Raw genomic sequence first — 115343 nt, forward strand, 5'->3', positions numbered from 1 at the left:
GCGACTCGCCGGGCTCGGCAATCACGCCGCGGTGTCCCACCGGCGCAGTGACGCGTGCTCGATGACCGTTGACGAGGTGATGATCCAGGGACGTGTGACGCTCGAGATTCCCGCGGCCGACACCCTTGTGGTGATCCAGCCGCGCGCCGGGTCGTTGAGTGTCGCGGGCGGTACCGTGGCGACGGCGGACTTCCCGATTCTCGCCGCTCACGGAATGTCTTGCGTATTACACTGCAACGGTGCGCGTTTCGACGTGGTGACCGTCGCGGCGGACGTGCTGAACAAGGTCGCCGCGGACTGGCACACGTCGTTGGCTCAACAGACCCAGTTCGTGAATTGGCGGCCACGTTCCCGTGCGGCCGTGCGGGCGTGGCATCGAGCGCTGGACTATGTGGTGGCCACCCTGGCATCCGCCGACACCGCCAAGCAGCCGCTGATCGCCGCGGGCATGGCCAACCTGCTGGCCGGTGCGCTGCTCGAGTGTTTCCCGTCCAACCTCACCGAATCGGATCCGGCGAGCGATCTCGCGGTGCCCGACACCCTCAGGGAGGCGGTGTCTTTCATCCACCGCCACACCTCCGAGGACATCGGTATCAACGATGTCGCCGACGCGGTGCATCTGACGCCCCGGGCGGTCCAGTACCTGTTCCGCCGGCAGCTCGACACGACGCCGACGGAATACATGCGCCGTGTCCGGCTCGGCCACGCCCATCAAGAGCTGGTGGCGGCGACCGCCGCCGCATCCACCGTCACCGAAATCGCCCAGCGGTGGGGCTTCGCGCATACCGGCCGCTTCGCGGTGCTCTACCGGCAGACCTACGGCCAGAGCCCGCACACCACGCTGAGGCAGCAGGTCTCCCCATCCTGATCCAAGCCGGGTCACCCATTCAGTTTCTGCAGCAGTTGATTCGCGGCGTAGCGGCCGCTGACCAGCGCACCCGTCACCGTGGACGGATTGTCAACGGCCACAGCCTCGCCCGCCAGATAAAGCCGGTCGCCGATCGGTTGTTGCAGCCGGCGCCGGTCGTCCAGGCCGGAGCCGGGCGGATGAAACGAATACGCACCGAGCGCGTACGGGTCGAGGGTCCAGTTCGACGTTCGCACATCCGTCAGGGCCACGTTGTCGCCGAACAGCCGGCGGGCCACCGGTAGCGCGCCGGCCAGCAGATCCTTTGGCGCACACGATTCCACGAATCGTCCCCGTCCGCCGCCGTGGAAGGCCACGGCGACGGGACCCGCGGCGCTCGGCAGGGTGAACCATTGCGACCACAGGCCGCCTTCGGGCCCGATGTACTGATAGAAGGCGTTGTCCGCCTTCCATGTTCGTTGATCGAAGCGAAAGAAGCTCTTGGACAAGGCCCCGAAGCCCAGTGCCCGCACGGCCTGGGCATGGCCGTCGGGCAGCGGCGGATCGAAGGCGATCGCACCGGATTTCAGCACGCCGAGGGGAACCGTCACGATCGCGGCGGGCCCCTGGAACGATCTGTTCCTGGTCCGCACGATGACGGCGCCGTCGCGTTGCACGATCGCGGTGACCGGCGAGTTGAGCTCGATGGCAAGTCCGTCGGCGAGCGATTTCGGCAGGGCGTCATAGCCGTTCGTGATGACGTCCTGGTCGCCGCCGGCGTAGTCACCCTTGTCAAAGCTGCCGGCCGAGAGTTGGTTCGTGTCGGCGGCGTATTCGTCCTCGATCTCGGTGGTGAGGTAGAACGACAGGAGTGTGCGATCGGCCGCGGACAGCCGTGCGCTGTCGGCGGCGGCTTGCACGGCGGCGCCGAGGCTCATTGCACCGGCCTGACCGCGCGCCCGCTCGACAAACGATCGCCAGGTTGCGCTGTGGTAGTCCAGCGGCGCCACGGCGGGATCCACCGCGAGCTTGGCCCACCCGTAGTAATCGGTGCTGACCAGCTGGGCCTGTGCCCGCCGGGCCAGCTCGGTCAGCGGGTTGTCCGTCGTGCCGTGTATCCACGACGCACCCATTTCCAGTGGCGCGCCCCAGTCACGGTCGGTCCACACCCTGCCGCCGATGCGGCCGCGGGCTTCGATGACGCGTACCGGCCGTCCTGCGTCGGCGAGGCTGCGGGCGGCGGATAGACCCGCCATCCCCGCGCCGACGACAAGGATCGACGTGGTGTCCGGCGGTGGGAGTGGATCGGACGGGCGCCCGCCCGCGCGTGTCGGTGGGTTCGACGAGCAGGCGGCCGTCAACCCACCGCAGGCCACGCCGGTCGCGGCCGCGAAGAATGCCCGACGCGACATCCCAAACACGGGTCTAAGCGTCTCATAAGAATCGTTTGCCGGATTTCCCAAAAACCACCCGAACTCGGGGATAAGATCGGCCCATCCTTAGCTGCGGCAATGGGGCCGCGTTCGAGGGGGGAGCGGTGATGAGTGCTCGACGATCGGCTCGCCCAGTTGACCCGTTCCCCGACCAGTTGCCGCCGAGTGAAACGGTGTCGGTTCGAGCGGCCGACGGCACCCGGCTGCACGCCGAGGTGTTCGGGCCGCCCGGCGGCTATCCGATCGTCTTGACGCACGGCATCACCTGCGCGATCCGGGCGTGGACATACCAGATCGCCGAGCTGTCCAACGACTACCGAGTGATCGCCTTCGATCATCGCGGCCACGGCCGAAGCGGCGTGCCGCGACCCAAGGACTACAGCCTCAAACACCTTGCCTCCGACCTGGATTCGGTGCTCGATGCGACCCTGGCGCCGCACGAGCGGGCCGTGATCGCCGGTCACTCGATGGGCGGCATCACCATCGCCGCGTGGTCTGAGCGCTACCGCCACAAGGTTCGCCGGCGTGCCGACGCCGTCGCGCTGATCAACACCACCACCGGGGATCTGATCCGTCAGGTGAAGCTGCTGCCGGTGCCGTACGGCTTGTCGCCGGCCCGAGTTCTCGCCGGGCGGGCCCTGATCAACGCGTTCGGTGGCTTCCCGCTCCCCGGTGCCGCCCGCATCCCGAGCCGCTACATGGTGGCGATGCTGGCCACCGGACGAGACGCCGATCCGAGCATCGCCCGGCTCGTCTACGAGCTCTTCGAGACGACATCACCGACGGGGCGGGCCGGCTGCGCGAGGGCGCTGGTCACGTCGCTGGGGTCGAGGTATCTCACCCTGGATGGCCTGACCGTGCCGACGTTGGTCATCGGCAGCGCACGCGACCGGCTGACCCCGATCAGCCAGTCCCGCAGGATCGCGCGCACCGCACCCAACCTGATCGAGCTGGTCGAGCTGCCCGGCGGTCACTGCTCGATGCTGGAACACCCGCGCGAGGTGAACCGCCGGTTGCGAGCGCTCGCCGAGATGGCGCTACACAACGCCGCTACCCGGCGGATCAGTTCATAGCAGGGCGGTGATCTCGGCGGCCGCGCGCTGCCCGGAGCGGATCGCCCCGTCGAGGAACCCGGTCCACTCGTCGGCGGTTTCGGTGCCGGCCCAGTGAATCGGCCCGACCGGTTCGCGCAACCACGGCCCGAACCGGGTCCACGACCCCGGCGGGACCGCGGCGGTGGGGCCCCCGGGTGCGAATTCCTCCACGCCCCAACGATGATCGACGTAGTCTAGGGGTTTGAGGGCGTCGTCACCGAAAAGCGTTGCGAAGCACCGCAACGCGTCGCGGCGACGCTGATCGCTGGGCAGCGAGTCGAACGCGCGGGCATCGACAAAACCCATCAGGATGCCGGGACCGTCCGGGTGTGGACTGACGTCGAAGGTGATGAAAACCGGGCCCTCGTCGGACAGCGCCTGCCCGGAAAAACCGTTGGTCCGCCAGAACGGCGTGGAATAGGCGGCGTACGCCTTGCTGAGCCGGCCTTGCGGCCAATGCCGGGCGAGCTGCTCGTACTCGGCGGGCAGCGGGGGAGTGAACTCGATCGAGGCGCGATGGGCCGGCGGGATGGCGACGATGACGAACCCGGCCTCGGTCTCGCCGACATCGGTCGTGACGGTGACGCCCGCGCCGTGCCGCTCGATTCGGCGCACCGGGGCGTTGAGCACGACCTGGGTGCCCAGCTCGGCGGCCGCGGCCTCGGCGATCTGTTGGGTGCCACCGGGGAAGCGGTCCTGTTGCGCGCCATCCTGGACGTCGAGCAGCCGGTCCAGGCCGCCGGCGGCGTGCGCGTAGCGGGCGGCGTGCAACATCGACACGTCGTCGGGTTCGCACCCCCAGGTCACCCGCGCGACGATCGCCAGCAGGGCGTGCGAGGAAGCGGTCGCCCGCACCGAGCGCAACCAGCCGCCGAGCGACAGGCCATCGAGCTCGCGCGCGCGTCGGGCATCCCACGGCGCCGCCAGCGGGATGCTGCGCGCGATCCTGTCGAACTGCCACCGCAGCCGGCCGATGTCCAGCAGTCCCGTCAGCGAAAGCTTGGGGATGGTGCCGTGATACGCGTGCGTCCACCCCCGCCAATGGATGAGGTTCTTGCCGTCGTGGTGCGTCGGGGTGGTGGGGACGTCGAGTTCGGCGGCCATCGCCAAGACGGCGTCCTGGGTCGGCCCGACGAAAGTGCCGCCGAGATCGGCCGGCAATCCGGCGACGCTGCCGGTCAGCGACCGTCCGCCGACCCGGTCACGGCCCTCGAAAACCACCACGTCATGGCCTTGTTGATACAGCTCGCGCGCCGCGGCGAGTCCGGCAAAGCCCGCACCGACCACGACAACGTCGACAATCCGCGGGGGTTTTGACACGCGGTCTAGTGAACCGCATTTCTGCGGTTTTCACGGCACTTTCAGCAAGCTAACCGCCGAAACTCTGGGCGTTTCGCATCACCGCGATGGCAACCGTATGCCGATCTGGCCACGTTAATTACGCTGCGACCACGTGCTTCCCGTAATTCCTGCCACCAGTCCTGCCGCTGCGGCGCCGGTCGCCGGCACCCAGTCCAACCTGCGAACCGTGGCCCTGGGCAGCATGATCGGCACCACCATCGAGTGGTATGACTTCTACCTGTACGCGACCGCGTCGGCGCTGGTCTTCAAACCGCTTTTCTTCCCGAACATCTCACCGACCGCGGGGACATTGGCCTCGTTCGCCACCTATGCCGCCGGATTCGGCGCCCGGCCCCTGGGCGCGGTGCTGTCGGGGCACTTCGGCGATCGGTTGGGGCGTAAAGCGGTTCTGGTGGGCGCGTTGGTGGTGATGGGGTTGGTCACCACCGCGATCGGAGTGCTGCCGACCTATGCCGGGGCAGGGCTGCTGGCGCCGGCCCTGCTGGCGTCGCTGCGTGTGCTGCAGGGGCTCGCCGTGGGCGCCGAATGGGGTGGCGCCGCGGTGCTCTCGGTGGAGCATGCACCGCCCGATCGTCGCGGATTGTTCGGCAGCTTCACGCAGCTGGGCTCGCCGGCCGGCATGCTGCTGGCGACCTCGGTGTTCTTTCTCGTCCGCAAGGCCACCGGGCCCGCCGCATTCCTGGCATACGGATGGCGAATCCCGTTCCTGCTCAGCATCTTTCTGGTCGGCATCGGCCTGTTCGTCCGGCTGCGGCTGACCGACGCCGAAATCTTCGACCGGATCAAGGCGCGTGACGAGCTGGCCCGGCTGCCGATAGTCGAAGTGCTGCGCACCGATTCGCGCAACGTTGCCCTCACCACCGGGTTGCGACTGTCGCAGATCGGGCTTTTCGTGTTGCTGACGACGTATTCGCTTACCTATCTGCAGGATTCGTTTGGCAAGGGCAGCTCAGTGGGCCTCATCGCGGTGCTGGTCTCGTCGGCCCTGGGGTTCCTGAGCACGCCGGGCTGGGCGTTGCTGTCGGACCGGGTGGGACGACGGCCACCGTATCTGTTCGGTGCGGTGGCCGGAGTCGTTGCCCTGGTGTTGTTTTTCGTCGCCGCCGGCAGCGGGTCGGCGCTGTGGGTGGTGCTGTCAATCGTGTTCGGCATCAACGTCGTTCACGACGCCATGTACGGGCCCCAGGCGGCCTGGTTCGCCGAACTCTTCGACACCCGGGTACGTTACAGCGGTGCCTCGTTGGGTTATCAGATCGGTGCGGTGCTCTCGGGCGGGTTCGCGCCGTTGATCGCCGCGTCGTTATTGGTGGTCGGCGGCGGCCGGCCGTGGCTGATCGTGGGCTACTTCGCGCTGCTGGCGGCGATCACGGGCGCCGCCGCGTACGCGGCGGGCGAGACGCGTGAGGATCAGCTCGGATGAGTGAACAACGCAGGATCTTTCTCAACGCCTTCGACATGGCCTGCGTCGGGCATCAGTCCGCGGGGCTGTGGCGCCACCCCGACGACCAGGGCTATCGCTACCGGGAACTGGGCTACTGGACCGAGTTGGCCCGCATCCTGGAGGCCGGCGGCTTCGACGCGCTGTTCCTCGCCGACGTGCTCGGGGTCTACGACGTATATGGGGCGTCGCGCGACGCGGCGGTCGTCGACGCCGCCCAGTTCCCGGTCAACGACCCGACAGCCGCGGTCTCGGCGATGGCGGCCGTGACCGAGGGCCTCGGCTTCGGAATCACCTTGTCGCTGACCTACGAGCAGCCGTACGCGCTGGCGCGCAGGCTCTCAACGCTGGACCACCTCACCGGCGGCCGAGTGGCGTGGAACATCGTCACATCCTATTTGGACAGTGCCGCAAGGAATTTGGGGCGGGACGCCCAGATCCCGCACGATCGGCGTTACGAGATCGCCGACGAGTACCTCGAGGTCTGCTACAAGCTGTGGGAAGGCTCGTGGGAGGCCGACGCCGTGGTGCGCGACGCCGAGCGGGGCGTGTTCACCGACCCGGCCAAGGTGCACGACATCGAGCACAAGGGCCGCTACTTCACGGTGCCCGGCCCCTTCCTGTGCGAGCCGTCGCCGCAACGAACTCCGGTGCTGTTCCAAGCCGGCGCCTCACCGCGGGGAGTCCGGTTCGCGGCTGCGCACGCCGAGGCGGTCTTCGTCTCGGGGCCGACACCGCAGATCGTGTCCGGTCCGGTGCGGGCGCTGCGCGCGGCCGCGGCCGACCTGGGCCGGGACCCACGGTCCATCAAGGTGTTCACCATGGTGACCCCGGTGGTCGGCGAGACGCACGCCGAGGCCGTCGCCAAGTTGCGGGACTACCGGCGGTTCGTCAGTCCCGCCGGGGCGCTCGCCCTGTTTGGCGGCTGGACCGGGGTCGACCTGGCCAAGCTCGACCCCGACCAACCGCTGACCTACGTCGAGACCGACGCCAACCGCTCGGCGCTGGCGTCGTTCACCACCGCCGCGCCAGAGCGAGCCTGGACCGTGCGGGAGCTGGCCGACGAGATCGGCATCGGCGGCCGCGGCCCGGTGCTGGTGGGTTCACCGACCGAGGTGGCCGACGAACTCGAGCGGTGGGTCGACGAGGCGGACGTCGACGGGTTCAATTTGGCCTACGTGACGACCCCGGGCACCTTCGCCGATTTCGCGAAATTCGTTGTCCCCGAGCTGCGTCGGCGGGGACGGGTGCCCGCGGAGTTGCCGCGCTCCAGCCTGCGCGAACGGCTGGGCGCCGCCGGACCGCTGTTGCCGCCCGACCACCCCGGCGCGAAGTACCGCCGCTGAACTACGGCGCGACCGTCAGCCAGTCCTTGAACCCGGACGGGTCGTGCCGGCCCAGCGCGCCGTGCTCGTAAAGTCCCCAGCCCTCGACCGGCTCGCCGTCGCCGTCGCGGCAGAGCGCGCGGCCGACATGGTCGATCACGCCGAACCCCGCGCGGCCGATGATCGCCGGGTCGGTCATGTCGTAGGTCAGGCGCTCGGCGAACTTCTCGCCCTTCCACATGCCGTGGATCCAGTCGGAGTCGCCACCGTAGCCGCCGCCGACGTGAATGGGCACCGGCAGCTTGGACTCGACGTCGAAGTGCACCGGGGTGCCGTCGGGGGAGGTGGCGTCGATGGTCGCGCCGGTCGGGATGCGGGTGCCGGAGCGGTAGTGGATCTTGACCCGTGGCCAGCCCAGCTGCTCGACGCGGCCGTCGCGCCAGATCCGGGTGCAGTCGTTGAGCGAGCGGAACCCGTTGGGCTCCTCCTGGATGATCAGCACTATCGCGAAATCGTCGAAGGCCATGGGCACGTACAGCCACCACATGCCCTCAAAGGGCGGGTCGGCGGGGCGGCCCGCGGGCTCGGCCTCACCGATCGGACGGATGCCCCAGGACCGGTCGCGGCTGCCCAGCCAGGTGTCGGGGTCGACGGCGATCTTTTCGCCGTCGATGACGATGTGCCCGCTCCAGCTGCCCAGCTGCGCAAAACGCTGCGCGTCCAGCGTCACCCGGTTGCCCGCCCGCAGGATGTGCGGCTGTTCCTGGACGACGTCGAACAGCCCCTTCCAGGTGAGATCGGCTGCGATGCCTTCGGTTTCGTCGAGGACGATCCGCAGCTGGTGCAGCGGTTCGATGACCTCGACGCGGTAGCCGTTGACGTGCTGGCTGAGCCGATCCTGGTCGATGGCGTCCGAAAGGTGCACGGCGGTCTGGGTGTCTCCGCGCCTGACGAGCAGGAACGCATCCTTGACGCCGAGGTTGGGGTAGTACCCGATGCCGCTGATCACAAAGATGTTCCCGGTGCGGTCGTGGGCGTTGAAGTAGGAGCGGTCGTAGAAGTTGCGGTCCGAGGAGCCCGGCCACGCGATCGGCTGGGGAATCTGGTGTACCGGGAACTCGTCGAGTGGTCCGAGCATTATTGGTCCTCTCCGATTAAGCGTCGCATCAATCCGGCGTGGTAGAACAGCGATTCGACATCGTCGGGCTTTTCGGTCTCGCCGAAGTGCACCCGACGGGCGCCGGTGCGCATGAACACGCACGCCCACATCACGCCCGAGTACACGTAAAACCAGTGCAGGTCGCCGACTTCGACGCCGGCCAGCCTCGCGTAGGTGGACCGCACGTCCTCCTCGCGCATCACCCCGGGCAGCCCCGGCAGGGTCGCCAGGCCCGCGAGCTCTTGAAAGACCATGTGCGCGAAGATCATCCACGCCACATCGAGCTCGCGCGGCCCCAACGTGACCATCTCCCAGTCCAGCACCGCCACCGGACGGAAGTCGTTGTACAGCACGTTGCCCACCCGGGCATCGCCCCACAGCAGCACCGGCTCGGCGGCGGCCGCCTCGGCCGGCCAGTTGGCTTCCAGCCAGTCGAAAGTCCGCTCCAACAGCGGTGATCGCCCGATGTCGGGTACCGCGAAGTCATACCAGGACCGCACCCAGTTGAAATGCTTGCGCAGCGCGGTGTCCCCGGTCTGGCCCTCGGTGAGGAAGCCAAATGTGTTCTGTGCGTCCGGAATCGAGTGCAGCGTGGCCAGCACGCCGACGGTGGCGTCCTGAAGTTCGCGTTGCCGCTCGGCGGGCGCGTCGGCGAACCAGTTGCCGCCGAACGTGTACGGCATCACGTCGGGCGGCACCTCACCGGCGACGTAGTCCATCACGAAGAACGGTGTGCCGAGGACGTTGCCGGTGTTCTCCAGCCAGCGCACCCGGGGCACGGGCACGTCGGTCAGTTCGCCTACTTTCCGGATGACGTCGAATTGGTGGTCGAGCCGGTAGGTCGGGAAGACCTGCACGTCCTCCGCGGCGGGCGCGACCCGGGTCACGAGCTTCTGCTCGATCGGCTCGCCGTCCTGCTGCCAGCGCGCGGTCAGGATGATGGTTTCCGACGACATGCCCGTCGAGTCCACGCCGCTTTCCACGGCCACCTCTGGTTTTGCGGCGTCCGGCAGTACGGTGGAGAGCCAGCGTGACATCACCGTGGGCAACGTCGTGACGTCACGGCTGGAGCGCTGGAGCCGGTCGACGTTGTCGACCGCGGGTTCTGTTGCCATAAGGTGCCTCCTTCGTTGAGGCAATTACGATACGGTAGGTAGCGTTATGAAAGCAGACCCGTCCGGCCTTGACAAGGCCTCCGGCGCCGGCCGCCCGCGCGATCCGCGTATCGACTCGGCGATCCTATCGGCGACCGCGGAACTGCTTGTCCAAACGGGCTATTCCAACATCAGTTTGGCCGCGGTTGCCGAGCGTGCCGGCACCACGAAATCCGCGTTGTACCGCCGGTGGTCGAGCAAGGCCGAACTGGTGCACGAGGCGGCCTTCCCGACCGCACCGACCGCGCTGGAGTCGCCGGCCGGGGATATCGCCGCCGACATGCGGATGATGATCGAGGCCACCCGCGATGTGTTCACCACCCCGGTGGTGCGCGCCGCGCTGCCCGGTCTGGTCGCCGATATGACGGCCGACCCCGCGCTCAATGCCCGGGTGATGGCGCGGTTCGTTGACCTGTTCACCGCCGTGCGGGTGCGGCTGCGCGAGGCGGTTGACCGGGGCGAGGCCCATCCCGATGTGGATCCGGACCGATTGATCGAGTTGATTGGGGGAGCGACCATGCTGCGGATGCTGCTGCGTCCGGAAGAAGAGCTCGACGATGCGTGGGTGGAGCAGACCACGGCGATCGTCGTGCACGGGGTGCGGCGATGACGGGGCGGCTTGCGGGCCGGGCCGCGATCGTCACCGGCGCCAGCCGCGGCCTGGGCCGCGCGATCGCATTGGCATTGGCGGCCGAGGGTGCCGCGGTGGCGGTTGCCGGGCGGACCGAAGAAGTATGGGACGACCGGTTGCCGGGAACCATCGGTGAGACGGTCGCCGACATCGAGGCGGCGGGCGGGCGTGCCGTCGCCGTACGCGCCGATCTGACCGACCGCGATCAGATCGCCCGGCTCGTGGAGTCGGCGCGAGAGGCGTTGGGCCCCATCGGGATTCTGATCAACAATGCGGCCTTCACCGCGCCGGGACGGCCGCCGGCGGCCGGCGCGAAACCCGGTGACAAAGCCGCCAAGGGTGCCGCGGGTGCGGCCGCGAAGGCGGGGGCCGGCAAACCCGGCTGGCCGGGGTTCGTCAGCACGCCCCTGCACGCGTATCGCCGCCATTTCGACATCGCGGTGTTTGCGGCCTACGAGCTGATGCAGATGGTGTGCCCCGACATGATCGAGGCCGGTGGCGGCTCGATCATCAACATCACCTCGGTCGCGTCGCGACTGCCCGGCGACGGCCCGTACGCCGATCGCAGCGGCGGTGTGCTGCCCGGCTACGGCGGATCCAAGGCGGCGCTCGAGCACCTGACCCAGTGCGCGGCCTACGATCTCACCGACCACAACATCGCGGTCAATGCGCTGTCGCCGTCCAAAGCTATTCTCACGCCCGGGCTCTCGTACTATGCCCGCAACTTCGATGATACCGCTTCGGAGGACGAATTCGCCCGCGCCGCAGTCGAATTGGCCCTTGTTGACCCCGCCAAGGTTACCGGGCGCACCATTGGTCACCTTCAGGTGCTCGACGGCAGCTTCCGGCCCTTCGCGGTGGATTAGGCCGACGCGCCGTTAGGTGGGTCGGGATCACCGCGAAGGAGCTCGTCGGGGTGGTGGGCGTGATTGACAGTGGGCGGTCCGTTGCCGTCGGTCCAGCCAAGTCGCCCGTTGCCGCCGACCGAAGTGCGCCATTCGCCCCTGCCCACCGCGCCGTGGTCGGAGCCGCAGGCGAAGAACAGGTTGTCGGCGTCGGTCCGGCCCCCGTCTGCCCATTCGTGTGCATGGTGAACCTCGCAGTGATAGCCGGGTTCCAGGCAATTGGGGTGCGTACATCCGCGGTCCCGGGCGTAGCAGATGAGGCGTTGGTCCGCGGTGGCGATGCGCTTTTGGCGGCCTAGATACAACGGCCGGCCGGTGTGCTCGTCGAAGACGGCGAGATAGTGAATTGCCTTGGCGGCCATCTGAATCAGATCCGGCATCGGCAGTCGTGCGCCACCGCCGGTGCGCGCGGGCACGGGCATCGGAATAGACGAGTCGACGGCGGCGTGCGCGGCCCGGTCCAGTTCGGCCAGCGTGGTCGTGGCGATCACGGTGACGGGATGGCCGCGATGTGTGCCGAGACCGCCGGAGGCGATAGCCGTTTCGAGGCCGAGCTTGAGGGCGTCGTGGCAGCGTTGGGCCGGTGTGCGGTCGTCGCGCGCCTCGGGATCGCTGTCGGGGGACTGATGGCGGCCAGGCCGCACCGCCGCTTCCAGGGCTTCGAAGTAGGCGCGGGCCTCGGGATCCAGTAGACCGGTGAGCCGCGACATCCCGTCGGGCCCTTGCGGGCTCAGGTGCACACCCCGACGGCGGGCCCGATCGACATCGGTGAAACGGCCGTCGGGATTGAGATAGTCAGCAATCCGGTGGCCCAGCCTGCTGACCACGGCGGCGTCGAGCTTCGTCGCGTGCCGCACCAGCGTGCGCTCGGCGTCTTCCGCATCGATAGGGGAGACGCAGGACGGCAACGTGTCGACCGCGGCGCACACGGCGCGGATGTGGTCCTCGCCGACCGCGCCGGCGGCCACCGCCGCGGCCAACGCCGGCAGCTCGGGTGCCAATGGTGCGCCGCTCAGCGACCGCCGCGGCCGCAGCCGCGCCGCGATCCTGAAGCGGCGCGCGACTTCTCTGGGCGTGATGCGAAGCCGCGCCCACAAGATGCCGCGCACCGCGGGCACGCACCCCGCCTCGTCCGGCGGGTCGGCGATCTCACCGAAGATCCGATACATCAGGCCCCGATTGACGCGGTCCTGGACTTCCAGACGTTCGGCGAGGTCGACTCGAAAGGCGTTGCCGACCACCTCGGACGGGGTCTGGCGCAGCACCTCATGGGCCGCATCGATCGCGTCAAGCGCGGAACATATTCGCTCCCGCGACTGCTCCGCGTTCATCAATGCGCCCACCCAGTCCACGCTATAGAACATATGTTCGATCTCAAGCGAGTGAGGGCAATATGTGGATGAACTGCCGACTGTGGATAAGCAGGAACGCCGGGTCCTGGCCCTAGTGCCGCCTGACGTGCAAGTATGAGGAAAGTCAGTGCCGCGACGGCGGCAGGCAACCAATCGAGTGGTGTGCCAATGCCTGGTATGGACAAGCCGACAGGGCGAGTCGTTGCCCTGATCGTTCTGCTGTTCGTGGTCGCTGCCGCCCTGCGCGGCTACCTCCCCGCCCGCCAAGACGAGATGCGCAGCGAGTCGGGCGGCCGGGCGGCGCTGACGTTCGTGGTCGCGATTCTCGCGGTGACGCTCGCGCTGATCGCTGTCGCCGTGGTCGCGCGGTTGCGAGACCCCCGGGCTCCCGCGCCGAGCGCGGGTGGTCTGTCGGAAATGCTGGGCACCGGTAAGGGACGGCCGAGCTGGCGCGTGTTGTTGATCGGAGCCGCCGTGATCGCGGCCTGGCTGCTGATCGTGATACTGCTGACCCGGTTTTCGGGCCACGGAGTAGCTCCCGCCCCATCACCGCCCGATGGTGGCGCGGCCGCGTCGACGCCCCCGCCCGCACAGCCGCCGCAGCAGCATCCGCACCGTCCTCGCGACGGCTCCCAGAACCTGCTGGGGACCCTGCTGGCCTGCACGGTCGCCATGTTGGTGATGTTCGTCGCCGGGACGGTCGCCTCGGCGCGGCGGCGCTGGCGTCCGGTTACTCCCGCCATCGCCGACGAGCCGGCGGAATCCCCGGCGCCCGCGCCGCGTTCGGAGTCGCTGGCGCGAGCCGCCGAGCGTGGACTGGCCGAGATGACAGACCTGAGCCGCGAACCGCGAGAGGCGATCATCGCCTGCTATGCCGCGATGGAACGCGAACTCGCACAGGTTCCCGGCGCGGTTCCCCAGGAGTTCGACACCCCGACCGAGGTACTGGCCCGTGCGGTCGAACACCATGCGCTGCACGCCGATAACGCCGGCCAATTGGTGAACCTGTTCGCCGAGGCGCGGTTCAGCCCCCACGTGATGAACGAAGGCCACCGTGACATCGCGGTGGGGGTGCTTCGACTGGTGCTCGACGAGCTGGGCTCCCGGAGCGTCGCATGAAAAAGATTATTTCCCTGGGCGTTTGCCTCATCATCGGCATAGAACTGCTGGCACTGACTCAGCACGATCGACGATGGGTGTTGGCGGCCGCCGGTGTCGGGCTGGCCCTGGTGTTGCTCAGCCTTCGCCGAGCCCTGGCGCACGGTTTCGACGCGGACGCGGAGCCGCGCGCCGACGAACTCGGGGATTCGTTGCGCCGCTGGCTTTCCACCACCGAGACGACGATCCGCTGGTCGGAGGCCACCCGGGCCGACTGGGACCGCCACCTGCGCCCGATGCTCGCGCGGCGTTACGAGATGACAACTGGCCAAAGGCAATCCAAAGACCCCGCGGCCTTCCACGCGACCGGGCGCATGCTCTTCGGCGCGGAACTGTGGGAATGGGTGAATCCCAACAACGTCAGGCGTAGCGGTGACCGCGAACCCGGTCCGGGTCGTGCGGCGCTGGAAGAGATTCTGCTGAAGCTGGAGCAGGTATGACAGGAGGCGCGATCCCAACATGACGCTGCCGGCCGCAACCACGACCGCACACTGCGAAGCGATTCTCGACGAAATAGAACGCGTGGTGGTGGGGAAGCGCTCCGCACTGCGGCTTATCCTCACCACGGTCCTCGCGCGCGGCCACATCCTCATCGAAGACCTGCCCGGCCTGGGCAAGACGCTGATCGCGAGATCCTTTGCCGCCGCGCTGGGGCTGCAATTCACCCGGGTGCAGTTCACGCCCGATCTGTTGCCGGCCGACCTGCTCGGATCCACGATCTACGACATGCAGTCCGGCCGCTTCGCGTTCCGGCCCGGCCCCATCTTCACCAACTTGCTGCTGGCCGACGAGATCAATCGCACGCCGCCGAAAACCCAGGCGGCGCTGCTGGAGGCGATGGCCGAAGGTCAGGTCAGCATCGATGGTGAAACACACCAATTGCCAAAGCCTTTCATCGTCCTGGCCACCGATAACCCGATCGAGTACGAGGGCACCTATCCACTGCCCGAGGCGCAACTCGATCGCTTCGCGATCCGGCTGGAATTGCGGTATCTCAGCGAGCAGGACGAGACCTCGATGCTGCGCCGTCGACTCGAGCGCGGCTCGACCGAACCGGCGGTCAACCAGGTGGTGGACGCGCATGACCTGTTGGCCATGCGTGAATCGGTCGAGCAGGTGACCGTGCACGAGGACGTCCTGCACTACGTGGTGTCGCTGGCCAACGCGACGCGACACCATCCCCAGGTTGCGGTGGGCGCCAGCCCGCGCGCCGAACTCGACCTGGTGCAACTCGCCCGCGCCCGCGCGTTGCTGCTCGGCCGCGACTACGTCATCCCCGAGGATGTGAAGGCGCTCGCCATCGCGGCGGTCTCGCACCGAATCACTTTGCGCCCCGAAATGTGGGTACGAAAGATCCAGGGCGCCGATGTGATCGCAGAGTTGTTGCACCGCCTGCCGGTGCCGCGAACCGGCGCCGGCGCCGGAGGCACCGGATGAGCCCGGCGTGACATCCAGCGTTGCGGCCGAGTTCCGCTGGCGTGCATCGGGCTTGACGCGAGCGATCGCCACCTGCGCCGGTTTTGCGATGGCCGCCGCCGTGATCGGCGCCCGGTGGCAGCTGATCGCCTTCGCCGCGCCGCTGCTCGGCGTGCTGTGCTCGATCAGCTGGCAGCGGGCCGTCCCGACGATTCATGTGCACGGCGAGCCCGACGCCCAGCGTTGCTTCGAAACCGAGCAGGCACATGTCAGGGTATGGGTGACACAACAAGGCGCATCGGCCGTCCAGGTCACCATTCCGGACATCGCGGGCATGGAGTTCGAGATCGCCGAATCCGATGCGGGCCAGGAGAAGACCGTCACGGCAACCGCGCGGCGGTGGGGCCGGTATTCCATCGATGCTCGCATCGATGTCGTTGCCCGCGGTGGACTGCTCACCGGAACGGCCACCGTCGGGGCCGCCGAGGTCATCGTGTTTCCCTTGACGCCGCCGCAGCCCACGCCCATCCCGCAGACCGAGCTGCTCGACCGGTTGGGCGCCCACCTGACCCGCCACATCGGTCCCGGTGTGGAATACGCCGACATTCGCCTCTACGTGCCCGGCGATCAACTGCGCGCGGTCAATTGGCCGGTGAGTGCGCGCCGCGGCCAACTGCATGTGACACAGCGGCTCACCGACCGCGCGGCCGACGTCGTCGTCTTGATCGATGGGTATCGCCAGCCCGCGGGTCCGGCGACCGAGGCAACCGAGCGCGTCGTGCGCGGGGCGGCGCAAGTGGTGCAAACCGCGCTGCGCCATGGCGACCGGGCCGGCATCGTCGCTCTCGGCGGCAACCACCCGCGCTGGCTGGGTGCCGATATCGGGCAGCGCCAGTTCTATCGGGTGCTCGACACGGTCCTGAACGCCGGAGACCGATTCGAACACACCACGGGCACACTGGCGCCGCGCGCGGCGGTTCCCGCCGGGGCGATCGTCATCGCGTTCTCCACCCTGCTCGACACCGAATTCGCTTTGGCCCTCATCAATCTGCGCAAGCGCGGCCATGTGGTGCTGGCAGTCGACATCCTGGACAGTTCGCCGTTCGAAGACGAGCAGGATCCCGTGGTGGACCGGATGTGGGCGCTGCAGCGCTCCGCGATGTACCGCGACATGGCCACCATCGGCGTGGACATCGTGTCGTGGCGAGGCGACAGCGGCCTGGAGCAGTCGATGGGTGTGATGCCGGATCGCCGCCGGCGGGTGCGGGGGCGGCTTCGTGGATAACGCTGGTGCGGGGGTGCTGGCGCGGGTGTGGGCGCCCGCGTTCGCGACGGGTTTCGGCCTGCTGATGGTGGGGCTAGCGGCTGACGGTTGGCAGGGCCCCGCGGTGATCGCCTGGGTGGCGGCGCTGATCGCGGTCGCGGTGGGCACCGTATTCCGGCGCGCCGCAACGGTTGCCGTGCTGCTGGCGGCGATCACCGTGATGCTGACCGACCCGCCGCTGATCTTCGTCGCGCTGTCCGGATTGTGTGCCGCCGCCTACCTGGTATGCCGCCACGCGGTCGGCGCGGTGGCCCCGGTGGTGCTGGACAGCTGGCCGACGGCCGTTGGCGCCGTGGGGTTTACGTTCGCCGGACTTGTTGCGACGTCGTTTCCCCTGCAAGTGCCGTGGTTGCCGTTGCTGGCCCCGCTGGGGGCATTGGTGATCTACCTACTGGCCATCAGGCCGTTCATGGGCTGACCGGTGACGGTCGGACCCGCGTCAGTGCAGCAGCTGGGCAGCCTGGTCGGCGAGATCGAGCAGCGGCTGCGGGAAGATACCGAGCGCGACGGTGACCGCGGCGCACACCGCGATGGCGGCCTTGCTCAAGATGCCCGGCGCCACTACGTGCGGGGTGTCCTCGGTCGCTTCGGTGAAGAACATCGACACGATCACCCGCACGTAGAAGTAGGCGGCGACCCCGCTGGCGACCACACCGACGATCACCAGCGGCACAGCGCCACCCTGGGCGGCGGCCTTGAAGACGGCGAGCTTGCTGACGAAGCCACTGGTCAGGGGGATGCCGGCGAACGCCAACAAAAACATCGAAAACATCACGCCCACAATGGGTGAGCGCTGACCCAGCCCCGCCCAATGTGAGAGTGTGGCGTCCTCGACCCCGTCGGCGTCGCGGATCAGGCCGACGATGGCGAACGCGCCGACGGTGCTGAAGCTGTAGGCCAGCAGATAGAACAGCGTGGCCGACAGGCCCGTGTGGTTGTCCGCGATGACGCCGGTGAGGATGAACCCGACGTGGGCGACCGACGAGTAGGCCAGCATGCGTTTGACGTCGGTCTGGTTCACCGCGGTGATGGTGCCGACCGCCATGGTCAGGATGGAGATGGCCCACAACACCGGGCGCCACTGATCGTGCAGCGGCGGCAGCGCCACGTAGATAACCCGAAGCAACGCACCGAAAGCCGCGACCTTGGTGGCCGCCGCCATGAACCCGGTGATGGGGGTGGGTGCGCCCTGGTACACGTCCGGAATCCACGAGTGGAATGGAACGGCGCCGACCTTGAACAGTAGGCCGACCGACAGCAGCGCGACGCCGACCAGCGCCATGGAGGTGTCGCCGCGCGCGGCAAGCGCATCGCGGATACCGGTCAGCAGCAGCGTGCCGGTGGCACCGTAGAGCAGCGCGACACCGTACAGGAAGAACGCCGACGAAAACGCGCCCAGCAGAAAGTACTTCATCGCCGCTTCCTGCGAGAGCAGGCGGCGGTGACGGGCCAGGCCGCACATCAGGTACAGCGGCAGCGACAACACTTCCAGCGCAACGAACATCGTCAACAGGTCGTTGGACGCGGGAAAGACCATCATGCCGCCGACCGACAACAGCGCCAGCGGGAACAGTTCCGTCTGGGCGGCCCCGGCCCGCTCGGCCTCGCGCTCGGCGTCGCTGTCCGGCACCGCCGATGCCTGCGGCGTAAAGGAATCCAGGCCGCCCGAGCCGGCAGTGCCGACTCCCGCGGACACCTTGCTGTCCGCCTTGGCCTGCGTGCGTTCGGCGATGAAGATCACCGCCATCACCGCGACCAGCAGCACGGTGCCCTGCAGATACAGCGTCGGCCGGTCAATGGCCATGGCGCCCAACACCGCGACGCGGCCCGAGCTCTGGATCGAGCGGCTCACCGCGATGACCGCAACGAACGCGGCGATCAAACCGGCCAGCGAGAGCGCCACCTGCGCGGTGTAGCGAATTCGCCTGGGCAGGAACGCCTCTGCGAGGACAGCCAGCACGGCCACGCCGAACACGATGAGCGTCGGGGACAGCAGAAAGTACTGGATGCTCGGGGTAGGGAGGGTCATCGCGGTCCTTCGGCGGTCCGGTGGAGGTCGGCCGGTCTGGGTGTTCCCACCGGGACGGTCGGCTTGGGGTCATGCTGGCCGATGGTGGTCATGGTGTTCTCGACGGCCGGATTGATGATGTCGAGCACCGGCTTGGGATAGATGCCGAGCACCAGCAGCAGCGCGATCAGCGGTGCGACGACGATCAATTCGCGTGCACGCAGATCACTGATCTTCTCGTTGCCGCTGAGGACCGGCCCGGTCATCACGCGCTGGTACAGCCACAACATGTAGACCGCCGAGAGCACCAACGCGGTGACCCCGAAGGCGGCGGCCAGCCAGTACCGGTTGAAAGTGCCCAGCAGGACCAGGAATTCGCTGATGAACGGCGCCAGGCCCGGCAGCGACAGGGTGGCCATGGCCGAGACCAGGAAGGTGCCGGCGAGTATCGGAGCCACCTTCTGCACGCCGCCGTAGTCGGCGATCGACCGGCTGCCGTGCCGCGCTATCAGGAATCCGGCGATCAGGAAGACCGCGGCCGTGGACAGGCCGTGGTTGAGCATGTACAGCGTCGACCCGCTCTGCCCCTGGCTGGTCATCACGAAGATGCCCAGGATGATGAACCCGAAGTGCGAAATCGAGGTGTAGGCGATCAGCCGCATGATGTCGGTCTGGCCGATGGCGACGATCGCCCCGTAGATCACCCCGATGACCGCCAGCACGACGATCAGCGGGCGGAAATACGTTGAGGCACCGGGGAACAGCTCCAGGCAGTAGCGCAGCATGCCGAAGGTGCCGACCTTGTCCATCACCGCCATCATCAGCACCGCGGTCGCCGGGGTGGCCTCGACGGCGGCGTCCGGCAGCCAGCGGTGGAACGGCCATAGCGGGGCCTTGATCGCGAACGCGAACATGAAGCCCAGGAACAGCGCCTTGAACACCGCCGAGTCGGCGCCGTAGCGGCCGGAGGCGACGCCGGCCACGATCTCGCGGAAGTCGAAGGTGCCCGAACCGTGCTGCGAGGTCACCACGTACAGGCCGATCACCGCGGCCAGCATGATCAGACCGCCGAACAGGTTGTACAACAAGAACTTCACGGCCGCGCGCGACCTGCCGGTCCCGCCGCCGAAACCCCCGATCAGGAAGTACATCGGGACGAGCATGGCCTCGAAGAAGACGTAGAACAGCAGCACGTCCAGGGCGACGACCGAGATCAGCACCATGGATTCGATGGCCAGCGTCAGGGCGATGTAGGCCTGCACCCCGCGGCTGCGCTCGCCACCATCGTTCCAGCCCGCCACCTGCAACACCGGAATCAGCACCGCGGTCAGCAGCACCAGCACGACCGCGATGCCGTCGACGCCCAGGGTGTAGCCTGCGCCGAACGCTGGGATCCAGTGGTGGCTTTCGACGAATTGGTAAGGCGCGCCTCCGGTCTTGAACCCGACGGTGACGACGACCGCCACCGCCAGGGTCAGGACGCCGAAGACCAGGCCGGTCCACTTGGCGAGTTGGCGCAGCCCGGGTGGCATCAGGATGATCAGCACGGAGCCGGCCAGCGGCACCAGCCACAGCACGCTCAGCCATGGAACGCTATTCACCAGCGCCGCTCCTTTTCATCGCATTGGACCGCATCTCGCCGCCGCGAATCACCACAGTCTCACCGCCAGGATCAGCGCGATCACCAGCACGGCGCCCGTCAGCATCGACAGTGCGTAGTTGCGGGCGAAGCCGGTTTGCAGCCCCCGCAGCCGATTTGACGTCGAACTCACCAGCGCTGCCAGCGCGTTGACCGAGCCGTCGACACCCGCGTTGTCGACGTCGACGAGAGCGTGGGTCAGTGATGCGCCCGGGCGCATGAAGACCTCTTCGTTGAAGGCGTCGCCGTAGAAGTCGTTGCGTACCGCCGTCGTCAGCGCCGACACGGAGAGCGGAGCCACCCGGGGGATCGGTATCTTCGCGTACAACCGGTAGGCCACCGCGATGCCGATGACCACGACACCCAGCGCCAGCGCGGAGCTGGCCCAGGCCGGGAACGCGCGGGTGACTTCCTCGTGCTTTCCGACGACGGGCTCGAGCCAGCGCTGCAGGGTGCCGCCCACCGCCAGCAGGCCGCCGGAGAACACCGAGCCGACGGCGAGCAGAATCATCGGCCACGTCATCAGGCCGGGTGCCTCGTGCGGGCGGGCGCCGGGACCCCAGCGCTTCTTGCCGAAGAACGTCATGAGCATCACGCGCGTCATGTAGAAGGCGGTGACGCCGGCGCCCAGCAGCGCGGCCCCACCCAGCAGGTAACCGCGGATGCCACCCGAGGCCAGCGCCGCCTCGATGATGGCGTCCTTGGAGAAGTAGCCGGCGAAGGGTGGCACGCCGATGATTGCGAGGTAACCCAGGCCGAAGGTGACGAACGTAATGGGCAGCGCCGCACGCAAACCGCCGTAGCGGCGCATGTCCTGTTCTTCGTGCATCGCGTGAATCACCGCACCGGAGCCGAGGAACAGCCCGGCCTTGAAGAACCCGTGGGTGAGCAGATGCATGATCGCGAAGGCATAGCCGGCCGGCCCGAGGCCCGCCGCCAGCACCATGTAGCCGATCTGGCTCATCGTCGACGCCGCCAGCGCCCGCTTGATGTCGTCCTTGGCACAGCCGATGAACGCACCGAGCAGCAGCGTTACCGCACCCACGATGACCACGGCCAGCCGTGCGTCGGGGGACAGGTTGTACAACGGATTTGATCGCACGATCAGATAGACGCCGGCCGTCACCATGGTGGCGGCGTGGATCAGCGCGGACACCGGGGTGGGGCCTTCCATGGCGTCACCCAGCCACGCCTGCAGCGGGACTTGCGCGGACTTGGCGCAGGCGCCCAGCAGCAACAGCAATCCCATGGCGGTCAGCGCGCCGTGGCCGGCGGCGGGCGCGCCGGCGAACACCCCGGCGTACGACAGGGTGCCGAAAGTGCTGAACATCAAGAACATTCCCAGGGCCAGCCCGGCGTCGCCGACCCGGTTCATCACGAACGCCTTCTTGGCCGCGGTGGCCGCCGTCGGCTTGTGGTACCAGAACCCGATCAGCAGGTAGGACGCCAGGCCGACGCCTTCCCAGCCGACGTAGAGCACCACGTAGTTGTCGGCGACGACCAGCAGCAGCATCGATGCCAGAAACAGGTTGAGGTAGCCGAAAAACCTTCGGCGGTCGGAGTCTTCGGCCATGTAGGCGACCGAATAGATGTGGATCAGCGACCCGACCCCGGTTATCAGCAGCACGAAACACACCGACAGCTGGTCGATTTGCAGCCCGAGGTCGACCTGGAGCTGGCCCACCGGGATCCAGCTGAACACCCTCTGGTGGATGACGCGGTCGTCGGCCGGGCGGCCGAGCAGCTCCGAGAGCAGGCTCAGGCCCACCCCGAACGCCGCGAGGGCGGTGGCACAGCCCAGCCAATGCCCCCACCGGTCGGTGCGTCGCCCGCCGAACAGCAAGATTGCGGCGCCCGCCAGTGGCAGCGCGACCAGCAGCCAGGTGTATTGAGTCATGTTGGCGTCGTCAGCCTTTGAGTAGGTTCGCGTCGTCGACGGACGCCGATTTGCGGGTACGGAAGATGGTCATGATGATGGCCAGCCCGATGACCACCTCGCAGGCTGCGACCACCATCGTGAAGAAGGCGATCATCTGCCCGTCCAGGTGGCCGTGCATCCGGGCGAACGTGACGAACGCGAGGTTGACCGCGTTGAGCATCAGCTCGACGCACATGAACATCACGATGGCGTTGCGACGCAACAACACACCGGACGCCCCGATGGTGAACAGCAGCGCCGAAAGGTACAGGTAATTGGCCGGATTCACGACGTACCTCCTTGGGAGAGAGTCGGGCTCGGCTCGGGGGACGCGGACGGTGTCTTCTTGCCGTCGGCGCCGCGGCTTTGCAGCATCGGCGAGACCGAGAGCTTCGAGTACGAGCCGTCCGGCAGCAACGCGGCCACGTCGACGGCGTTGTGGCGTGCGTACACACCGGGGCTGGGCATCGGGGTGGGGTGCCCGCCCGAGCGGAACCGTTCCTGCGAGAGCTCGCGCTGCGTCTTGCGGCGCTCGAAGCGCTCACGGTGCGCCAGCACCATCGCACCGACGGCCGCGGTGATCAGCAGCGCGCTGGTGAGCTCGAACGCCCACAGGTACCGCGAAAAGATCAGCGCCGCCAGCCCTTCCACGTTGCCGTTGGCGTTGGCAGTGGTCAGTCCCGCGAAGCCGCCGGTGGTCACGTTGCCGATGGCGGCGATCAGCAGGATGCCGAACCCGATCCCGGCGGCCACGCCGACGATGCGCTGACCGCGCAGCGTCTCCTTGAGGGATTCCGCGGAGTCCACACCGATGAGCATCAGCACGAACAAGAACAGCATCATCACCGCGCCGGTGTAGACGACGACTTGAACCACACCCAGAAACAGCGCGTCCTGGATCATGTAGAAGACCGCCAGGATAATCATGGTCATCGCCAGGAACATCGCCGAGTAGACGGCGTTGACGGCGGTGACCACCCCGATCGCACCGATCACGGCCAGGACGCCCAGTACCCAGAAGGCGACCGCTTCGCCGGTGGAGGTGCGGACGATGGTGTCCTGCGCAAAACTCGAGGCCACGGCGACGGTGTGGCCGGCCAATCCGGTCACCGCGAGTCTCCGGCCTGCTGGGTCTGGCGCAACCCGTGTGCGGTCACATTGCCTTGGTAGTAATCCTTGTCGGTGGCGCCTTCGGTCCTGGGGTGCGGCGGCGCGAGCATGTCCTGCAGCAGCGGCGCCAGCAGCCGGTCCTTCTCGTAGATCAGGTCCGCGCGGTTGTCGTCGGCCATCTCGTAGTCATTGGTCATCGTCAACGCCCGGGTGGGGCAGGCCTCGATGCACAGCCCGCAACCGATGCACCGCAGATAGTTGATCTGGTAGACGCGGCCGTAACGTTCCCCGGGCGAATACCTGAGTTCCTCGGTGTTGTCCGCGCCCTCCACGTAGATCGCGTCGGCCGGGCATGCCCACGCGCACAATTCGCACCCGATGCATTTCTCCAGACCGTCCGGGTAGCGGTTGAGCTGGTGACGGCCGTGGTAGCGCGGCATGACGGGGCCCGGCTTCTCCGGATACTCCTCGGTGACATTCCTTTTGAACATCGATCCGAACGTCACGCCGAATCCGGCTACGGCGTCCAAGAATTTAGCCACGTGCTTTCTCCTTGCTCGCCGCCGCCAGCGATTTCTGGGCCGTCGATGGCAGCGGCGGTGTCGGGAATACGGGTGTGGAGTCGAGTGCGGCCGGCAGCTTCTTCGCATCGCGGCGCAGCTGCTTCTCCAGCGCGCGAATACCCGGCGCGCTGAACGGCTTTCGCAGCAACAGCACGAGCGCGGTGGCGAACACGGCGCTGCTCACCACGAGGATCGGGGTCCAGTGCTGATAGCCCTGGTTCTGCAGCGTGCGAATGACGGCGGCGATCAGCACCCAGACCAGCGAGGCCGGGATCAGCAGCTTCCAGCCCAGCCCCATGAACTGGTCGTAGCGCAGCCGGGGCAGCGAGGCCCGCAGCCAGAAGTAGACGAACAGGAAGGTCCACATCTTCGCGGTGAACCAGAGCACCGGCCACCAGCCGGTGTTGGCGCCGTCCCACATGTTCAGCGGCCACGGCGCGTGCCAGCCGCCGAAGAACAGGGCCGTGGCCAGCGAGGAGACCGTCATCATGTTGACGTACTCGGCCAGCATGAACATAGCGAACTTCAGCGACGAGTACTCAGTGTGGAATCCGGCGACCAGCTCACCCTCGGCCTCGGGCAAATCGAAAGGCGCCCGGTTGGTTTCACCGACCATCGAGATGAGATAGATGACGAACGACGGCAGCAGCAGGAACACGTACCAGACCCGGTCCTGCGCGGCGACGATCTGCGACGTCGACATGGTGCCGGCGTAGAGGAATACCGCGGCGAACGACAGCCCCATCGCCACCTCGTAGGAGATGACCTGGGCGGTGGAGCGCACCCCGCCCAGCAGCGGGTAGGTGGATCCGGAAGCCCAACCGCCCAGCACGATTCCGTACACGCCTATCGCCGACAGCCCCAGGATGAACAGCACCGCGACCGGCAGGTCGGTCAGCTGCAGCGGTGTGCGGTGGCCGAACACCGACACCACCGGACCGAACGGGATGAACGCGAAGGCGGTGAAAGCCGGAATCGTGGAGATGACCGGCGCCGCGAAGTAGACGAACTTGTCGACCCCACCCGGGGTGATGGTTTCCTTGAGCGCCAACTTGATTCCGTCGGCCAGGCTCTGCAGCACACCCCACGGCCCCGCCCGGTTGGGTCCGGGCCGCAGCTGCATCCAGCCGAGGATCTTGCGCTCCAGCAGAATCGCCACCAGAACGTTCAGCATGAGGAACACGAAGATCGCCAGCGCCTTGCCGAGCACCAGCCACCAGGTGTCGTGCCCGAAGACGGTCAAGCCGGTCATTTGCCAACTCCGATCTTGACTGTGCTGCCAGCCGATACGCCGAGTTGGCGATGCACCGCCGAGCCGGGCGAGTTCACCGGAAGCCACACCACCCGGTCGGGCATGTCGGTGATCATCAACGGCAGGCTGATGGAGCCGTGTGACGTGCTGACCGTGACCGCGTCGCCGTCGGCGGCGCCGATCTCGGCGGCCGTGTCGGCGGACAGCCGAGCGACGGGCTTGCGGGCCGTGCCCGCCAGATGTGGCTCCCCGTCTTGCATCCGGCCGTTGTCCAGCATCATCCGCCACCCGGCCAATACCGCTTCACCCGACGCGGGCTGGGCCGGCTCCGGGGCCGCGACGGCCGGGCTCGCGGCGCGCTTGCCGTCCCAGTGCCGCAGCGCGGCCAGTTCTTCGCGGGCCGTGGCGACGCTGGACATGCCCAGGTACACGCCCATCTCGTCGGCGAGCGTGTCGAGCACCTGGTGGTCGGATTGGCTGGCCTGCTGGGCGGTGCCGCGCAGTGCGGCTTCGAACGGCCGGAAGCGGCCCTCCCAGTTGACGAATGCACCGGCCTTCTGCGTCGTCGACGCGACCGGGAAGACGACGTCGGCGCGTTCGGTGACGGCGCTGTGCCGCAACTCCAGGCTGACCACGAAGCCGACGCCGTCCAGCGCCGCCAGCACCGCTTGCGGGTCGGCGAAGTCATCGGGCTCGACACCGCCCACCAGCAGCGCGCCCAGCGTGCCATCGGTGGCGGCGGCCAGGATCGCGTCGGTGTCACGTCCACGGCCGGAAGGCAATTCGGACACGTTCCACGCCTGGGCGACCTGCGCGCGGGCGGTCTCGTCGTCGACCGGACGGCCACCGGGCAGCAGCCCCGGCAGCGCACCGGCCTCCAGCGCGCCGCGCTCACCGGCGCGCCGCGGCACCCAGGCCAGCCGGGCGCCGGTGGTGTCGGCGAGGCGGGCCGCCGCCGACAATCCGCCCGGCACCGTGGCCAGCCGCTCGCCGACCATGATGACCGCACCCGCGGTGGAGAGCAGGTCGCCCACCTCGCCGGTGGCCAACCCGTCAAGCGCCGAAGCCTCGGCGCCGGGAATGCTTTTGATCAGCCGCCCGGACATCTTGGTCAGCGCGCGGGTGGCGAATGGCGCGATGGCGTAGACGGGCAACCCCTGCTTGCGGGCCGCCTTGCGCAACCGCAGGAAGACGATGGGCGACTCGTCCTCGGGCTCGAATCCGACCAGCACGACGACCGGGGCCGATTCCAGATCGGCGTAGCTGACGGTGATCGGTTTGCCGGCGATGCGGGCGGCCAGGAAGTCGGCCTCCTCGGCCGAGCTCGGCCGGGCACGGAAGTCGATGTCGTTGCTGTCCAGCACGATTCGCGCGAACTTTGAGTAGGCGTAGGCGTCTTCCAGGGTGGCCCGGCCGCCGACCAGCACGCCCGTGCGGCCGCGCGCCGCTTCGAGGCCCTTGGTCGCGACGGCGATCGCGTGCGACCACGAGGCCGGTTGCAGCGAGCCGTCGGTGTCACGGATCAGGGGAGTGGTGAGCACATCGTGCTGCGTCGCGTAGGTGAACGCCCACCGGCCCTTGTCGCAGTTCCACTCCTCGTTGACCTCGGGGTCGTCGCCGGCCAACCGGCGCAGCACCTTGCCGCGGCGGTGGTCGGTGCGCTGCGCGCATCCGGAAGCGCAGTGCTCGCAGACGCTGGGGCTCGAGACCAAGTCGAACGGGCGGGCCCGAAACCGGTACGAGGACCCGGTCAATGCGCCGACCGGGCAGATTTGCACTGTATTGCCCGAGAAGTAGGAGTCGAATGGCTCGTCGGCGTAAATGCCGACCTGCTGCAGGGCGCCTCGTTCCTGCATGTCGATGAAGATGTCGCCGGCGATCTGCTCGGAGAACCGGGTGCAACGCGCGCACAGGATGCAGCGCTCCCGGTCGAGCAGGACCTGCGACGAGATGTTGATCGGCTTGGCGAAGGTGCGCTTGACGTCGGTGAAGCGAGAATCGGCGCGGCCGTTGGACATTGCCTGGTTCTGCAGCGGGCATTCCCCGCCCTTATCGCACATCGGGCAGTCCAGCGGGTGGTTGATCAGCAGCAGCTCCATCACGCCGTGCTGGGCCTTGTCGGCGGCCTCCGAGGTGAGCTGGGTGCGCACCACCATGTCATCGGTGGCGACCGTGGTGCAGGAGGCCATCGGCTTGCGCTGGCCTTCGACCTCGACCAGGCACTGGCGGCATGCGCCGACCGGCTCCAGCAGCGGGTGATCGCAGAACCGGGGGATCTGGATGCCCATCAATTCGGCGGCCCGGATCACCAGAGTTCCCTTGGGAACGCTGATTTCGTTGCCATCGATGGTCAGCGTCACCATGTCCGGCGGACGCACCTCGTCGCCGGTTTCGGTCTTGGCCGCACTAGTCATGAGCGCCGCTCCTCTCCCCCGCAAGCGGGAGGTACCCCCGCATCGCTCTTTCGCTCTGCATCGTCACCGGCGCGGGTCATCGGCTTCCTAACCTTTCGCGCTCTCGCGCTCCGCCGTCAGCATGGAGTCTCGTGGATCGAAGGGGCATCCACCGCCCTCGACGTGCGCGACGTATTCGTCGCGGAAGAACTTGATCGACGACATCACCGGGCTGGCCGCGCCATCGCCCAACGCGCAGAACGACTTTCCGAGGATGGTGTCGGAGATGTCCAGCAGCTTCTGGATGTCCTCGCTGGTGCCCTTGCCGGTTTCCAGCCGCTCGTAGATCTGGTCGAGCCAGAAGGTGCCCTCGCGGCATGGCGTGCATTTTCCGCACGACTCGTGCTTGTAGAAGTAGGTCCAGCGCCGCACGGCACGCACCACGCAGGTGGTCTCGTCGAAGATCTCCAGCGCCTTGGTGCCCAGCATCGAGCCGACGCCGCCGACGCCCTCGTAGTCCAGCGGCACATCGAGGTGCTCGTCGGTCAGCAGTGGGGTCGACGATCCGCCCGGTGTCCAGAACTTGAGCCGATGCCCGGCCCGCACACCACCGGCGTAGGCGAGCAACTCCCGCAACGTGATTCCCAGCGGGGCCTCGTACTGTCCGGGCCGGGCGACGTGGCCGGACAGCGAATACAGCGTGAAGCCAGGGGATTTCTCGCTGCCCATCGAGCGGAACCAGTCCACGCCGTTGCCGATGATCGGCGGCACGCTCGCGATGGTCTCGACGTTGTTGATCACCGTGGGGCAGCCGTACAGCCCGGCCACCGCGGGAAAGGGCGGGCGCAGCCGCGGCTGGCCGCGCCGGCCTTCCAGCGAATCCAGCAGCGCGGTTTCCTCACCGCAGATGTAGGCGCCGGCACCGGCGTGCACCACCAGTTCGAGGTCGAAGCCCGAGCCGTTGATGTCGCGGCCCAGGTAGCCGGCGGCGTAGGCCTCGGCCACCGCGTTCTGCAGGCGGCGCAGGACGGGCAGCACCTCCCCGCGCACATAGATGAACGCGTGGCTGGCGCGGATCGCGTACGCGGCGATGATGACGCCCTCGACCAGGATGTGCGGCGTCGCCAGCATCAGCGGAATGTCTTTGCACGTACCGGGTTCCGACTCGTCGGCGTTGACCACCAGGTAATGCGGTTTGGCGGCCGCGCCGGTGTCCCCCTGCGGGATGAACGACCACTTCGTGCCGGTCGAGAATCCCGCGCCGCCGCGCCCGCGCAGTCCGGAGTCCTTCACCAGCGCGATCACCGCGTCGGGCTCCATGGCCAGCGCCTTCTTCATCGCCTCGTAGCCGCCATGGCGGTGGTAGGTCTCGAGGGTCCACGACTCGGGGTCGTCCCAGAAGCGGCTGATGACAGGAGTCAGCGGCGTCGCCTGATTGTCAGAAGTCGTTGTCATCACTGGCCTTCCGGCGCGTCCGGCGCCTGCATGCCGTGTTCCTTGGCTACCTTCAGGCCGGCCAGGGTGGCCGCTCCGGCCCCGCCCTGTCCCTGGTCGGGACGCTCGTCGGGCAGGCCGGCCAGGATGCGCGACGTCTCGCGGAAGACGCACAGCGGGGCGCCGCGCGTGGGCGGCTGGGGCTCGCCGGAACGCAGCGAGTCGACGAGTTCGCGCGCCGACTCCGGCGTCTGGTTGTCGTAGAACTCCCAGTTCACCATCACCACCGGCGCGTAATCGCAGGCGGCGTTGCATTCGATGTGTTGCAGGGTGACCGAGCCGTCGGCGGTGGTCTCGTCGTTGCCGACGTCCAAATGTTCTTTCAGGGCGTCGAAGATGGCATCGCCACCCATGATGGCGCACAACGTGTTTGTGCAGACGCCCACCAGATAATCGCCGGTGGGGCCCCGGCGATACATGGTGTAGAAGCTGGCCACCGCGGACACCTCGGCCCCGGTGAGCCCCAGCTGCTCGCCGCAGAACTCCAGGCCCGCCGGTGTCAGGTAGGAATCCTGCGATTGCACCAGGTGCAGCAACGGCAACAGGGCCGAACGCTGGTTGGGGTAGCGACCGATGATCTCCTTGGCGTCGACCTCCAGCCGGGCCCGCACCTCGGGCGGATACGTCTTGGGCGCGCCCTCGACGACGAACGCGTTGGGCTCGTCGGGCGGTGGGCCGAGCCGGATGAAGACCGGCTGTCCCTGCGGCCCGGTCACCGGTCCACCCCGCCCATGACCGGGTCGATGCTGGCGACCGCGGTGATCAGGTCGGCGACCATGCCGCCTTCGCACATCGCCGCCACCGACTGCAGATTCGTGAACGAGGGGTCTCGGTAGTGCACCCGGTAGGGCCGGGTGCCGCCGTCGCTGACCATGTGCACACCCAGCTCACCGCGCGGCGATTCGACCGCGGTGTAGACCTGGCCGGCGGGAACCCGGATGCCCTCGGTGACCAGTTTGAAGTGATGAATCAACGCCTCCATCGAGCCGCCCATGATCTTGGCGATGTGTTCCGGTGAGTTGCCCAAACCGTCGGGGCCCACCTTCAAGTCGGCCGGCCAGGCTATCTTGCGGTCCTCGACCATGGTCGGACCCGGCTTCAGCTTGTCTAGACACTGCTCGACGATCTTGATCGACTCCCACATCTCGTTGACACGAATCATGTAGCGCCCGTAAGCATCACACGTGTCTTCGGTGATTACGTCGAATTCGTAGTTTTCATATCCGCAATACGGTTCGCTCTTGCGCAGATCGTGGGGCAGCCCGGTGGCACGCAGGATGGGGCCGGTGATGCCCAGCGCCATGCAACCGGTCAGATCCAGATATCCGACGTCCTGGGTGCGGGCCTTCCAGATGGCGTTCTCGTTGAGCAGCCCGCCCATGTCGCGCAGCACCTGCTTGAGCGTCTTGAGGCCTTCGACGATCTCGGATTCCGCGTTGGGCGGTAAGTCCTGCGCCACACCTCCGGGCCGGATGTAGGCGCTGTTCATTCGCAGGCCGGTGATCGATTCGAACAGGGTCAACACGATCTCGCGTCCCCGGAATCCGACGAACATCGGGGTCATGGCGCCCAGTTCCATACCGCCGGTCGCCAGCGCCACCAGATGCGACGAGATCCGGTTGAGCTCCATCATCATCACCCGGATGACGTTGACCCGCTCCGGAATCTGATCGCTGATGCCGAGCAGCTTCTCCACACCGAGGCAGTACGCCGTCTCGTTGAAAAACGGTGCGAGGTAATCCATCCGGGTCACGAACGTGACACCCTGGGTCCAGTAGCGGTATTCGAGGTTCTTCTCGATGCCGGTGTGCAAATACCCTATGCCGCACCGGACATCGGTGACCGTCTCACCCTCGATTTCCAGGATCAGCCGCAATACCCCGTGTGTGGACGGATGCTGCGGGCCCATGTTGACGACGATGCGTTCGCCGGGATCGACCCCGCGGGCGGCCTCGACGACCTTGTCCCAGTCCTGACCGCCGGCGACCACAAAGGTCTCGCCGGCGCCGTCGTGCGTCGATTCAGTGGTGGTGCTCATCAGTTGTACGCTCTCCGCTCGTCGGGCGGGGGTATCTGTGCGCCTTTGTATTCGACCGGAATCCCGCCGAGGGGGTAGTCCTTGCGCTGCGGATACCCGTGCCAGTCGTCGGGCATCTCGATGCGGGTCAGCGACGGGTGCCCGTCGAAGATGATGCCGAAGAAGTCGTAGGTCTCTCGCTCGTGCCAGTCGGTGGTCGGATAAATCCCGAATAGCGAGGGAATGTGCGGATCATCGTCGGGCGCAGCCACTTCCAGGCGGACGCGGCGATTGTGCGTGATCGACTGCAACGGATACACCGCGTGCAGTTCGCGTCCCGTCTCGTGCGGGTAGTGCACCCCGCTGACGCCCAGGCACATTTCGAAGCGCAGTTGCGGGTCGTCACGCAGCCGGTGAGCGACCTGTTCCAGCGCCTCACGTCGCACGTGCAACGTCAGTTCGTCGCGATACACCACGACTTTTTCGATGGCGTCGGTGAATTCGACGTTGGCCTGGCTCAACGCCGCGGCCAGTGCGTCGACCACCTCGTCGAAGTAGCCGCCGTAGGGCCGCGGGCTGCTGCCCGGCAGCAAGACCTCGCGCACCAGCCGTCCGTAACCGGACGTGTCACCCGTGCCCTTGGCGCCGAACATGCCGCGGCGCACGTCGATGACTTCTTCGTCGGCGCTGCTGATTGCTTCTTTGGGATCTTGGTCCGGTGAGCTCATCGCAGCAGTCCGCGCATCTCGATCGTGGGCCGGGCCGACAGCGCCGCCTGCTCGGCTTCGGCGATGGCGGTTTCCCGGTTGACGCCCAGCGGCATCTCCTGAATCTTCTCGTGCAGCTTCAGGATTGCGTACAAGAGCATCTCCGGTCGCGGCGGACAGCCGGGCAGGTAAATGTCTACGGGGACCACGTGATCGACGCCCTGCACGATCGCGTAGTTGTTGAACATCCCGCCGGATGACGCGCACACGCCCATGGCCAGCACCCATTTCGGCTCGGCCATCTGGTCGTAGATCTGTCGCAGCACGGGAGCCATCTTCTGGCTGACCCGCCCGGCGACGATCATCAAATCGGCCTGCCGGGGGGTGGCCGAGAATCGCTCCATCCCGAACCGCGCGATGTCGAATCTTGGCCCGGCCGTTGCCATCATCTCGATGGCGCAGCAGGCCAACCCGAACGTCGCCGGCCACAGCGAGTTCTTGCGAACGTAGCCCGCGACCTTCTCGACTGTTGACAGCAGGATCCCGCCGGGCAGCTGTTCCTCAAGACCCACGTCTTACCTCAATCCCACGTCAGGCCGCCGCGGCGCCACACATAGGCGTAAGCCACGAAAACCGTCAGCATGAAAATCACCATTTCGACCAGAGCGAATGTGCCCAGCGCGTCATAGCTGACCGCCCAGGGATACAGGAACACGATTTCGATGTCGAAGACGATGAACAGCATCGCGGTGAGGTAGTACTTCACCGGAAAGCGCTGCCCGGCCGTCGCATGCGGCCCGCTCACCGATGTCTCGGTGGGTTCGATCCCGCACTCGTAGGCCGACATCTTCGACTTGTTGAAACGTGATGGGCCGGCCAGGCTCGCGATCGCCACCGAGCCCACGGCAAAGGCAGTGGCAATGGCGCCTAGCACCAGGATGGGTATGTAGACGTTCAACTCGCTCCATGATCCGTCGTACGTGCCGCCTAGCGGCCAGGCGGTAACCGGGCTGCTGTGACGAACCGGGTCTGAAGCCCGCCACAGTGATTTACAACATAGCGTCGCGGCTCGCGGCGCGCTTGTCCGGGGTGGGCGTTTTGTCGTATCGGCGGTGCCATGTCGCGCTGTGCTGCGCAAACTCGATAGCCGGTGCAACCAACGCTCGCCGCCGCACGGGATCCGCCGCACCGGCCGCTAGGTGAGCACCAGCAAAGGCGCGGCCGCGCCGATCGCTGCGGCACTCAAGATCAGGGGCGTCGCCAGCGCGGATAGCCCGTCGTCAGCAACGTCGCGACTGGCGACCGTCGCCGTGGGGCCGAGGGCGGAATTGGTCAGGACTGCCGCATTTGGCGGCCGAAAATCAGCGGCCGCGGCAAAGACGCGGCGTGGAATGAATCAGCGAACCGGGGCTCGCAGCAGGCTGAGCACCGTGCGGCCCAGCAGGATGGGGTCGATGGGATGCGGCACCGCGCCCTCCGCGCGCGACCAGGAGGCCAACCATGCGTCGTCGGGCCGGCCGGTCAGCACGACAAGAGGTGGGCAGGTCTCGAGTTCGTCTTTGAGCTGCTTTGCGATTCCCATGCCGCCGGTCGGGGTGGCCTCGCCGTCCAGGATGGCCAAGTCGATGCCGCCCTTGTCCATCGTCGCCACCACCATGGGCCCGGTCGCCACCTCGACGTAGCTCAATTCGGGCAGATCGGGATGCAGCCGCTTGCCCAGGGCACGCATCACCCGTTCGCGGGTTTGGACGTTGCTGCTGTAGACGAGGATCCGCAGGGCGATGGTGGAGTCGGGCACGGTGCAGATGCTACTGGTGTCACACCGGGTTCAGCGGGGTGCCCGCAGAAATCCTTACTGCGATACCCGCACGAAGATGGCGTCCGCCGCGACCGTCGCCGTCGAGCTGATCATGCCGCCCCGGTTCCAACCCAGGTCGAACCGGTCCCGATCGAGCTTGGTTTCGCCGGTGATTCGGATCGAGCCGTCGTCGAGCTCGGAGATCGTGACGGGCAGCTGTATCTCCGCGGTGACGCCCTTGATGGTGAATGTGGTCCGCAGGTCGGCGGCCTTGCCTTTGGTCGGGTGCACCGCGGTGACCACGACGCTGATCTCCCCGAAGCGTTCGACGTCGAAGAAGTCGGCCGAGCGCAGGTGCTTGTCGCGACGGCCGATGCCGGTGTCCAGCGAGGCGGCCCGGATGTCCACCCGGCCGAAAACCGCTCCCTTGCCGGTCAGTTGGCCGTCGCCGGTGAAGTCGGTGAAGCGGCCCTTCACGTTCACCAGGCCCCACATGTTCCTGATCTTGAACGTGATGGCCGAGCGATCCGTGGCCAGGTTCCACACGCCGGCCATATCGGGATCGTGAAGCAGTGTCTCCAAAGTCGTCATCGTCACCCCCAATGTGTCGTGGCGAATCTAGCGCTAGTTCATCAGCGGCGCGATTCCGGCGGGGTCGAAATATTCGTCGATCCGCTCTATCAGGCCGTCCGTACCTACCCGAATCACGATGCAGACCCGCAGCGAGATCGACTGCCCGGCATGCCCGGTGGCGTGCAAGATGTGCTGCTGAACGAAGCCACGGGTGGATCCGTCATTGAAGAGCTGCCGATCCAGGATTTCGTAGCGACGCTGCGTCGTCGCGCCGATGAACCAATCGATGACCCGCATCGCGCGGGCCTTGTCGTCGTCGCGCCGCGAGCCGACACGCCACACCGCGATGTCGTTGCTCCACATCGCGTCGACCGCGGCGACGTCGCTTCGCTCGATCGCGGTGAACAGCCGGTTGGCCGCATCGAGGACCGTCTCGGTGCTGGAAGCGGGCATGTCTGGCTCCTAACTGATCGCCGGGCTATTCGCTGTCGTATCCGGGGTGGGCGACGGCCAATCGGCGTCGTACCAGGGTGCGCAGGCAGGCGGTGACCTGGTCGGCTTGCCCGTCGAGCTCGCCGGCCCGTATGGCGGCGGCCAGCTGTTCCTCGTCGGCGAAGCCCAGGCCGGCCAACGCGGCGCGGGATTCCGCCTCGCTCTCGTCGAGCAGTTCGCGCTCGACGATGCGCAGCGCGTTGGCGGCGACCCGGGCGTGGAAGTTGACCTGTCCTTCGGTCGCGCCGCGCACGTCGCTTTCCAGGAATTCGGCGACCGCGGCCACGAGTTCGGCGGCCAGCGGGCGGCCGTATGGGCCGATCATGGCCGCGCCTCGAGCAGGTTGAGCAGGTCCCACTCCGTTTCGCAGACGCGACGTCCGATGGTGGCCAACTCGACCGAGCGGTGTTGCCCGCTCAGGTGCCGTTCGGCCTGGAAGCGGCAGATGACACCCCAGCGCAAGGTGGCCAGCACCAGCCACCAGTGAAACGCCACCCGGTCGACGGTAGTCGCGCTGGCCTGCTCGTAGGCGCCCAGGAAGCTTTCGATGCTGCCCAGGCCGCCCGCGCCGAGGCTGGCCGGGGCGCCGAATCGCCAGGCCCGAATGCAGAACCACGCCAGGTCTTCGTAGGCCTGCCCGACGTGCACGAGCTCCCAGTCCAGCACCGCGGCGAGGTTGGATCCGTCGACGATGAGGTTGCCCATCCGAAAGTCGCCGTGCACCAACACCGCCGGCGATGGCTGGGGACGGTGGGCGGCCAGCCAGCGGAACCCCCATTCGAATGTTGCGGTGGTGTCGCCCATGTCGTCGAGGCGCTGGCGCCATTCGGCAAGCTGGTCCTCGTGGGTCAGGGCCGGAATGTCCGTGTCGGCGCGGTGAATGGCGGCCACCGCCTGCGCGCATTGCTGCAGCAATCGGGTGCGCGCCGCGTGCCCGTCTGCGGCGTCGAGCTGACGCTGGATGCGCCGCACGATGGTCTCGCCCTTGATCTCGTCACAGATCAAATACGGATTGCCCAGTGCGGCAGGGGAATTGTCGGCGATCAACACGTGGGGGACCGGCGCCCCGGCGGCCGCCGCGGCGGCCTGCGTCCTGGCTTCCAGCTCCATGCCGGCATGTACATCGTCGGGTGGGCCGGTGCGCAAGATCAGCGCACGACGCTGCGCGTTGATGACGGCCTCGAACGCCCAGGTGGTTCTGCTGGCGCCACCGGTCAGCGCGCGCAGATTCTCGACCGCGGTGTCGGCGCCGACGGCCGTCGTGAGCACCCTGGCCAGTTTGGTGCCCAGTTCCGCCGACTCGTCGCTGTCCATCACTTCTTGCCGAATTTGAACAGCCGCTGCGCCACTCGGCGAATCTGAATCTCCTCGGCGCCTTCGGTGATCCGGTAACGACGGTGATGGCGGTAGATGTGTTCGAACTGCTCGTGCCGGCTGTAGCCGAGGCCGCCGTAAACCTGCATGGCGCGGTCGGCGGCGTCACAGACCAGCCGGTTGGCGCGGTAGTTCGCCATCGACACCTTGTCGGAGACCTCCATGTGGTGGTCGCGGTCCAGGTGCCAGGCGGCGTACTGCACGAGCAGCCGCACCATCTGCGCTTCGGTCTGCAGCTCGGCCAGCGGCCACTGCACGGCCTGGTTCACCGACAGCGGCTTGCCGAATACCTTTCGGCTGGCCGCGTATTCGGCGGCGCGGTCGATACAGTACTGCGCCGCGCCCAGGCTGCTCGCGGCCTGCCGAATCCGGTTCTCGTGCAGGAAGGTCTGGGCGACCTCCAGGCCGCGGTCCACCTCGCCGAGCACCGCGTCGGCGGGAATTCGAACATCCGTCAACTCGACTTCGCCGTGGTCGGTGGGCATGTTGAAGGTCCACCAGTAGTAGGGGACGTTGAAGCCGGGCGAATCGGTGGGCACCAGGAACGCGGTGATGCCGAACGCGGCCCCCGGCTCGCCGGAGGTGCGCGCGAAGACCAGGTCGTGGGTCGCGCGGTGCACGCCGGTGTTGAACCGCTTGGAGCCGTTGATCACCCAGCTGTCGCCGTCGCGTTCGGCGTGCGTCTCCAGCCACGTGGCATCCGATCCGTGTTGCGGCTCGGTCAGGCCGAACGCCATGGACCGCTCCCCGGTGATCAGCGCCTCCGACCACTCCTTGCGTTGCTCGTCGGTGCCGAACCGCTCCATCATGATCACCTGCGGGAAGTTCCCGACGATCGAGGATTCGTTCTGCAGGTCGTTGTGCAAACCAAGACCCTTGTGCGCCAGGTGTTCCCGAATGACCGCCATGTCGACGTTGCTGCCGTCGCGGCCGCCCAGTGCGGCCGGCAGTCCGTAGCGCAGCCAGCCGGCCTTGTCGGCTCGCCGGCGCATCTCGGAGAGCAGATCCTCCCATTCGCGCGTCGGGATCCCGTCGTTGTCCCAATCGGTGCGCGCGTGCTCGCGGCGCTGGTCGAAGTACTGGATGTTCTCGCGTTCCAACGGCTTGATCTCGGTCTCGATGAACTCGTCCATCTCGGCGAGCAGGCCCGGAAGGTGCTCTGGCAGAGTGAAATCCACGTCTTCTCCTAAGATCTCGTGAGGGCGCCGTACAGGGTTTTCTTCCAGACCGTCGACAAGGTCGCGATGGCGTCTTCGTCGCTGATGTTCAGACCGAGGCCCGCCGACCCGGATGGTCCGACGAACACGGTGGTGAAGTTCTCGAACAGCAACGCGATCGCCGCCGCGGTGTGCTGCGGGTGCAGCTCGGCGCCGTAGCCCTGATCCTGGGCGCGGCGCACCGATGCCGCCACGAGATCCACTCCGAACCGCCGGAATTCGTTCTGCACGGCCGCGAAGCGCTGCTGGGTGGCGGCCAGCTGGGCCACGGCGATCATGATGCCGATGTTCTGTTTGAACATGTTCCAGTAGCCGGTGACCACGGAGGTGAAGAAGGCGTCGTCCTCGGGGGAGTCCGGCAGGTGGACGCTGAGTCCCGACGGCGTCACCACCTCGTGCAGGAACGATTCCGCGAGCGCGGCCAGCAGGTCTTCCTTGTCGGTGAAGTATCGGTAGAAGACCGCCGGCGATTTTCCCGCGGCCGAGGTGATGTCGGCCAGGGTGGTGCCGTGAAAACCCCGTTCGGCGAACAGCTTCCGAGCGGCCTGCTCGATGGCCTGCCTGGTCTGGCGGCCTTTGGCGGTCAGCTCGCGGTTCGCCTCCGGGGCGGACATCAGTTCCGCATCCGGTCGCCCGCGCGCAACAGGGCGCTCGGCAGGTCGTGACCCACCACCGACTTCGCCACTCCGGCCGCGGCGATGGCGGCCTGCAGGTCGACGTCAACGTCGATGCCGCTGTCGCCCAGCAGGTAAACGAGATCCTCGGTGGCGATGTTGCCGGTGGCGCCCGGCGCGAAGGGGCAGCCCCCTAGTCCGCCGACCGAGGCGTCCAGTCGGGTCACCCCGGAGCTGACCGCGGCGTAGGCGCTGGCCAGGCCGGAGCCGCGGGTGTTGTGGAAATGCCCGCCCAGCGGCAGATCGCCGATCACCGGACGCAGTTGTGCGATCAGCGAACTCACGCGGCCCGGGGTGGTGGTGCCGATGGTGTCGGCGATCGACAGGCGGTCGGCGCCGCGGGCGCGGGCGGCCGCGGCGATCTCGAGTACCCGCTGGGGCGGGGTGGGGCCTTCGAACGGTGAGTCCCAGGCGGTGGCGATGACGACCTCGACGGTGACCGGGCGGCTGGGGCCGTCGTGCGCGATCGCGACGATCTCGTCGATCTGGTTGGTGGCCTCGGTGCTGGTGCGTCCGACGTTGGCCTTGCTGAAGGTGTCGTCGGCGGCCACCACGTATTCGATGGAGCGCAGCCCCGCGGCGACGGCCCGCTTGGCACCGTTGGGACTGGCCACCAGGGCCGAGAATTCGATGTCGGGATAGTCGTGCAGATGGGCGGCCAGCTCGGCGGCGTCGGCCATCGACGGCACCTTGGTCGGGGAGACGAACGCGGTGACCTCTACCTCGCGAACCCCGGTGGCCGCCACCGCGGCCAGCAGTTCTAGCTTGGCCGACAACGGAATTGGCGTTTCGATCTGCAGACCGTCACGCAGGGCCACTTCTCGAATGTCTACATGGGTGGTCATAGCACCTCCTCGGCGCGCAGCTCATCGAGCTCCTCGGCCGTCTTGCCCAGCAGCCCGATGAAGACGTCGTCGTTGTGCTGGCCCGGGCGCGCGGGGCCGGCGTTGCGGACCTGCCCCGGCGATTCTGAGAGCATCGGCACGATGCCCGGCCCCAACACGTCGCGCCGGACACGCTCGTCGTAGTGCTCGACCAGCATGCCGCGCGCCCGCAGCTGCGGGTCGTTGACCACCTCGGCGACGGTGTTGATCGGCCCCGCGATCACCCCTGCGGCGGAGAGGGTTTCGATGATTTCGCCGGGCTGGCGTTCCGCCGCCCACGCGCCGATGATGTTGTCGAGTTCGTCTTGATTGCGGCCCCGCGCGACGTGCGTGGCGAACCGGTCGTCGGTGGCCAGCTCCGGGCGGCCCATCGCCTTGCACAGCCGGGCGAAGACGGTGTCCTGGTTGGCGGCGATCACCACCCACGAGCCGTCGGCGCTGCGGTAGATGTTGGACGGGGCGATGCCTTCGAGCCGGGTGCCCGACGGGCCGCGCACCACGCCGCCGACGTCGTAGTCGGGGATGGTGGATTCCTGTACGGCCAAGCATGATTCGGTCAAGGCGACGTCGACCACCTGGCCGCGCCCGGTGACGCTGCGCCGGTACAGCGCGGCCAGCGCACCCTGGGCGCCGAACATGCCGGCCAGGCTGTCGCCGAGTGAAAGCGCCAGCCGGGGTGGCGGGCCGCCCGGAAAACCGTTGAGGTGGCGCAGCCCGCTGGCCGCTTCGGCGACCGACGCGTAGCCGGCCTTGGTGGCGTCCGGTCCGGTCTGCCCGTAGCCGGATACCCGGACCAGGATGATGCCCGGGTTACGTTCGCTGAGCACGTCGTAACCCAGATTCCACTTTTCCAGGGTGCCCGGACGGAAGTTCTCCACCACGATGTCGGACTTCTCGACGAGCTCGCAGAACAGTTCACGCCCACGGGGGTGGCGCAGGTCGAGGGTGATCGCCTTCTTGTTGCGCGCGTGCACCGTCCAGAAGACGTGCTGCCCGTCGAGCTCCGCCTGACCCCAGGTGCGCAGCGGGTCCGGGGACTTGGGCAGTTCCACCTTGATGACGTCGGCGCCCATGTCGCCGAGCAGCCGACCGGCGAAGGGCCCGGCGATCAGGGTGCCCAGTTCGAGCACCCGAACGCCGTCCAGCGGTCCGGTGGGAGTCATTCGTTGTCCGCGAAATCGTGCCGCACCAGCCAGTCGGTGACAATAGTGACGGCGGCCCGCAGCGCATCGCGCTGGTCGGGTCCCGCGTAATAGTGTGTGGCGCCAGGGATTTCGTGCATCTCCTTGTCCTCGTGTCCGATCGCCTGGAACAGCCGCCGGGTATGGCTGGGCGTGCAGGCGTCGTCTGCCAGGTTACCGATCACCAGCGCGGGGATCGCGATGTCGGGCCCGCATGCCACCGCGTCGCCGCGGGCGTCGTCGTAGCTCCACTGCGAAAGCCAGCCGCGCAGGGTGGAGAACCGGGCCAGCCCGACCGGGCTCATGTTCACCACCTGAGGATCCCCCAGGTAGCAGGTGCCGGGGACGCGTTCGTTGGGATCGACGGCCGGGTCCAGCCAGCGCGGGTCGGCCATGGTGCCGTGCACGACGAAACCGAACTCGTCGTCGGGCCGGCCGGCGGCCGCCAACTCGGCCAGCTTGTCCCTGACCCATGCGGTGATGCGGCGGTTGCGGTCTATCTGCGCCTGCCGGTAGCGCTCCAGGAATTCTTGGCTGTAGGGCGGCTGATTGGGGTTGTCGGGGTTGTACAGATCCAGCTCGGGATCGCGCTTGGTGGGGTCGGATTCGTCGAGGATCGACGCGTCCAGCCATTCGGTCAGCGTGCCGTGCCTGCTGATGTGCGCGGCCAGCAGCATGATGCCGTCGGCGGCGGGCAGGTCGAGTTTGGTCAGGTCTGGGCCGTCGCCGGTCGGGCTGGACGTGATGGTGGGATTCTGCGCCTGCTGCTGGTAGAACACCGACAGCGAACCGCCGCCACTCCAGCCGGCCAGCACCACCTTCTGGTAGCCCAGCCGCTTCTTGGCGTCCTTGATGCACTCGCCGAGATCCTCGACGACCTTCTCCATCAGCAGCGCCGAGTCGGTGCCGCGAAAGCGGCTGTTGCAGTAGATGACGTGATGGCCGGCCCGCGCCAGTGCGTTGATCATCGGCAGGTAGGCGCCGCCGCCGATGGGATGCATGAACACCAGCACGGTGTCCGACGGCTTGTCCTTCGGCTTGAGCAGGTAGCTCTCCAGCACGGTGATCTCGGCCAGGCCGCCGTAGACGTCTCGTACCCCTGAATTGTTCTGGAAGGCAACGAGATAGGGGATTCGCTCGTATTCGTGCTTCTTGGGTTTCACGGCTTGCGCTTGCGTCATCAATGTTGTCCTAGGTCGTGGGCCAGTACCTCGACCGACGGGGTGAGCCGCCGGCGTGTGTCGATGGCGATTACCTGCCAGTCGACGCGGGAGTAGTCATCGAATTTACGGCGCGCCCGTTCGCGTGCCTTCTCCGGTGCGCCGTGGTGAACACCTTGCGGCGCATGGGAAATCAAACCGGGTGGCATCGGGATGCCGTACAGCGAGCCGCCGTGGAAGAAGGCGATCTCGTCGTAGTCGACATTGCGGTGATACCACGGAGTACGTTCGGTGCCCGGAATCCCCTCGGCGGGTTTGGGCAGGAAGTTCATCACGTAGACGCCGGTGGCCTGCATGAACAGGTGCACCGTCGGCGGCAGGTGGACGCTGTCGGAGGTGACCACGTTGTAGTCGGCGATGTTGAACGTGAACGCGAAGTTGTCGCCGCGCCAGCCCTCGACGTCGAGCGGATTGTGTTGGTAGAACAGCGTTGTCGGGCCGCCCGCGTGGATGAGCCGAACCTCGAATTCGCCGTCGGCCTCGTCGGCCGGCGCCGGCTCGGGGATGACGACCTGCGACGGGTCGAAGGGGAAGTGGCGGCCCAGCGCACCGGGTGGCGGCACCCGAAACTCGTCGGTGGCCTCGATCATCAGCATCGTCGTCGCGCTGTCGGGCAGCTGGCGCCAGGTGCATGCCTTCGGGATGTACAGCCAGTCGCCCTCCCGATAGCGCAGCGGCCCGAATTCCGTCTCGGCCAGGCCGCTGCCCTGGTGGACGAAGCACAACAGATCGCCGTCGACGTGACGGACGAAGAACGGCATCGGCTCGTGACGACGGCTCAACAGGATTCGGCAGTCGTCGTTGCTGAACATCAGCAGCGGTCCACCGTCCGCTTCGGTGGCATCGCTGGGCTTGAGCTCGCTGGACAGCACGTCGATGGGCCGCAGCGGGCCGACCGATCGGTAGGCGGTGGGGTCGTGGCGCCGGTACAGGTTGGCGGTGCGGCCGGTGAAGCCGCCCCGGCCCAACTCGTCGTCCTTGAGGCCTTCGAGATCGGCGTGCAGGCGGCGCGGTGTTCGGCCTTTCCGCAGGTGCACAAAGGATTCCATGGACGGCTCCTCCGATGGGGACCAGCTGGGTGGCGATCAGGATGCTGCAAAACTGAAAGTGACATTACTTTTTCTTTTTGGACCGCACAAGGGCCGCCGGCGGGCGAATGTCGCTACGAGGCGGGCAAACAGTCGACTGCCCAACCACTGGGCCAGCTGGGGGACAAGTGCGGCGCCTAACCGCGAACGCGCAGCACGACCTTTCCCTTGGCGCTGCGATTCTCCAGGGAGGCGACCGCGGTCGCGGCTTGCTCCAGGGGGTAGGTCACCGGCTCGGGCGGGGCCAGCTCCCCGGAGGTGAGCAATCGCTCGAGTCCGGCCCACTGCTCGTCCAGCGCGCCCGGATGTGTCCCCGCCCAGGCGCCCCAACCCACGCCGACCACGTCAACGTTGTTGAGCAGCAACCGGTTTACCTTGACGGTGGGAATCTCGCCGCCGGTGAACCCGACGACTAGCAGCCGACCGCCGGGAGTAAGCGAGCGCAGGGAATCGGTGAACCGGTCGCCGCCGACCGGGTCGACCACGATGTCGACGCCACGGCCGTGGGTCAACTCCTTCACCGCGTCCTTGAAACCGTCGGCCAGTACCACGTCCGTCGCGCCGGCCGCCGTCGCGATGTCGGCCTTGTCCTGCGTGCTGACCACGGCGATAGTGCGGGACGCGCCCAACGCCGGCGCCAGCCGCAGCGCCGAGGTCCCGATGCCGCCGGCGGCGCCATGCACCAGAACGGTCTCGCCGCGCTGCAGCCGACCCCGAACGGTCAGCGCGAAGTACACCGTCAGATCGTTGAACAGCAGGCCCGCGCCCGCCTCGAAGCTCACGTTGTCGGGCAGCTTGAACACCCGGTCCGGGGCCAGCACCGCGACCTCGGCCATGCCGCCGGACAGCATCGTGAGGCCGACGACCCGGTCGCCCGCGCGCACCTTCGCGCCCTCGGGTGCGGATCGGACGACGCCGGCGATCTCGGCGCCGAGCACGAACGGCAACTCCGGGCGGTATTGGTAAAGGCCCCGGGTGAGTAGGGCGTCCGGGAAGGCGACCCCGGCGGCGTGCACGTCGACGACGACCCCGTCGCCCGACGGTTCGTCGATGTCGGTCAACTCGACCGCGTCTGGACCATCGAGCCGAGTCACCTGTACCGCGCGCATGGCACCAGAGCCTACTGGCCGCTCAGAACCCGCCCGCGACCCGCACCACGGCCCGGCCGGAGAATTTGCCGGCGCGCACCTGATCGATCACGCCGACGACGTCTTTCACGTCGACGTCGCTGACCAGCGACTCCAGGTGACGTGGCCGCAACGAATCGCCGAGCCTGGCCCACAATTCGCGGCGCGGTGCGATCGGCATCAGCACCGAGTCCATACCGAGCAACGCGACGCCGCGCAGGATGAAGGGCAGCACCGTGGTGTGCAGGGCCGGGCCGCCGGTGAGCCCGCTGGCCGCCACCGCGCCGCCGTAATCGACGGTGCTCAGCACGTCGGCCAGCGTCGCGCCGCCCACACAGTCCACCCCGCCTGCCCAGCGCGCCTTGCCGAGCGGCCGTGGTTTGGCGTCGGGGTCGGCGGGCAACCGGCCGATAACCTCGGCGGCGCCAAGGGCTTTGAGCCGGTCGGCGGCCTCGGCTTTGCCGCTCGAGGCGACGACCTGGTAGCCGGCGCCCGCCAGCAGGTCCACGCTGACCGACCCGACGCCGCCGGTGGCTCCGGTGACGACGATGGGACCGGCGTCGGGCGTGATGCCCCAGCCGATCAGCGCCTGCACGCTCATCGCGGCGGTGAAGCCCGCGGTCCCGATCGCGGCGCCCTCGTGCGGGCTCAACGCGCCGAGCGCCACCACCTGGTCGGCCGGCAAGCGTGCGTATTCGGCGTAGCCGCCGTGGTGGCCGGTGCCGATGGCATACCCGTGGGCCAGTACCCGGTCGCCGACGGCGAAGTCGGCCGACGTCGACTCCACGACCTCACCGGTCAGGTCGATGCCCGGGACCACCGGGTAGTTGCGTACCACGCCGCCACCCGGCGTCAGTGCCAACGCATCTTTGTAGTTGACGCTGGAATACAGGACCCGGATGGTCACATCGCCGGGCGGCAGGTCGGAGTGGTTCAGCGTCTCGACCGTTGCGGTTACCCGGTCTCCATCTTGGCGCGCGACGAGCGCGTGAAACGTGTCCATCCTTCGACGCTAACCTCACCGTATGGATCCCTTTCCACTCGGTGGGTTTTCGGTCAACCGCGTCGGCTTCGGGGCCATGCAGTTGCCCGGACCTAATGCGTTCGGTCCGCCGCGCGACCGCGACGAGGCGCTGGCCGTGCTGCGTCGCGCGGTCGAACTCGGCGTAAACCACATCGACACCTCGCAGTTTTACGGACCCGACGTCGCCAACGAACTGATTCGTGCCGCGCTGCATCCCTATCCGCAGAACCTGGCGCTGGTCAGCAAGGTCGGTGGACGGCGCGACGACGAGGGCGCCTGGCTGCCGGCCGGTGCGCCGGCCGAATTGAGCCGCGACATCGAAACGAACCTGCGCAGCCTCGGCGTCGAGCGACTGGCCGTGGTCAACCTGCGCGTGTTCGACAGCGACGGCCCGGACCAGGAGTTCGACGACCAGCTCTCGGCCATGATCGAGGCCCGCGACCGGGGACTGATCGGCGGAGTCGGGCTGAGCAACGTCAACCGCGAGCACCTGCTGCACGCCGTCGGGCGCACCGAGATCGCTTGCGTGCAAAACGCATTCAATCTGGTGCACCGGGAATCGGCCCCGGTGCTCGAGGAATGCGCGGCGCGGGGGATTGCCTTCGTCCCGTTCTTCCCGCTCGGCGCGGCCTTCATGCAACCCAACCCGGTGCTCAGCCACCCGGTGGTCCAGGACATCGCGCAGCGGCTGGGGCGCACACCGGCTCAGGTCGCGTTGGCGTGGACGCTCGGCGTGGCGCCCAACGTGCTGCTGATCCCCGGCACCTCGTCGGTGAGCCACCTGGAAGAGAACATGGACGTCGCGTCCATCGAACTGGACGACGAAGACCGCAAGCGGCTGAACGCGATCGCTGCGTAGGTTTCGCCGAACGTGTACTCACGGCGAAAAAATCGCCAATATTTCGCCGTGGTTGCACGTTCGGCGCAGCGGGCCGCTACGCGATCGCTACTTGAGCTCGGAGGAGGACAGGCCCAGCAGGCGGCGGGCGACCACCAACTGCTGAATCTGTTGCGTGCCTTCGAAGATGTCCAGGATCTTCGAGTCGCGCGCCCACTTCTCCAGCAGTAACTGCTCGGAATAGCCTGCCGTGCCTGCCAATTCGACGGTCTTGAGCGTGACGTCGGTGGCCATCCGGCCGGCCTTGGCCTTGCTCATCGACGCTTCTTTGGAGTTGGGGATCTTGTTGTCGGCCTGCCATGCCGCGCGCAGCGACAGCAGATAGGCGGCCTCCCAGTCGGCCTCCATCCGCAAGAACTCCGATGCCGCCGCGCTCTGGACGTGCGAGGGCCTGTCGTAGGAGATCTCCACGCCGGCCTCGGTGAGGATCTTGCGAATCTCCTCCAGCGCGGCGCGGCCGACACCGACCGCCATGGCCGCGACGATGGGCCGGGTGTTGTCGAAGGTCTCCATCACTCCGGAAAAGCCCTTGCCCACCTCGATTTCGGGGTTGCCGAGCAGGTTGTCCTTCGGGATGCGGGCGTTGTCGAACCGGATGACCGCGGTGTCGGAACCCTTGATGCCGAGCTTGTGCTCGAGCCGTTCGACCGTGACGCCGGGGTGCTCGCGCGGCACGACGAACGACTTGATCGCCGCGCGGCCCTGTGTCTTGTCGAGCGTCGCCCACACCACGATGTGGGTGGCGCGGGATCCGGCGGTGACGAAGATCTTCTCGCCGTTGATCACGTACTCGTCGCCGTCCAGGGTGGCCGTCGTCGACACCGCCGCCGAGTCCGATCCGAAGCCGGGCTCGGTGATGGCCATCGCCGCCCACACCTTGCCCAGGCGTTGCAGCTGCTCCTCGTTGGCGACGGCGGAGATGGCCGCATTACCCAGCCCCTGATAGGGGACGGACAGCATCATCGCCAGGTCGCCCCAGCTGGCTTCCAGCGTCTGCAGCAACGCCGCCATGTTGGCGCCGTTGTGGTTCTTGTCCCGCTCTTCGTCCTCGCCGCCCAGCGCGTTCGCTCCGGCGAATTCGATTGACTCCGAGGCCCCTTCGAAGAGACTGAACAGCGTGTCCAGCTCGACCGGGTACGCGTGCTCCTTGAGGTCGTACTTGCGGGCGATCGGCCGCATCAGCTCGGCGGCGCCCTGATGCGTCTTCGTCGTCACCGCTTGCATCTTGCGGGGAAGTTCCAGATTGATTGCCATGGTTGGACTTTCAGTTCGAGTTGGATAACGACTTAGATGACGACGACGCCCTCGGCGACGCCGATGGCCCGCAGGTCGCGGTACCAGCGCTCGACCGGGTGCTCTTTCGTGTAGCCGTGGCCACCGAGCAGCTGAACGCCGTCCAGGCCGATCTGCATGCCCTTGTCGGCGCCGAGCCGCTTGGCCAGGGCCGCCTCGCGGACGAACGGCAGGCCTTGCTCGGCCCGCGCGGCGCCTCGCCAGGTGATCAGCCGCAGCCCGTCCAATTCGATGGCGATGTTGGCGCACATGAAGGCCACCGCCTGCCGGTGAGCGATCGGCTCACCGAAGGCCTCACGCTCCTTCACGTATGGAACGACGTAGTCGAGCACCGCGTGGGAGGTGCCGACCGTCAGCGCCGCCCAGCCCAGCCGGGCCAAAGCGATCGCCTCGGAGTAATCCTCGTCGGTCGCCTCGTCCTCACCGAGCCGGGCGCTGCGCGGCACCGTGACCCCGGACAGTTCCAGGTGGCCCAGGGCCGCCGCGCGAATCCCCATGCTCGGATCCGGTTTGACGGTAAGGCCTTTCGACGAAGACTCGACGATGAACAATGCCGGCTTGCCGTCCAGCTGCGCGCCGACGATGAACAGCTCCGCGTCGGCGGCGGCCGGGACCAACGACTTCACCCCGTCGAGGCGGTATCCGCTCGGGGTGCGCACCGCGGTGGTCTTCAGCCGGGTGGGGTCGAAGAGCGGTTGCGGCTCGGCGATGGCCACGCACGCTTGGGGCACGTTCTCACCGGCGAACTCGGGCAGGTAGGTGGCCTGCTGATCGGCACTGCCCCAATGGGTGAGCGCGGAGGCCACGCCTCCCGGCGCCAGCAGCGGCAGCGCCAGGCCCATGTCGCCGTAGGCCAACGCCTCGGCGACCAGCACGTTGGTCACGCTGGACCGGTGCGCGGCGATGCCGTCGAAATCCTCGGGGATGTTGATCGCGGTGATGCCGAGCTCGGCGGCCTTGCTGATCAGTTCGTGCGGGTAGGTCGCCGCCTCGTCGGCGTCGTGCGCGGCGGGGCGCAACACCTCCTCGGCGAACTCGTCGAGAGTCTCGACGATCATCTTCTGGTCATCGTCGGGCGTCAGGTCGAAGTAGTCCTTGCCGCTGGACTTGAGCCGGGTCGGCCCGCCGCGCAGGTTCTGGATCCGCTTGAACTCCCGAGTAGAAGTGGCGGCCGTCGAGAAGACCGTCTTCGTGCCATAGCGCAGGGCGCGGTTGAGCGGATCGCGCAGCTGGTACTTGTCCAGGAACTCCTGCCCGACGAGCGGGGTGATCAGCGCGATCGCGATGTCGACGCCGGTGCGCTTGTGTGGTTGCAGCCCGACCGCGGACTTGTGGTCGCGCCGTTTGACGCGGGAGCGGGCGGATTTTGAAGTCTCTTTGGAACCGGAACCGGTCATTTTTCAGCAGCCTCAGGTCGATGGGCAATGCGGATACCGCCGATCTTACTCCGGAGTAAGATCGGAGAGAACACTTGTTAACTAATTCACACCTGCGGGGCCGAGAGGGTGCCGAGCACCTGCTGTTGCAGCAGGCCGTTGGTGGCCACGGCGCTGCCGTGATGCGGCCCCGCGGTGCCGTCCAACGCGGTCAGCGCGCCGCCCGCTTCGCGCACCAGGACATCGAGCGCGGCGAGATCCCACACCGACACTTCCGGTTCGGCGGCGATATCGACCGCCCCTTCCGCGAGCAGGCAATAGGACAGAAAGTCGCCGAAGGCGCGCACCCGCCACACCGCGTCGGTCAGCGCGATGAATCGGTCCCGCACACCGAGTTGCGCCCACCCGGATAGGCTGGAGAACGAAAGGCTGGCCGAATTCAGTTGTGCCACTGAGGAAACCGAGAGCCGACGCGGGGGCGCACCGTTGACCGTGACGAAGGCGCCCCGGGCGTGCGCGGCCCACCACCGGCGCTGCAATGCCGGGGCGCTGACGACACCGACGACGGGGACACCGTCTTGCAGCAGTGCGATCAGGGTGGCCCACACCGGCACCCCGCGCACGAAGTTCTTGGTGCCGTCGATCGGGTCGATGATCCATTGACGTCCGGTGAAGGTGGTGTCGCCGCCGAACTCTTCGCCGACGATGCTGTCGTCCGGCCGTTCGCGCCCGAGCACCTCGCGCAGCTCGGTTTCCACCGCGCGATCGGCGTCGGTCACCGGCGTCAGGTCGGGTTTGGTGTCGACGCGTAGGTCTAGCGCGCCGAAGCGGGCGGACGTCAACGTGTCTGCGCGGTCGGCCAGCGTGAGCGCCAGCGCGAGATCGCCGGTGCGATTCATGACGCAGTCTTATCACGGTCCTACGATGGCCTCGTGTGGGAATTCGGACTGCTGCTACTCCTGGTGGCGATATTGGGCGTATTTCTCGTTCAGCGGTTCGTCCCTCGCGGCCCCCGCGGTGAGCTGCTGAGTGGCACGCTGCTGGTGACGGGGATAAGCCCCCGCCCCGACGCCACCGGCGAGCAGTTCGTGACCATCGCCGGCGTGATCAATGGGCCCACCGTCAACGAGCACGCGGTGTATCAGCGCATGGCCGTGGACGTGAATCAATGGCCGACCATCGGCCAACTGTTCCCGGTGGTCTATTCGCCGAGGAATCCGGACAACTGGAAGTTCGCGCCCGCGGTACCGCCGGCGCCGCCTGCGCCGCCCTCGCCACCCGGGTCGCCGCCGCCCCCGGTGGGCTGAGTTTCCGTCAGCCGGCCGCGGGTGGACGCGTCATCACCGTGATCCGCCTGCCGTAGCGTGGGACCACGAGCGTTGCCCGCCTGACCGTCCCGCCCGGGATCCCGGGTATCCCGGACGTTCCGGGTCCGCTCCGGGCGACCGCGTCGCCCGCCGTCAGGTCGGACCAGCCGCGGCCCGGCAATGCCGCGACTTGGTTGCCGGTCGCGCTGGCCCAGCTGGCGGGAACCGACATCGGGCCGATCCGTTCGGCACGCGCGAGCACCGCGTTGACGTTGCCTAATCCCGACGTCGCGCCGGTGAGCGCGGGAGCCTTGGGCAGCGCGGCGGGGACCGCGCCCAGGTTCGGCAGAATCCCTAAGTTCTTGTCTGCCTGAATGATTCCGGCAGTGGTCCCCTCGGTGGTGAAGATGGATCTGAACGTGGTCTGCGCGCCCTGGATGGTGTCGAGGATTCGGAAGAGTTGCGACGACGAATTGGAGGTCGAGGAGTTCACCACTATCACCTGCGATCCCGAGTCCGTGCCCGAGTTCGAGGCGTTCGCGGCGGCCTGCACGACGGCGTTCTGCTGCGCCGTCACCCCGTCGGTGGTCGTGGTCTGGCGCGGGGAGGTAAACGGCGAGAACTGCACCGCCGCAGTAGAACTGGCACAATAGCCGTACATTGCTGCGGCGTCCTGAGCCCAGTATTCGGCGTACTGGGCTTCGGTGGCCGCGATGGCCGCGGTGTTCTGGCCGAAGAAGTTCGTTGCCACCAGCGTCGCCAATTGGGTGCGGTTGGCCGCGACCGCGGGCGGGGGCACGGTCATGGCATGCGCCAGCTCGTAGGCCGCGGCGGCCGCCCGAGCCTGCATGGCCGTCTGCTGTGCCCGTTCGGCGGTCGAATACAGCCACGCCACATAGGGCGCCGCACTCGCGGCCATCGCCTGGGCTGCGGGCCCGTGCCAGTACAAACCGGTCATGCCGGACAGCACCGATTCGTAGACCGCGGCCGTGAAGCCCAGCTCGGCCGAGAGCGAGTCCCAGGTTCCCGCGGCAGCCAGTAGCGAGCCCGACCCGGGGCCCGCGTACATCCGGCCAGAGTTCACCTCTGGTGGGAGAAAGCCGAAATCCATTGTCTTACAGCTCTAAAGGCTGCGTGAAGCGGAACCGCTCGCGGCGACAGGTTCGTCCTATGACCGAGAGCAGCTGGTCCAGTGGTGGCACGTCACCCCGCGGCCGGCGGGCGTGGCATCACGGTGAGCCGCACGCCGTAGCGTGGCGGGACCCCCGCGCCGGCAGATCGTGCGGCGCCGCCGCCCGGCATCCCGGGGTACCCGGGATACCCGGACGCCATCGGCTCCTCGGTCCCCGGAATCGTGGTGAAGCCCGCGGGTTCCAGCGGCGAGATGTGGGTGCTCGTGGGCGCGGCCCAGGTTGCGGGGACCGACATCGGCCCGATTGTGCCAGCGTGCGAGAGGGTCGCGGTGACGTTGCCCAGGCCACCGCCGAGGCCCGACGTGGCGCCGCGGAGTGCGGGCGCCGCGATCGCGGGAGCGAGATTGGCCGCGGCCGCCCCGGGCTTGGCCAGGATGCCCAAATTGTTTTCCGCCCCGATGATGCCGGACACGAACTGCTCCATGTTGTAGGGAGCGCTGAAGCCGAGGCCCGTCCCCTGAATCGCGTCGAGGACCCGGAACGCGTTGGTGCCCGAGCTCGTTGTCGATGCGTCCAGGTAGTAGATGTCGCCCGTTCCCGTATTCGGTTGCTGCGTACTCAGCGGTGAAAACGTCTGCGTGGCAGCCTTGGTCACGCCGGCGTTCGTGCTGGCCGTGGCCACGGCGGCGTTCTGGGCGCTCACGCCGGATTCGGTGGTGGATTTGTTCGCGGTGGCGAACCGGGGCAACTGCGTCGTCGCCGCCGTCGACGACGCCGAGTAGCCGGCCATGGCCGCGGCGTCCTGCGCCCAGAAGTCGGAGTACTGCGCCTCGGTATCGGCGATGGCCGCGGTGTTCTGCCCCACGATGTTCGTGGCCACCAGCGATGCCAGCAGCGTGCGGTTGGCGGTGATCACCGGCGGCGGCACGGTCATCGCGTACGCCTGCTCGTAGGCCGCCGCGGCCGTGCGCGCCTGCATGGCCGTCTGCTTCGTCTGCTCGGCGGTCGCTTGCAGCCAGCCCATGTAGCGGGCGGCCGAATACGCCATCGACTCGGCGGCGGCGCCGCGCCATTGCAGACCCAGACCCGCGAGCACCGATTCGTAGGACTCGGCGGTGGAGGCCAGCTCGGCCGACAGCGCGTCCCAGCTTCCGGCGGCGGCCAACAGCGACGCCAATCCGGGGCCGGTGTACATCCGGGCCGAATTGATTTCGGGTGGAAGAAAAGCCCAATCCATCTGTGATACATCCCCTCAAAGTGCGGTTTTCGGGCAAACGCCATTGGCGCCGGCGCCCGCCACATCGGCGTGTTCTGAGAAAAAGAGGCCGCTCCCGGATTCGCTTTGCGGTTCGGCAAGCTCACCCCGCGTCAGGTGAGAGGGCAGCCCGGCGCGATCGCGCCACCGCCGACCAGCGGTCAGCGTGGCGCGTGTTATCGGGTCGGCGGAGCGTGCGCGCAGGGCATTAAAGAAGACCTTCGGTTTTCGGGCCCTTCAAACGTCGCAGGTGCGGCTGATGCTTGCGGGGTTTTGCCTATTTCCCGGCAGGGGCCGGGCAGAATTCAGCTGGCGTTCATTTTGCGTTCATCTTCTGTTAACCATCGAGCGAGCTGGATTTACACCTGTTGAACAACGAAAGTATTTGAAGTGCTTGATATCTGGTGGGTGTGCGCTCGTGGTTACCCGCGATGATTCAAGTCGTCGACCACAGCCTGCAGCGCCTCGGGATGCCGCAGGAACGGCGTGATGATGTCGACCGGCAACGGGAAGACGACCGTCGAGTTCTGATCCGCCCCCAACTCCAACAGCGTCTGCAGATAGCGCAGCTGCAGCGACGCCGGACTCTTCGAGAGGGTCTCGGCGGCTTCGCGCAGTTCCTCCGATGCCTGCAGTTCGCCGCGCGCGTTGATGACCTTCGCGCGGCGTTCGCGCTCGGCTTCGGCCTCGCGGGCCATCGCCCGTTGCATCGACTCGGGAATTTCGACGTCCTTGATCTCGACGACGCGGACCTGCACACCCCAGGGCTCGGTCTGCTTCTCGATGATCGTGCGCAGGTCGCTGTTGAGGTCCTCTCGGTGTGCCAGCAGCGTGTCCAGGTCAGCCCGGCCCAGCAGCGAACGCAGTGTAGTCTGGGCGATCTGCGACGTCGCCACCGCGTAGTTTTCCACCGCCAGAATCGCTTTCAGCGGCTCCATCACCTGAAACATCACGACGGCGTTGACCCGCGCCGGCACGTTGTCGCGGGTGATCACCTCCTGCGGCGGAATGGTCAGCGTCACCAGACGCTGGTCGACCCGAATCATCTTGTCCAGCAGCGGAATCAGAAACCGCAAGCCAGGGCCGTACAGGGGGCACGCGTGTCCCATCCGGAATACGACGCCGCGTTCGTACTCGCGCAGCACGGCCAGCGACCACGTCGCGAGCACGGCAAGCAGGACTATCCCGGCTACGATCAGGCCGACCACAAGGGCAGTCATATCGTGTTGTCCTCCTTGCTTTTCCACCCGCCCCAGCGCGTGGAGTACCGGTCGATTGCCGCGGCCACCTGGTCCTCGATCGCGGTGCGGTGCGGCAGGTGGTCGGGCGCGTTGGACGGAGTGTTCCACAGGTGACGGACCAGCGGCAGCCCCAACAGCGCAACGATCAGCACCGTCGCCGTCAGGACCAGCGCGTCAGCGGCCGAGTGGTTGGCGATTAACGTCGCCAGCGGCAGCACGATCCCCAGCGCGGCCACGCAGCAGGCGATCCCGCGGTGAAACCGTCCGGCGTCCGAATGCGGCCACGGGTCGACTTCGCGGCTGATCTCGCGGCCGTGCTCGGAGGTCGTGCAGTCGGATTTGACGGGACAGCTGTTGCACACCACCGGCAGTGCCCGATATCGCATGACCCGATGTTTCGGATCGAATGAGGTCGGCCACAGCCAATGATCCTGCGGACAGACCCATGCATCATGGTCGGGCCGGTACGTGAATTGGCCTGTGCGCCAACGTGCCGCGTGCGCCGAAGCCCGCCGGGCCATCGCGTCGAAAGCCCAGCCGACGGCCAGCAGCGCGAGGGAGTACCCGGCGATCATCCACACCGCGGCGGTCGGCGCGGTCACCGGTCAATCCTTCGCCGGCACCGCGGCACCGGGCTCCGGCTCGGTCGGTGCCTGGACGTACAGCGGGCTTTCTGGCATTTCGTCGGCGGTGGTACCCGACCGGAAGTTGAGCAGCGCGGTCAGGGCGATCCAGACGAACGGCACCACACCGCCGACGATCAGGATGACGTCGCCCGGTAGCCGGAGCCACTCCAGGACGGCATTGCCCGGCTTGGTGATGTAGCCCAGCGACCGCGCCTCGAAGTAGCCGTCGTTGACCGAGTGGTAGAGCTGCAGCACGCCCAGCGGCAGCAGGGTGGCGAACACCATCCACGCCAGCCCGATGTTCATGCACCAGAACGAGATTCGCGCCAGCTTCTCGGGCCATTTGTCGGCCGGGATCACGTAGCGGAAGGCGAACATGGCCAGCCCGACGGCCAGCATGCCGTACACGCCCATCATCGCCGCATGCGCGTGGTTGGCCGTCAGTGCGGTGCCGATCTGGTAGTAGGACACCACCGGAAGGTTGATCAGGAACCCGAAGATGCCTGCCCCCAAGAAGTTCCAGAATCCGACCGCGACCAGGAACATGACCGCCCAGCGGTGTGGGAAGGGGTTGGCGTCGCCGGATTGCTGGCGCGCACCGAGTTGCAGGAACGCCCACGCCTCGACGGTCAGGAAGGTCAGCGGGATGACCTCGGCGGCCGAGAAGAAGGCGCCGAGCGCCATGTGCTCCACCGGAGTTCCGGAGAAGTACAGGTGGTGCATGGTGCCGATGACACCACCGGCGGAGTACAGGATGACGTCGAGGAAGATCACGCCCAGCGCGATTTTCTCGCGCACCACGCCGAGCAACACGAACATGTAGGCCACCATCACGGTGGTGAACAGCTCGAGGAAGTCCTCGACCCACAGGTGCACGACCCAGAACCGCCAGAAGTCGGCGACGGTGTAGTGGGCGTCGCTGCCGGCCAGCAGGCCCACGGCGTAGAAGCCGGGGATGGCCAGCCCGGAGAAGAAGAACAGCCAGGGCATGTTCATCTTCGACTCACCCTTGAGCTGGCCGCGGATGCCGCGCCAGATGATGGCGATCCACAGGAACATGCCGATGATCAGCAGGATCTGCCACAGGCGCGGCAGGTCGAGGTACTCCCACTGCTGGGAGAACAGCCCGCCCGCCGGGATCACGCCATAGATGGACAGCGCCTCGCAGATCAACGAGCCGAACACCACCACGGCGACCGCGCCCAGCAGCACATACGCCAGCAGCGCCTGGCGTTTGGGCTCCCGGCGAGCGATGAACGGCACCAGAAAGATGCCGCCCGCCAGGAAGGCCGCCGCGGTCCAGAACAGCGACAGCTGCAGATGCCAGGTGCGGGCCAGGTTGTAGGGCAGGATGCGGGCCAGATCCAGCCCGAAGAAATTGGCCAGATCGGCCCGGTAGTGCTCGGCCGCGGCCCCCAGCAGCGTCTGGGCCAGGAACAGCACCGACACGATGGCGAAGAACCAGATGCAGGCGCGCTGCGCAGGGGTCAGGCTCACCTCGCCGGGCTGGCGGAAGGACAGGGTGGACGACTCTGCGCTGTGCCAGCCGACCTTCTGGCTCCAGCGACCGTAGACCGCGAACATGATCCCGATGCCGCCCAGCAATGCGACAAGCGACAGCGCCGACCAGACGATCACCGCGGCGGTGGGACCGTTGTCGACTAGCGGCTCGGCCGGCCAGTTGTTGGTGTAGGTGTACTTGTGGCCGGGACGTTCGGCTGCCGCGGCCCAGGCCGTCCAGGCGAAGAATGCCGTGAGGTCACGGATCTGCGCCTTATCGGTGATCATGTGGGGCAGCAGGCCGTATTTCGTAGAGTTCTCGCCGAAGTAGGCGGCGTACTGGCTCTGGATGTGATCGAACGCCACGGCTTGGCGGTCGGTGAACACCAACGTCTTGCTGGCGGAGTTGTAGCGATTGGTGCGGAATTCGGTGACGACGCGTTCCCGCGGATCGGTCACGCCCTGCGCGCGAAGCTGACCGGCGACGTCCTGCGTGGCGGTCCGCAGGTATTCGGCGGTGTAGTCGGGCCCCAAATACGCCCCGTGGCCGAGAACCGAGCCGTATTCCATCAGGCCGCGGGCCTGGTAGAGCTCTTGGCCGCGGGTGATGTCCTGACCGGTGAACAGCAGCTGGCCCGATTCGTTGACTACCTTGTCCGGCATCGGCATCGACGCCGAATAGGTGCGGTAGGCCAGGACGCCCATCACCAGGAAGCCGAAGATCATGACCAGGGCGACACCCTGGACCCAGCCTTTTCCGACCAGAGGCTCTGACGATGACGGTTGAGCGGATGTCTCTTGAGCGGTCATGCGCGAGGTCTCTCCCGTCTAGGTGATGGGTGGTGGTGCCCGCTGTCTCGCATGTCAAACACACCTAGGTCGTCCGCACCTAATACTCAATCCCTGGCGTCGCGATGGCAACAGTCAATTCGGTTATACGAGCGGACCATAGGGTCCAATGGCACCAATTTCGGGACCAATGCCTCTGGGGGAGTGGGGTTTACGGGTCATAAAGTCTTATCTGAACGGTGTAATGAACACTTTTCTACCGCGCAATGAAGGAAGTCGCGATGAGCAACGTGTATCCAGCTCCCGCAATTCTGGTAGGTGTCGACGGTTCCCGGGCGGCGATTCATGCGGCCGTATGGGCGATCGCTGAGGCGGTCAGCCGCGACATTCCCTTGCGATTGGTGTATGTCATCGATCCGCACGACGCATCGGGCGCGCGCGACGCTGGCACCCGGCTTGCCGTCGCCCGTGCCGCGTTGACCGACGCCCATCGGGCCGTGGACGCCGTGGGCGAACAAGTCAAGGTTGAAACCGAAATCCTCTGGGGCAGGACGGTTTCCAAGCTGCTTGAGGCATCGAGGTCTGCGGTCATGCTCTGCGTCGGGCGAATCGGGCTCAACCATGCCTGCCACGGCGGACCCGCCGTCGCGGCGTCTTTGGTCCGCTCGGCGGTGTGTCCGGTAGCCGTGATCCAGCAGTCGGCGAGCCGTCCGACGGCGCCCCGGGTCAGCGGTGTGGTGGCCGAAGTGGACAACGGGACGGTGCTGCGGCACGCGTTCGACGAAGCGAGACTGCGCCGAGCGACGCTGCGGGCGGTCTCGGTGTCGAATGCCGCCGATGTACGCGGCGGAACTCCTGGAAAGGCCTCAGCGCAACGGCAATTGGATCGCAGGCTGGCGCAGTGGATGCGGCTGTATCCCGACGTGCAGGCCGAGCCGGCGATCGTAACCGGAGGCGTGGACCGGTACCTGCGCGGCCACCCGGATGCCGGTCAGCTGCTGGTCACCGATTCCTATCGGGCCGAGGCGCTGTGTCACGAGGGCCACTCCGTGCTCGCGATACGTTGCGGCAACCTCTAACTCGGGCAGCACCGGCATTGTGATCTGAAACATACTGCTCTGCAACAGCGTTCATCGAAATCTCGGCCGGCGCATATCCGGAATTTTCTCCCGTATGCGCCGGTTTTCTCAGCGGTGTCAAGGGACCAATGGCCCTGTTGTGAGACCACCTCTTCGGGCAAGATGGTGTTACTCTGAGTAGCAGATATATCGAAGGGTTGCTGACTATGAGCCGGCTGACGACCGCCGAGGCGGGTGCCGACCTGGTCGACCGCGCCGACGTGGAGGCGTTGCTGCGCCGGTTCTACGGGCGGGCGCTGGACGACGAGGTCCTGGCCGAACCGTTCGCCGAGTTGCGCGCCACCGGGTTGGATGCCCACGTTCCGACGATGTGCGACTTCTGGGAGACCGTGCTGTTCCGCGCGGGGCTCTATCGCGGCAGTGCGTTGCAGGCGCACCGCGAAATCCACCGGCGTGCTCCACTGTCGGATCGTCACTTCCGGCGCTGGCTTGCCTTGTGGCACAACACCGTTGACGAGATGTATCGCGGACCGGCGGCCGATCGGGCGAAAGTTCAGGCAGGCCGGATCGCATGGGCCATGCACCGGCGACTGACCGGCGCCGACGCGCCCGAGTTACTCGTCACGCAACCGGCTCGTGACGGTCAGGCTCCGGGCCGAACCGGAAATGACGGCCGGTGATTTCGGTCGGCGTTATGCGCACATAGTGCGGTTTGAGCGTTGCCGTCCACGGCAACAGCTGCGCGCGTTCGGCTCGTTGAATGTCCGTGTCTGCCTTCAGCAGTCGCGCGCGACCGCGCACGATCACGCTCCATCCCTCGATGAGGTTGTGGTCATCGACCTCGAAGACCACCGCGTGATTGGCCACGGCCGAGAACAGTTTGGTGCCCTCGGCGGTGCGGAACAGCACGGTGCGGTCTTGCACGACGAAGTTGACGGGAAAGATCTCGGGCTCGCCGGCGAAGTTGGTGACCAGGCGGCCCAGCGAGACACTGCCCAACAGATTCCAGTTTTGGTCCTCGGAAAGCACGGTAACCGGTTGGTCGCTACCCACGCGCCCAACGCTACGGAGAATTGCGGGCGTTGAGTAGAGCCCTTCGTACTCCGGTCGCAGGCTCAGCCGTGGCTGACCCGAAGCAACTTCGCCAAACTCGGCAGCTTGACGCGGGGCCGTCCGTGCGGTTCGCCGGCCGCGCGCTCGTGGGCGTCGATGAGATCCCAGTGCGCCGAGGTGACCAGCTTGGGCTGGCGCGACGCCAGCCAGTCGGCCAGCTTTTCAGCGTGGTCACCGGGGAAATCCGCCAGGCCGTCGGCGCCGGACAAATCGGCGAGCAACGTGTCCACCGTGTCCTGAGAGTCCTTCTTATTGGTGCCGATGACACCGGTCGGCCCGCGTTTGATCCACCCGACCACATATTCGTTGCGGCTGCCCTCGACCCGGCCGCCGCTGTTGGGGATCGTCGCGGTCTTCTCGTCGAACGGCAGCCCCGGGGTGGGCACACCGCGGTAGCCGACCGAGCGCACCACCAGCTGGACAGGTAGCTCTTCGCGCTCGCCGGTGTCGTTGGCGGACACCCGCCCGTTGTCGTCGGTGACCAGCTCGTTGCGGCCGAGCACGATCCTTTCGACTCGGTCGTCGCCCTTGATCTCGATCGGGGAGGTCATGAAGCGCAGCACGATGCGGCGGTGTCCGGGGCGCGGGTCGCGCTTGGCGTAATCGCGCAGCACGTTGATGTTCTGCTTGGCCGTTTTGCCCGCCGCGGCCGCGTCCTCGTCGCTCACGCCCTCCAGCTGGGCGGGGTCGACGATCACGTCGACGTTGTCCAGGTCTCCCAGCTCACGGAGCTCGAGGGTGGTGAATGCGGTCTGCAGCGGCCCGCGCCGACCGATGACCACCACCTCGTCGACGCCGCACGGGCGTAGCGAATCCAGCGCGTGGTCGGCGATGTCGGTCAGTCCCAGCACGTCGGGATCGGTGACCAGAATGCGCGCGACGTCGAGGGCGACGTTGCCGTTACCGACGACTACGGCCCGGGACCCCGAGAGATCGGGCGTGGCCTCCTCGAAGTTCGGGTGCGCGTTGTACCAGCCCACGAAGTCGACGGCGGCGATGCTGCCCGGCAGGTCCTCGCCGGGGATGTTCAGCGCACGGTCGGATTGCGCCCCGACGGCGTAGACGACGGCGTCATAGCGCTCCGCGAGCTCGTCGGCCTGCACGTGTTCGCCCACCGAGATGTTGCCGAAGAAGCGGAAGCGCGGATCCTGGGACGTCTTCTCGAACTGCTTGCTGATCGACTTGATCTTCGGGTGATCGGGCGCGACGCCGGAGCGCACCAGCCCCCATGGGGTGGGCAGCATCTCCAGCATGTCGACGGCGATATCGATGTCTTCGGACCCGTCGGCCGCCTTCAGCAAGGAGGCCGCGGCGAAGAAGCCCGACGGTCCGGAGCCAACGATTGCAACGTGGTAAGGGCGCATTCTCGACCTTCTATTCGTGCCCGAATGCGCGCAAGGGGCTGTCGCACGCAAAGCGGGGCGCACATGATCGTGACTCGATGCTAAACGCATGACCGCTGGTCGTGACCTGGACACTCGCTGCCAGCGGAAGCTGCCCGGAGGTCCCCGGTAACGTTGTCGCCTGTGGAACCCGACCGTCAAGCCGATATCGCTGCCCTCGACGCCACCCTGACCACGGTGGAGCGAGTGCTCGATGTGGACGGTCTGCGCGCGCGCATCGAGAAGCTCGAACACGAGGCATCCGATCCCCAACTGTGGGACGACCAAGCGCGAGCCCAGCGGGTGACCAGCGAGTTGTCGCACGCTCAGGGCGAGCTGCGCCGGGTCGAGGAGTTGCGCGGGCGCCTGGACGATCTGCCGGTGCTCTACGAGTTGGCGGCCGAGGAGGGAGGAGACGCCGCCAGCAAAACAGAAGCGCTGGCCGAGGCCGACGCCGAGCTGAAGGCGCTGCGCGCGGACATCGAAGCCACCGAGGTGCGCACCCTGCTGTCGGGCGACTACGACGAGCGCGAGGCGCTGGTCACCATTCGTTCCGGCGCGGGTGGAGTGGACGCCGCCGACTGGGCCGAGATGCTGATGCGGATGTATATACGGTGGGCCGAGCAACACAAGTATCCCGTCGAGGTGTTCGACACGTCCTACGCCGAAGAGGCGGGCATCAAGAGCGCGACGTTCGCCGTGCACGCCCCGTTCGCCTACGGCACGCTGTCCGTGGAGCAGGGCACCCACCGGCTGGTGCGAATCAGCCCGTTTGACAACCAGAGCCGCCGTCAGACGTCGTTCGCCGAAGTCGAGGTGCTTCCGGTGGTGGAGACCACCGACCACATCGACATTCCGGAAGGCGATGTGCGCGTTGACGTTTACCGCTCGAGTGGTCCGGGAGGCCAGTCGGTGAACACCACCGACTCTGCGGTACGTTTAACCCATATCCCAACGGGTATCGTCGTGACTTGTCAGAACGAAAAATCGCAGTTGCAGAACAAGATTTCGGCGATGCGCGTTCTTCAGGCAAAGTTGTTGGAGCGCAAGCGTTCCGAAGAACGCGCTGAGCTAGACGCATTAAAAGGCGAAGGTGGCAGTTCGTGGGGCAACCAGATGCGCTCCTACGTCCTGCAGCCGTATCAGATGGTCAAGGATCTGCGGACCGAATACGAGGTCGGCAATCCCGCGGCCGTCCTGGATGGAGACATCGACGGGTTCCTGGAAGCGGGAATCCGTTGGCGCAACCGAAAAGATGACGAATAACACAAGTATTCTCGCCGCATCGATGACGCACCGCTGGCACGACTTCTGGCGGGGCGAGCTCGGTGAGTGGATCATCACCCGGGGCCTGCGGATCGTCATGATCCTGATCGCCGCGGTGCTGGCGGCCCGGTTCGTCAACTGGGTGGCGCAGCAGGTGACGCATCAGCTCAACCTGGGCTTCGCCGAAAGCGATGCGCTGGTGCGCTCGGAAGCGTCCAAGCACCGGCAGGCCCTGGCGTCGGTGATCTCCTGGGTGTCGGTCGTCATCATCGGCATTTGGGTCATCATGCAGATCTCGTCCGTGCTGCAGTTCTCGGTGGGCGGATTGGTCGCGCCGGCGACGGTGGTCGGCGCCGCGCTCGGTTTCGGCGCACAACAGTTGGTGCGAGATCTGTTGGCGGGCTTCTTCATTCTGGTGGAGCGCCAGTACGGCTTCGGCGATCTGGTAACCATCACCGTGGTGTCCGCGACGGATGCCAGCGGCACGGTCGAGAACGTGACCCTGCGGGTGACCCGGCTGCGGTCAGCGGATGGCGAAGTGTTGACCATTCCGAACGGGCAGATCGTCAAGGTGGTCAACCTGTCGAAGGATTGGGCCCGCGCAGTGGTGGACATCCCGGTGTCGACCAGCGCCGACCTCAACCGGGTCAACGAGGTCTTGCATCAGGAATGCGACCGCGCAATGGACAACCCCGTGCTGGGGGAGCTGCTGCTGGATGCGCCCACCGTGATGGGTGTGGAAAGCATCGCGGTCGACACCGTGACCCTGCGTCTGGTGGCCCGGACGCTGCCCGGCAAGCAGTTCGAGGTCGGCCGGCAGCTGCGCGTGCTGGTCATCCGGGCGCTGGCCCGCGTCGGGATCGTGACCGCGGCGGACGCGCGGGTGGGCCTGGTGGAAGACCCCTCGGTTCCGGTCGCGCAGGCCGCCGAACAGCAAAACGATGATGAAGTCCAAGGTGCGGTGCAGAAGCGTTGAAGTTCACCCTGAACATCCTCGAGAAGCGCGGCGACGACTCGGATGCGGAGCATCGCTGGCCGAAGCACGTGTTCGGCGGGCGGATGCGCACGTCGACGTTCGTATTGATCGTCGCTTTCTTCCTCGTGTGGTGGGTCTACGACACCTACCGCCCGGAACCGGCGCCCAAGCCACCGGCCCAGCAAGTGGTGCCGCCCGGCTTCGTGCCCGACCCCAACTACACCTGGGTGCCGCGCAGCCGCCTGCAGGCGCCGCCGACCGTCACCTACACACCGACGCCGACGCCGACGAGCACGCCGCCACCCCCGCCACCGCCGCCACCACCGGTGACAACGACCACAACCACCACACCGGCGTTCCAGCTGCCGCAGCTGCCGTGCATCCTGCCGGCGCCGTTCTGCCCGCCCAGCTCAAGCCCCACCACACCGCCGCCGCAGCAACCTCAGCCGGGGCCCGGCCCGGTGCCGACTTCGCCGCCACCGGCCAGTTGACTTCGCCTGCCAGCGAAATTCACCGCTACACTGGCGTGCCGTGATGATCACCCTGGACCATGTCAGTAAGAAGTACAAAGCGTCGGCCCGCCCGGCGTTGGAAGACGTCAACGTCAAGATCGACAAGGGTGAATTCGTCTTCCTGATCGGCCCGTCGGGGTCGGGCAAGTCCACCTTTATGCGGCTGTTGCTCGGCGCGGAGAACCCGACCAGCGGGGACGTCCGGGTGTCGAAGTTCCACGTCAACAAGCTGCGCGGGCGGCACGTCCCCAAGCTGCGCCAGGTCATCGGCTGCGTTTTCCAGGACTTCCGCCTCCTGCAGCAAAAGACGGTCTACGAGAACGTCGCGTTCGCGCTGGAAGTGATCGGCAAACGAACCGACGCGATCAACAGGGTGGTGCCGGAGGTGCTGGAAACCGTCGGCCTGTCCGGCAAGGCCAATCGGTTGCCCCACGAGTTGTCCGGTGGTGAGCAGCAGCGGGTGGCGATCGCCCGCGCGTTCGTCAACCGGCCGCTCGTTCTGCTGGCGGACGAGCCGACGGGCAACCTCGACCCAGATACCAGTAAGGACATCATGGATTTGTTGGAGCGGATCAACCGCACGGGGACGACGGTGCTGATGGCAACGCACGATCACCACATCGTCGACTCGATGCGCCAGCGCGTCGTCGAGTTGTCGCTGGGCAGGCTGGTTCGCGACGAGCAGCGCGGCATTTACGGGATGGACCGCTAAGTGCGCTTCGGTTTCCTACTCAACGAGGTCCTGACCGGGTTTCGTCGCAACGTCACGATGACGGCCGCGATGATCCTGACGACCGCGATCTCCATCGGCCTATTCGGCGGCGGTCTACTGGTCGTCCGGCTGGCCGACAACTCGCGCGAGATCTACCTCGACCGCGTTGAGACGCAGGTGTTTTTGACCGACGACATATCGGCCAACGACACGACGTGTGCGTCCGCGCCCTGTAAGGGACTGCGCGAAAAGATCGATTTGCGCCAGGACGTGAAATCGGTGCGCTTCGTCAACCGGCAGGACGCCTACAACGACGCCATCAAGAAGTTCCCGGAGTTCAAGGACGTGGCGGGTAAGGACTCGTTTCCGGCGTCGTTCATCGTCAAACTGAACAATCCCGAACAGCACGCCGAATTCGATGCCGCGATGCAGGGCCAGCCCGGGGTGCGCAGCATCCTCAACGAGAAGGACCTCATCGACCGGCTGTTCGCCGTCCTGGACGGCCTGCGCGACGCCGCGTTCGCCGTCGCCCTGGTGCAGGCCGTCGGGGCAATCCTGTTGATCGCCAACATGGTGCAGGTCGCCGCTTACACCCGGCGCACCGAGATCGGCATCATGCGGCTGGTGGGTGCCAGCCGGTGGTACACCCAGCTGCCCTTCCTGGTGGAGGCGATGCTGGCCGCGGCCATCGGTGTGGCGATCGCGGTCCTCGGACTCATGCTGGTTCGGGCATTGTTCCTGGACAACGCGCTGAGCCAGTTCTATCAAGCACACCTGATCGCCAAGGTCGACTACGCCGACATCCTCTACATCTCGCCGTGGCTGTTCCTACTCGGCGTGTCGATGGCGGCGGTGACCGGGTACGCGACCTTGCGCCTCTATATACGGCGGTAGCTGTGGCCAAGGGTTCCGGCCGAGCCAAAGCGGCGGGCGGCAAAGGTGGCAGCAAACAAGTCATCGCCACCAATCGCAAAGCGCGGCACAACTATTCGATCATCGAGCTGTTCGAGGCCGGAGTGTCTTTGCAGGGCACCGAGGTCAAAAGCCTTCGCCAGGGCCAAGCATCGTTAGCTGACGCATTCGCAACAATCGACGACGGCGAAGTCTGGTTGCGCAACCTATATATTCCGGAGTATCAGCACGGTAGCTGGACCAATCACGAGCCGCGCCGCAACCGAAAGTTGTTGTTACATAGGCAACAAATTGACAGGCTGGTCGGCAAGATACGAGATGGTAACCTCGCCTTGATGCCGTTGTCTCTGTATTTCTCCGAGGGCAAGGTCAAGGTCGAACTTGCCCTTGCGCGCGGTAAAAGGGCTTACGACAAGCGCCAGGACATGGCGCAGCGCGATGCACAGCGCGAAGTTGTTCGCGAGATGGGACGTCGAGCAAAGGGCATGACCTGATCGGGGCGGCGTACGCCCAGCTGTCTGCCGTTACGTACGGAGTCAGCGACTTCGTGGGCGGCGTAGCAGCTCGGCGAGTGGCCGCGCTGCGCGTGATGCTCGTCGCCTACCCGATCGAGACGCTGTTACTGGGCGTGATGGCCGTTTTCGTCGGCGGCCCTGTTCACGTCGGCGCCGTTCTGTGGGGATGCCTGTACGGCATCGGCATGGCGTTCGGTATGTGGGCGTTCTTCGCGGCCCTTGGCTCCGGGCCGATTTCGGTTGTCTCGCCGTTGGCGGCCGTGCTCAACGCGGCGGTGCCAGTCGCCGTGGGTATGGCGCTGGGGGAGCGGCCCGGGCAGGCGGCCCTGGTGGGCGTCGTCTTGGCGCTGGGCGCGGTGATGCTCGTCAGCCGCGAGGCGCCCGTCGAGGGCACGCCGTATCGTTTCACGCCAAAAGTGGCCTGGCTCACAGTAGTTGCCGGCTCGGCGATGGGGTTGAACCTGGTGTTTCTGCACCAGGCGCCACACGTGTGCAAGCTTTGGCCCCTGGTCTTCGCCCGGGTGGCGGCCAGCCTGGTGGTGTTCGCCATGGCCAAAACCAGCGACAACCTGGTGATGCCGCGCGGACGGCCGCTCAAATTGGCCGTGGCCGTCGCGGTGCTCGATATCTTCGCGAACATCACCATGCTGGCGGCGCTGCACACCTGGCTGCTGTCGTTGGCCAGCATCTTGATCTCGCTGTATCCGGCCGCGACGGTCGTGCTGGCGATGGTGGTGCTGCGCGAGCGGGTGACCCGCTTGCAGGGGATCGGCATGGTGCTTGCCATGGGCTCCGTGGCGATGATCGCGTCCGCCTGACGGCACCGAGGCGCCCGCTGTTGATTGATCGGCCTACGATCCTGACCATGGCCGATCGTCCCGTCACCAAACTCGACAAGTCCTCCGTGCTCACCGGTCTCTTCGCGGTGTGGGACGACATCGAGGCACTGTTGGCCGGGTTGTCCGAAGCGCAATGGCGGGCGCCGAGCCCGCTGCCGGGCTGGGGCGTCAAAGCCTTGGTGGCGCACATGATCGGCACCGAGTCGTTCCTCGCCGGCATCGCCGCACCACAGCCCGATATCGACGTCTCGACGCTGGCGCATGTGCGCAACGACGTCGGCGTGATGAACGAGTGCTGGGTTCGCCATCTGAGCGCGCACGCCGACGCCGACGTGCTGGAAAGCTTCCGGGCGATTACCACCGATCGGCGCGAGGCACTGACGAACCTGTCCGGCGAGGAGTGGGACGCGGTGACGATGACCCCGACGGGCCCGGATTCCTATGGCCGATTCATGCGGGTCCGCGTGTTCGACTGCTGGATGCACGAACAAGACATGCGCCTCGCGTTGGAACGGCCGCCGTCCGACGACGAGCTGGCCGGGCCCGCGGCGCCGCTGGCCGTCGACGAGATCGCCGCGACCATGGGCTACGTCGTGGGCAAGCTGGCGAAGGCGCCCGACGGTTCCCGCGTCCAGTTCGACCTCTCCGGACCGCTGGCCCGCACCATCCGGGTCACCGTCGACGGACGGGCCGCGGTGGTCGACGACTTCGCCGGCCAGGACGCGACCGCGACCATCCGGCTGGACGGGCTGCAGTTCACCCGGCTCGCCGGTGGCCGCCCGATGTGTCCCGCCCGGGCCCAGGACATCGAGCTCGACGGTGACAAGGGCGTGGCCGCGCAGGTCGTCGAGCACCTCAACTTCGTGATCTGATCGCAGCCCGGCGGGGAAGATAACTGCGTTGCCGCTGGTTGATAGGCAGGTACCATTGATATTCCTGCCGAAAGTCGGTGGGGCGCGAGGGGCTGAAAGGTTTCGACTTCGCGCATCGAATCAAGGGAAGCGTGCCGGTGCAGGCAACTGACCACCGTAAGCGTCGTTGCAAACAGATAAGCGCCGATTCACATCAGCGCGACTACGCTCTCGCTGCCTAAGCGACAGCTAGTCCGTCAGACCGGGAAAGCCCTCGACCCGGACCCTGGCGTCAGCTAGAGGGATCCACCGATGAGTTCGGTCGCGGGACTCATCGGGACACCAACAGCGACTGGGATCGTCATCCTGACTTGTTCGCGTGATCAGGAGATCCGAGTAGAGGCATAGCGAACTGCGCACGGAGAAGTCTTGAGGGAATGCCGTAGGACCCGGGTTCGATTCCCGGCAGCTCCACTATTTGAACAGCTACGTAATGCCGTGTGGCTCGTAGTGCACCCGCAGCTCGCCTGACTGTGTATGTCCGATCAGTCGTGATTCGCCTCGTAGCGCAGCAGGACCGTGCCGCCCGGGAAGGTGCGGTTCTCCAACAGTCGCAGCGAGATCCATGACGGCAGCGTTGGAAAGAACGGGGTGCCGCCGCCCACCGCGGTGGGCGCGACCAGGATCCGGTACTCGTCCACCAGACCGGCCTGCACGATTGGTGCGGCCAGCGTCGCGCCGGCCACCTCCAACCTGCCGTCGGTTTCGGCTTTCAGCTTCGTCACCACCTCGACCGGGTCGCTGCGTTCCAGGCGGGAGTTCCAGTCGACGGATTCCAGGGTGCGCGAGAACACGACCTTGGGCATATCGCGCCAGATGCGGGCGAAGTCAACGATCAGAGGCGTGGCGTCCGGGGCCTGGTCGGCGGTCGGCCAGTATGCGGACATCAGTTGGTAGAGCCGGCGCCCGTAGAACGACAGGGCGGTCTCCCGCTCGAAGTCGTTCCAGTACTGGTGCAGTTCTTCGCTCGGATCGGCCCAGTCGATGTTGCCTTGCGCGTCGGCGATGTACCCGTCCACCGACACGTTGAAGCCATAGATGAGTTTGCCCATGAAGATCAGACTGCACCCGAGGGCAAAACTCGTCGCGACCATATAGAACGTGATGTCGCGACGTCCTGACTCGTGGAGCGTTTGCACTGGTCAGCAGTGTTAGATGCGGCTTCGATTCCGGGCAGCTCCACCGAGTTTTGTGGTTTAGAGCGATAAATTAGTACGCGCCGCACTACGTCTGAGACCTATGGGTTGGATTATGCCTGGGGTGAGCGGCTTTAATCGTCATACGACGGCGATGTCACGTTGTGCACGCCCCAGGCCGCATCGCGAGGAGTTCTCATGATCTATCGCCGTCTTGCTTTGGCGCTCGGTGCGGTGGTGGCGGCGGCGGCCATCATTCCCGTCCAGGCCCATGGCGAGCCGCCGACGAAGTGTCTGACCAACACCCCCAAGGGCAAGCAGGTCTACGTGCCTTGCGATCTGCTCAACGCCGGCGCCAATTTCCCTCCGGGGCAGCGTTGTCCCCCGCCGCTCGAGCAGTACCCGAAGGATGTAGCGGACTGGTGTGGCGAAGGCCCCGGCCTTGCGAGTCCCACGCCCACTCCTACGAGCGCTGCGACTCCGACGAGCCCTACGACTCCGACGAGCCCTACGAGCCCGACGACTCCGACGAGCCCGACGACTCCGACGAGCCCGACGACTCCGACGAGCCCGACGAGCTCTGTGCGGCCTACGAGCCCCACGACCACAACGAGTCCGGCGACCGCAACGAGTCCCACGAGCACGGCGGCTCCGGGCAACGCACAGTAACGACGTCCTGCACGAGGTAGTGCACTGCTGTGGCGCCGGCCAAGGCGCGCCCGGTGCCGCACCCGGACGCAACCGCGCCGAATTTCTCACTGCGCGTTTGTGACTCAGCGAAGCGGCGGGGCTCTTATCGCCTGATCGCCCGGCCCGGGTGGATGTCACGAAGCTGCACCGTTCACGGCGCGGCCGAACTCACCCGGGTGAAACAACGCTGGGGTGATGACGGCTCACCCTGCCGCGCAGCAGACTGATGCCAGTTCGACGTCAACATACGTGGTGCCGGTGTCGTCCAGGGCTGCAACTCTTCTCGCGCGTTAAAGGCGGAAGTGGCCCCACAGGAGTCGCCGAAAATGATCAGCAGAAGGGTTTCACCATGCACTTCGATTCCAAGAAGGTCATCGTCGTCGGCGGCAGCGCCGGTATGGGCCGGCAGGTCGCCGTTGATGTCGTGCGCCATGGCGGCAGCGCGGTGATCGTCGGCCGGTCGAAGGACCGCGTTGATGACACCGTGACCGAATTGAGCGGCGGGGGCGGCGAGGCCTGGGGTATCACAGCCGAGCTGACGGATCGCGCTGCGGTCGCCGATGTTCAGCGCGCGCTTGCTGAGCATCACAGCGATGCGACGCTGCTCGTCAATGCGGCCGGATTCTTTGTACCCAAGCCGTTTCTCGAGTACGACGCGCTGACGTATGACTCGTACATGGAGCTGAATTACGCTCTGTTCTTCCTGACGCAGGCCGTCGTTGGGGGCATGATCGCCCGCGGTGAGGGCGGCTCGATCGTAAACATCGGCAGCATGTGGGCACATCAGGCGATCGGTCTGACCCCATCGTCGGCATACTCGATGCAAAAGGCCGGGCTGCATGCACTGACCCATAACCTGGCCATCGAGCTTGCCGAACACAAGATCCGCGTCAACGCGGTGGCACCGGCCGTCGTCAAGACCCCGCTGTACGAGGGGTTCATCCCCAAGGACGAGATCGACGCCACGCTTGCCACATTCGCGCCGCTTCACCCGCTGGGACGAGTCGGCACCCCGGCCGACATCGCCAACGCCGTGACGTACCTGCTGTCTGATGAGGCCAGTTGGGTCACAGGCGCGATTCTCAACGTCGACGGCGGCATCATGGCAGGCCGCAACTAACCGAGCAGCGACTCGGAACCTAGCGAAACCCCAAGCGCATCAACATAACGTGTGCGCGAATGAAGGAGACCAAGTGTCACACCAATACAGCAAGAACCCTGCCGCGGTCGACGCGCTCAGCCCCCAGCAATACCACGTCACCCAGGAGAGCGGCACGGAGCCTCCGTTCACCGGCGAGTACTGCGACAACCACGAGCCCGGCATCTACGTCGACATTGTTTCTGGCGAGCCGCTTTTCGCCTCGGTGGACAAATTCGACAGCGGAAGTGGCTGGCCCAGCTTCACCCGGCCTATCGGCGCGGACAACCTCGTTGAGAGGCGCGACCGCAGCCACTTCGTGGAACGGGTCGAGGTACGGTCGGCCCACGCCGATAGCCATCTGGGGCACGTATTCCCGGACGGCCCCAGAGAAGCCGGGGGGTTGCGCTACTGCATCAACTCGGCAGCGCTGCGATTCATCCACCGCGATGAACTCGAAGCCCAGGGTTATGGGCAATATCTGCGGTTGTTCACGAAGGATGCGTCGGAGCAACACCAGAGCGTCGCCGAGCAGCAATCATGAGCGGCCACAACAAGATCGCCGTTCTCGCCGGCGGGTGCTTTTGGGGCATGGAGGACCTGTTCCGCGGGCAGCCCGGTGTGGTCTCAACCCGTGTCGGCTACACCGGCGGCAGCAACGCGCATCCCAGCTACCGCAATCATCCCGGCCACGCCGAGGCACTCGAAATCACCTACGACCCAGACGAAACCGATTATCGGGCACTGCTGGAGTTCTTCTTCCAAATCCACGACCCGACCACCAAGAACCGTCAGGGCAACGACGTCGGAAGCAGTTACCGGTCGGCAATTTTCTATCTGGACGACGAGCAAAAGCAAATCGCATTGGACACCATTGCTGACGCCGAAAAATCGGGCCGGTGGCCCGGCCCGGTCGTCACCGAGGTCAACGCGGCCGGCGAGTTCTGGGAAGCGGAACCCGAGCACCAGAATTATCTGCAACGCTACCCATCCGGCTACACCTGCCACTACGTCCGCCCCGATTGGACACTACCCAGCCATAGCGACGGTGCCCATCAGGGCGCAGCCACCGCGGAACATGCCAAGCCCATTCAATAGCGACATGGGCTCGGTAATACAGGACAAGGACCCGACTCAGAACCCGAATCTGGCGGCGCTGTCGGCAGCCGGTGTGTCGGTCTGGCTGGATGACTTGTCGCGCGACTGGCTGCAATCGGGCAACCTGCAGCGCCTCGTTGATACCAGAAGTGTCGTCGGCGTCACGACCAACCCGTCGACCTTTGAGCGAGCACTTACCCACAGTGACCTCTATGGTGAGCAGATCGCCGAGTTGACCGCACGTGGGCTCGCGATGCATGCCGCGGTCCGCACGGTGATCACTGACGACGTCCGGGCGGCGTGCGATGTGCTGCGCCCGCAGTGGGAGGCCTCCGACGGTATCGATGGCAGAGTGTCCGTTGAAGTCAATCCGCTGGATGCGCACAACTCCGATCGGACACTCATGCAGGCCATCCAGTTGGCCGAAATCGTCGACCGGCCCAACGTATTTATCAAGATACCGGCTACTGCGGCAGGGCTGCCTGCAATCTCGGCAGCATTGGCCAAAGGCATCTCGGTGAACGTCACGTTGATTTTTTCCGCGCAACGGCACCAAGCGGTGATGGACGCCTACCTGACCGGCATGGAGGCCGCGCAGTGCGCTGGAGCTGACCTGTCCCGGATCCATTCGGTGGCTTCGCTTTTCGTGTCCCGGGTGGATACTGAGGTCGATACGCGTCTCGAGAAAATCGGCACCGCGGAGGCACTCGCGCTGCGGGGGCAAGCCGGCATCGCCAACGCGCGGTTGGCGTACGCGGCCTACGAGCAGGTCTTCGAAGCCGAGCCGCGCTACACCGCGTTGCGCGCCGCGGGTGCTCGCGTGCAGCGCCCGCTGTGGGCCTCTACCGGGGTGAAGAACGCCGCGTATCCCGACACGATGTACGTCACCGAACTCGTGGCGCCGAACACGGTAAGCACCATTCCCGCCGCAACATTGGAGGCGGTGGCCGACCACGGCGTCATCAAAGGCGACACCATCACCGGCAAGGCGGCACAGGCGCAGGAAGTGTTGGACCGGCTGAGCGCGATCGGTATCGATCTACCCAACGTGTTCGCGGTGCTCGAACAGGACGGGGTGAGCAAGTTCGCAGCGTCCTGGCTACGGTCGGTTCAACGCTAAACATACTGTGGTCCAGCAGTATTCACATTGGAGAGCGATCTAATGTCCACATCGGCGCCTGAGCTGGAAGAGCTGCTGGCCGGCCGCCCATTCCCGGAGCGTACCGGCCCCACGGGTAGCCTGATCTACCGGCTGATCACCACGACCGATCACAAAGTGATCGGGATCATGTATGTCGTCGCATGCTTTGCGTTCTTTTTCGTCGGCGGGATCATGGCGCTGCTGATCCGCGCCGAGCTGGCAGCACCGGGTCTACAGTTTTTATCCAACGAGCAATACAACCAACTGTTCACCATGCACGGCACGGTGATGTTGCTGTTCTATGCGACCCCGATCGTCTTCGGGTTCGCCAACCTGGTGTTGCCCCTGCAGATCGGCGCCCCCGATGTCGCCTTTCCGCGGCTCAACGCATTGTCATTCTGGCTCTTTGTGTTCGGTGCACTGATCGCCCTAGCGGGCTTCATCGCCCCCGGCGGACCAGCGGCCTTCGGCTGGACCGCCTACACCCCGCTATCAGACGCCGTCCATTCCCCGGGCCCCGGTGGTGACTTATGGATCCTCGGGCTCATCGTCGGCGGGTTGGGCACCATCCTCGGGGGAGTCAACATGATCACGACCGTGGTGTGCCTGCGCGCGCCGGGCATGACAATGTTTCGGATGCCGGTTTTCACCTGGAACATCCTGGTCACCAGCATCATGGTGTTGGTGGCCTTCCCGCTGTTGACGGCGGCGTTGTTCGGGTTGGCCGCCGACCGTCATCTTGGCGCGCACGTGTTTGACCCAGCAAACGGCGGAGTCCTTTTGTGGCAGCACATGTTCTGGTTCTTCGGCCATCCGGAGGTCTACATCATCGCGCTGCCCTTCTTCGGCATCATCACCGAAGTCATCCCCGTGTTTTCTCGTAAACCGCTGTTTGGCTACACCACCATGGTCTATGCAACCATCGCCATCGGGGCGCTGTCGATCGCGGTGTGGGCCCATCACCTCTATGCCACCGGTGCGGTGCTGCTGCCGTTCTTTTCGTTCGCGACTTATCTGATTGCGGTGCCGACCGGAATCAAATTCGTCAATTGGATCGGCACAATGTGGAAGGGTCAGTTGACCTTTGAGACCCCGATGCTTTTCGCGGTGGGCTTTCTGGTGACTTTTCTCCTCGGCGGCCTGTCGGGTGTGCTGCTGGCCAGCCCGCCAATCGACTTCCACGTCACCGACACCTACTTCGTGGTCGCCCACTTCCACTACGTGCTGTTCGGCACCATCGTGTTCGCCACTTACGCCGGGGCATATTTCTGGTTTCCCAAGATGACCGGGCGGCTACTCGATGAACGGCTGGGCAAGTTGCACTTCTGGATGACACTGATCGGGTTTCACACCACATTTCTGGTACAACACTGGCTTGGCAACAAAGGGATGCCGCGCCGCTACGCCGACTACCTGCCCACCGATGGCTTCACGACGCTCAACGTCGTTTCGACGATCGGGGCACTCATCCTTGGTGCTTCGGTATTGCCGTTCGTGTGGAACGTGTTCCGCAGCTGGCGCTACGGTGAACCGGTCACCGTCGACGACCCATGGGGCTATGGCAACTCCCTGGAGTGGGCCACCAGCAGCCCACCCCCGCGGCATAACTTCACCGAGCTGCCGCGCATCCGCTCGGAGAGGCCCGCCTTCGAACTGCACTATCCGCACATGATTGAGCGGATGCGCGGTGAGGCCCACGTGCTGCGCGCACGCGCGCACCCGAGATAACTAAGTGGGAACTGTGAGCTGCTACGGCCCGGCGACTCGTAATGTATTGCTGCTAAACCTCTTCCAACGCCTCACCAAGTGATTGAAAGACCTTGTTGTGCTGCGCGTTGACAAGCGTGTGCCCCACCACCAACGCAGCGACGACGGGCCATTCCATCATCCCAAATGCGGCCACTGCACCGATGCCGGCATAGAAGGCCAGATGTTCCAGTCCCGGTCGAGTACGGCTGACGGTCCAGGGTGATAACGGCCGGACCTTATATGTGGGTTGGACTCTTGCTCTGTTCATCAGGCCTCCTGATCGCCCGGCCGAGTCACTCGGCGCCGTTGACACGCTGTTGGGTTGCTACGCTCCGGGCCTTGTCGACGGTCCCGGCCACAGGGCCGACTGAGTCGAATAGTAGATCGCGCAATTGTTTTCGTCCGCGGTTGATCCTCGAACTTACGGTTCCTTGCCGCGTGTCCGTCGTGTCGGCGATCTCCTTGTAGGAGTATCCCGCGATGTCAGCAAAATACACGGCCATGCGAAATTGCTCAGGCAGGACCATCATTGCCGCCTTGAGCAAGGGATCTGGCAGCATTTCGAGCGCCTGGTCTTCGGCCGACTGTAGCCCTTCCGGCGTGCGTGGGGCGCTGGCCGCCAGCTGTCGATCGGTGATCTCGTCGGTCGGATATTGTGCGGGGCGGCGCTTTTGCCTCCGATAGCTGTCGATGTAGGTGTTGATCATGATCCGCCGCAGCCACGCCTTGAGATTCGTTCCTGGTTCGAATGCCGTCAGGCCGACGTATGCGTTGAGCACTGTTTCTTGCACCAGATCCTCCGCGTCCGCCTGATTGGAGGTCAGCCGGAGAGCTTGCCGATGGAGGGACCCGAGAAGCGGGACAATGGCGCTTTCAAATTGAGTGCTCCGCGGCCCAAGAGTCCTGCCCTGGCCGACCCTGCCGCGTTTCGAGGAACCCGAGGACCAGATGCGCGTGCGCGGGGATGCGGCGGCTGTCATCGCATCGTCTTCTTCCTGTCGCTGTACTGCGCGTGCAATTGCGCGTTGACGAATCCTGATCTGAGCTTGCGGGGCCCGATTGAGGACGACCTCCGCTTGCCATTCCGGTGTCAGCATCCACCGCCGCGGGGTGAGTGGTCATCACCCACCTGGGCAATTCATCCGGATGAGCGCCCGGGCCGATCCGATCCACGGATCTCGAAACCTGCTGACGTCAGGCGTTGATCACCCCGGGTGAAAAGCACCCGCGGGCGAGGACAGCTCACCCCCTTTAAGGCAATGCTCGAGGACGCCTACATCAGTTCAGCTGTGGTGCACAAACCTCCGATTGGGAATGGAGGCCTACCCGATGCGCATGTTCGAACGCGACTACGCCCGAACTGGTCTCGCCGGATTCGAGGAGAGCGGGGACTGCAAACGGGCGGCATCAAACGGTGTGCCGTGCCGCACGAGGAAGTCACCCAAATGCCAATGAGGCAGCTAGTGATGCCGTGGCTATCCGAATCGTAATCCTGGGCGGCGGTCCGGCCGGGTACGAGGCGGCATTGGTTGCAGCTGCACGGGATCCCGCCGTGGCTCAGGTGACAGTGGTCGACTCCGGCGGGGTCGGCGGTGCTGCTGTCCTCTGCGATTGCGTGCCGTCGAAAACCTTTATCGCCTCCACGGGACTGCGCACCGAACTGCGCCGGGCAACCCGCCTGGGTTTCGACATCGACATCGACGACGCCAAGATATCTCTTCCGGAAATCCACCAGCGGGTGAAGATGCTGGCTAGCGAGCAGTCGGCCGATATCACCGAGCAGCTGCTCGACGCAGGTGTAGAGCTCGTCGCGGGTCGGGGCGAACTGGTTGATCCGACTCCCGGCCTGGCACGTCACTGTGTCAAGGTGAAAGCGCGCGACGGCAGCATCACGATGCACGATGCCGATGTTGTGTTGATCGCCACCGGCGCCAGTCCCCGGATCCTGCCATCGGCGCGCCCCGACGGCGAGCGCATCCTGACCTGGCGCCAGCTTTATGAACTGCACTCGCTGCCCGATCACCTCGTCGTGGTGGGAAGTGGTGTGACTGGAGCCGAATTCGCTAACGCTTACACCGAACTGGGTGTGGCGGTAACAGTGGTGGCTAGCCGCGATCGGGTGTTGCCGTACGAGGACGCTGACGCTGCGTGGGTGCTGGAAGAGTCCTTCGCCGAACGCGGGGTCAAACTGGTCAAAAATGCCCGGGCACAATCGGTCAGGCGCACCGACGACGGCGTGCTGGTAACAATGACCGACGGCCGCACCGTCGAGGGCAGCCACGCATTGATGACCGTAGGATCAGTGCCCAACACCGGCGGGCTGGGCCTACAGCGCGTGGGAATCGACCTCGTGCGCAGTAATCACATTGCCGTCGACCGCGTTTCACGCACATCGGTTTCGGGCATTTACGCTGCGGGGGACTGCACCGGTGTATTGCCGTTAGCCTCGGTTGCTGCGATGCAGGGCCGGATCGCGATGTATCACGCCCTGGGTGAAACCGTTAATCCACTCCAGTTGCGCACCGTCGCGGCGACGGTGTTCACCCACCCCGAGGTTGCGGCGGTCGGCGTCGGGCAGACCGCGATCGACAACGGCTCGGTCCAGGCTCGTGTCATCATGCTGCCGTTGAAAACCAATGCGCGAGCCAAGATGTCGGAGCTGGCTCGGGGTTTCGTCAAACTATTTTGCCGGCAGGACAGCGGCGTAGTGATCGGTGGCGTGGTAGTCGCGCCGATCGCTTCGGAATTGATACTGCCGATCGCGATGGCTGTGCAAAACCGGATCACCGTCGACGATGTGGCGCAGACGCTTGCGATCTATCCGTCGTTGTCCGGCTCGGTCACCGAGGCGGCCCGCCGGCTGATAGTCCGCGACGAGCTGAACTGATGCACGGGCTGATTGGGCCGGCGGTACCTTGCAGCTTGAGCGTTATCACCCGGGTGATTCCTGCCAAGGGGTGATGACAGACGGACCTGGGTCGGGCGATGCTCACTATCTGATCACGATGTCCGAGCTGGTCACAGCGGTCCACTAGCGCCGCAGTCCGGGACGCCGGGGCCACCAACGGCACCACGACCTCGTGCGATCGATCCCCGACTCCATGTGGATCACCGAATACCAAACAGGAGAAGAGATATGAATGCGGTTTCACTTCACCGTCAATCGGAGAAGGTGGAACCGGCCACCTCGGTTGTGATCGTCGGCAGCGGGTTCGCCGCTTTCGAGTGCGCGCGCGGACTGGCAAGACGGTTAGGCAGGGCGCGCGCCGCGCATGTGAAGGTGACCATTGTTTCGCCGGTCGATTACATGCAGTACTCGCCATTGCTGGCTGATGTGGCCGGTGGGCTGGTCGATCCGCGGTTTGTCTGTGTTCCGCTGGCCGGAACGCTCAAGGGGGTGCGGGCGGTCCGCGGCCGGGTCGACAGCGTTGACTTCGATCGGCGTACGCTCTCGTTCACCGATCCGGAGGGTCGGGTGGGGACGCTATCGTGGGATCGGCTGGTCTTGACACCAGGCTCGGTGACCCGCCTGTTCGATACGCCCGGTTTGGCCACCCACGCGCACGGGCTGAAGTCGACCGCCGAGGCGCTGTATCTGCGTGATCATGTGATCGAGCAGTTGGAGCTGGCCTGCGTCGACGAGAACGAGGCGCGCGCGGCCGCGCGGCGCACGATTGTCGTTGTCGGGGCCTCGTATTCCGGTTCCGAATTGACGGCGCAGCTGCGCGCACTCGCCGACGCAGCGGCGAAGCAGATGGGCTTCGATCGCGCCTCGGTGCGATTTGTGCTGCTTGACCTGGCCGACCACGTCATGCCCGAGGTGGGGCGGAAGCTCGGCGACGCCGCGATGCGTGTCCTGCGCTCTCGCGGAATCGATGTGCGGTTGGGCACGACCCTGAAGGAGGTTCACGCCGACCATGTTGTGCTCACCGATGATTCGCGCATCGACACTTGCACGGTAGCGTGGGTGGCCGGCGTCACCCCGTCACCGCTGATCGCCACGCTGGGCTTGGAAACAGAGCGGGGCCGGCTGAAGGTACAGGCCGACTTGCAGGTACCAGGTCACCCCGGTGTGTTCGCCGGGGGAGACGCCGCCGCAGTCCCGGACCTGACCCAGCCGGGCAAGATCGCACCGCCCACCGCCCAGCACGCGACCCGACAAGGTAAGACGTTGGCCCGCAACGTCGCCGCAAGTCTGGGGTACGGCGAGCGGAAAAACTACCGCCACAGCGACAAAGGTTTGGTCGTCGACTTGGGTCCGCGCTACGCCGTCGCCAACCCGCTGGGCGTGCACCTATCGGGCTATCCCGCGAAGCTTATCGCCCGTGCCTACCACCTCTACGCGCTTCCCCGGCTCGTCAACCGTTGGGCGGTCGCACTCGCATATCTCACCGACGTCTTCTTCCCCCGCACGGTGTTGTCAATGGGATTCGTTTGCGGTGCCGACACCCGTTTCACGGCCAGCGAGGTCTTCCAGCTACCAAAGGCGGCAGGGGCGGATGCCGGCACTCCTATTTCACCCGCACATCCAACGCCGGCTTTGCTGGACTGATCAACACCACGACACGGGGCACCAATGAGTATAGTCAACAAGGGCTTTCGTGGACGCCGCGTTGAATCGGCGCTCGAGCTGCCGCCCGGTCAACATCTGACCACGGACTTCCCTGTCCTGCAAGCAGGACCGACTCCGCGGATCGATCTCGATGACTGGCGATTCACTATTCGCGACGAGGTCGGCACCCAACACTCGTGGACCTGGACCCAGTTCAAGCTCCTGCCGAGCGAGCGGCTCGATGTGGACATTCACTGCGTCACCACCTGGTCGAAGCTGAATACCAAGTGGCAAGGCGTTTCTCTGGACACACTCTTCGAATCGATCGACACCGCTGCCGGATTCGCACTGGTCGGTTCCTACGGCGGCTACACCACCAACCTTCCGTTGGACGACCTTCGCGGTGGGAAGGCTTGGATCGTCTACGCGTACGACGGCGCACCGCTTACCGCGGTGCACGGCGGCCCGGCGCGGCTGCTGGTGCCGCACCTGTATTTCTGGAAGTCCGCGAAGTGGGTTAGATCCATTCAGCTACGCGACAGCGACGCACCCGGATTCTGGGAACGGTTGGGCTACCACAGCTACGGCGACCCGTGGCGAGAACAACGGTACGCCGGGGATTGACGACGGCTACGAGATGGAACCGAAGTTGCGCTGGCGGGTCGCGCGCGTAGTGGACTCTGTACCCGAGACCGAGTCCGCGCAAACGATCGGGTTGAACGTGCCGGGCTGGGGCGGCCACTTGGCCGGTCAGCACATCGATCTCAAGCTGACCGCTGAGGACGGGTACAGCGCGCAACGCAGCTACTCACTGGGCAGACCGGTCGACGGCGAGCGCATAGAACTCACCGTGCAGCGGACCGACGACGGTGAGGTCTCGCCCTACCTCATCGGGCTCGCCGCCGGCGATGAGATCGAACTTCGCGGACCCATCGGCGGCTGGTTCGTCTGGCGGCCGGACGAGGAGGCTCGGGTTCTGCTCGTCGGCGGCGGATCGGGGATCGTGCCGTTGATGGCCATGCTGCGACAGCGGGTAACGGCGGGCCGCTCCGACTTTCGGCTGGTCTATTCGGTGCGCAGTCCTGCCGATGTGTACTACGCCCAAGAGTTGCGCGAACTCGAGCGCGAATGTGGCTGGCTGCAGGTCGCGCTGGTCTACACCCGCGCTGCCGCATTACAAACCGCTCGGCCGCCCGGCCGGGTCGGCTGCGCTGACCTCGCGCCGACCGGGTGGACCCCCGACCGTCGCACACGCGTCTACGTTTGCGGCCCAACGGGATTCGTTGAATCGGTAAGCGCGAAGCTGATCGAGCAGGGCTATCAGCCGTCAGCCATCCGGACCGAGCGCTTCGGGCCGAGCAACTAACCCAGGAACGAGGAATGATGACCGAACCAATGCACGTCGACGGTAACGCCGCCGCCGGCGCCTTCGCGGAAGTGCTCGGATTCGATGTCACGACCGCGATGTTGACCTGCGGGAAATGTCGTCGCACCGGAGCTTTCGCCGAGAGTCACGTCTATCACCGCGGGCCCGGCATCGTGGTGCGCTGTGCGTGCTGCGGAGACGTCCTGGCTCGGCTGGTGCAGACGCCCACCGATGTGTGGCTCGACTTCCGCGGCGCCGAGTCCTGGCGTGTCCCCATCTCCGCCCGCTGATGGAGTCCCTCCACGCGCTCGCCGGTCGCGTGCGCACGGCCGACATCGTGGACGCCATGGGGCGGGGGCACCAGCATCGGTGTCATCTCCTCGACTTGGTGAGCCCGACACCCGGTCGCCGGCTGTTTGGCCCTGCCGTGACCATCTCCTATTTCCCGGCGTGCCGGGCCGCTCTCCCCGCCGAGCGCTACAACTTCAAGAGGTTGTTCTACGACGCCATCGAAGGCGGGGCCGACGGGCACGTGCTGGTCCTCGCCAGCAACGGCTATACCGATGCGTCACTGGGCGGTGGGACAAAGCTGTCGCGTGTCCAAAACCATCGGCTCGCCGGCATTCTCGCCGACGGGCGGCTGCGCGACTTCGCCGAGCTCGAACTCTACGATCTCGCCATCTATTGCCGAGGCGAAACAACGCGGTGGGGCGGCGACATCGTCACCCCGTACGAGGTGAACCGTCCGGTCGTGGTCGCCGGGGTGGCGGTCCGTCCCGGCGACTACGTCTTCGCCGATGCCTCCGGCGCCGCTGTCATACCCGCCGGCGACGTGCGCGCCGTACTACGCGCCGCGAATCAAGTCGCGATGGAGGACGCGGAGGCCATCGCCATCATCAGAGGCGAAACCCCAACCGCACCGGGAGGCAATGAGAACTGACGGGCCTGCCGCTAGCGCACCCAGCTTCATGCGGTCCACGACCGCGCTTCTAACAATCAACGATGAGAGGAAACCCCCGCATGGCCAAGATCGAATTCTTCGACACCCCCGGATACGGCGAGATCGCCCGTACCCGCAACCGCTACAGGCAAGCCCTACGCATCGGCGATCGCATCGAGATCTCCGGCCAAGGCGGCTGGGACGCGGACTTCACCTTGACGGCCACATCCCTGGAGGAGGAGATCGTCAAGGCATGCGACAACGTGGAAAAGACCCTCGCTGAGGCGGGCGCCAGCTGGCGCGACGTCGTGAACGTCCACTCCTACCACGTTCCCACCGAAGACGATTCCATTGGTAATCAACACATGTCGGTGATGGTGGACCAGTTCCGCAAGAGGTTCTGCGAAACTCTGCCGCTGTGGACCGCGCTCGGCGTCGAGGCGCTCGCACTGCCCGGCCAGCGCGTCGAGATCGAGGTCGTCGCCATCGTTGAGTCCGGCAGCAAGTAGACCTCGGTCCCAGGTCGCGAAGCATTGCCACTGCGTACCGACGCCTCGGGCTACCCAAATCGCGTTGAGTGGCAATGGTTATCGGCGCCTACACATCGGTTACCTGATCCCGCACCGCCGGCAGGCGGGCGGCAAAAGGCGGCAACAGTCGAAGACTCACCCCTGAAACGGAGGCGGCCGTGGACCGAATACTTCATGCCCTGATCGGTGACCCGACCGGTGCCGTCGATGCCGCCATCAAAACCTCGGCGCTGTTCCTCACGGCTGCGATCTTGTTTCGCTTCATGGAGCGCCGCACCCTCGCCGAATTCGCTCCGTTCGACTGGATCGCGGCGGTCGCCGCCGGAGCCATCGTCGGTCGGGCTGCTACCGCCAGCGATACCACGTGGCTCAACGCAACCGCGGCGCTCATTTGTCTTCTCGCCACCCACGCGGTACTAGCGAGACTGCGGTTCATTCCGGGGATTCGGCGTTTCATCGATCCGCCTCTGAAAGTGCTGATCCGCAACGGACACGTCGACCGGCGCAACCTGCGTCGGTGCGGGCTAACCATTGCCGATCTCGAAGCTGTGCTACGACAGCACGGACACGAAAGCTCCGATCGTATTCATCTCGCGGTCTTCGAAGCCAAAGGCGCGATCTCCGTTCTGTTAATGGATGGGACCGGGTGACAGTGTCGTTGGCTCAGCCAGCGCTGCGCATCGAGTGCGGCCGCGCAACCGCTGGCTGCGGCGGTGACCGCCTGGCGGTAGCGGCGGTCGATCAGGTCGCCGGCGGCGAATACGCCCTCCGCGGAGGTACGGGTCGTATCGCCATTGGTCACGATGTGGCCACCGGCATCGAGGTCGACGAGTCCCATCAAGGGACCCGAGCACGGTTTCTGGCCGACAGCGACGAAAACGGCCGCGACCGCGATGGTGGAATCGCCGGCGTGTCGCGTGTCGCGTATGCGCAGTCCGGTGACATGTTGGGCGCCGTGTACGGCCAGCACTTCGGTGTTAGTCAGGATCGCGACGTTGGGATGTGCCCGCAGGCGAGCAACCGCGATGGCTGATGCCCGTAGTCGGGGGCGATGGTGGATGAGGGTGACGCGGCGGGCCAGCGGCGCAAGGTGAAGCGCCTCTTCAACGGCACCGTCGCCGCCGCCGATGACGGCGACGTCACGACCGCTGAACTGTGCGCCGTCGCGTTTCGCGCTGGTGCTCACTCCGTGGCCGAGGAGCTCACGTTCGCCAGCCACGTTGAGGGGCCGGCCCGCGGAACCCATGGCGAGAATGATTGCGCGGCCGTGGTATTGGGCATCACGCGCGTCCACCGTCTTGAGCGCGCCGCCGAGATCGAATCTGTCGACGTAGCCGGGGTAGAGCTCGGCGCCGAACTGCTGAGCTTGTCGCCGCATTGTGGCCGCCAGCACGGGACCCGTGACGAATGGCGCGACACCGGGGTAGTTGTCTACCCGCCCGGCGGCTAACAGCGCACCGCCGGGCTGGTTTCCTTCGATGACCAGGGTGTCCAGTCCGGCCCGAGCCGAATAGATCGCCGCGGTGTATCCGGCTGGGCCTGACCCGACAACGATGACATCACGAATCCGGGTTGTGTCGGTGTTGTAGAGGTTGGAAGACCCGTCTTCTATGCTGCGCCAACGCTTTCCAACACTACTGCTACTGCCTGACCAGAACCGATACAGACCCCGATCACCCCATAATGGGCGGCTCGTTCACGCAATTCGGTCGCCAGCGTCAACAAATAGCGAGTACCCGTGGCCCCGAAGGGATGTCCGATCGCGACCGCACCGCCATTGGGTGTCAGCTTGTCATCGGGCACCACGAAACCGTCCAGCTGGTTTGGCAATTCCCGCAGCACCCCCAGCGCCTGGGCGCTGAACGCCTCGTGCACCTCCCACACGTCGATCTGCTCTGGGCTGAGTCCTGCCCGCCGGATCGCGGCCGGGATCGCCCATGCGGGGGCCACGCCCATAATGAGCGGGTCGATGCCATAGACCGCACTCGATACCACTCGGGCTAACGGCTGGATGCCGAGCTCGCTGGCTCGCTCCCCGGAAGCGATGACGACGGCACTGGCACCGTCACTTAAAGGCGAGGAGTTGGCCGCCGTCATTTGAGTCGTTCCGGGCTGGGCCGGTAAAGCCGCCAGCGCCTCGGCGGTGGTGTCATCACGGACGAACTCATCATGTTCTGCGAGCCGGGCAGGTGTCTTTTTTGTCGCCGGAATCGGCACGGGCATAATCTCTTTGGCTAGCCGACCTCGATCGCGCGCAGCCTTGGCATGTTGCTGGGACCGCAGCGCGAAGGCATCGATCTCCTCGCGGTCCAGCGAGTAGCGGTCGGCGACATTTTGCGCGGTCTCGATCATGCTGATGTAAGCGTTGCGGGCCAACAAAACCGGGTTGGGCGGTCCTCCAGCGCCGCTCCACATGGTGTCGAGCATGAGGACCGGACCCCGGGGACTGAACGGGGCGTCGCCCTTCATCAGCGCCCACCCCGATCGCGACATCGACTCGACTCCACAGGCGATGCCCAGGCCGAGGTCGCCGGCTTTGATCGCGTGGCTAATGGTCACCGCCGCGGTCAGTGATGATCCGCAAAATCTATTCACGGTGGCCCCGGCCGCGGTGTCGGGAAATCCGGCAGCCAATGCCGCCCACCGGGCGACATCGCCCATGCCTTCGTGAGCCGGGTTCACGCAACCCGCCACGATGTCTTCCACGGCATTGAGCGGCACACCGAGCCGGTCGCACGCGCCCTTCATCGTCATACCCAGCAAGTCATCGGCCCGAATACCCGACAATGTGCCGCCATAGCGGGTGAACGGGGTTCGTACGCCACCCAAAACATAAGCCTCAGTCATCGCTACCCTTTTTCCGCATGCATAGCGCGCAACTTCATCAGCGTGAGTTGTCAGCCCGTTTTGGCGAGCGTCGCCTGTCTGCGGGTTGCGTCAATCGCGTCCACCAGCAGCCACAGCGCTAAGCCGAAGAGCGCGATGTCCTTCATCAAGAATTCCCCGTCGGCGGACAAAACGGGGAAGCCACCAGCAGACGCCTCGCCGACCCCGGGGGTCGTGATCATGAAGCTCAGCGTGGTCACGAAGAACAGCGAGGCGAAGGCGCCGCCCACCACGGAAGCCCTGGGGAACCATGGCTTGACGGCCAGCAGTGCCGCAGTGATCAATTCTATTGATCCGTTCAATCGACCAAACGCATCGATGGAAATGATCTCGTAGATCCAACCCAAGAAGGGGCTGTTGGCCACCCAATGCGAAATACCTTGGGATTCATAGTGAGTGAATTTCATGGCGCCGAACCAGGTCAGGACTATAACCAGACCATAGCGTGCGACAAGAGGCGCAATGTCGGTCGTTCGAGACTTTCCTGGCCCATCAGTCATCACGGCGGTGGCCTCGCTCTGCGACATGTGGTCTCCGTTCTGTGTGTATGCGTTTCACCGCGTGGCTGTCAACGCGGTGAGGCGGTTTCGGTTGCAGCTCAGATCAGCGACCAGGATCCCTGCGCAGAGGGTGAGTTGTCCTCATCCACCGGCGCAATTCACCCGGGTGAGACGGCGATAAGCCGTTGTGCGGCAGAGTCGTTAGCCAGATAGCGACATCGACCGGCAACGGGTGCGCTACGACCCCCTTCCGTCCGGGTTCATCCCGCGCACGCCGGCTCCGGTAGGTCCAGGTCGGCCTTCGTCAGACGGTAGACCTGTAGCGTGAGGTTGTAGTACTTGTCGGTCTCGCCGACCCAATCCATTCCTACCCGTCGGGCGGTAGCCACACCACGGCGATTGTCCGGCCGCACGACTGCGAAGACCTCACTGACACCGAGTTTTTCGAATGCCTGATGGGCGACCGCGTGACCCGCTTCCGCGCCATACCCGTAGCCCCAGGACTTCGGAGACAGCTGCCACCCGATTTCGAGATCCGTGCGGCCCGGCGGCAGTGGAAGCAGGGCCACGCCGCCGATCACGTCGCCGGAGTCTCTGTCGGTGATCGCCCATCGGCCCAACGGCAGCCCGGTCGGGTCGTTTTCGGCGATCCAGGCCGCTAGGACGCGTCGCATTTCGGCTCCATCGACGATGGGGGACAAGGCCGGACACAGCCAACGCGTCACTTCGGGCGCACCGTATATGGCATGTGCGGCGACATCGTCATCGAGCCGCCATGGCCGTAGCGTCAGCCTGGGGGTGCTGATGCGCCGCGCGTCGGCGTCGGATTCAACGTGACGATGCGCAACCATTAGGCTCCTAGCGTTGTCTGCACGCAGTTGGTACGGCACCCAAAATCATCGACGTCTTCTGCACCGATCACCCGGTGCTCAGCGGCGATGGCCTCCACGTGACTGCGAAAGTCCTTGTTGACGTTACTCGTTGGTTCCGCGTAGTGGTCCGGGCTCGCGATTGTCCCGTAACGGATTGCCTTGTAATCACACGCCCTCCGTTATTGGGTTCTTCGCAGAGCTGTGTTCTCACCCAGCCCGGAGCAACCCGCGTTGATCCGAAGCTCATGCCCGGCAGGTCGATGGCAGGCAATGTTCTCAGCATGACCCGAAACCGATTCAGCTGTCATCACCCTCACCACCATTCACCCGGGTGAGGTTAGGCCGACAGCCACGAGGCATGCGAGCTACAAGAGGCCGAGTTCTCGCGCCCGGCTCACCGCCGCGCCACGGTGCTCAACGCGCAGCTTGCGGTAGACGGCGCGCTGGTGGGTCTTCACGGTATTGAGCGAGACGTAGAGCCGCTGACCGATTTCACGTCGTGACAACCTGGTGGCGAGCAGGCGAAGAACCTCAAGTTCCTTGGGGGTCAGTTCCTCACCGGCCATGCAACTCTCGTTGCGCGAACTCGCCGCGACGCCCGCGCTCCGCTGGGCCGCGGCGAGCAGCGTCGGGGCGATGCCGGCATCAGCGCAACCGCATACCAGCGTCGCGACCTCTTCGAGACTCGCCTTGGCGTTCTGGTGGTCGCCGAGGTCCTCGGAGATCTCCGCTCTGATCAACAGCGCCTTGGCCACCTCGAGGATTGCTCCACCTTGGCGCGCCGACTTGACGGCCATGTCGGCGGCAGGCGCCGCTGCGTTGGTGTCACCGCGCAGACGAAGGACTTTGGCCGTGGCAAGCGACACCACCACGTCCACGAGGTGTTCCGCATCCGTGAGATCGCGGGAGCTGCCGGAAGCCCGACGGATTTGACGTTCGGCGTCTGCGAGCCGGCCATGCTCGGCCGAAATCAGCGCCAGATAACCCAACGCGTAGATGCGGGCGCGACGATCGCCCACCTTTTCGGCCAGCTCTACGGCCCGCCGGAAGGCGGCTTGCGCCTCGGGGGTATTGCCCGAAAAGTACAGTGCGGCACCATAGATGCAGTAGGCACTTGATCGGCCGAGCGGCGCTTCGCCGAGATCGAGGGTGATTGCCCGGCGCGCTGTCTCAAGCGCCCCGGTGATGTCGGCCGTCTTGAACGAGTGAATCGCGCGCAACACGACGACTTGAGCGCTGAGAGCGCGACCATCTGCGGTGTCAGCCGCGGATCGGGTTTCGACTGCCTCGATCCACTCGGCGGCGTCATCGAGTTGACCGACGCTCAGGGCGATCCAGGCCCGGGCCACGCTCAGCCGCGGATCCTGTATGACCGTCTCCTCGGGAAGCAGATCGAGATAGCCGGAGATGGTCGACGCTCCGCCCCCGTTGAATTCATCGACCCAGTCCGCGGCGATCAGGTCAGCACTGCGCGCGGTGTCACCGGCAGCGAGCAGGTGACGCACCGCCTCATCGATGAGCCCCTCGGCCTCGAACCACGTCGCGGCTCGTCGGTGCAGATCGGCGACGAGATCGGGCTCGGTGCGGCGTAGCTCGGTGTGCAGCAACTCTCCGAATAGCTGGTGGTAGCGGTACCAGTGACGCGCCGTGTCCAGCGGCACCACAAACAGGTTTTCGCGCTCGATCTTCTGCAAGACCGAGGCCGAGCCAGACGTCTGCAGCACCGCGTCGCACAGCGCACCGCTTAGTCGTCCCAAGACCGACGTACGTAGCAAAAAGCTGCGCAGGTGCGGCGGCTGACCGTCGAGCACCTCGGCCATCAAGTAATCGACGATATGACGGTTATCGCCTGCGAACGTCCTGATGAACGTGGCGGTATCGGCACGCCCGGCGAGCGAGAGGGCGGCAAGGTAGAGGCCGGCAACCCACCCTTCAGTGCGTCGGTGCAGCAGTTGAATGTCTGTGGGGGCCAAGCCCAGCCCGAGTACATCGTTCAGCAGGTGATCCGCCTCAATCGGCCCGAAACGTAAATCGTCGGTTCGCACCTCGGCAAGCTCGCCGCTGGCTCTCAGCCGAGCCAACGGCAACATCGGATCAGACCGGGTGGCCAATACCAGGTGGAGATTCGCCGGCATCCGGCTGATGAAGAACGCAAGCTGCTCAGGCACCGCTCGCCCTACCACCAGATGGTAGTCATCGAGAATTAGCACGACCGGACTCGCGATTGTGTCCAGATCATTCAGCAGGGTAGGCAGTACGACCTGCACTGGGTCGGCGCCCATCGCTAGGAGTTCGACCGCGCGAATCCCCATCCCGGGACTGACCTTCTGCAGCGCGGCGACCACGTACATCCAAAACCACACCGGGTCGTTGTCGGAGGAGTCAAGCGACAGCCAGGCGAACCGGTCGTCCTCGCCCGCACCCAAAGCCCACTGCGCCAGCAGTGTCGTCTTGCCCCAGCCTGCCGGCGCACTCAGTAGGGTCAGCTTGCGGCGGCGTCCCGCCGATAGTGCGTCCAGCAGGGCGCCCCGGTGAACGAGTTGCCCGCCGATGGCAGGGACGTGCAGCTTGGTGGCGAGCAGAACTGCTCGCGCAGCGGCTTCTCCGACGCCGTTGTCGCTGCGCCCAGCTGAGCCGCTCATGCCCGAACTCCGCGACTCCGTTGAATCCAGCAGCCGGGCGGGAAAACTCGGCGTTGCCGCGCCGTGGGTGGACGCTGGCGGCTCGGCATCCCGATTGTTTCCTGCAGGGTCGGCCGGTCTCGTTCTGCCCGGCAATTGCGGTGACCCTATTGAATCAGATGCGTTCTCCGCGATTAACTCCTGCGCCCGCTGGCGATGCCCGTTTGGGCTGGGGGACCGGCATCCCGCCAGCGGCCCAATGATTTTCTCGTGAGTCGTGCTCACGCTTTGCCCGCTCACCTTATTTCTCCTCGTTGGCAATTCAGAGCTCAATGACTACGTTGGCAGCGCGGGCACCGCCTCACCATCGCCCAACGGGTGATCTTTAGGGTCGGGCGGGTGTATGCCTAGTGGCCCTCATCGCGCACCGTCTAACCGGGTCATGACACTCGCTCCTCGGCTTCGACGGGTGATGCCGTAAACGCCGAATCGCAATGGTCGATGCGGAAGTCGCCGCCCAGCGGCTTTTCCGACGCCGTGGACGTGCCTGGGTCATAGTGACTCCCTGCCGCAAGAGCTGGGCTGGTGCCAGCGATGGCGGAGCTGATGGCTCCGGTGACCACCTGCGGGATTTCATGCAAGAGCGTGTGCCCTGCGGTGGGCCGGTGGATGAGCGTCGCCCCTGGGATACCGTCGGCCAGCTCGCGGGCGTGCCACATCGGCGTGAGCTTGTCCGCTCCTCCACTGATGATGGTGGTATTGGCCGTGATAGAGCTCAGGGTCGTCGAGCAGTCGTACTCTTTCAGACCGCGTAGGAAGCCGACCTTGGTCGTCGACGGGGTGGCGTTGACGGCGGCCGCGGACATAGTGACCAACGATTTCGGGGCGGCTTCACCGTATCCGCCAAACCTGGTCAGTGCCGCGCACACCGGCCGGGCGAGGAATTGAACGACCTCATCCGTACCCGCGCGGGGCATGCGGTGTACGAGGTGATAGAGCATGCTTGTCGCAGGCGTGCTCAGCAGCCGGCCGAGGCCGTGCGAGGCGAGATTTCCCGCGGCGGTCGCGACGAGAACAAGGCTCTGCGGCTCAACGGGACGCTTTCCGGCCGGCCGGCGAAGATAGGCCAAGGCCGTCATGCCTCCCATCGAGTGCCCTACCAGGGTGAGCGCGCCCGTAACGCCAAGCGCGACCAGCAACTCGGCGAGGTCGTCGGCGAGTCGGTCGATCCGGTACGTGTGCATTGACGCATCGCCGGATTCGCCGTGACCGCGGTGGTCGTAACTGATGATCCGGATGTCGTTGCCCCAGCGACGGATCAGCTGCGTCATCTGGATGTTCCACGATTCTTTGTTCAAGCAAAAGCCGTGGAGAAGAACGACTGTATGGCCAGCGGCGGGAGATCCCCAGTCACGAACGGACAGCGAGACGCCATCGCTCGTGGTGACCGTGCGGTCGCGGGCCAGCGATCGACGTGTGCCGGGCGTTCGCCGACGGCTGCATCGCGTTGCCGGACCCTGTGGCGTCATCGCTTTGTCACCGGACATGGCCATCGAGATGTACGGTCCTGCTTGCTGTTTCGACGAGCGAGCTGGCGCGACCGACGGTCATCGGGACACCATCGTGTACCCGGCGACACCGAACGCTACCGGCACCATCGCCAGCATTCCAAGCGCCGCATTCAACATTGTTCGCTCTTTCCCTTGTGCGCTCACCGGCACGGTGTGTGGCCCGGTTGGGCCGTCGCTCTGGGTGAGAACATGATTAGTTGTCGAGTACTACGGTCGTCGGGCGGGCAGCGGAAAACCATCGCCCGAGGGATGATTTTGAGAGCCGGATGGATGTAGTACTAGGCGCCCCCGTATTTGACGCGTCGGTCAATCAGAGCCGCGCATCAGCTGCGCCAATTCGGCGCGGGAAGTGATCCCCAGTTTGGCAAATGCGTTGTGTACGTGGGTCTTCACTGTGTGGGGGGAGAGGTGCAGTTGCTGCGCGACGGAGCGGTTGGTCGCGCCCTGTGCGATGAGGTTGATGACCGTAAGTTCGGAATCGGTGAGGCTGTCCCAGCCCGTTCTGGCCCGCGTGTGCGTGACGATGCGCCGTTCCACGCCTAATCGGCGCAGCGCGCGGCCGACCCGGCGGGCATCGGCGAGCGCTTCGCAATTTACGAAAGTGTCGAATGCCTTATCGAGGCTCTCGATCGCCTCCGCATCACGTCCGGCGCGTACTAGTTCATCAGCGGCGTCCTCGGCGGCGTCGGCGTAAAGAAGCGGACGCCACGTACTCAACGCGTTGGCCGCTTCCAACAGCGCGTCGGCGTCACCATCCAGGATTCCGCGGGCCTGCTGTGCGACGGCCGCGAACAACGCCACTCCGGGGCGCTCGCGTTCCAGCACCTCGACGCTCTGCAGCACCCGCGCGCGAAGCCCGGCGTCGCCGGCCACTGACGCCACCCGCGACATCAAGATGACTTGGTCGAACACGTTAGGCCACAACGGTGTGATGACACGCGTGTTCTGCCCCCCGAGCCAGCGCACCGCATCGTGGACGTCGCCGCGGTGCCACGAGGCAAGCGCGACCACGTAAGCCGCGCCGCAGGACAATAAGGGTGAGGTGCTGGGATACAGGACCAGTGCCTCAGACACCAGGTCTTGCAATAACTTTCGGTCACCTGTTCGCGCGGCGACCTCAGCCAGAACGAGTATGCGCTCAATGTTGACCTCGGTACTGTTCGCCCATTCGCGCCGGGGCAGCGCCTCGATGGTGCCACGCGCCGCGGCCAAACGACCCGCCGCCGCATGAACCATCCCGCCCAGGTGGGTCCAGCCGGGAAGCGCCATCGCGTTGCGCTCGCGATGCGCTTTCTCGGTACCCTCGGCAACCTGCGCGCGGGCGTCCTCCAAGCTGCCCGTGCAAACAATCAGGCCCGCGCGGCGCTTGGCCGCGTATATGCCGCCGAAGGTAGCCTCACCGCTGCGCGTCAGCGCTTCCACCTCGTCCATGCGCCGAAGCGCGCGCACCGCATAACCGTCCTGATAGTCGATCAGGGCGAGCGCGGTGCCGCTGACGATCCGGGCTTCCAGATCACCGGTCGCCGTGGCCGCCGCCGCGGCCACGCCCGCTGCCGAGGCGTCCGCATGCAGGCCGTTAACGACCTCGAAGTAGGCCACCCACGCTTGATGGCGCGCCCTGGTGATGTCGTTGATGCCGACCAATTGCAGTGCGCGACGCAGCTCGGCAATGCGTTGCTCCGGGTCCTCGGTGCCCGCGGCCACCTGCAGCCGAATCTCGGCTTCGTCGTCTTGCGACAGCTGCGTTGCGAGCGCCCCGTCGGCAAGGACCTGGGCCTCGTCATACCGGGTCGCCCGATTCAGCCACTCCACCGTGTCGGCGACGAGTGACCCGTAGTTTCCGTCGTGGGCGGGTAATAGGTCCAGTGCGCGCTTGCTCAAGTCGGCGGCCGCGCTCGCATCGCCTCGGCCTACCGTTTGCGCGGCTTGGCGCAATGCGTCGATCGCCTCCCGGTCGCCGGGCTCCGCGCTGCGTGCCAGTTGGGTGGCGACCTCGGCGGGGGCCGCTCCCAGGCCGAGCATGACCGAAGCCGCTTGGCGCTCCATTGCCCGCCGCAGCGACTGCGGCAACGACTGCCGGGTGGCCTCGCGCAGCAAGTCGTGCCGAAATCTCAGCTGCGCACCATCTTCCACGAGCAGATCCGCGCGCACCGCCTCCTCGAGCGCCGTCAGCAACGACGCCGGCTGGCGTTCCAGCATCGCGGCCAACAGCCCGGCCGAAAACCGGTCGGGCAGCACCGCGGCTACTCGCACCAACTCTGACGCGTCGCCGGCGAGCAGGTCCAGCCGCTGGTGCATCGTTGCGCCCAGGCGCCCCGGCAGCGCGTCCCCGGTGGCCAGCACCCGCCCGCCGCTGACGTTCAGTCGGCCTTCCTCGCCCAGCCCCCCGAGCAACTCGCTGACCAGAAACGGATTTCCGTGTGCCTTGGCAGCCAGATTCAATAGCGACACATCGGCTTTCGCCCGTACGGCGTCTTGGACCATGTCCGCGACCGCGTCCGCCGTCATCGCGCCCAGCCGCACAACCACCGCCCCCGCGCGTTGCAGCACCGACAACGTCTCTTGCACCGCCGGCCCGCCCGCCCCGGTGCGGGCAGTCAACACCCACAACACCGGCGCACCCGGCCGCACGGTGGCCAGCGACCGCAGCGCCAACAGGGTGGCGTTGTCGGCCCAGTGGACGTCCTCCAGAAGGATCGCCAGCGGGGTCTCTGCGGCTGCCGTATGAATGGCGTCGGCCAAATCGTGCACCACCCAGTAGCGGAGATCGGCCGACGTGCCCAAGCGGCGCAAAGCCTCCGCATCACCGACAGGGGGCTCCGCGCGCAGCGTCGCCATGAACAGCGAGAAAAACGGCACCGTCTGCTGATACTCGAAGGCCTCGCCGAACAGTGCCCGAACGCCGGCCTTCTCGGCGAGCGCCAAGACCTCGGTGAGCAACCGACTCTTGCCGATGCCGGGCGGGCCCTCGATGACCAGCACGCCCCCGCGCCCTTGGGTCACCGCGGTAACCAGTGCGCCGATCAGTTTCAGCTCGTCTGCCCGCCCCCGAATCGGCGGGGTGACCAGCCGCTGGCCGCCGACATCGAATAAGCCGGTTGAAGGCCCCACGGGGTTCCCTGTCTTCCGTCTAGCGGACTGGCACTGCAGTGCACGTCATTCTAGGCCGCACACGTCAAGTACCCGATGCGCTGTCGATCAGTCAGCGCCTCGCATGAGCTGCGCCAATTGGGCGCGGGAAGTAATGCCGAGCTTGGCAAACGCATTGCGTACGTGGGTCTTCACGGTGTGGGGGGAGAGGTGCAGCTCGGTAGCGACGTCGCGGTTGGTCGCGCCCTGTGCGATGAGGTTGACGACCCTGAGTTCGGAATCGGTGAGGCTGTCCCACCCCGTTTTTGCTCGCGGGTGGTTGACGATGCGCCGTTCCACGCCCAACCCACGCAGCGCGCGGCCGACCCGACGGGCATCGGCGGTCGCCCCGCACTCGATGTAGGTGTCGAATGCCGCGTTCAGTTGATCGAGGGCCTCGGCGTTGCGCTGTGAGCAACTCAACTCGCCGCCGGCGTCCTCGGCAGCGCTGGCGTAAAGAAGCGGCCGCGAAGAAGTGCGAAGCAACTCCGCAACAGCCACCAACGCCTGGGCATCGTGTTCGAGGGTCGCGCGGGCATACCGAGCCACCGCGGCCAGCAGTGGCACCGCAGGTCGTTCACGCTCAAGCACCTCGGCGGCCTGCAAGACCCGCGCGCGCAAGCCGGCATCACCGGCGGCCGAGGCCACCCGCGCAGCCAAGATCAGCCGAACCAATGCATGGGGGAAAAGGGGTGTCCCCAATAGGCTGATGTCGCCAAGCCAGCGCGCTGCTTCATGAACGTCACCGCGATACCAGGCCGCCCGCGTCAGCACATACGCTGATGCTCGACGTTGGCCAGGTGAACCGATGGAGTGGGCATCGCGTGCATCATTGGCCGTCTGCTGCAGCAAGTTCCGGTCATCGGTGTGCGCCGCCACCTCAGCGAGGGTCAGCATACGATGTACGTCTTGCTCAGTCGCGCCTGTCGGCTGTGGGGGCGGCAGAGAATCAGCCGCGTCGCGAGCGGCCGACAGCCGGCCCGCAGCGAGGTGGACCCACCCACTAAAGACGGCCCAGGTAGTGAGGGCCAACGAGTTGCCTTCCCGGCTGGCTTGCGCTATGCCTTCGGCGACCCGGGTGGTCGCGTCGTCCAATCGGCCGACCACTGCCAGAAAGTTTGCCTGGAACATCCCGGCATAGGCATGTGCCAACGCCGTTTCATTCGTGTAGGCGAGTGGGCGAAGCTGTTCGAGGCGGGTTAGTGCGCGGCCCGCATACCCCTCACCAGAATCGAGCAAAGCGTGAGTGACCTCGGCCATGATGGTGGCCTCGAGATCACCGGTGGCTGCCGCAGCGGCGGCAGCTTCGTCGGCTGCGGTGCGCCATTGCCCGCTTTTGTCCTGCAACGCCAGGTTGAAGGCCAGCCACGCCAGATGCCGTGTCCGGGTGACCTCGCTGATGCCGCTCAACTGCAGCGCTCGGCGGTTCTCCTCTACCCGACGCGGGGAGCTGTGCTTGGTATGCGTCGGAAGCCGGAGGCGAATCTCAGCTTCGACTTCGGGCGAAGCAGCCTCCGCGAGCGCCACGGCGGCCAATTCTTCCGCCTCGCCATAGCGGCCGGCCCGGTTGAGCCACTCCACCGTTTCCGCGACCAGGGATCCATGGTCAGCGTCGTGGGCGGGTAATAGGTCCAATGCGCGCTTGCTCAAGTCCGCGGCGGCGCTCGCATCGCCTCGGCCTACCGTTTGCGCGGCTTGGCGCAGTGCGTCGATCGCCTCGCGGTCTCCCGGCTCGGCGCTGCGTGCCAGTTGGGTGGCCACCTCGGCGGGGGCCGCTCCCATGCCGAGCATGACCGACGCCGACTGGCGCTCCATCGCTCGCCGCAGCGACTGCGGCAAGGACTGCCGGGTGGCCTCGCGCAGCAAGTCGTGCCGAAATCTCAACTGCCCACCGTCTTCGACGAAAAGATCCGCGCGGACCGCCTCCTCGAGCGCCGTCAGCAGCGACGCCGGCTGGCGTTCCAGCATCGCGGCCAGCAAGCCGGCCGAGAACCGGTCCGGCAGTACCGCGGCCACCCGGACCGCCTCTGAAGCACCTTCGGAGAGCAGGTCGAGTCGTTGATGCATGCTGGCGCCCAGACGCCGCGGAAGCTCGTATCCGGTGGCCACCACGCGCCCACCGGTAACGTTCAGTCGATCCTCCTCGCCCAGCCCCCCGAGAAGCTCATTGACCAGAAACGGATTTCCGTGTGCCTTGGCGGCCAGGTTGAGCAGCGACACATCGGCTTTCGCCCGCACCGCGTCGCAGACCATGTCGGCGACCGAGTCCGGCGCCATGGCCCCCAATCGCAAAACTGTGGCGTTCGAGCGTTGCAGCATCGACAACGTCTCTTGCACCGCCGGCCCGCCGGCCCCGGTGCGGGCGGTCAAGACCCATAGCACTGACGCGTCCGGCCGCGCGGTGGTGAGCGACCGTAGTGCCAACAGCGTGCCGTTGTCGGCCCAGTGAACGTCTTCCAGCACAATCGCCAGCGGCGTTTCCGCGGCCGCGGCATGAATGGCGTCGGCCAGATCGTGCACCACCCAGTAGCGGAGATCGGCCGAGCCGCCTAGCTGGCGCAACGCCTCGGCGTCGCCCACCGGGGGATCGGCGTTCAAGGTGGCCATGAACAGTGAGAAAAACGGCACCGTCTGCTGGTATTCGAAGGCCTCGCCGAACAGTGCCCGAACGCCGGCCTTCTCGGCGAGCGCCAAGACCTCGGTGAGCAACCGACTCTTGCCGATGCCGGGCGGGCCTTCGATGACCAGCACGCCCCCGTGCCCTTGGGCCACCGCGGTAACCAGTGCGCCGATCAGTTTCAGCTCGTCTGCCCGCCCCCGAATCGGCGGGGTGACCAGCCGCTGGCCGCCGACGTCAAATACGCCGGTTGAAGGCCCCATCGGGTGTCCTGTCTACGGTTTATTTAGCGGACTGCCGTTGCAATGCACGTCATTGTAAGCTGCGCACGGTCACCTAGCCGATTTGCTGTGCGTCAATCCAAGCCGCGCATGAGCTGCGCCAATTGGGCGCGGGAAGTGATGCCGAGCTTGGCGAATGCGTTGTGGACGTGGGTCTTCACGGTGTGGGGGGAGAGGTGCAGCTCGGTAGCGACGTCGCGGTTGGTCGCGCCTTGCGCGATGAGGTTGATGACCGTGAGTTCAGAGTCGGTGAGGCTGTCCCAGCCCGTTTTTGCGCGTGGGTGGTTGACGATGCGCCGTTCCACGCCCAACCCGCGCAGCGCGCGGCCGACCCGGCGGGCATCGGCAATCGCCTCGCACTCGATGTAGGTGTCGAATGCCGTGTTCAGCTGGTCGAGCGCCTCGGCGTTGCGCTGTGCGCGACTCAGCTCGCCGCCGGCATCCTCGGCGGCGCCAGCGTAAAGAAGCGGCCGCGAAGAGGACTGGAGCAACTCGGCGGCAACCACCAATGCCTGGGCGTCACGCTCGAGGATTGCGCGGATGTGTTGGGCGACTGTGGGGAACAACGGAACGCCCGACGGCTCGCGTTCGAGCACTGCAATGGCGTCAAGGAGGCGCGCGCGCAAACCTGCATCACCGGCGGCTGACGCTACCCGCGCGGTCAGGGTCAGCTGATCCAGGACGGTCGGCAAGAACGGTGTCATGAGTAGCGAGATATCGCCGCCGAGCCAGCGAACCGCTTCATGAACATCGTCGCGCTGCCACGCCGCCAGCCCTAACGCGCACGCCGCCCCGCGACGTACGGCGGGCGAACCGTCGGAGTACGCATCGCGCGCCTCATTCATAGTCTCTACCAACAACGTTCGGTCGTCGGTGCGCGCCGCCACCTCAGCCAGGGTGAACATGCGCATCGCGTTTACGAAGGTCGACCCCGGTTGCTCCGGCGTTGGCAGCTGTTCGGTGGTGACGCGGGCGGCCGACAGACGGCCCGCGGCCGCCTGCACCACGCCCGCCATCAGGGCCCAGATGTGAAGCGCCATGCCGTCGCGTTCCCTTTGGGATGTTTCTGTGCCGGTCGCGACCAGCGCCGCCGCATCTTCCAGCCGTCCGACCACGGCAAGCAGGTTTGCCAGGTGGCATCCGGCGAGATTATGCGTCGTCATATCGCCCGCGGGGGGCAGGGCTTGGAGTTCCTCAACGCGGTGGAGTGCGCGGCCCGCGCGCCCGTTCGCACAGTCGAGGTAGGCGAGTGCAACTCCGGACAGAATCCTCGACTCGAGATCGCCGGTGGATGCGGCGGCGGCCGCCGCATCGTCGGCTGCGGCGCTGTCCTGCCCGTGTTGGCCGTACATCGTCAGGTTGTACGCCAGCCATGCGCGATGCCGTGCCTGGGTGACGTCGCTGAGGTCGGGCAACTGAAGCGCGCGGCGGTTCTCTTCGATGTGTCGCGCGGTCGTATCTGTGATCGCCGTCCGAAGCCGGAGGAGGATCTTGGCCTCTTCTTCGGGCTCCAGCGCGGCGGACAGGGTGGTGCTGGCCAATCGTTGCGCCTCCTCGTAGCGGGTGGCCCGATTGAGCAGCACGATCGTTTCCGTCACCAGCGGCCCACGTCCCGGATCTTGGGGAGACAAAAGCTCCAACGCGCGCTTGCTCAAATCCGACGCAGCGCCGGGATCGCTGTTGGCCACCGACTGCGCGGCTTCGCGGAGTGCGGAGATCGCGGCCTGATCACCCACCTCAGCGCTGCGGGCGAGCTGGGTTGCAACCTCCTCGGGCGCCGCACCCATGTCCAGCATGACGGTCGCCGATTGCCGCTCCATCGCTCGGCGCAGCGATTGGGGCAACGATTGCCGCGTCGCTTCGCGCAGCAGATCGTGACGAAACCTCATTTGATCGCCGTCTTCTATGAGGAAGTCGGCGCGGACTGCCTCGTCTACCGCCGATATCAGGGCGGCCGGTCGGCGTTCCAGCATCGCCGCGAGCAGCCGGGCCGAGAATCGGTCAGGCAGCACAGCGGCGACTCGTACGACTTGGCTCGCGGCGTGCGAGAGCTGGTCGAGTCGTTGCTGCATAGTGTCGCTGAGTCGCCGCGGCAACGTTTCTCCGGTGGCGACCGCGCGCCCGCCGCTGACGTCGAGCCGGCCCTCCTCGTCCAATCCTCGAAGCAGCTCCGTCAGCAGGAACGGGTTGCCGTGCGCCTTGTCGGCCAGAGTCAGGAGCGACGCATCCGCGTTGGCTCGCACGGCGTCCTGCACTATGTCCGCGACGGCGCTCGGTGTCATCGCCGCCAACCGCAGAAACCTGGCATCCTCACGTTCCAGCGCGGTCAGCGTCTCGCGAACGGCCGGCCCGCCGGCGCCGGTTCGTGCGGTGAGCACCCACAGCACCGGGGCATCGGGCCTCGTCGCGGCCAGTGACCGCAGCGCCAGCAGGGTGGCGTTGTCGGCCCAGTGGATGTCCTCGAGGAGGATCACCAAGGGTATTCGGGACGCGGCCGCATGAATGGCGGCTTGTAAATCGCGCACCACCCAGTAGCGAAGATCGGCCGATGTGCCCAAGCGGCGCAAAGCCTCCGCATCACCGACGGGGGGATCCGCGCGCAGGGTCGCCATGAACAGTGAGAAAAATGGCACCGTCTGCTGGTACTCGAAGGCCTCGCCGAATAGTGCCCGCACACCGGCCTTCTCGGCGAGCGCCAAGACCTCGGTGAGCAACCGACTCTTGCCGATGCCGGGCGGACCCTCGATGACCACTACGCCGCCGCGCCCCTGAGCGAGCGCCGCGATCTGCGTGCCGATCACCTTCAGCTCGCCTGCACGCCCGCGAATCGGCGGTGTGCGTGCCTTCCCCGACGCCCTCGCGGTGTTCACGCGAACCGCCGCCCACCGACGTGAAGTAGGCGGGGGGAAGACTTCCAAGTTATGTAATCCACAGTTCTCGCCACCGCTAGCGCTGGCAGTCAGTGTAGGCGAGCTTCTCCGCCCCATTTGGTGAACCGCCATTCGGCTGCATCAGATGCGTCCTCGCCGGGAGGCCCGGGGTGCTTCATTCCCTGATGCTCGAAACACCCGCCGAATCGCCCGGGTGAATCAGCTCGCCGGGTGATGACCACTCATCCCACGTCGGTTAATGCTCGCTCAACAGATAGATGGCGAGCGGACGGTACGTGGATCCGGGCATGTTTTCGGATCTGCGTTCGGGGCCGCTCAAGCGAGCAACGCGTCGCGATGGCGGTGGACGGCTTGGCTGCGCTGATCACCGCGGAACGCCATCGCGACAAATTGGAGAAATTAGATGAAGCCTCGCCAATTTCAACGATCGCCTGCTGAATACGGCGGCGGCGTCGCGCGATCACCATGGCTGCCGCATCGAATGCGTGATGCCGCCGCCTTCGCACGGCGTTGGGCGCATCGGAAGGGAGAAGCCGCGATGGACGCCGTCCCGGCGATCGAGGATCAACTTCACGCGCTGCAGCCGATCTGCAGTGCCCAGCGGGTGTCGACCGGCATTACATGCGGGGCACCGGCGGTGGCGGTCGCCGAGATACACGCCATTGACGGATGCGACCAGATGGGGCTGAGCCCAGACGGCGACCTCGTCGAAACGCTCTGCCAGGCCTGCCTGTCAACTCTGCAATGGGCGATCGCGACCTACGTGGGCGACAAGCGCGAGATGGCGTCCCGATGCGGCGCCCACCCGGCGTGCACCACCTGCGGGCGTCCCACTGGATACCTGGGCAGTGTCTTCACTGTGCGCCCGATCCGGCCGCCCGAGGGGCTGGCACCATGACCCGACGACTACGGATTGCCTTCCTGTTTGCGGCCGTGGTTTCCGGTGATTACGCGGTCCTCACGTTGATCAATGGTCAGCCAATCGATTTCGGCGTCACCGCCGCCATCTGTACGGGATCCTTTGTCGCGGCCGGGCTGATCGCGTTCGCGGGCAGGCGACGCCGCAAGGCGATGGCGCAGGGACGAGCGGCCGTCTGGGAGCGCCGTGACCGGCAGGCGGCCGCCGCCGACCAACAGTGCGCGGTATGCGGCGCTGCGCGTCAAAAACCCAGCGACTCACCCAGATTCGTTGACCGGCAGACCGCGCGCTTATGCGCAGCGTGCGCGCCGGCCCTCAACTAGAGCCGGCACGATGAGCCGGCCCCGGAAGTGTTGACAGCCCATGTTGGTGCATGTGTGCGAGGTGCTGCTTCACGACGCGCAGCCGGCAGCCCAGCGACTGGCCACCGCCGGTGTGGCCGTCGATATGCGGGTTTGGCCGGGCCACACCCACGTGTTCCAACTCGCCGCGCCGATGATCCCGGAAGCCACCTGCTCACTGCGCCAGATCGGCCGCTGCATCCGCGAAGCGACCGGATAGCCAAGGCACCCTAGGGTTTTCGAAGATGGATTTCGGGGCGTTGCCACCAGAAATCAACTCGGGCCGGATGTATTCCGGGCCCGGCTGTGGGTCGATGCTGGCTGCCTCGGCAGCCTGGGACGGGCTGGCCGCCGACTTGCACTCCGCGGCCGCGGCCTATGGGTCGGTGATCTCGGACCTGACCAGCGCAGCATGGCTGGGTCCCGCGTCGGTGACGATGGCGGCCGCCACCGCACCCTACGTCTGGTGGCTGACGACGACTGCTGCGCTGTGCGAGCAGGCCGCCACCCAGGCCAGGGCGGCCGCCGCCGCCTACGAGGCCGCATTTGCGATGACGGTGCCCCCACCGGTGGTGGCAGCCAACCGCGCGCGGCTGATGTTGCTGATCGCGACAAACATCCTCGGCCAAAACACCCCGGCGATCGCGGCGACCGAAGCCGAGTACGGCGAAATGTGGGCCCAGGATGCCGGGGCGATGTACGAGTATGCCGGCGCATCCGCTGCCGCTTCGGCGCTACCGCCGTTCACCCCGCCCCCGCCCACAACAAATCCAGCCGGGGTCGCCGGCCAGGTTGCTGCGGTTGCCCACGCCAGCTCCACGCCGGCCGGGACAGCCACCCAGACCGTCATGTCGACCGGCTCGCAGCTGCTCTCCGCAGTACCCAATGCGCTTCAGGGACTTGCGCTGCCCTTACCGGCCGCCGCGGCATCACTGCCATCGTTCTCGCAATTGCTTAGCTTATTGAGCCCGGTGAACCTGGCCGTTGCGTCGGTGTCGACGGGTATCACGTCGACGGGCATGGCCGGGTCGTACGCGGGCTTGGGATATGCGGCGCACTACGACCCAGACGGTGCCAGCAAGATGGACGCCATACTGCAACGTTTGGGGGCGGCTCCGGCAGGCTCAGGAACGGGCGCAACAGTGTCATCGGGCTCGGCAGACCTGGGGCCAGGCGGCGGTACGGGACCTGTGTCGTCGGCGGGTTTGAGCCGAGCCTCCTCAATCGGCGCGCTGTCGGTGCCCCCGAGCTGGTCGGCGGCCGCCCCGCCGATCAGACGCGCCGCGGCAGCGTGGCCGAACACCCTCCCCGGCGCTGCCCCGACCGTCCTGGCAGCGATCCCGGAAAATCTGCTCAACGAAATGCTTTTGGCGGGTATGGCCGTACGCGGCATCCGCGGTGCTCCCACTCAGGGCCGGCCCACGATCACCATCACTGTGACGCAGCATCCGCCGGATAACGACCGCGGGCCCTGATGCGTGCCCATCCGCCCAGTGATGCGTGCTGTGCTCACCCGGGTGAATTAGCTCGCCGGGTGATGACGACTCACCCCGCGTCGGTGAATGCTGACTCAACAGCTGGCGAGCGGAGGGCAAATGCAGCCGACCACGTACCGGATGTGCATTCAAGGCCGCGTGACCGAGCGGCTCGGGTACGCATTTGAAGGGATGCGCCTCGAGGCCGGTGCGAACGAAACCGTGTTCACCGGTGAAATCCGCGACCAGTCACAGCTTTACGGACTTCTCGACCGGGTCCGCGATCTGGGCCTGGAGCTCGTCAGCGTACAACCGCAGCCCGCGGCCGACCCGACGGAAACAACCCACATCAGGAAGGACCTGTAATGCGAGCCATCACTGTTTCAGATCGTGACGCCGGTGTCGCCGGCCTGTCGCTGACGGACCTGCCCTACCCCGAGGCGGCCGACAACGATGTCGTCGTGCGGGTGCACGCTGCCGGTTTCACACCCGGGGAGCTTGAGTGGCCGCACACCTGGATCGACCGCGCGGGTCATGACCGGACACCGAGCGTGCCCGGCCACGAGCTGTCGGGCGTCGTGGTTGAGTTAGGCTACGGCACCACCCTTTTGACTGTCGGTCAGCGAGTGTTCGGGCTCGCCGACTGGGCTCGCAACGGCTCGCTGGCGGAGTACACCGCGATGGAAGCCCGTAATCTCGCACCGCTGCCGATGGACATCGACCATACTGTGGCCGCGGCGCTCCCAATCTCTGGATTGGCCGCCTGGCAGGGCTTGTTCGACCACGGCCGCCTCGCCGCCGGGCAAACGGTTCTAATCCACGGCGCCGCGGGTGGGGTTGGGTCGATCGCGGTGCAGCTCGCCCGCGAGGTCGGTGCGCGCGTCATCGGTACTGGCCGGACCGCCGACCGGGACCGGGCGGGGGAGCTGGGCGTCCATACCTTCCTCGACCTGGAGACCGAAAACCTTGAGGACGCAGGCGAAGTCGACGTCGTGTTTGACGTGATCGGCGGAGACATTCTCGCCCGCTCGGCGGCTCTGGTGCGGGCTGGTGGAACGCTCGTCACCATCGCCGAGCCGCCGAAGACCCTGCCGCGCGATGGGCGAGCAATTTTCTTCCTTGTCGAAGCCGATCGTGCCCAGCTCGCCGACCTCGCCGCGCGAGTCCGGGATGGACGCCTCAAGCCGGTGGTGGGTGCCGTGCTGCCACTCGCCGAAGCTGCCACCGCATTCGCTCCCGGCAAGCGCATCCCCGGCAAGACGATCCTGCGCGTCGCCGAAGACTGAAGATGGAAGGCAGCCAAAAATGGCGCTAAAAATACCACTCGCCGCACTGACAGTTGCGACACTCGCGTCCGCTTGCCACGCCGAGGCGGCGCCGGAGAAGTCGGGTCAAAACCCGGTTGTCCGACCGGTTTTCAATCAACCTGCCCCCAATGTTCCGGGCAAATCACTTGAAGCAGTGTCAGTCAGCTATCCGCCCGGAGCTAGGAGCGGAGCTCACCACCACGCGAGATCGGCGTTCATCATGGCGTACGTGATCTCCGGAGCGATCCGCAGTCAAGTCGAAGGTGAGCCTGCGCGCGTCTATCACGCCGGCGAGACGTGGAGTGAAGCCCCCGGCGCGCACCACACGATCAGTGAAAATGCCAGCGCCACCGAACCCGCTGAATTACTCGCAGTCTTCCTGGTTGACACCGGAGACGGCCCGCTTACCACGGACGACAATGCGAGACAATGAGCTGTCGCGTCGACGATGAAAACTGTTCGCACCGTTTGGTATCCACAATGTGACGACGTTATCCCATTTCCGGGAGGGCTCCGTGCGCACGCCTGATCCGATCCGGGCCGTCCGGATAGCGCTGCGCTTGTCGCTCGCGGCCGCCTTTCTGTCGGCTGTTGCAGACCGATTCGGTTGGTGGAAGCCGTTTGGGCCGGAAAGCTGGGGGAGCATGGCTGCTTTTGCCGACTATGCCCACCAGCTCGTTCCATTTGCTTCTGGATGGTTATTGACCGTGATCGTATGGGCTGCCACCGCAACCGAAACGACCCTGGGAGTCTTGCTCCTCAGCGGCTGGCAACCAAAATTCGTGGGCGCTGCGACTTGCTTGGTGCTCGTGATATTTGGAACCGCGATGGCCGCATCCCTCGGTGTGGAATCACCGCTTAACTACAGTGTCTTCTCCGCGGCAAGCGCAGCCGCGGCCTACGCGATACTCGGCACAACATCGCCGCCACACCGCCCTGGCGCAATGTCCAGTCCGGACACTCGAAACCATCGCGAGCCGACGGTGGCTGCGGCTAATCCATTGAGTCGGTTCGGAAGTGAAGGCAGATGAAAGCTAGTACAGACTTCGACGTGGTCGTCGTAGGCGGCGGGGTGGGTGGTGTGGCCGCCGTGCGGAAGCTTGCGTCCGTGGGCCTTTCGGTAGCGCTCGTCGAGGATCGTCTGGTCGGTGGGGAGTGTCATTACTTCGCCTGCAACCCGAGCAAAACGCTGATCCGCCCGATCGAGGTGTTCAATCTCGCGAAGGCGGTCCCTGGTGTGCGAGAAACCATTTCGCGCGGAGCGCTGGACGTTGCGGCTGTCTTCGCGAAGCGCGACGCGATCATCGAGCACCTCTCGGACCAAGACCGGACGGCATCACTGCAGCAAGCCGGTGCGGCAGTGTTTCATGGCATTGGCCGGTTGAGCGGCCAACGAACAGTGCGCGTGGCCTACGCCCTGGGAGATGCCACCGAAGCCGTCTTGACTGCACGCCACGCGGTCGTTGTTGCCACCGGCACCCGTCCTCACGTGCCGGAGATACCTGGGTTGGCGCAAGCACGCCCGTGGACCAATCGAGATTTGACGACCATGACGCATGTGCCGCCCCGCGCGCTGGTGGTGGGTGGCGGCCCGGTCGGTGTCGAGTTCGCGACCATCCTGACCGGTTTGGGATCCGCGGTAACACTTCTGGTACGTGGGAGCACCCTGCTTCCCAACTTCGAACCCGAAGCCCGCGAGCAGGTCGCGCGGTCACTGCGAAGCAAAGGCGTCACGATTCATTTTGAGACGGAGTTGTCGGAGGTGGCCCGACCCGTGGCGGGCGGGCCCGTCACCGCAACCTTCCACCGCCAGACCATCGAGGTAGACGAGATTGTCCTGGCCGCCGGACGGCGCACCAATACCGACAACATCGGACTGGAAACCCTTGGGCTGCCGGACGGGATCGTTTCTGTGGACGACCATTTACAGGCGGTCGGCGTCACAGGCGGTTGGCTCTACGCGCTGGGAGATACCACCGGGCGTGCTCGGCTGTCTCATATCTCCACGTACCACGGCCGTCTTGTGGCCGAGATCATCGCGGCCCGGGCCGCGGGACGAGAACTGAGCGACAACGAGCTGGCTGCCCATGATGGCGGCAGCACCGCGCAGGTTATCTTCACGGAGCCTCAAGTAGCCAGGGCGGGGCGCACGGAAAGTCAGGCCCGCGCAGAAGGGTTCGCGGTACGAACGCGAACCGCTCGTTATCCCGACGCGGTGTCCCACCTCGCCCTCTACCGGGACGGCTTCGATGGATGGGCGAAGTTGGTCATCGACGCCGAGACCAACACACTGCTGGGAGCGACGTTTGTGGGCCCGGAGTTCTCCGAATTGGTTCAAGCCGCCACCCTGGCCATCGTCGCGAAGGTCCCAATCAGTCTCCTACGCCACGCCGTCGCGCCACAACCAACGGTCAATCAGGTCTGGGATCCGCTACTCGCCGAAGAAACCGAACTCGGCCCATTAAACGGGGCGCAGAACGTAAACACGGGCGCTCAAGCGAATCGCCTTGTTTCTCAATTCCATTAGCCCTCAATCTTCGAGAGGAACCTCTATGACCTACGACTGGCCGGTCGTTTCGCTGTGACAATGCTGGTAGCGGGGGTCCGCACGCTGGGCGGCAACGTGGAGACGCTCGAAGTGGACGACCCGCGACCGTTGGCGGCCGACGAGGTCCTCATTGACATTCGCGCGGCCGGGATTGGCAACTGGGACAACATCATTCGCTACGGCGGCTGGGACGTTGGCACCAGGCCGCCGCTGGCGCTCGGCGTCGAGGCCGCCGGGGTCATCAAGGCCGTCGGTAATCGTCCGAGCGGATTCAGTGTGGGCGATGAGGTGCTGTGCCACCCGGTACCGCTGCGCGGCCAAGGTACGTGGGCGCCGTTTCTGATCGCAGCCGTCGGATCGCTCGCCCACAAACCGCCCGCGATTCCGTGGGAGATCGCAGCGATCTTTCCGGTGCCGGCGTTGACCGCCGAGCAGGTGGTCGGTGAGGCGTTGGCCCTTCACGGTGGAGAAACGTTGCTCGTTCATGGCGCGGGTGGAATCACCGGCGGGCTCATTGTCCAGCTGGCCGCCCTGCGTGGTGTCGATGTGCTCGCCACCGCCGGTCCGCGCAGCGCCGACCGAGTCCGCGGGCATGGTGCCCGCGAAGTAATAGACTACGGCGATCCGCTGTGGCCACAGCACGCAAAGGCGTTGGCAAAAGACAATATCGACGCCGTCGCCAACGCGGCCCCCGGGGGCGCAGCTGTGGCGATGACCGCGCTTGCCGACGGTGGCCGGCTGGCCACCATCACCCCCGACCCGCCTGCACCCACCCGCGGCATCCGCGTAACCGCGGTCTACGTCCGTTCCGACGGCGCTCAACTCGACGGCCTGGCCGCGCTACTCGCCTCCGGCCGGTTGAGCATGCCGACCCCGCGCTCCTGCGGGCTGGATCAGGCCGCTTCTGCCCTCGCACACGTCGTCGCAGGCCACGAGTCCAACGGGGTGGTCATCACGAAAGACATCTAGCGAAGTCGCCATCACAAGGAAAAATCTCACATCACCAAGGAGTCTCGAGATGACCACCATTACCCGGATCCGCACCGGAGTAGCCGATCACATCGGCAAATACGCCGACGCTCTCGCCGTATCAGGCGGCGGCACATACATTTTCGTCGCCGGAACGCCCGGGGTGCGCGAAGACGGCACCCTGCCCGAGGACTTCACCGACGAAGCCCGGCAGTGCTGGGCCAACGTCGAAAACGCGCTCGGCAAGGCCGGCGCGAAGCTCACGGACATCGTCTACATGCGCCAATGGGTCACCAGCCGTGACAATGCGTCCGCCTACCTGGCGGTGAGCAAAGAGATCATCCGCCACGAACCCGCCGGCATGTTCAGCATCATCGACGGGCTGGTGTGGCCCAACATCCGCGTGGAAGTCGAAGTCATCGCCATCCTGCCGACATGAGCGATTACCCCATCGTCGACTTGTCCACCGACGCACTGTTGACCACGACCCGCTCGGTGCGCAAACGTCTCGATTTGACGAAACCTGTTCCCATCGGCCTGATCCGGGAATGCCTGGAGATCGCGGTGCAGGCGCCGACCTCGTCCAACGTGCAGAACTGGAGCTTCATCGTCGTCACCGATGCCGAACAGCGTCGCGCGATCGGCGATGTGTACCGCCGCACATGGGACTTGATTGTCGCGTCCCCTTTCGCGGTCGCTGATCGGTTCAAGGACGACCCCGCGCGCAATCGCGAGCAGCGCAAGGTGTCCGACAGTGCGGCGTATCTCGCCGAGCACTTTTGCGAGGTCCCAGTGTTGATGATCCCGTGCGTCGAGGTCATCGATGGTGACGGCAGGCTGACGGCCGAAAACGCCAACCAGTATTGGAGTTCGGTGATGCCCGCCACATGGAGCTACATGCTCGCCGCGCGCTCTCGGGGCTTGGGAACCACGTGGACCGGGGTGACCATAATGGCCGACGACGAGATGCGGGCCATCCTCGGACTGCCCGACAACGTCTATCACGCCACGACCATCCCCACCGCGTACTACACCGGCACGACCTTCCGCCGGGCCAAACGGATTCCGCTCGACGACGTGCTGCGTTTCGACCGATGGTGAGCCCGCAGTGACGTTACGCGACGCGGCACCGACCAGCCGCGCGATGGTGGTCGCGGTAATGGTGTCGATGGTCGCGTTCCTCGACTCCTCCGTGATCAACCTGGCTTTGCCGGCCACCGAGCACGACCTCGGTGGCGGCCTGGCGTTGCAACAATGGATCGTCGACGGCTACCTGTTGGCGATGGCCGCCGCGATTCTGCCCGGCGGGTCGATCTCGGATCTGTTCGGGCGCGTTCCGGTGATGCGGTTCGGGCTGTTGGCTTTCGGGGCGGGGTCGGTTCTGGCGGCGGTTGCAGCGTCACCGGCGATGCTGATCACCGCGCGTCTCATTCAGGGCGTGGGTGCGGCGTTCCTCGTGCCGGGTTCGCTGGCGCTGATCAACACGGTGTTCGACAAAGCGCACCAGTCCGCGGCGATCGGCGTCTGGACCGGGTGGACGGGAACCGCCTTCGCCTTGGGCCCCCTGCTGGGCGGATTGTGCGTGGATTTCCTAGGCTGGCGTTGGATTTTCGTGTTGTCCGCGATCCCCATGGTTGTCGGGTATGCGCTGACGTTCTGGCTGTGCCCGACGTCGGGGCGGGCCGAAGGCGCCCGCGTCGATACCGCCGGGGCGGGCTTGTCGGCGGTGGGGCTGGCCGCGACCGTGTATGCGTTGATCGAATCGCAACGTGATGGCTGGACCGACCCGATGGTCATCACACCGTTGGCGATCGGGATGGCCGCACTGGCCGGCTTCGTGAGATGGCAACGCCGCAGCACGTGTCCGATGCTTCCGTTGCCGCTGTTCACCTTTCGCAACTTCGCCGCGGCCAACCTCGTCACCGCGTTCGTCTACGGCGCGTTGACGCTGGGTTCGCTGGCCATCGCCCTCTACACCCAAGAAGTCGGCGGCTACTCAGCCACCGCGGCCGGACTGGCCACCCTGCCGATCCCGGCGCTGTCGTTCGTGTTCGCCCGTCACGTCGGCCGCATCGCCGCGCGGGTGGGACCACGCGCGTTCCTGATCGCGGGCCCCGTCTCAGCGGGAATCGGGCTGCTGCTGATCCGCCCTAAACCCAATGGATTCCACGCAATCACCGACCTCATTCCCGGGATGACCGTGCTGGCCATCGGGCTGGTCACGACTATCACACCGCTGATGTCGGTGACGCTGGCCTCGGTGCCGACCGAACACAGCGGCCTGGTATCGGCAATCAACAACGCCGTCTCACGACTCGCCGCGCTGATGTCGATCGGGTCGATCGGCCTGATCAGCGTTGGCACGGTAAGCGCTACCGGATTCGCCCACGTGTTAGAGGTCAGCGCCGCACTATTCGCCCTGGGCGCAGTGTGCGCCGCACTGTTGATAACCAATCCGCCCGCCGGGTGCCAACCTGTGCCGTGCGACATCGCGGCGTTGTGCCGCGACCGGCCCGGTATTCAACCGGCCCTGGCCAGCAGCCCCTCGGCCGCAACCGAACCCGCCCCTCCGCAGTGAGCGTTTATGCGATCGCCGAAAGGAAATAGTGACCTTCACCATCACAGCGAAGGAGCCCGCCCCGGGAATCAACTCGACCGCTATGGCGTTCGGCTAGCCGTGGTGCACGCGAAGAGATGCCTTAATATCGGCCCATCGAGCATTCCTGATCGGGGGGCACGGTGTTGAGGCTTCTCAAGCGGACATGGGTCCCGATGGTGGTGGCCGTGGCGCTCATCATCGGCGGCGTTGCAGTGATGCGACTCAATGGCGTGTTCCCGGGACCTGGCCTGCCCAAGCCCGATCCCCGGGACGCGACCCCGCCGTATGCGGCCAAGACCGCCATCTACGAAATCCTGGGACCGCCCGGGACGACCGGCGTCGTCAACTGGATGGATGCGGACTCACTACCGCAGAAGGCGAGCTTCACCACATTGCCGTGGTCGAAGACGATCGTCGCCGAGATGCCCGGCATCTTCGCCTACGTCGTCGCCCAAGGTGACAGTCCCTTCATCGGCTGCCGCATCACCGTCGACGGCAAATTGGTCGATCAACAACAGGCCAACAACCGCGACGCGCAGGTTTCCTGCTTGGACAAGTCCGCGTGACCGACGACACGAGCGACACGGACAGAATTCCAGTCGCGCAGCGCACCGAAGTCGAGCGCAAACCGCGACTAGCCCGCACCATCCGCGTTTTGGCGCTGCCGATCATCGTGTTGTGGCTGCTGATCGCGATCGGCGTCAACGTCTTCGTCCCACAGTTGGAGAAGGTTGCCGAGGAGGTCTCGGTGCCCCTCTCGCCGTCCGACGCACCATCGGTGACCGGGATGAAGCACATCGGGCAGAAGTTCAAGGAGTACGACTCCGACAACCTCGTCCTGGTGACTCTGGTCGGTGACAAACCTCTCGGCGAGGACGCTCACCGGTATTACGACGATCTGGTCAGGAAGCTGCAGCAGGATCACGAACACGTCGAGCACGCGCTGAATTTCTGGGGGCAGCGATTCACGTCCTCCGGTGTCGAGAGCTACGACCACAAGGCCGCCTATGTCCAGGTCAACCTGCGCGGTGACCAGGGCGGAGCCGTCGGGGACAAATCGGTTGCCGCGGTTCGCAAAACAGTCGCGGATTCGAAGCCGCCGGCGGGGGTGAAGGCCTACGTCGCCGGTCAGGGAGCCCTGACAGCCGACACGATCGTTGTCGGCGACGCGAGCCTGGCCAAGATGACGATCATCACCATCATCATCATCGCGATCATGCTGATGTTCGTGTATCGGTCCATCGGCACGGTGCTGCTGACGATGGTCATCCTGTTCGTCGGACTGGCTACCGGCCGCGGCGTGGTAGCGCTACTGGGCGAAACCGGCATCATGGGGCTGTCGACCTTTGCCGTCAACTTGCTGACGGCACTGGCCATCGCGGCGGGTACCGACTACGCGATATTCATGGTCGGCCGCTACCAGGAGGGCCGTGAACGGGGCCTGCACCGCGAAGCCGCCTACTACGACACCTTCGCCGGTGTCACCAAGGTGGTGCTGGGTTCGGGTTTGACGATCGTTGGGGCGCTGGCCTGTCTGAAATTCACTCGGCTGCCGTACTTCAGTTCGCTGGCGTTTCCGTGTGCAGTGGGCCTGCTGGTGGTGGTGGCCGCCGGGGTGACGCTGACCCCGGCGCTGATCGCCTTCGCAAGCGGCTTCGGCCTTTTCGACCCGAAGCGCGAATTCAACTACACCCGGTGGCGCCGTTTGGCGACGGCCATCGTGCGGTGGCCGGCGCCCATCCTCGCCACCTCCGTCATCCTCGCGATCGTCGGCGCAATTGGCTTGATGGGCTTCACTCCGCGCTACAACGACCTGTACTACCTGCCGCAGAGTGCTTCGTCAGTGCAGGCGTACACCGCTGCCGATCAACACTTCACCCAGGCCCGGTTGAACCCGGACCTTCTGATGATCGAATCGGACCACGATCTGCGCAATCCTCGAGACATGCTGGTCCTGGACAAGATTGCCGGCGCCATCTTCCGGGTGCCGGGCATCGAACGGGTGCAGAGCATCACGAGACCCCTCGGCCCGCCAATTCAAGACGGATCCATTCCGTTCCAGCTCAGTGTGCAAAGCGCGCCGATCCGCAGCAACCTGAACTACCTGAAGGACCGCGTCGCCGACATCAAGAAGATCACCGGTTTCCTCGATACCCAGATCGCCCTGTTGGAGCGCCAGTACGCGGTGACCCAGAAGCTCGCGAACGCCGCGGACGACAGCTCGAAAACCACGGGGGAGACAGCGGCCATCACGGACGAGATCCGGGACCACATCGCGGATTTCGACGACTTCTGGAGACCGATTCGCAGTTACTTCTACTGGGAGAAGCACTGCTACGACATCCCGATCTGCTGGTCGTTACGAAGCCTGTTCGACGCCCTGGACGGGTTCGATCAGCTGGCCGAAAAGTTCCACGCCCTCACCAGCGACCTCACCGACACGGCCAAGGCCACGCGCGAATTGCTGGCGATCATTCCCGAGAATATCGCTGTCTCGAAGTCGATCCGCGATACGACGCTGACCATCTACAGCTCGTTCGACAGTCTGATCGATCAGTTCGACCGGCTGACCGACACGAACGCCGTAATGGGCAAGTCGTTCAACGACTCTCAGGTGGAGAGCCTGTTCTACCTGCCACCCGAGATCTTCCAGAACCCAGACTTCTTGCTGGGGTTGAGCTTGATGGTGTCGCCGGACGGCAAGGCCGCTCGCTTCATCATCACGCACGCTGTGGATCCGGCGACGACGAAGGGCATCGCGTCCGTCGATCAGGAGCGCCAAGCGGCCAAGGAGGCGCTGAAACTCACCTCGCTGGAGAACGCCGACATCTACCTCGGCGGCACGGCCGCAACGTTTTACGACATCGCCAACGGCGCCAAGTACGACCTGATGATCGCCGGGGTGGCCTCGATCGTGCTCATCTTCATCATCATGGTGATCGTCACCCGCGCTTTGGTCGCGGCGGGTGTCATCGTCGGCACCATCGTGATGTCGTTGGGGGCCGCCTTCGGGTTCTCTACACTGATCTGGCAGCACCTGGGTAATTTCCAGTTGCACTGGGTGGCAACCGAATTCGCGCTAATCGTGCTCTTGGCGGTGGGATCCGACTACAACCTGATGCTGGTTTCCCGAATCGAGGAGGAGATCGGAGCCGGCCTGAAAACGGGACTCATCCGCGGCATGGGTGTCACCGGACCGGTGGTGACTGCCGCCGGTGTGGTGTTCGCGGTCACCATGGCCACGATGATCACCAGCGATCTCCGGGCGATCGGCCAATTCGGCACGACGATCGGCATCGGCCTGTTGTTCGACACCTTCGTCGTCCGATCGCTCATCACGCCGTCGATCATGACGGTGATGGGACGCTGGTTCTGGTGGCCGAAGCGGGTACGCGTCCGGCCGGCAAGCCAGATGCTTCGGTCCGTGGGGCCGCGTCCGCTGGTTCGTGCCCTGTTGTACCACCCGCGGCACGGGGCTGCGTCGGATCCGCAGACGTAGTGTCCGCCCGCTATGCCCGCCTAGCCGCTGGAGGATCGGGCCGCCTTGGCGGCTTCGCGCCGAGCCTTCTCCCTCGCGTGGGTCGAGCAGCAATGCCCCATATCGCAATGGAACCGGTCGCTACAATCATGCGAACAATAGGCGGATGCGGCCGGAAGCCATTCCGGATCGGATAGGTCACGCGGGCGGTCGTTCGGATCGAACGTATGGCCGCAATGTACGCAGACCTTGGTCTTGGTCTTGACCATATCGCTCAGCGTACGCGCGATGGCCCTGAATCGAAGCTGGTTTCGGATCGATGGCGAACAAATTTAATTTCGCAAAGCAGATGGCGCGCAATTCATTTAGGCCAACAAACTAACTATCGCGCGGCCTTAGCTTCACTCTGCGCTTCATTACTCACCCGGGTGAATAGGTGGTTGGGGTGATGACAGCTCACCCCGCCCGGCTGCAATCTCAGTACGACCAGGACCGGGCGGGATTGTCACCCCGGTCGCTGGGCGCCTTGGCTCAGGCCGTTATGCGTCATCGACGCCAAGGCGGTCCAGTCGGAGCCGTCAGGGGTACCAGGAAGGGAACCCGCATATGCATTTTGAGGGCAAGAAGGTCATTGTTGTCGGCGGCAGTGCCGGAATGGGCCGGCAGGTCGCGATCGACATCGTCGATCACGGCGGGAGCGCCGTCATCGTCGGACGCTCGAAAGCGCGTGTCGACGACACCGTCGCTCAGCTGACGAGCCGACGTGGCGAAGCCTTTGGCATCGCCGCCGAGCTGACGGATCGCGCTGCGATCGCGGATGTGCAGCGCGCGCTCTCGGACGATCACAGCGACGCGACACTGCTGGTAAATGCGGCCGGATTTTTCATCCCCAAGGCGTTCCTCGAGTACGACGCGCGGGACTACGACTCCTACATGGAGCTCAACTATGCCCTGTTCTTCCTGACCCAGACCGTGGTTGCGGGCATGATCGCCCGCGGGCAGGGCGGCTCCATCGTGAACATCGGCAGCATGTGGGCGCATCAGGCGCTCGGTCTGACCCCATCCGCTGGGCACTCGATGCAAAAAGCCGGCCTGCATGCGCTCACCCATAACCTGGCCATCGAGCTCGCCGGGCACAAGATCCGCGTCAACGCGGTGGCGCCGGCCGCCGTGAAAACCCCCGCTCTCGAGCGGTGGGTCCCGATAGACGAGATCGATGCCACGCTCGACGCTTTCGCGCCGCTTCATCCGCTGGGGCGGGTCGGAACCCCTGCCGACGTCGCCAATGCCGTCACGTATCTGCTCTCAGAGACGGCCAGCTGGGTAACCGGCGCAATTCTCAACGTCGACGGTGGCATCATGGCCGGCCGTAACTAACCCGACGAAGGTCCTCTGCCGGTAGCGGGCCGCCCGGAACATTTTGGCGTGCAGGGCAATTGTCCGCGCACTTAGCTAAGGAGCACCGTGTCACGCGAACACAACAAGAAGCCGGCCGCGGCCGGCGCGACAGACGACATCTTGAGGCCAGGCGGCCCGCCGGCTAAGTCTGTCGGCCGCACCGAGGGCAAGTCGGTGTTCCTTGGGACGATCGGTGTCCGCCACATCGTCGATTGGGTCCACGCGCAAGGGCGCTTCTCGGTCCTCGAGCATCCGATGTCACCTCGAGCGCTAGCCTCACCGCTTCATCGCCACCACAACGAAGATGAGTACAGCTGGATCATCGAGGGACGCGTCGGCGCTTTGCTTGGCGATGAGGTCCTCTACGGTGGACCCGGCGACTTCATTTTCAAGCCACGAGGCCAATGGCATACGTTCTGGAACGCGGGCGATGAGGCCGCCCGCATCCTTGAAATCATTTCCCCCGCAGGATTTGAGCAGTTCTTCGACGAGCTTGCCGACCTCGGCGGTGTGGACCAGATATCGACAGAGAACCTAGATGAACTCTGTACGCGGTACGACCTCGAGATGGATGTCGACAGTGTCCCCGAACTATGCAAACGCTTCAACTTGAAATTCCCCGGCGAACCTATTTGGTAGCGAACCGACGGATTCGAAATGCCTTTATGCTCAGGCAAAGTCGGCGGGAAGCTCACCCGTATGCCGGCGAAATATCAAGGAGGACAACCATGGACGGCGATTACGACGACCCGGGGCCCGATAACACCCTGGGTCCCAGCGAATCTCTGGACTCCGACGAGGTGCGCAACGACGATGGTGACATCGTGGTCGACGCACCATTGCGCTGGATCTCGCCGAAGGAAAATCTGACGCTGGATAAGCGCCTAGCCGCTGAGGAGCCCGAGTTCGGCTACACCGAGGAACCGCCGCTGCGGCCCCGGCGCCATCGCGGCCAGATCAGTGGCAGCCCGCACGACGGCCCATCGTTCTACGGTGTGGCGCGCGAAGAGTTTGACCAGGACGACGAGGACGTCGGCTGACCGCTAGCCCAGGTCCCCAGGGCCGTTGGTGGTCATGAGCGAGGCCGGGCAACATCATGAGGACGCGGCTGCACGAGCTTGACGTCCGCCGAGTTGCCGCCTGTGATGACATGGAAGGGATTTTTGACTGTGAGTGAATCACCAACGTCGATGGGCAGTATCGAACGCAGCGCCCACGATGGAGTGTTGACCATCATCACCGACAACACCCAAGAAGGGCGGTTCGAGGCCACCGTAGACGACCAGGTGATTGGTCGGCAGCCCTACCGCCGCTACCGCGGCCACATCGTGTTGATGGCCACCGAAGTCGATACGCAATGGCGTGATCGGGGTGTCTCCTCAGCGATGATCAGTGGTGTGCTCACACTGATCCGCAGGGCCGGGCACACGGTTATTCCGCGGTGCAAGATCACGGGTGACTACATCCTGCGCCATCCTGAATACCGGGATCTGGTGACCGACCAATATCAGGGATTGCTCCGGCCCGTGTCGCGGCCCGCTGCGCCCGACAGCACCTAACCGGGCTGCGCCGGGCGCAAGGGATCGTTGGCAACTCTGAAAGGTGCATCATGAAGATCGTAGTCATCGGCGGTCGCGGGCTGATCGGCTCGAAAGTCGCGTCCAAGCTCAGCGCGCAGGGCCATGACGTCGTCATCGCCTCACGCCGATCAGGTGTCGATTCGTTCACCGGTGAAGGCCTCGCCAGCGCGCTCGCCGGTGCTGATGTCCTGGTCGACGTCGCGGATTCGCCAGAGTTCGACGATGAACCGGTGATGCGCTTCTTCACCACCACGACCACGAATCTCCTTGCAGCCGAACAGGGAGCGGGAGTCGAACACCATGTGGCGTTGTCGGTGGTGGGTGCGCAGGTCATGCCGGATAGCGGCTACAACACCGCGAAAGCGGCACAGGAGAACCTGATCAGGGAATCGGGCCGGCCGTATTCGATCGTGCGAGCGACTCCCTTCTACGAATTCGCCGTCGGCTTGGCCGATTCCGCGACAGAGGGAGATATTGTCCGGCTGCCGCACGCGTTGTTCCGTCCTATCGCTGCCGACGATGTCGCCACCGCAGTCGCGCGCGCGGCTGTCGGGCGGCCTATCAACGGAGTAACGGAGATCGCCGGACCCGAAGTAATGGGGATGGACGACTTCGTCCGCACGGGCCTGGCCGCCAAGAGTGATCGACGTCGAGTCGTGACCGACGCCCAGGCGCCATACTTCGGTGCGGTGATCGACGATCACAGCCTGGAACCCGACGAGAACGCCACCATCTTCACTACTCGATTCTCCGACTGGATCGACGCAAGCCGCAGAATTTAGGAAAGTAATTGGTACCCAGGCGATTTCACCAGCACTGCACGCGTTTGCACATCATATAGGGGGTAACAGATGTTGGATACGACTGGCTCCGAATCGAAATCAACAATGATCGTGCTGCAGGAAGTATCGTCACCGTTGATTCCTGAAGATGCCCACGTGATGACGGTTCTCATCAACCATCCACCGGGCGCTCCTGGTTATCCACCACATCGGCTTCCCGGCGGTCCGGGATTCGGTTACATGATTGACGGTG

At 65.9% G+C, this 115343-nt stretch carries 109 protein-coding genes, 1 other RNA gene and 2 pseudogenes (2 of these 112 running past the window's edge); 58 read left to right on the forward strand and 54 right to left on the reverse strand.

What is annotated here, in order from left to right; all coding sequences use genetic code 11:
* On the forward strand, window positions 1–868 hold the 3' portion of the coding sequence (locus A5732_RS10375) for a helix-turn-helix domain-containing protein (RefSeq protein WP_142254519.1). The gene continues 206 nt to the left of window position 1, outside the view; 868 of the gene's 1074 nt are visible here — the last part of the coding sequence; the start codon falls outside the window, past its left edge; the stop codon is at window positions 866–868.
* 11 nt (window positions 869–879) lie between these two features.
* Here A5732_RS10375 and A5732_RS10380 read toward each other — a convergent pair whose 3' ends face one another.
* Window positions 880–2259 (reverse strand): flavin monoamine oxidase family protein, encoded by a 1380-nt coding sequence (locus A5732_RS10380; protein ID WP_076102140.1) that lies wholly within the window; start codon window positions 2257–2259, stop codon window positions 880–882.
* A 128-nt stretch (window positions 2260–2387) separates the two neighbouring features.
* Here A5732_RS10380 and A5732_RS10385 point away from each other — a divergent pair, with 128 nt between their 5' ends.
* Entirely contained in the window at window positions 2388–3353 is a 966-nt protein-coding gene (locus A5732_RS10385) for an alpha/beta fold hydrolase (protein ID WP_076052552.1), read from the forward strand.
* Here the strand turns inward: A5732_RS10385 and A5732_RS10390 are convergent.
* Entirely contained in the window at window positions 3348–4694 is a 1347-nt protein-coding gene (locus A5732_RS10390; RefSeq protein ID WP_076052553.1) for a flavin monoamine oxidase family protein, read from the reverse strand. The two genes, A5732_RS10385 and A5732_RS10390, sit on opposite strands and share 6 nt — an antisense overlap.
* 145 nt (window positions 4695–4839) lie before the next feature.
* Between A5732_RS10390 and A5732_RS10395 the strand changes: the two genes are divergently transcribed.
* Together A5732_RS10395 and A5732_RS10400 are read left to right on the forward strand one after the other, a co-directional pair.
* Window positions 4840–6156, forward strand: coding sequence for an MFS transporter (locus A5732_RS10395; protein ID WP_076052693.1), 1317 nt, complete (start codon window positions 4840–4842; stop codon window positions 6154–6156).
* Window positions 6153–7520, forward strand: coding sequence for an LLM class flavin-dependent oxidoreductase (locus tag A5732_RS10400; protein WP_076052554.1), 1368 nt, complete (start codon window positions 6153–6155; stop codon window positions 7518–7520). The genes A5732_RS10395 and A5732_RS10400 overlap by 4 nt, the downstream gene beginning before the upstream one ends.
* A 1-nt stretch (window position 7521) precedes the next feature.
* Here the strand turns inward: A5732_RS10400 and A5732_RS10405 are convergent, their stop codons facing one another.
* The gene (locus A5732_RS10405) at window positions 7522–8637 is read right to left on the reverse strand and encodes a hypothetical protein (RefSeq protein ID WP_076102141.1); all 1116 of its coding nucleotides are present in this window, start codon (window positions 8635–8637) and stop codon (window positions 7522–7524) included.
* Window positions 8637–9773 (reverse strand): phosphotransferase family protein, encoded by a 1137-nt coding sequence (locus tag A5732_RS10410; protein WP_076102142.1) that lies wholly within the window; start codon window positions 9771–9773, stop codon window positions 8637–8639. The genes A5732_RS10405 and A5732_RS10410 overlap by 1 nt, the downstream gene beginning before the upstream one ends.
* A gap of 46 nt (window positions 9774–9819) precedes the next feature.
* On the opposite strand from A5732_RS10410, the gene A5732_RS10415 reads away from it, so the two are divergent.
* The gene (locus A5732_RS10415) at window positions 9820–10422 is read left to right on the forward strand and encodes a TetR/AcrR family transcriptional regulator (protein ID WP_007772914.1); all 603 of its coding nucleotides are present in this window, start codon (window positions 9820–9822) and stop codon (window positions 10420–10422) included.
* Window positions 10419–11309: an SDR family NAD(P)-dependent oxidoreductase gene (locus tag A5732_RS10420; RefSeq protein WP_076052557.1), complete on the forward strand. Its 891-nt coding sequence runs from the start codon at window positions 10419–10421 to the stop codon at window positions 11307–11309. Before A5732_RS10415 ends, A5732_RS10420 begins: the two co-directional genes overlap by 4 nt.
* On the opposite strand, the gene A5732_RS10425 is transcribed toward A5732_RS10420, so the two are convergent.
* Complete coding sequence (locus A5732_RS10425; protein ID WP_436971818.1) at window positions 11306–12679, reverse strand: HNH endonuclease signature motif containing protein; 1374 nt, start codon at window positions 12677–12679, stop codon at window positions 11306–11308. The genes A5732_RS10420 and A5732_RS10425 overlap by 4 nt on opposite strands.
* 198 nt (window positions 12680–12877) lie before the next feature.
* On the opposite strand from A5732_RS10425, the gene A5732_RS10430 reads away from it, so the two are divergent.
* The 5 genes from A5732_RS10430 (at window position 12878) to A5732_RS10450 (ending at window position 17016) form a co-directional block, all read left to right on the forward strand.
* Window positions 12878–13819 (forward strand): DUF4129 domain-containing protein, encoded by a 942-nt coding sequence (locus tag A5732_RS10430; RefSeq protein ID WP_076052558.1) that lies wholly within the window; start codon window positions 12878–12880, stop codon window positions 13817–13819.
* Complete coding sequence (locus tag A5732_RS10435; protein ID WP_076102143.1) at window positions 13816–14298, forward strand: hypothetical protein; 483 nt, start codon at window positions 13816–13818, stop codon at window positions 14296–14298. The genes A5732_RS10430 and A5732_RS10435 overlap by 4 nt, the downstream gene beginning before the upstream one ends.
* 19 nt (window positions 14299–14317) lie before the next feature.
* Window positions 14318–15295 (forward strand): AAA family ATPase, encoded by a 978-nt coding sequence (locus A5732_RS10440; RefSeq protein ID WP_076052560.1) that lies wholly within the window; start codon window positions 14318–14320, stop codon window positions 15293–15295.
* 88 nt (window positions 15296–15383) lie between these two features.
* Window positions 15384–16559, forward strand: a complete 1176-nt coding sequence (locus A5732_RS10445) for a DUF58 domain-containing protein (RefSeq protein WP_253189047.1) — start codon at window positions 15384–15386, stop codon at window positions 16557–16559.
* Window positions 16552–17016, forward strand: a complete 465-nt coding sequence (locus tag A5732_RS10450) for a hypothetical protein (RefSeq protein WP_076052562.1) — start codon at window positions 16552–16554, stop codon at window positions 17014–17016. Before A5732_RS10445 ends, A5732_RS10450 begins: the two co-directional genes overlap by 8 nt.
* A gap of 21 nt (window positions 17017–17037) precedes the next feature.
* On the opposite strand, the gene nuoN is transcribed toward A5732_RS10450, so the two are convergent.
* The 27 genes from nuoN to A5732_RS10585 all read right to left on the reverse strand — a co-directional run bounded on the left by nuoN (window position 17038) and on the right by A5732_RS10585 (window position 44330).
* A complete protein-coding gene (gene nuoN / locus A5732_RS10455; RefSeq protein ID WP_076052563.1) occupies window positions 17038–18627 on the reverse strand; it encodes an NADH-quinone oxidoreductase subunit NuoN in 1590 nt (529 codons plus the stop codon).
* Window positions 18624–20207, reverse strand: a complete 1584-nt coding sequence (locus tag A5732_RS10460; protein WP_171974999.1) for an NADH-quinone oxidoreductase subunit M — start codon at window positions 20205–20207, stop codon at window positions 18624–18626. Before A5732_RS10460 ends, nuoN begins: the two co-directional genes overlap by 4 nt.
* A 48-nt stretch (window positions 20208–20255) precedes the next feature.
* Window positions 20256–22142 carry an NADH-quinone oxidoreductase subunit L gene (gene nuoL, locus A5732_RS10465; protein WP_076102146.1) on the reverse strand — a complete coding sequence of 629 codons (1887 nt, stop codon included), beginning with the start codon at window positions 22140–22142 and terminating at the stop codon, window positions 20256–20258.
* Window positions 22143–22152: 10 nt separating this feature from the next.
* The gene (gene nuoK, locus A5732_RS10470; protein ID WP_007772892.1) at window positions 22153–22452 is read right to left on the reverse strand and encodes an NADH-quinone oxidoreductase subunit NuoK; all 300 of its coding nucleotides are present in this window, start codon (window positions 22450–22452) and stop codon (window positions 22153–22155) included.
* Window positions 22449–23243 (reverse strand): NADH-quinone oxidoreductase subunit J, encoded by a 795-nt coding sequence (locus tag A5732_RS10475; protein WP_171975005.1) that lies wholly within the window; start codon window positions 23241–23243, stop codon window positions 22449–22451. The genes nuoK and A5732_RS10475 overlap by 4 nt, the downstream gene beginning before the upstream one ends.
* Window positions 23244–23269: 26 nt before the next feature.
* Entirely contained in the window at window positions 23270–23923 is a 654-nt protein-coding gene (nuoI, locus tag A5732_RS10480) for an NADH-quinone oxidoreductase subunit NuoI (protein WP_371915797.1), read from the reverse strand.
* Window positions 23808–25079 carry an NADH-quinone oxidoreductase subunit NuoH gene (gene nuoH, locus A5732_RS10485; protein ID WP_076052695.1) on the reverse strand — a complete coding sequence of 424 codons (1272 nt, stop codon included), beginning with the start codon at window positions 25077–25079 and terminating at the stop codon, window positions 23808–23810. Before nuoH ends, nuoI begins: the two co-directional genes overlap by 116 nt.
* Window positions 25080–25084: 5 nt before the next feature.
* A complete protein-coding gene (locus A5732_RS10490; protein ID WP_076052568.1) occupies window positions 25085–27502 on the reverse strand; it encodes an NADH-quinone oxidoreductase subunit G in 2418 nt (805 codons plus the stop codon).
* Between the two features lie 87 nt (window positions 27503–27589).
* Window positions 27590–28936 (reverse strand): NADH-quinone oxidoreductase subunit NuoF, encoded by a 1347-nt coding sequence (nuoF, locus tag A5732_RS10495; RefSeq protein ID WP_076102148.1) that lies wholly within the window; start codon window positions 28934–28936, stop codon window positions 27590–27592.
* Window positions 28936–29691, reverse strand: a complete 756-nt coding sequence (nuoE, locus tag A5732_RS10500) for an NADH-quinone oxidoreductase subunit NuoE (protein ID WP_065053610.1) — start codon at window positions 29689–29691, stop codon at window positions 28936–28938. Before nuoE ends, nuoF begins: the two co-directional genes overlap by 1 nt.
* Window positions 29688–31013, reverse strand: a complete 1326-nt coding sequence (gene nuoD / locus A5732_RS10505) for an NADH dehydrogenase (quinone) subunit D (RefSeq protein WP_076102149.1) — start codon at window positions 31011–31013, stop codon at window positions 29688–29690. Before nuoD ends, nuoE begins: the two co-directional genes overlap by 4 nt.
* Window positions 31013–31720 carry an NADH-quinone oxidoreductase subunit C gene (locus A5732_RS10510; RefSeq protein ID WP_076052571.1) on the reverse strand — a complete coding sequence of 236 codons (708 nt, stop codon included), beginning with the start codon at window positions 31718–31720 and terminating at the stop codon, window positions 31013–31015. The genes nuoD and A5732_RS10510 overlap by 1 nt, the downstream gene beginning before the upstream one ends.
* The gene (locus A5732_RS10515; RefSeq protein WP_066989771.1) at window positions 31717–32271 is read right to left on the reverse strand and encodes a NuoB/complex I 20 kDa subunit family protein; all 555 of its coding nucleotides are present in this window, start codon (window positions 32269–32271) and stop codon (window positions 31717–31719) included. Before A5732_RS10515 ends, A5732_RS10510 begins: the two co-directional genes overlap by 4 nt.
* Before the next feature lie 8 nt (window positions 32272–32279).
* Window positions 32280–32657 carry an NADH-quinone oxidoreductase subunit A gene (locus A5732_RS10520; protein WP_007772880.1) on the reverse strand — a complete coding sequence of 126 codons (378 nt, stop codon included), beginning with the start codon at window positions 32655–32657 and terminating at the stop codon, window positions 32280–32282.
* Between the two features lie 438 nt (window positions 32658–33095).
* Complete coding sequence (locus A5732_RS10525) at window positions 33096–33497, reverse strand: Rv3143 family two-component system response regulator (protein WP_076102150.1); 402 nt, start codon at window positions 33495–33497, stop codon at window positions 33096–33098.
* A gap of 54 nt (window positions 33498–33551) precedes the next feature.
* Window positions 33552–34088, reverse strand: coding sequence for a YceI family protein (locus A5732_RS10530; protein ID WP_076102151.1), 537 nt, complete (start codon window positions 34086–34088; stop codon window positions 33552–33554).
* A gap of 33 nt (window positions 34089–34121) precedes the next feature.
* Complete coding sequence (locus A5732_RS10535) at window positions 34122–34523, reverse strand: nuclear transport factor 2 family protein (RefSeq protein ID WP_076102152.1); 402 nt, start codon at window positions 34521–34523, stop codon at window positions 34122–34124.
* Window positions 34524–34548: 25 nt separating this feature from the next.
* The gene (locus tag A5732_RS27000) at window positions 34549–34887 is read right to left on the reverse strand and encodes a DUF6285 domain-containing protein (RefSeq protein WP_076102153.1); all 339 of its coding nucleotides are present in this window, start codon (window positions 34885–34887) and stop codon (window positions 34549–34551) included.
* The gene (locus A5732_RS10545; protein ID WP_076052576.1) at window positions 34884–35876 is read right to left on the reverse strand and encodes a phosphotransferase family protein; all 993 of its coding nucleotides are present in this window, start codon (window positions 35874–35876) and stop codon (window positions 34884–34886) included. The genes A5732_RS27000 and A5732_RS10545 overlap by 4 nt, the downstream gene beginning before the upstream one ends.
* A complete protein-coding gene (locus A5732_RS10550; protein WP_076052577.1) occupies window positions 35876–37114 on the reverse strand; it encodes an acyl-CoA dehydrogenase family protein in 1239 nt (412 codons plus the stop codon). The genes A5732_RS10545 and A5732_RS10550 overlap by 1 nt, the downstream gene beginning before the upstream one ends.
* 8 nt (window positions 37115–37122) lie before the next feature.
* Window positions 37123–37767: a TetR/AcrR family transcriptional regulator gene (locus A5732_RS10555; protein WP_076052578.1), complete on the reverse strand. Its 645-nt coding sequence runs from the start codon at window positions 37765–37767 to the stop codon at window positions 37123–37125.
* Window positions 37767–38672, reverse strand: a complete 906-nt coding sequence (locus A5732_RS10560) for a hydroxymethylglutaryl-CoA lyase (RefSeq protein WP_076102154.1) — start codon at window positions 38670–38672, stop codon at window positions 37767–37769. The genes A5732_RS10555 and A5732_RS10560 overlap by 1 nt, the downstream gene beginning before the upstream one ends.
* Entirely contained in the window at window positions 38669–39874 is a 1206-nt protein-coding gene (locus tag A5732_RS10565; RefSeq protein ID WP_076102155.1) for a CaiB/BaiF CoA transferase family protein, read from the reverse strand. The genes A5732_RS10560 and A5732_RS10565 overlap by 4 nt, the downstream gene beginning before the upstream one ends.
* Window positions 39871–41073, reverse strand: a complete 1203-nt coding sequence (locus A5732_RS10570; protein ID WP_076102156.1) for an alpha/beta hydrolase family protein — start codon at window positions 41071–41073, stop codon at window positions 39871–39873. Before A5732_RS10570 ends, A5732_RS10565 begins: the two co-directional genes overlap by 4 nt.
* Window positions 41073–42161, reverse strand: coding sequence for a homogentisate 1,2-dioxygenase (locus tag A5732_RS10575; RefSeq protein WP_076102157.1), 1089 nt, complete (start codon window positions 42159–42161; stop codon window positions 41073–41075). The genes A5732_RS10570 and A5732_RS10575 overlap by 1 nt, the downstream gene beginning before the upstream one ends.
* A 176-nt stretch (window positions 42162–42337) precedes the next feature.
* A complete protein-coding gene (locus A5732_RS10580; RefSeq protein WP_064949894.1) occupies window positions 42338–43309 on the reverse strand; it encodes an NADPH:quinone oxidoreductase family protein in 972 nt (323 codons plus the stop codon).
* Window positions 43310–43331: 22 nt separating this feature from the next.
* Window positions 43332–44330: an acrylyl-CoA reductase family protein gene (locus tag A5732_RS10585; RefSeq protein WP_076102158.1), complete on the reverse strand. Its 999-nt coding sequence runs from the start codon at window positions 44328–44330 to the stop codon at window positions 43332–43334.
* A gap of 22 nt (window positions 44331–44352) precedes the next feature.
* Between A5732_RS10585 and A5732_RS10590 the strand changes: the two genes are divergently transcribed.
* Window positions 44353–45210 carry an oxidoreductase gene (locus A5732_RS10590; RefSeq protein ID WP_076102159.1) on the forward strand — a complete coding sequence of 286 codons (858 nt, stop codon included), beginning with the start codon at window positions 44353–44355 and terminating at the stop codon, window positions 45208–45210.
* 87 nt (window positions 45211–45297) lie between these two features.
* Here A5732_RS10590 and A5732_RS10595 read toward each other — a convergent pair whose 3' ends face one another.
* From A5732_RS10595 to hisN, 3 genes are all read right to left on the reverse strand, one after another.
* The gene (locus A5732_RS10595) at window positions 45298–46503 is read right to left on the reverse strand and encodes an acyl-CoA dehydrogenase family protein (RefSeq protein WP_076052585.1); all 1206 of its coding nucleotides are present in this window, start codon (window positions 46501–46503) and stop codon (window positions 45298–45300) included.
* 32 nt (window positions 46504–46535) lie between these two features.
* Window positions 46536–47939 carry an acyl-CoA dehydrogenase family protein gene (locus A5732_RS10600; RefSeq protein WP_076052586.1) on the reverse strand — a complete coding sequence of 468 codons (1404 nt, stop codon included), beginning with the start codon at window positions 47937–47939 and terminating at the stop codon, window positions 46536–46538.
* A gap of 86 nt (window positions 47940–48025) precedes the next feature.
* Window positions 48026–48817 carry a histidinol-phosphatase gene (gene hisN / locus A5732_RS10605; protein ID WP_076052587.1) on the reverse strand — a complete coding sequence of 264 codons (792 nt, stop codon included), beginning with the start codon at window positions 48815–48817 and terminating at the stop codon, window positions 48026–48028.
* Window positions 48818–48850: 33 nt separating this feature from the next.
* Between hisN and A5732_RS10610 the strand changes: the two genes are divergently transcribed.
* Window positions 48851–49225 carry a hypothetical protein gene (locus tag A5732_RS10610; protein ID WP_076102160.1) on the forward strand — a complete coding sequence of 125 codons (375 nt, stop codon included), beginning with the start codon at window positions 48851–48853 and terminating at the stop codon, window positions 49223–49225.
* Between the two features lie 7 nt (window positions 49226–49232).
* On the opposite strand, the gene A5732_RS10615 is transcribed toward A5732_RS10610, so the two are convergent.
* The 5 genes from A5732_RS10615 to A5732_RS10635 form a co-directional block, all read right to left on the reverse strand.
* Window positions 49233–50336, reverse strand: coding sequence for a PPE family protein (locus A5732_RS10615; protein ID WP_076102161.1), 1104 nt, complete (start codon window positions 50334–50336; stop codon window positions 49233–49235).
* Between the two features lie 92 nt (window positions 50337–50428).
* Entirely contained in the window at window positions 50429–51595 is a 1167-nt protein-coding gene (locus A5732_RS10620; protein ID WP_076102162.1) for a PPE family protein, read from the reverse strand.
* Window positions 51596–52035: 440 nt separating this feature from the next.
* Entirely contained in the window at window positions 52036–52833 is a 798-nt protein-coding gene (locus tag A5732_RS10625; protein WP_076102163.1) for a slipin family protein, read from the reverse strand.
* Window positions 52830–53429: a hypothetical protein gene (locus A5732_RS10630; protein ID WP_170880029.1), complete on the reverse strand. Its 600-nt coding sequence runs from the start codon at window positions 53427–53429 to the stop codon at window positions 52830–52832. The genes A5732_RS10625 and A5732_RS10630 overlap by 4 nt, the downstream gene beginning before the upstream one ends.
* Before the next feature lie 30 nt (window positions 53430–53459).
* Window positions 53460–55790 carry a nitric-oxide reductase large subunit gene (locus tag A5732_RS10635; RefSeq protein ID WP_076102164.1) on the reverse strand — a complete coding sequence of 777 codons (2331 nt, stop codon included), beginning with the start codon at window positions 55788–55790 and terminating at the stop codon, window positions 53460–53462.
* Window positions 55791–56050: 260 nt separating this feature from the next.
* Here A5732_RS10635 and A5732_RS10640 point away from each other — a divergent pair, with 260 nt between their 5' ends.
* Both A5732_RS10640 and A5732_RS10645 read left to right on the forward strand, forming a co-directional pair.
* Window positions 56051–56848, forward strand: a complete 798-nt coding sequence (locus tag A5732_RS10640) for a universal stress protein (protein WP_076102223.1) — start codon at window positions 56051–56053, stop codon at window positions 56846–56848.
* A gap of 206 nt (window positions 56849–57054) precedes the next feature.
* Window positions 57055–57528: a group III truncated hemoglobin gene (locus A5732_RS10645; RefSeq protein WP_076102165.1), complete on the forward strand. Its 474-nt coding sequence runs from the start codon at window positions 57055–57057 to the stop codon at window positions 57526–57528.
* Here A5732_RS10645 and A5732_RS10650 read toward each other — a convergent pair.
* Window positions 57470–57901 (reverse strand): pyridoxamine 5'-phosphate oxidase family protein, encoded by a 432-nt coding sequence (locus A5732_RS10650; RefSeq protein ID WP_076052595.1) that lies wholly within the window; start codon window positions 57899–57901, stop codon window positions 57470–57472. The genes A5732_RS10645 and A5732_RS10650 overlap by 59 nt on opposite strands.
* Window positions 57902–57963: 62 nt before the next feature.
* A complete protein-coding gene (locus A5732_RS10655; RefSeq protein ID WP_076052596.1) occupies window positions 57964–59325 on the reverse strand; it encodes an FAD-dependent oxidoreductase in 1362 nt (453 codons plus the stop codon).
* Between the two features lie 162 nt (window positions 59326–59487).
* On the opposite strand from A5732_RS10655, the gene prfB reads away from it, so the two are divergent.
* From prfB to ssrA, 9 genes are all read left to right on the forward strand, one after another.
* Window positions 59488–60609: a peptide chain release factor 2 gene (gene prfB, locus A5732_RS10660; protein WP_064950398.1), complete on the forward strand. Its 1122-nt coding sequence runs from the start codon at window positions 59488–59490 to the stop codon at window positions 60607–60609.
* Window positions 60599–61585, forward strand: coding sequence for a mechanosensitive ion channel family protein (locus tag A5732_RS10665; protein WP_249266729.1), 987 nt, complete (start codon window positions 60599–60601; stop codon window positions 61583–61585). The genes prfB and A5732_RS10665 overlap by 11 nt, the downstream gene beginning before the upstream one ends.
* Complete coding sequence (locus A5732_RS10670) at window positions 61582–62076, forward strand: hypothetical protein (protein WP_076102166.1); 495 nt, start codon at window positions 61582–61584, stop codon at window positions 62074–62076. Before A5732_RS10665 ends, A5732_RS10670 begins: the two co-directional genes overlap by 4 nt.
* A gap of 43 nt (window positions 62077–62119) precedes the next feature.
* On the forward strand, window positions 62120–62809 hold the full coding sequence (gene ftsE, locus A5732_RS10675; RefSeq protein ID WP_007772842.1) for a cell division ATP-binding protein FtsE: 690 nt from the start codon (window positions 62120–62122) through the stop codon (window positions 62807–62809).
* A complete protein-coding gene (ftsX, locus tag A5732_RS10680; protein ID WP_076052599.1) occupies window positions 62810–63703 on the forward strand; it encodes a permease-like cell division protein FtsX in 894 nt (297 codons plus the stop codon).
* A 2-nt stretch (window positions 63704–63705) separates the two neighbouring features.
* The gene (smpB, locus tag A5732_RS10685) at window positions 63706–64215 is read left to right on the forward strand and encodes an SsrA-binding protein SmpB (protein WP_044484454.1); all 510 of its coding nucleotides are present in this window, start codon (window positions 63706–63708) and stop codon (window positions 64213–64215) included.
* A 92-nt stretch (window positions 64216–64307) separates the two neighbouring features.
* Window positions 64308–65054: an EamA family transporter gene (locus tag A5732_RS10690; RefSeq protein WP_436971819.1), complete on the forward strand. Its 747-nt coding sequence runs from the start codon at window positions 64308–64310 to the stop codon at window positions 65052–65054.
* A gap of 47 nt (window positions 65055–65101) precedes the next feature.
* A complete protein-coding gene (locus tag A5732_RS10695) occupies window positions 65102–65947 on the forward strand; it encodes a maleylpyruvate isomerase family mycothiol-dependent enzyme (RefSeq protein ID WP_076102167.1) in 846 nt (281 codons plus the stop codon).
* Window positions 65948–66035: 88 nt separating this feature from the next.
* Window positions 66036–66403: a transfer-messenger RNA gene (ssrA, locus tag A5732_RS10700) on the forward strand.
* Between the two features lie 68 nt (window positions 66404–66471).
* On the opposite strand, the gene A5732_RS10705 is transcribed toward ssrA, so the two are convergent.
* Window positions 66472–67038, reverse strand: coding sequence for a dihydrofolate reductase family protein (locus A5732_RS10705; protein ID WP_076102224.1), 567 nt, complete (start codon window positions 67036–67038; stop codon window positions 66472–66474).
* Window positions 67039–67544: 506 nt separating this feature from the next.
* Here A5732_RS10705 and A5732_RS27320 point away from each other — a divergent pair.
* The 6 genes from A5732_RS27320 (at window position 67545) to ctaD (ending at window position 72917) form a co-directional block, all read left to right on the forward strand.
* Window positions 67545–67811 (forward strand): hypothetical protein, encoded by a 267-nt coding sequence (locus A5732_RS27320; RefSeq protein WP_076102168.1) that lies wholly within the window; start codon window positions 67545–67547, stop codon window positions 67809–67811.
* Between the two features lie 350 nt (window positions 67812–68161).
* The gene (locus A5732_RS10715; RefSeq protein ID WP_076102169.1) at window positions 68162–68932 is read left to right on the forward strand and encodes an SDR family NAD(P)-dependent oxidoreductase; all 771 of its coding nucleotides are present in this window, start codon (window positions 68162–68164) and stop codon (window positions 68930–68932) included.
* Window positions 68933–69005: 73 nt separating this feature from the next.
* Window positions 69006–69494 (forward strand): peptide-methionine (R)-S-oxide reductase MsrB, encoded by a 489-nt coding sequence (gene msrB, locus A5732_RS10720; protein ID WP_076102170.1) that lies wholly within the window; start codon window positions 69006–69008, stop codon window positions 69492–69494.
* Window positions 69491–70048: a peptide-methionine (S)-S-oxide reductase MsrA gene (msrA, locus tag A5732_RS10725; RefSeq protein ID WP_076052606.1), complete on the forward strand. Its 558-nt coding sequence runs from the start codon at window positions 69491–69493 to the stop codon at window positions 70046–70048. Before msrB ends, msrA begins: the two co-directional genes overlap by 4 nt.
* Before the next feature lie 4 nt (window positions 70049–70052).
* A complete protein-coding gene (tal, locus tag A5732_RS10730; RefSeq protein WP_076052607.1) occupies window positions 70053–71168 on the forward strand; it encodes a transaldolase in 1116 nt (371 codons plus the stop codon).
* A 42-nt stretch (window positions 71169–71210) separates the two neighbouring features.
* Window positions 71211–72917 (forward strand): aa3-type cytochrome oxidase subunit I, encoded by a 1707-nt coding sequence (ctaD, locus tag A5732_RS10735; RefSeq protein ID WP_076102171.1) that lies wholly within the window; start codon window positions 71211–71213, stop codon window positions 72915–72917.
* A gap of 314 nt (window positions 72918–73231) precedes the next feature.
* Here ctaD and A5732_RS10745 read toward each other — a convergent pair whose 3' ends face one another.
* Complete coding sequence (locus tag A5732_RS10745; RefSeq protein WP_253189041.1) at window positions 73232–74035, reverse strand: sigma-70 family RNA polymerase sigma factor; 804 nt, start codon at window positions 74033–74035, stop codon at window positions 73232–73234.
* 374 nt (window positions 74036–74409) lie between these two features.
* Between A5732_RS10745 and A5732_RS10750 the strand changes: the two genes are divergently transcribed.
* From A5732_RS10750 to A5732_RS10785, 8 genes are all read left to right on the forward strand, one after another.
* Window positions 74410–75825 carry an NAD(P)H-quinone dehydrogenase gene (locus A5732_RS10750; RefSeq protein ID WP_076102173.1) on the forward strand — a complete coding sequence of 472 codons (1416 nt, stop codon included), beginning with the start codon at window positions 74410–74412 and terminating at the stop codon, window positions 75823–75825.
* Window positions 75826–76074: 249 nt separating this feature from the next.
* A complete protein-coding gene (locus A5732_RS10755; protein ID WP_076052612.1) occupies window positions 76075–77490 on the forward strand; it encodes an NAD(P)/FAD-dependent oxidoreductase in 1416 nt (471 codons plus the stop codon).
* Window positions 77491–77514: 24 nt separating this feature from the next.
* On the forward strand, window positions 77515–78114 hold the full coding sequence (locus A5732_RS10760; protein WP_076052613.1) for a sulfite oxidase-like oxidoreductase: 600 nt from the start codon (window positions 77515–77517) through the stop codon (window positions 78112–78114).
* Window positions 78115–78127: 13 nt separating this feature from the next.
* Window positions 78128–78856 carry a ferredoxin reductase gene (locus A5732_RS10765; RefSeq protein ID WP_076052614.1) on the forward strand — a complete coding sequence of 243 codons (729 nt, stop codon included), beginning with the start codon at window positions 78128–78130 and terminating at the stop codon, window positions 78854–78856.
* A 14-nt stretch (window positions 78857–78870) separates the two neighbouring features.
* The gene (locus A5732_RS10770; protein ID WP_076052615.1) at window positions 78871–79146 is read left to right on the forward strand and encodes a DUF6510 family protein; all 276 of its coding nucleotides are present in this window, start codon (window positions 78871–78873) and stop codon (window positions 79144–79146) included.
* Window positions 79146–79796, forward strand: coding sequence for an RraA family protein (locus tag A5732_RS10775; protein WP_076052616.1), 651 nt, complete (start codon window positions 79146–79148; stop codon window positions 79794–79796). Before A5732_RS10770 ends, A5732_RS10775 begins: the two co-directional genes overlap by 1 nt.
* Window positions 79797–79876: 80 nt before the next feature.
* Window positions 79877–80305, forward strand: a complete 429-nt coding sequence (locus A5732_RS10780) for a Rid family hydrolase (protein WP_076052617.1) — start codon at window positions 79877–79879, stop codon at window positions 80303–80305.
* Between the two features lie 179 nt (window positions 80306–80484).
* Window positions 80485–80976: a DUF421 domain-containing protein gene (locus tag A5732_RS10785; protein ID WP_076052618.1), complete on the forward strand. Its 492-nt coding sequence runs from the start codon at window positions 80485–80487 to the stop codon at window positions 80974–80976.
* Here the strand turns inward: A5732_RS10785 and A5732_RS10790 are convergent.
* The 9 genes from A5732_RS10790 to A5732_RS10830 all read right to left on the reverse strand — a co-directional run bounded on the left by A5732_RS10790 (window position 80913) and on the right by A5732_RS10830 (window position 97673).
* Window positions 80913–81938 (reverse strand): NAD(P)/FAD-dependent oxidoreductase, encoded by a 1026-nt coding sequence (locus A5732_RS10790; protein ID WP_076102174.1) that lies wholly within the window; start codon window positions 81936–81938, stop codon window positions 80913–80915. The genes A5732_RS10785 and A5732_RS10790 overlap by 64 nt on opposite strands.
* On the reverse strand, window positions 81935–83173 hold the full coding sequence (locus A5732_RS10795) for a thiolase family protein (RefSeq protein ID WP_076102175.1): 1239 nt from the start codon (window positions 83171–83173) through the stop codon (window positions 81935–81937). Before A5732_RS10795 ends, A5732_RS10790 begins: the two co-directional genes overlap by 4 nt.
* A 50-nt stretch (window positions 83174–83223) precedes the next feature.
* Complete coding sequence (locus A5732_RS10800) at window positions 83224–83739, reverse strand: YkgB family protein (protein ID WP_076102176.1); 516 nt, start codon at window positions 83737–83739, stop codon at window positions 83224–83226.
* Window positions 83740–83972: 233 nt separating this feature from the next.
* Window positions 83973–84563, reverse strand: a complete 591-nt coding sequence (locus A5732_RS10805) for a GNAT family N-acetyltransferase (protein ID WP_076102177.1) — start codon at window positions 84561–84563, stop codon at window positions 83973–83975.
* A gap of 386 nt (window positions 84564–84949) precedes the next feature.
* Complete coding sequence (locus A5732_RS10810; RefSeq protein WP_076102178.1) at window positions 84950–87226, reverse strand: LuxR C-terminal-related transcriptional regulator; 2277 nt, start codon at window positions 87224–87226, stop codon at window positions 84950–84952.
* Window positions 87227–87645: 419 nt separating this feature from the next.
* A complete protein-coding gene (locus A5732_RS10815; RefSeq protein WP_432760642.1) occupies window positions 87646–88671 on the reverse strand; it encodes an alpha/beta fold hydrolase in 1026 nt (341 codons plus the stop codon).
* 411 nt (window positions 88672–89082) lie between these two features.
* Window positions 89083–91887 (reverse strand): ATP-binding protein, encoded by a 2805-nt coding sequence (locus A5732_RS10820; RefSeq protein WP_076102179.1) that lies wholly within the window; start codon window positions 91885–91887, stop codon window positions 89083–89085.
* A gap of 87 nt (window positions 91888–91974) precedes the next feature.
* The gene (locus A5732_RS10825; protein WP_076102180.1) at window positions 91975–94785 is read right to left on the reverse strand and encodes a LuxR family transcriptional regulator; all 2811 of its coding nucleotides are present in this window, start codon (window positions 94783–94785) and stop codon (window positions 91975–91977) included.
* Between the two features lie 92 nt (window positions 94786–94877).
* A complete protein-coding gene (locus tag A5732_RS10830) occupies window positions 94878–97673 on the reverse strand; it encodes a helix-turn-helix transcriptional regulator (RefSeq protein WP_076102181.1) in 2796 nt (931 codons plus the stop codon).
* 559 nt (window positions 97674–98232) lie between these two features.
* Between A5732_RS10830 and A5732_RS10835 the strand changes: the two genes are divergently transcribed.
* The gene (locus tag A5732_RS10835) at window positions 98233–98592 is read left to right on the forward strand and encodes a phosphoenolpyruvate carboxylase (protein WP_249266734.1); all 360 of its coding nucleotides are present in this window, start codon (window positions 98233–98235) and stop codon (window positions 98590–98592) included.
* A gap of 8 nt (window positions 98593–98600) precedes the next feature.
* Here the strand turns inward: A5732_RS10835 and A5732_RS27465 are convergent, their stop codons facing one another.
* The gene (locus tag A5732_RS27465; protein WP_076102182.1) at window positions 98601–98858 is read right to left on the reverse strand and encodes a hypothetical protein; all 258 of its coding nucleotides are present in this window, start codon (window positions 98856–98858) and stop codon (window positions 98601–98603) included.
* A gap of 121 nt (window positions 98859–98979) precedes the next feature.
* Between A5732_RS27465 and A5732_RS10845 the strand changes: the two are divergent.
* The 19 genes and pseudogenes from A5732_RS10845 to A5732_RS10940 form a co-directional block, all read left to right on the forward strand.
* A pseudogene (locus A5732_RS10845) lies at window positions 98980–99174 on the forward strand (esterase); the annotation flags it as partial.
* Between the two features lie 25 nt (window positions 99175–99199).
* Window positions 99200–100429, forward strand: a complete 1230-nt coding sequence (locus tag A5732_RS10850; protein WP_076052630.1) for a PPE family protein — start codon at window positions 99200–99202, stop codon at window positions 100427–100429.
* A 120-nt stretch (window positions 100430–100549) separates the two neighbouring features.
* Complete coding sequence (locus tag A5732_RS10855) at window positions 100550–100795, forward strand: hypothetical protein (protein ID WP_139334634.1); 246 nt, start codon at window positions 100550–100552, stop codon at window positions 100793–100795.
* Window positions 100795–101715, forward strand: a complete 921-nt coding sequence (locus A5732_RS10860) for an NADP-dependent oxidoreductase (RefSeq protein WP_065057091.1) — start codon at window positions 100795–100797, stop codon at window positions 101713–101715. The genes A5732_RS10855 and A5732_RS10860 overlap by 1 nt, the downstream gene beginning before the upstream one ends.
* A 19-nt stretch (window positions 101716–101734) precedes the next feature.
* Complete coding sequence (locus A5732_RS10865) at window positions 101735–102169, forward strand: cupin domain-containing protein (RefSeq protein ID WP_076102183.1); 435 nt, start codon at window positions 101735–101737, stop codon at window positions 102167–102169.
* A gap of 82 nt (window positions 102170–102251) precedes the next feature.
* A pseudogene (locus A5732_RS27590) lies at window positions 102252–102677 on the forward strand (hypothetical protein); the annotation flags it as partial.
* An 86-nt stretch (window positions 102678–102763) separates the two neighbouring features.
* Window positions 102764–104263 carry a dihydrolipoyl dehydrogenase family protein gene (locus A5732_RS10875; RefSeq protein WP_081389520.1) on the forward strand — a complete coding sequence of 500 codons (1500 nt, stop codon included), beginning with the start codon at window positions 102764–102766 and terminating at the stop codon, window positions 104261–104263.
* A gap of 60 nt (window positions 104264–104323) precedes the next feature.
* Window positions 104324–105253 (forward strand): NADP-dependent oxidoreductase, encoded by a 930-nt coding sequence (locus tag A5732_RS10880; RefSeq protein ID WP_253189043.1) that lies wholly within the window; start codon window positions 104324–104326, stop codon window positions 105251–105253.
* A 49-nt stretch (window positions 105254–105302) separates the two neighbouring features.
* On the forward strand, window positions 105303–105692 hold the full coding sequence (locus A5732_RS10885; RefSeq protein WP_076052633.1) for a RidA family protein: 390 nt from the start codon (window positions 105303–105305) through the stop codon (window positions 105690–105692).
* Window positions 105689–106354, forward strand: a complete 666-nt coding sequence (locus tag A5732_RS10890; protein WP_076052634.1) for a nitroreductase family protein — start codon at window positions 105689–105691, stop codon at window positions 106352–106354. Before A5732_RS10885 ends, A5732_RS10890 begins: the two co-directional genes overlap by 4 nt.
* A gap of 43 nt (window positions 106355–106397) precedes the next feature.
* Window positions 106398–107831 (forward strand): MFS transporter, encoded by a 1434-nt coding sequence (locus tag A5732_RS10895; protein ID WP_076102225.1) that lies wholly within the window; start codon window positions 106398–106400, stop codon window positions 107829–107831.
* A 164-nt stretch (window positions 107832–107995) separates the two neighbouring features.
* Window positions 107996–108418, forward strand: coding sequence for an MmpS family transport accessory protein (locus A5732_RS10900; RefSeq protein ID WP_170880021.1), 423 nt, complete (start codon window positions 107996–107998; stop codon window positions 108416–108418).
* Window positions 108415–111351: an RND family transporter gene (locus A5732_RS10905; RefSeq protein ID WP_076052635.1), complete on the forward strand. Its 2937-nt coding sequence runs from the start codon at window positions 108415–108417 to the stop codon at window positions 111349–111351. The genes A5732_RS10900 and A5732_RS10905 overlap by 4 nt, the downstream gene beginning before the upstream one ends.
* Before the next feature lie 585 nt (window positions 111352–111936).
* Complete coding sequence (locus A5732_RS10915; protein ID WP_076052637.1) at window positions 111937–112707, forward strand: SDR family NAD(P)-dependent oxidoreductase; 771 nt, start codon at window positions 111937–111939, stop codon at window positions 112705–112707.
* 87 nt (window positions 112708–112794) lie between these two features.
* Window positions 112795–113367, forward strand: a complete 573-nt coding sequence (locus A5732_RS10920; protein WP_249266738.1) for a cupin domain-containing protein — start codon at window positions 112795–112797, stop codon at window positions 113365–113367.
* An 89-nt stretch (window positions 113368–113456) separates the two neighbouring features.
* Window positions 113457–113768, forward strand: coding sequence for a hypothetical protein (locus tag A5732_RS10925; protein ID WP_076052638.1), 312 nt, complete (start codon window positions 113457–113459; stop codon window positions 113766–113768).
* Between the two features lie 183 nt (window positions 113769–113951).
* Window positions 113952–114287 carry a GNAT family N-acetyltransferase gene (locus tag A5732_RS10930; protein WP_249266746.1) on the forward strand — a complete coding sequence of 112 codons (336 nt, stop codon included), beginning with the start codon at window positions 113952–113954 and terminating at the stop codon, window positions 114285–114287.
* Between the two features lie 50 nt (window positions 114288–114337).
* Window positions 114338–115090 (forward strand): SDR family oxidoreductase, encoded by a 753-nt coding sequence (locus tag A5732_RS10935; RefSeq protein WP_076052640.1) that lies wholly within the window; start codon window positions 114338–114340, stop codon window positions 115088–115090.
* 69 nt (window positions 115091–115159) lie between these two features.
* Window positions 115160–115343, forward strand: partial view of a cupin domain-containing protein gene (locus A5732_RS10940; RefSeq protein ID WP_076052641.1) — the 5' portion only. 224 nt of this gene lie beyond the right edge of the window; 184 of the gene's 408 nt are visible here — the first part of the coding sequence; the start codon lies at window positions 115160–115162; the stop codon falls past the right edge of the window.

This window comes from Mycobacterium colombiense (genome assembly GCF_001953985.1).
Classification (GTDB): domain Bacteria; phylum Actinomycetota; class Actinomycetes; order Mycobacteriales; family Mycobacteriaceae; genus Mycobacterium; species Mycobacterium colombiense_B.

Excerpts from the sequence above, each read along its gene's own strand:
- A5732_RS10795 (WP_076102175.1), bottom strand. The coding sequence starts at position 83,173 with ATGACTGAGGCTTATGTTTTGGGTGGCGTACGAACCCCGTTCACCCGC.
- A5732_RS10850 (WP_076052630.1), top strand. The coding sequence starts at position 99,200 with ATGGATTTCGGGGCGTTGCCACCAGAAATCAACTCGGGCCGGATGTAT.
- A5732_RS10890 (WP_076052634.1), top strand. The coding sequence starts at position 105,689 with ATGAGCGATTACCCCATCGTCGACTTGTCCACCGACGCACTGTTGACC.
- A5732_RS10915 (WP_076052637.1), top strand. The coding sequence starts at position 111,937 with ATGCATTTTGAGGGCAAGAAGGTCATTGTTGTCGGCGGCAGTGCCGGA.
- A5732_RS10510 (WP_076052571.1), bottom strand. The coding sequence starts at position 31,720 with ATGAGCTCACCGGACCAAGATCCCAAAGAAGCAATCAGCAGCGCCGAC.
- A5732_RS10620 (WP_076102162.1), bottom strand. The coding sequence starts at position 51,595 with ATGGATTGGGCTTTTCTTCCACCCGAAATCAATTCGGCCCGGATGTAC.
- A5732_RS10435 (WP_076102143.1), top strand. The coding sequence starts at position 13,816 with ATGAAAAAGATTATTTCCCTGGGCGTTTGCCTCATCATCGGCATAGAA.
- A5732_RS10545 (WP_076052576.1), bottom strand. The coding sequence starts at position 35,876 with ATGGACAGCGACGAGTCGGCGGAACTGGGCACCAAACTGGCCAGGGTG.
- A5732_RS10665 (WP_249266729.1), top strand. The coding sequence starts at position 60,599 with ATGACGAATAACACAAGTATTCTCGCCGCATCGATGACGCACCGCTGG.
- A5732_RS10780 (WP_076052617.1), top strand. The coding sequence starts at position 79,877 with ATGGCCAAGATCGAATTCTTCGACACCCCCGGATACGGCGAGATCGCC.
- nuoD (WP_076102149.1), bottom strand. The coding sequence starts at position 31,013 with ATGAGCACCACCACTGAATCGACGCACGACGGCGCCGGCGAGACCTTT.
- A5732_RS10415 (WP_007772914.1), top strand. The coding sequence starts at position 9,820 with ATGAAAGCAGACCCGTCCGGCCTTGACAAGGCCTCCGGCGCCGGCCGC.
- A5732_RS10875 (WP_081389520.1), top strand. The coding sequence starts at position 102,764 with ATGAAAGCTAGTACAGACTTCGACGTGGTCGTCGTAGGCGGCGGGGTG.
- A5732_RS10715 (WP_076102169.1), top strand. The coding sequence starts at position 68,162 with ATGCACTTCGATTCCAAGAAGGTCATCGTCGTCGGCGGCAGCGCCGGT.
- hisN (WP_076052587.1), bottom strand. The coding sequence starts at position 48,817 with ATGAATCGCACCGGCGATCTCGCGCTGGCGCTCACGCTGGCCGACCGC.
- A5732_RS10755 (WP_076052612.1), top strand. The coding sequence starts at position 76,075 with ATGAATGCGGTTTCACTTCACCGTCAATCGGAGAAGGTGGAACCGGCC.
- A5732_RS10630 (WP_170880029.1), bottom strand. The coding sequence starts at position 53,429 with ATGATCGCCGGGTACTCCCTCGCGCTGCTGGCCGTCGGCTGGGCTTTC.
- A5732_RS10580 (WP_064949894.1), bottom strand. The coding sequence starts at position 43,309 with ATGCGCGCGGTACAGGTGACTCGGCTCGATGGTCCAGACGCGGTCGAG.
- A5732_RS10655 (WP_076052596.1), bottom strand. The coding sequence starts at position 59,325 with ATGCGCCCTTACCACGTTGCAATCGTTGGCTCCGGACCGTCGGGCTTC.
- A5732_RS10425 (WP_436971818.1), bottom strand. The coding sequence starts at position 12,679 with ATGAACGCGGAGCAGTCGCGGGAGCGAATATGTTCCGCGCTTGACGCG.
- A5732_RS10560 (WP_076102154.1), bottom strand. The coding sequence starts at position 38,672 with ATGACCACCCATGTAGACATTCGAGAAGTGGCCCTGCGTGACGGTCTG.
- A5732_RS10565 (WP_076102155.1), bottom strand. The coding sequence starts at position 39,874 with ATGACTCCCACCGGACCGCTGGACGGCGTTCGGGTGCTCGAACTGGGC.
- ftsE (WP_007772842.1), top strand. The coding sequence starts at position 62,120 with ATGATCACCCTGGACCATGTCAGTAAGAAGTACAAAGCGTCGGCCCGC.
- nuoL (WP_076102146.1), bottom strand. The coding sequence starts at position 22,142 with ATGACTCAATACACCTGGCTGCTGGTCGCGCTGCCACTGGCGGGCGCC.
- A5732_RS10400 (WP_076052554.1), top strand. The coding sequence starts at position 6,153 with ATGAGTGAACAACGCAGGATCTTTCTCAACGCCTTCGACATGGCCTGC.
- A5732_RS10775 (WP_076052616.1), top strand. The coding sequence starts at position 79,146 with ATGGAGTCCCTCCACGCGCTCGCCGGTCGCGTGCGCACGGCCGACATC.
- A5732_RS10745 (WP_253189041.1), bottom strand. The coding sequence starts at position 74,035 with ATGCTGACACCGGAATGGCAAGCGGAGGTCGTCCTCAATCGGGCCCCG.
- A5732_RS10575 (WP_076102157.1), bottom strand. The coding sequence starts at position 42,161 with ATGGAATCCTTTGTGCACCTGCGGAAAGGCCGAACACCGCGCCGCCTG.
- A5732_RS10860 (WP_065057091.1), top strand. The coding sequence starts at position 100,795 with ATGCGAGCCATCACTGTTTCAGATCGTGACGCCGGTGTCGCCGGCCTG.
- A5732_RS10835 (WP_249266734.1), top strand. The coding sequence starts at position 98,233 with ATGGACGCCGTCCCGGCGATCGAGGATCAACTTCACGCGCTGCAGCCG.
- A5732_RS10410 (WP_076102142.1), bottom strand. The coding sequence starts at position 9,773 with ATGGCAACAGAACCCGCGGTCGACAACGTCGACCGGCTCCAGCGCTCC.
- A5732_RS10490 (WP_076052568.1), bottom strand. The coding sequence starts at position 27,502 with ATGACTAGTGCGGCCAAGACCGAAACCGGCGACGAGGTGCGTCCGCCG.
- A5732_RS10805 (WP_076102177.1), bottom strand. The coding sequence starts at position 84,563 with ATGGTTGCGCATCGTCACGTTGAATCCGACGCCGACGCGCGGCGCATC.
- A5732_RS10935 (WP_076052640.1), top strand. The coding sequence starts at position 114,338 with ATGAAGATCGTAGTCATCGGCGGTCGCGGGCTGATCGGCTCGAAAGTC.
- A5732_RS10555 (WP_076052578.1), bottom strand. The coding sequence starts at position 37,767 with ATGTCCGCCCCGGAGGCGAACCGCGAGCTGACCGCCAAAGGCCGCCAG.
- A5732_RS10880 (WP_253189043.1), top strand. The coding sequence starts at position 104,324 with ATGCTGGTAGCGGGGGTCCGCACGCTGGGCGGCAACGTGGAGACGCTC.
- A5732_RS10380 (WP_076102140.1), bottom strand. The coding sequence starts at position 2,259 with ATGTCGCGTCGGGCATTCTTCGCGGCCGCGACCGGCGTGGCCTGCGGT.
- A5732_RS10885 (WP_076052633.1), top strand. The coding sequence starts at position 105,303 with ATGACCACCATTACCCGGATCCGCACCGGAGTAGCCGATCACATCGGC.
- A5732_RS10810 (WP_076102178.1), bottom strand. The coding sequence starts at position 87,226 with ATGAGCGGCTCAGCTGGGCGCAGCGACAACGGCGTCGGAGAAGCCGCT.
- A5732_RS10705 (WP_076102224.1), bottom strand. The coding sequence starts at position 67,038 with ATGGGCAAACTCATCTATGGCTTCAACGTGTCGGTGGACGGGTACATC.
- A5732_RS10800 (WP_076102176.1), bottom strand. The coding sequence starts at position 83,739 with ATGTCGCAGAGCGAGGCCACCGCCGTGATGACTGATGGGCCAGGAAAG.
- A5732_RS10430 (WP_076052558.1), top strand. The coding sequence starts at position 12,878 with ATGGACAAGCCGACAGGGCGAGTCGTTGCCCTGATCGTTCTGCTGTTC.
- A5732_RS10585 (WP_076102158.1), bottom strand. The coding sequence starts at position 44,330 with ATGGACACGTTTCACGCGCTCGTCGCGCGCCAAGATGGAGACCGGGTA.
- A5732_RS10420 (WP_076052557.1), top strand. The coding sequence starts at position 10,419 with ATGACGGGGCGGCTTGCGGGCCGGGCCGCGATCGTCACCGGCGCCAGC.
- nuoF (WP_076102148.1), bottom strand. The coding sequence starts at position 28,936 with ATGACAACGACTTCTGACAATCAGGCGACGCCGCTGACTCCTGTCATC.
- A5732_RS10695 (WP_076102167.1), top strand. The coding sequence starts at position 65,102 with ATGGCCGATCGTCCCGTCACCAAACTCGACAAGTCCTCCGTGCTCACC.
- A5732_RS10440 (WP_076052560.1), top strand. The coding sequence starts at position 14,318 with ATGACGCTGCCGGCCGCAACCACGACCGCACACTGCGAAGCGATTCTC.
- A5732_RS10925 (WP_076052638.1), top strand. The coding sequence starts at position 113,457 with ATGGACGGCGATTACGACGACCCGGGGCCCGATAACACCCTGGGTCCC.
- A5732_RS10855 (WP_139334634.1), top strand. The coding sequence starts at position 100,550 with ATGCAGCCGACCACGTACCGGATGTGCATTCAAGGCCGCGTGACCGAG.
- tal (WP_076052607.1), top strand. The coding sequence starts at position 70,053 with ATGGGCTCGGTAATACAGGACAAGGACCCGACTCAGAACCCGAATCTG.
- A5732_RS10405 (WP_076102141.1), bottom strand. The coding sequence starts at position 8,637 with ATGCTCGGACCACTCGACGAGTTCCCGGTACACCAGATTCCCCAGCCG.
- A5732_RS10895 (WP_076102225.1), top strand. The coding sequence starts at position 106,398 with ATGGTGGTCGCGGTAATGGTGTCGATGGTCGCGTTCCTCGACTCCTCC.
- nuoN (WP_076052563.1), bottom strand. The coding sequence starts at position 18,627 with ATGACCCTCCCTACCCCGAGCATCCAGTACTTTCTGCTGTCCCCGACG.
- A5732_RS10615 (WP_076102161.1), bottom strand. The coding sequence starts at position 50,336 with ATGGATTTCGGCTTTCTCCCACCAGAGGTGAACTCTGGCCGGATGTAC.
- A5732_RS10770 (WP_076052615.1), top strand. The coding sequence starts at position 78,871 with ATGATGACCGAACCAATGCACGTCGACGGTAACGCCGCCGCCGGCGCC.
- A5732_RS10865 (WP_076102183.1), top strand. The coding sequence starts at position 101,735 with ATGGCGCTAAAAATACCACTCGCCGCACTGACAGTTGCGACACTCGCG.
- A5732_RS10635 (WP_076102164.1), bottom strand. The coding sequence starts at position 55,790 with ATGACCGCTCAAGAGACATCCGCTCAACCGTCATCGTCAGAGCCTCTG.
- A5732_RS10570 (WP_076102156.1), bottom strand. The coding sequence starts at position 41,073 with ATGACGCAAGCGCAAGCCGTGAAACCCAAGAAGCACGAATACGAGCGA.
- A5732_RS10535 (WP_076102152.1), bottom strand. The coding sequence starts at position 34,523 with ATGCCCGCTTCCAGCACCGAGACGGTCCTCGATGCGGCCAACCGGCTG.
- A5732_RS10640 (WP_076102223.1), top strand. The coding sequence starts at position 56,051 with ATGAGCAACGTGTATCCAGCTCCCGCAATTCTGGTAGGTGTCGACGGT.
- A5732_RS10625 (WP_076102163.1), bottom strand. The coding sequence starts at position 52,833 with ATGACTGCCCTTGTGGTCGGCCTGATCGTAGCCGGGATAGTCCTGCTT.
- A5732_RS10595 (WP_076052585.1), bottom strand. The coding sequence starts at position 46,503 with ATGGCAATCAATCTGGAACTTCCCCGCAAGATGCAAGCGGTGACGACG.
- A5732_RS10645 (WP_076102165.1), top strand. The coding sequence starts at position 57,055 with ATGAGCCGGCTGACGACCGCCGAGGCGGGTGCCGACCTGGTCGACCGC.
- A5732_RS10600 (WP_076052586.1), bottom strand. The coding sequence starts at position 47,939 with ATGACCGGTTCCGGTTCCAAAGAGACTTCAAAATCCGCCCGCTCCCGC.
- A5732_RS10825 (WP_076102180.1), bottom strand. The coding sequence starts at position 94,785 with ATGGGGCCTTCAACCGGCGTATTTGACGTCGGCGGCCAGCGGCTGGTC.
- A5732_RS10530 (WP_076102151.1), bottom strand. The coding sequence starts at position 34,088 with ATGACGACTTTGGAGACACTGCTTCACGATCCCGATATGGCCGGCGTG.
- A5732_RS10385 (WP_076052552.1), top strand. The coding sequence starts at position 2,388 with ATGAGTGCTCGACGATCGGCTCGCCCAGTTGACCCGTTCCCCGACCAG.
- A5732_RS10765 (WP_076052614.1), top strand. The coding sequence starts at position 78,128 with ATGGAACCGAAGTTGCGCTGGCGGGTCGCGCGCGTAGTGGACTCTGTA.
- msrA (WP_076052606.1), top strand. The coding sequence starts at position 69,491 with ATGAGCGGCCACAACAAGATCGCCGTTCTCGCCGGCGGGTGCTTTTGG.
- ctaD (WP_076102171.1), top strand. The coding sequence starts at position 71,211 with ATGTCCACATCGGCGCCTGAGCTGGAAGAGCTGCTGGCCGGCCGCCCA.
- A5732_RS10445 (WP_253189047.1), top strand. The coding sequence starts at position 15,384 with ATGGCCGCCGCCGTGATCGGCGCCCGGTGGCAGCTGATCGCCTTCGCC.
- A5732_RS27000 (WP_076102153.1), bottom strand. The coding sequence starts at position 34,887 with ATGATCGGCCCATACGGCCGCCCGCTGGCCGCCGAACTCGTGGCCGCG.
- nuoI (WP_371915797.1), bottom strand. The coding sequence starts at position 23,923 with ATGCGAAGAAGCTGCCGGCCGCACTCGACTCCACACCCGTATTCCCGA.
- A5732_RS10590 (WP_076102159.1), top strand. The coding sequence starts at position 44,353 with ATGGATCCCTTTCCACTCGGTGGGTTTTCGGTCAACCGCGTCGGCTTC.
- A5732_RS10760 (WP_076052613.1), top strand. The coding sequence starts at position 77,515 with ATGAGTATAGTCAACAAGGGCTTTCGTGGACGCCGCGTTGAATCGGCG.